This window comes from Burkholderia sp. AU38729 (assembly GCF_020419725.1).
Classification (GTDB): Bacteria; Pseudomonadota; Gammaproteobacteria; order Burkholderiales; family Burkholderiaceae; genus Burkholderia.
Genome location: NZ_JAIZQO010000004.1, coordinates 56,825 through 169,848, shown reverse-complemented (window position 1 = coordinate 169,848; position 113,024 = coordinate 56,825). Strand labels below are relative to the sequence as shown.

At 65.2% G+C, this 113,024-nt stretch carries 107 protein-coding genes and 2 pseudogenes (1 of these 109 cut by a window edge); 64 read left to right on the top strand and 45 right to left on the bottom strand.

The genetic code is table 11. The features are described 5' to 3' along the window. Positions 1-736, top strand: the 3' portion of a protein-coding gene (locus LGM56_RS13120) for a YadA-like family protein (protein ID WP_226204954.1). Its footprint begins 3,992 nt before the window's first position; 736 of the gene's 4,728 nt are visible here — the last part of the coding sequence; its start codon lies beyond the left edge, outside the window; the stop codon is at positions 734-736. A gap of 125 nt (positions 737-861) precedes the next feature. Next, positions 862-1,524, top strand: a complete 663-nt coding sequence (locus LGM56_RS13115; protein ID WP_226204953.1) for an OmpA family protein — start codon at positions 862-864, stop codon at positions 1,522-1,524. A 406-nt stretch (positions 1,525-1,930) separates the two neighbouring features. Here the strand turns inward: LGM56_RS13115 and LGM56_RS13110 are convergent, their stop codons facing one another. Then, positions 1,931-2,839 carry a LysR family transcriptional regulator gene (locus LGM56_RS13110; RefSeq protein WP_226204952.1) on the bottom strand — a complete coding sequence of 303 codons (909 nt, stop codon included), beginning with the start codon at positions 2,837-2,839 and terminating at the stop codon, positions 1,931-1,933. A gap of 268 nt (positions 2,840-3,107) precedes the next feature. Here LGM56_RS13110 and LGM56_RS13105 point away from each other — a divergent pair, with 268 nt between their 5' ends. Beyond that, positions 3,108-4,094, top strand: coding sequence for a DUF1852 domain-containing protein (locus LGM56_RS13105; protein ID WP_226205291.1), 987 nt, complete (start codon positions 3,108-3,110; stop codon positions 4,092-4,094). A gap of 26 nt (positions 4,095-4,120) precedes the next feature. Then, entirely contained in the window at positions 4,121-5,149 is a 1,029-nt protein-coding gene (locus LGM56_RS13100; protein ID WP_226204950.1) for a methionine synthase, read from the top strand. Positions 5,150-5,458: 309 nt separating this feature from the next. Here the strand turns inward: LGM56_RS13100 and LGM56_RS13095 are convergent, their stop codons facing one another. Continuing rightward, positions 5,459-6,262 carry a hypothetical protein gene (locus LGM56_RS13095; RefSeq protein WP_226204948.1) on the bottom strand — a complete coding sequence of 268 codons (804 nt, stop codon included), beginning with the start codon at positions 6,260-6,262 and terminating at the stop codon, positions 5,459-5,461. A 723-nt stretch (positions 6,263-6,985) separates the two neighbouring features. On the opposite strand from LGM56_RS13095, the gene LGM56_RS13090 reads away from it, so the two are divergent. Together LGM56_RS13090 and LGM56_RS13085 are read left to right on the top strand one after the other, a co-directional pair. Next, on the top strand, positions 6,986-8,113 hold the full coding sequence (locus LGM56_RS13090) for a hypothetical protein (RefSeq protein WP_226204946.1): 1,128 nt from the start codon (positions 6,986-6,988) through the stop codon (positions 8,111-8,113). A gap of 719 nt (positions 8,114-8,832) precedes the next feature. Continuing rightward, entirely contained in the window at positions 8,833-9,174 is a 342-nt protein-coding gene (locus tag LGM56_RS13085) for a hypothetical protein (RefSeq protein ID WP_089498806.1), read from the top strand. 269 nt (positions 9,175-9,443) lie between these two features. Here LGM56_RS13085 and LGM56_RS13080 read toward each other — a convergent pair whose 3' ends face one another. After that, entirely contained in the window at positions 9,444-9,632 is a 189-nt protein-coding gene (locus LGM56_RS13080) for a hypothetical protein (protein ID WP_069250279.1), read from the bottom strand. Positions 9,633-9,755: 123 nt separating this feature from the next. On the opposite strand from LGM56_RS13080, the gene LGM56_RS13075 reads away from it, so the two are divergent. The 12 genes from LGM56_RS13075 to LGM56_RS13020 all read left to right on the top strand — a co-directional run bounded on the left by LGM56_RS13075 (position 9,756) and on the right by LGM56_RS13020 (position 20,671). After that, entirely contained in the window at positions 9,756-9,971 is a 216-nt protein-coding gene (locus LGM56_RS13075; RefSeq protein ID WP_226204944.1) for a DUF3820 family protein, read from the top strand. A gap of 202 nt (positions 9,972-10,173) precedes the next feature. Next, positions 10,174-10,683, top strand: coding sequence for a DUF1269 domain-containing protein (locus LGM56_RS13070; RefSeq protein WP_089429798.1), 510 nt, complete (start codon positions 10,174-10,176; stop codon positions 10,681-10,683). Between the two features lie 218 nt (positions 10,684-10,901). Next, on the top strand, positions 10,902-11,417 hold the full coding sequence (locus LGM56_RS13065; protein WP_089444395.1) for a hypothetical protein: 516 nt from the start codon (positions 10,902-10,904) through the stop codon (positions 11,415-11,417). Between the two features lie 104 nt (positions 11,418-11,521). Continuing rightward, positions 11,522-12,670 (top strand): c-type cytochrome, encoded by a 1,149-nt coding sequence (locus LGM56_RS13060; protein WP_226204942.1) that lies wholly within the window; start codon positions 11,522-11,524, stop codon positions 12,668-12,670. Positions 12,671-12,701: 31 nt separating this feature from the next. Continuing rightward, positions 12,702-14,462 carry a cytochrome c oxidase subunit I gene (gene ctaD, locus LGM56_RS13055; protein ID WP_226204940.1) on the top strand — a complete coding sequence of 587 codons (1,761 nt, stop codon included), beginning with the start codon at positions 12,702-12,704 and terminating at the stop codon, positions 14,460-14,462. Continuing rightward, the gene (locus LGM56_RS13050) at positions 14,459-15,070 is read left to right on the top strand and encodes a cytochrome c oxidase subunit 3 (protein WP_226204938.1); all 612 of its coding nucleotides are present in this window, start codon (positions 14,459-14,461) and stop codon (positions 15,068-15,070) included. Before ctaD ends, LGM56_RS13050 begins: the two co-directional genes overlap by 4 nt. Further along, complete coding sequence (locus LGM56_RS13045) at positions 15,067-15,786, top strand: heme-copper oxidase subunit III family protein (RefSeq protein ID WP_226204936.1); 720 nt, start codon at positions 15,067-15,069, stop codon at positions 15,784-15,786. Before LGM56_RS13050 ends, LGM56_RS13045 begins: the two co-directional genes overlap by 4 nt. Positions 15,787-15,793: 7 nt before the next feature. Next, positions 15,794-16,135, top strand: a complete 342-nt coding sequence (locus tag LGM56_RS13040) for a cytochrome C oxidase subunit IV family protein (RefSeq protein ID WP_226204934.1) — start codon at positions 15,794-15,796, stop codon at positions 16,133-16,135. A 139-nt stretch (positions 16,136-16,274) separates the two neighbouring features. Then, entirely contained in the window at positions 16,275-16,595 is a 321-nt protein-coding gene (locus LGM56_RS13035) for a high-potential iron-sulfur protein (RefSeq protein ID WP_226204932.1), read from the top strand. Between the two features lie 246 nt (positions 16,596-16,841). Beyond that, a complete protein-coding gene (locus LGM56_RS13030; RefSeq protein ID WP_226204930.1) occupies positions 16,842-17,756 on the top strand; it encodes a LysR substrate-binding domain-containing protein in 915 nt (304 codons plus the stop codon). 183 nt (positions 17,757-17,939) lie between these two features. Beyond that, on the top strand, positions 17,940-19,214 hold the full coding sequence (locus tag LGM56_RS13025; RefSeq protein ID WP_226204929.1) for a dicarboxylate/amino acid:cation symporter: 1,275 nt from the start codon (positions 17,940-17,942) through the stop codon (positions 19,212-19,214). Positions 19,215-19,228: 14 nt separating this feature from the next. Beyond that, positions 19,229-20,671 carry an amino acid racemase gene (locus tag LGM56_RS13020; RefSeq protein ID WP_226204927.1) on the top strand — a complete coding sequence of 481 codons (1,443 nt, stop codon included), beginning with the start codon at positions 19,229-19,231 and terminating at the stop codon, positions 20,669-20,671. 121 nt (positions 20,672-20,792) lie between these two features. Here LGM56_RS13020 and LGM56_RS13015 read toward each other — a convergent pair whose 3' ends face one another. The 3 genes from LGM56_RS13015 to LGM56_RS13005 form a co-directional block, all read right to left on the bottom strand. Then, positions 20,793-20,975 (bottom strand): hypothetical protein, encoded by a 183-nt coding sequence (locus LGM56_RS13015; protein ID WP_226204925.1) that lies wholly within the window; start codon positions 20,973-20,975, stop codon positions 20,793-20,795. A 113-nt stretch (positions 20,976-21,088) separates the two neighbouring features. Further along, entirely contained in the window at positions 21,089-22,267 is a 1,179-nt protein-coding gene (locus LGM56_RS13010) for a chromate transporter (protein WP_226204923.1), read from the bottom strand. Further along, complete coding sequence (locus LGM56_RS13005; RefSeq protein ID WP_226204921.1) at positions 22,264-23,241, bottom strand: chromate resistance protein ChrB domain-containing protein; 978 nt, start codon at positions 23,239-23,241, stop codon at positions 22,264-22,266. Before LGM56_RS13005 ends, LGM56_RS13010 begins: the two co-directional genes overlap by 4 nt. 368 nt (positions 23,242-23,609) lie before the next feature. Here LGM56_RS13005 and uvrA point away from each other — a divergent pair, with 368 nt between their 5' ends. The 4 genes and pseudogenes from uvrA (at position 23,610) to LGM56_RS12985 (ending at position 31,614) form a co-directional block, all read left to right on the top strand. Beyond that, a complete protein-coding gene (gene uvrA / locus LGM56_RS13000; protein WP_226204919.1) occupies positions 23,610-29,504 on the top strand; it encodes an excinuclease ABC subunit UvrA in 5,895 nt (1,964 codons plus the stop codon). 297 nt (positions 29,505-29,801) lie between these two features. Next, the gene (locus tag LGM56_RS12995) at positions 29,802-30,089 is read left to right on the top strand and encodes a DUF1330 domain-containing protein (protein ID WP_226204917.1); all 288 of its coding nucleotides are present in this window, start codon (positions 29,802-29,804) and stop codon (positions 30,087-30,089) included. Positions 30,090-30,128: 39 nt separating this feature from the next. Further along, positions 30,129-30,341 (top strand): annotated as a pseudogene (locus tag LGM56_RS12990) (hypothetical protein); the annotation flags it as partial. A 232-nt stretch (positions 30,342-30,573) separates the two neighbouring features. Next, positions 30,574-31,614, top strand: coding sequence for an LLM class flavin-dependent oxidoreductase (locus LGM56_RS12985; protein ID WP_226204915.1), 1,041 nt, complete (start codon positions 30,574-30,576; stop codon positions 31,612-31,614). Positions 31,615-31,664: 50 nt separating this feature from the next. Here LGM56_RS12985 and LGM56_RS12980 read toward each other — a convergent pair whose 3' ends face one another. The 5 genes and pseudogenes from LGM56_RS12980 to LGM56_RS12960 form a co-directional block, all read right to left on the bottom strand. After that, positions 31,665-32,516 (bottom strand): HpcH/HpaI aldolase/citrate lyase family protein, encoded by an 852-nt coding sequence (locus tag LGM56_RS12980; protein WP_226204913.1) that lies wholly within the window; start codon positions 32,514-32,516, stop codon positions 31,665-31,667. A gap of 3 nt (positions 32,517-32,519) precedes the next feature. Beyond that, positions 32,520-33,719 (bottom strand): CaiB/BaiF CoA transferase family protein, encoded by a 1,200-nt coding sequence (locus LGM56_RS12975; protein ID WP_226204911.1) that lies wholly within the window; start codon positions 33,717-33,719, stop codon positions 32,520-32,522. Between the two features lie 10 nt (positions 33,720-33,729). After that, entirely contained in the window at positions 33,730-34,587 is an 858-nt protein-coding gene (locus LGM56_RS12970; RefSeq protein WP_226204908.1) for a MaoC family dehydratase N-terminal domain-containing protein, read from the bottom strand. A gap of 76 nt (positions 34,588-34,663) precedes the next feature. Continuing rightward, a pseudogene (locus LGM56_RS12965) lies at positions 34,664-34,870 on the bottom strand (FAD-binding protein); the annotation flags it as partial. A gap of 39 nt (positions 34,871-34,909) precedes the next feature. Then, entirely contained in the window at positions 34,910-36,082 is a 1,173-nt protein-coding gene (locus LGM56_RS12960) for an acyl-CoA dehydrogenase family protein (RefSeq protein ID WP_226204906.1), read from the bottom strand. A 112-nt stretch (positions 36,083-36,194) separates the two neighbouring features. Here LGM56_RS12960 and LGM56_RS12955 point away from each other — a divergent pair, with 112 nt between their 5' ends. After that, on the top strand, positions 36,195-37,124 hold the full coding sequence (locus tag LGM56_RS12955; RefSeq protein WP_226204904.1) for a LysR family transcriptional regulator: 930 nt from the start codon (positions 36,195-36,197) through the stop codon (positions 37,122-37,124). A gap of 163 nt (positions 37,125-37,287) precedes the next feature. On the opposite strand, the gene LGM56_RS12950 is transcribed toward LGM56_RS12955, so the two are convergent. Further along, positions 37,288-38,079, bottom strand: coding sequence for an MHYT domain-containing protein (locus LGM56_RS12950; protein WP_089498786.1), 792 nt, complete (start codon positions 38,077-38,079; stop codon positions 37,288-37,290). 364 nt (positions 38,080-38,443) lie between these two features. Here LGM56_RS12950 and LGM56_RS12945 point away from each other — a divergent pair, with 364 nt between their 5' ends. Then, complete coding sequence (locus LGM56_RS12945) at positions 38,444-39,088, top strand: carbonic anhydrase (protein ID WP_089476248.1); 645 nt, start codon at positions 38,444-38,446, stop codon at positions 39,086-39,088. Between the two features lie 224 nt (positions 39,089-39,312). Here LGM56_RS12945 and LGM56_RS12940 read toward each other — a convergent pair whose 3' ends face one another. Then, the gene (locus tag LGM56_RS12940) at positions 39,313-40,047 is read right to left on the bottom strand and encodes an ABC transporter substrate-binding protein (RefSeq protein WP_226204902.1); all 735 of its coding nucleotides are present in this window, start codon (positions 40,045-40,047) and stop codon (positions 39,313-39,315) included. 379 nt (positions 40,048-40,426) lie between these two features. Between LGM56_RS12940 and LGM56_RS12935 the strand changes: the two genes are divergently transcribed. Then, entirely contained in the window at positions 40,427-41,872 is a 1,446-nt protein-coding gene (locus LGM56_RS12935) for a DEAD/DEAH box helicase (protein ID WP_226204900.1), read from the top strand. 154 nt (positions 41,873-42,026) lie between these two features. Here LGM56_RS12935 and LGM56_RS12930 read toward each other — a convergent pair whose 3' ends face one another. After that, a complete protein-coding gene (locus LGM56_RS12930; protein ID WP_226204898.1) occupies positions 42,027-42,446 on the bottom strand; it encodes a hypothetical protein in 420 nt (139 codons plus the stop codon). Positions 42,447-42,578: 132 nt separating this feature from the next. Here LGM56_RS12930 and LGM56_RS12925 point away from each other — a divergent pair, with 132 nt between their 5' ends. The 3 genes from LGM56_RS12925 to LGM56_RS12915 all read left to right on the top strand — a co-directional run bounded on the left by LGM56_RS12925 (position 42,579) and on the right by LGM56_RS12915 (position 44,320). Next, a complete protein-coding gene (locus tag LGM56_RS12925; protein ID WP_089498784.1) occupies positions 42,579-42,962 on the top strand; it encodes an ATP-dependent protease in 384 nt (127 codons plus the stop codon). Between the two features lie 126 nt (positions 42,963-43,088). Then, positions 43,089-43,502: a hypothetical protein gene (locus tag LGM56_RS12920; protein WP_226204896.1), complete on the top strand. Its 414-nt coding sequence runs from the start codon at positions 43,089-43,091 to the stop codon at positions 43,500-43,502. Between the two features lie 218 nt (positions 43,503-43,720). Beyond that, positions 43,721-44,320, top strand: a complete 600-nt coding sequence (locus LGM56_RS12915; protein WP_089498782.1) for a DJ-1/PfpI family protein — start codon at positions 43,721-43,723, stop codon at positions 44,318-44,320. On the opposite strand, the gene LGM56_RS12910 is transcribed toward LGM56_RS12915, so the two are convergent. From LGM56_RS12910 to LGM56_RS12900, 3 genes are all read right to left on the bottom strand, one after another. Further along, positions 44,301-44,786, bottom strand: coding sequence for a hypothetical protein (locus tag LGM56_RS12910; protein ID WP_226204895.1), 486 nt, complete (start codon positions 44,784-44,786; stop codon positions 44,301-44,303). The genes LGM56_RS12915 and LGM56_RS12910 overlap by 20 nt on opposite strands. A gap of 98 nt (positions 44,787-44,884) precedes the next feature. Next, the gene (pstS, locus tag LGM56_RS12905; protein WP_226205289.1) at positions 44,885-45,892 is read right to left on the bottom strand and encodes a phosphate ABC transporter substrate-binding protein PstS; all 1,008 of its coding nucleotides are present in this window, start codon (positions 45,890-45,892) and stop codon (positions 44,885-44,887) included. A 430-nt stretch (positions 45,893-46,322) separates the two neighbouring features. Further along, a complete protein-coding gene (locus LGM56_RS12900; RefSeq protein ID WP_226204893.1) occupies positions 46,323-46,538 on the bottom strand; it encodes a hypothetical protein in 216 nt (71 codons plus the stop codon). A gap of 201 nt (positions 46,539-46,739) precedes the next feature. Between LGM56_RS12900 and LGM56_RS12895 the strand changes: the two genes are divergently transcribed. Continuing rightward, positions 46,740-47,054 carry a hypothetical protein gene (locus LGM56_RS12895; protein WP_226204891.1) on the top strand — a complete coding sequence of 105 codons (315 nt, stop codon included), beginning with the start codon at positions 46,740-46,742 and terminating at the stop codon, positions 47,052-47,054. Between the two features lie 384 nt (positions 47,055-47,438). Here the strand turns inward: LGM56_RS12895 and LGM56_RS12890 are convergent, their stop codons facing one another. The 3 genes from LGM56_RS12890 to LGM56_RS12880 form a co-directional block, all read right to left on the bottom strand. Further along, positions 47,439-47,843 (bottom strand): hypothetical protein, encoded by a 405-nt coding sequence (locus tag LGM56_RS12890; protein ID WP_089498780.1) that lies wholly within the window; start codon positions 47,841-47,843, stop codon positions 47,439-47,441. A 174-nt stretch (positions 47,844-48,017) separates the two neighbouring features. Next, positions 48,018-49,259 carry a dicarboxylate/amino acid:cation symporter gene (locus tag LGM56_RS12885; protein WP_226204889.1) on the bottom strand — a complete coding sequence of 414 codons (1,242 nt, stop codon included), beginning with the start codon at positions 49,257-49,259 and terminating at the stop codon, positions 48,018-48,020. Further along, positions 49,243-49,905 carry a GntR family transcriptional regulator gene (locus LGM56_RS12880; protein WP_089498778.1) on the bottom strand — a complete coding sequence of 221 codons (663 nt, stop codon included), beginning with the start codon at positions 49,903-49,905 and terminating at the stop codon, positions 49,243-49,245. Before LGM56_RS12880 ends, LGM56_RS12885 begins: the two co-directional genes overlap by 17 nt. Positions 49,906-50,055: 150 nt before the next feature. On the opposite strand from LGM56_RS12880, the gene LGM56_RS12875 reads away from it, so the two are divergent. Continuing rightward, positions 50,056-50,520: a GNAT family N-acetyltransferase gene (locus tag LGM56_RS12875; RefSeq protein ID WP_226204887.1), complete on the top strand. Its 465-nt coding sequence runs from the start codon at positions 50,056-50,058 to the stop codon at positions 50,518-50,520. A 130-nt stretch (positions 50,521-50,650) separates the two neighbouring features. Here LGM56_RS12875 and LGM56_RS12870 read toward each other — a convergent pair whose 3' ends face one another. Continuing rightward, positions 50,651-52,558: a DUF3857 domain-containing protein gene (locus LGM56_RS12870; protein ID WP_226204885.1), complete on the bottom strand. Its 1,908-nt coding sequence runs from the start codon at positions 52,556-52,558 to the stop codon at positions 50,651-50,653. A gap of 607 nt (positions 52,559-53,165) precedes the next feature. Between LGM56_RS12870 and LGM56_RS12865 the strand changes: the two genes are divergently transcribed. Beyond that, a complete protein-coding gene (locus tag LGM56_RS12865) occupies positions 53,166-53,492 on the top strand; it encodes an EthD family reductase (protein ID WP_089499066.1) in 327 nt (108 codons plus the stop codon). A gap of 306 nt (positions 53,493-53,798) precedes the next feature. Next, entirely contained in the window at positions 53,799-54,347 is a 549-nt protein-coding gene (locus LGM56_RS12860) for a glutathione peroxidase (protein WP_226204883.1), read from the top strand. A gap of 243 nt (positions 54,348-54,590) precedes the next feature. Here LGM56_RS12860 and LGM56_RS12855 read toward each other — a convergent pair whose 3' ends face one another. Then, positions 54,591-55,427 (bottom strand): alpha/beta hydrolase, encoded by an 837-nt coding sequence (locus LGM56_RS12855; protein WP_226204881.1) that lies wholly within the window; start codon positions 55,425-55,427, stop codon positions 54,591-54,593. Positions 55,428-55,633: 206 nt separating this feature from the next. Here LGM56_RS12855 and LGM56_RS12850 point away from each other — a divergent pair, with 206 nt between their 5' ends. Continuing rightward, positions 55,634-56,617 carry an AraC family transcriptional regulator gene (locus tag LGM56_RS12850; RefSeq protein ID WP_226204879.1) on the top strand — a complete coding sequence of 328 codons (984 nt, stop codon included), beginning with the start codon at positions 55,634-55,636 and terminating at the stop codon, positions 56,615-56,617. Positions 56,618-56,782: 165 nt separating this feature from the next. Continuing rightward, positions 56,783-57,730 carry a GlxA family transcriptional regulator gene (locus LGM56_RS12845; RefSeq protein ID WP_226204878.1) on the top strand — a complete coding sequence of 316 codons (948 nt, stop codon included), beginning with the start codon at positions 56,783-56,785 and terminating at the stop codon, positions 57,728-57,730. 100 nt (positions 57,731-57,830) lie between these two features. Here the strand turns inward: LGM56_RS12845 and LGM56_RS12840 are convergent, their stop codons facing one another. The 6 genes from LGM56_RS12840 to LGM56_RS12815 form a co-directional block, all read right to left on the bottom strand. Next, entirely contained in the window at positions 57,831-58,313 is a 483-nt protein-coding gene (locus tag LGM56_RS12840; protein WP_226204877.1) for a YybH family protein, read from the bottom strand. A gap of 125 nt (positions 58,314-58,438) precedes the next feature. After that, positions 58,439-59,293: a DJ-1/PfpI family protein gene (locus tag LGM56_RS12835; RefSeq protein WP_226204876.1), complete on the bottom strand. Its 855-nt coding sequence runs from the start codon at positions 59,291-59,293 to the stop codon at positions 58,439-58,441. 153 nt (positions 59,294-59,446) lie between these two features. Continuing rightward, the gene (locus tag LGM56_RS12830) at positions 59,447-60,193 is read right to left on the bottom strand and encodes a glucose 1-dehydrogenase (RefSeq protein WP_226204875.1); all 747 of its coding nucleotides are present in this window, start codon (positions 60,191-60,193) and stop codon (positions 59,447-59,449) included. A 200-nt stretch (positions 60,194-60,393) separates the two neighbouring features. Then, positions 60,394-61,239 (bottom strand): MBL fold metallo-hydrolase, encoded by an 846-nt coding sequence (locus tag LGM56_RS12825; RefSeq protein ID WP_226204874.1) that lies wholly within the window; start codon positions 61,237-61,239, stop codon positions 60,394-60,396. 18 nt (positions 61,240-61,257) lie between these two features. Continuing rightward, entirely contained in the window at positions 61,258-61,584 is a 327-nt protein-coding gene (locus tag LGM56_RS12820) for a hypothetical protein (protein WP_226204872.1), read from the bottom strand. Between the two features lie 6 nt (positions 61,585-61,590). Further along, positions 61,591-62,133 (bottom strand): sugar ABC transporter, encoded by a 543-nt coding sequence (locus LGM56_RS12815; protein ID WP_226204870.1) that lies wholly within the window; start codon positions 62,131-62,133, stop codon positions 61,591-61,593. 166 nt (positions 62,134-62,299) lie between these two features. On the opposite strand from LGM56_RS12815, the gene LGM56_RS12810 reads away from it, so the two are divergent. Beyond that, positions 62,300-63,205 (top strand): LysR substrate-binding domain-containing protein, encoded by a 906-nt coding sequence (locus LGM56_RS12810; RefSeq protein ID WP_226204868.1) that lies wholly within the window; start codon positions 62,300-62,302, stop codon positions 63,203-63,205. 126 nt (positions 63,206-63,331) lie between these two features. Here the strand turns inward: LGM56_RS12810 and LGM56_RS12805 are convergent, their stop codons facing one another. After that, positions 63,332-64,456, bottom strand: a complete 1,125-nt coding sequence (locus LGM56_RS12805; RefSeq protein ID WP_226204866.1) for a succinylglutamate desuccinylase/aspartoacylase family protein — start codon at positions 64,454-64,456, stop codon at positions 63,332-63,334. A 45-nt stretch (positions 64,457-64,501) separates the two neighbouring features. Further along, positions 64,502-65,647 carry a succinylglutamate desuccinylase/aspartoacylase family protein gene (locus LGM56_RS12800; protein ID WP_226204864.1) on the bottom strand — a complete coding sequence of 382 codons (1,146 nt, stop codon included), beginning with the start codon at positions 65,645-65,647 and terminating at the stop codon, positions 64,502-64,504. Between the two features lie 322 nt (positions 65,648-65,969). Here LGM56_RS12800 and LGM56_RS12795 point away from each other — a divergent pair, with 322 nt between their 5' ends. The 6 genes from LGM56_RS12795 (at position 65,970) to pntB (ending at position 72,689) form a co-directional block, all read left to right on the top strand. Beyond that, on the top strand, positions 65,970-67,094 hold the full coding sequence (locus LGM56_RS12795; protein ID WP_226204862.1) for an aminotransferase: 1,125 nt from the start codon (positions 65,970-65,972) through the stop codon (positions 67,092-67,094). A 196-nt stretch (positions 67,095-67,290) separates the two neighbouring features. Then, positions 67,291-68,085 (top strand): ABC transporter substrate-binding protein, encoded by a 795-nt coding sequence (locus LGM56_RS12790; protein ID WP_226204861.1) that lies wholly within the window; start codon positions 67,291-67,293, stop codon positions 68,083-68,085. Positions 68,086-68,137: 52 nt separating this feature from the next. Further along, complete coding sequence (locus tag LGM56_RS12785; protein WP_089444341.1) at positions 68,138-68,845, top strand: transcriptional regulator; 708 nt, start codon at positions 68,138-68,140, stop codon at positions 68,843-68,845. Next, complete coding sequence (locus LGM56_RS12780) at positions 68,842-69,150, top strand: hypothetical protein (protein WP_226204860.1); 309 nt, start codon at positions 68,842-68,844, stop codon at positions 69,148-69,150. The genes LGM56_RS12785 and LGM56_RS12780 overlap by 4 nt, the downstream gene beginning before the upstream one ends. A 520-nt stretch (positions 69,151-69,670) precedes the next feature. Next, complete coding sequence (locus LGM56_RS12775; protein WP_226204859.1) at positions 69,671-71,263, top strand: Re/Si-specific NAD(P)(+) transhydrogenase subunit alpha; 1,593 nt, start codon at positions 69,671-69,673, stop codon at positions 71,261-71,263. Between the two features lie 13 nt (positions 71,264-71,276). After that, the gene (gene pntB / locus LGM56_RS12770) at positions 71,277-72,689 is read left to right on the top strand and encodes a Re/Si-specific NAD(P)(+) transhydrogenase subunit beta (protein WP_089459460.1); all 1,413 of its coding nucleotides are present in this window, start codon (positions 71,277-71,279) and stop codon (positions 72,687-72,689) included. A 246-nt stretch (positions 72,690-72,935) separates the two neighbouring features. On the opposite strand, the gene LGM56_RS12765 is transcribed toward pntB, so the two are convergent. After that, positions 72,936-73,559 (bottom strand): ATP-binding cassette domain-containing protein, encoded by a 624-nt coding sequence (locus LGM56_RS12765; protein ID WP_226204858.1) that lies wholly within the window; start codon positions 73,557-73,559, stop codon positions 72,936-72,938. Between the two features lie 172 nt (positions 73,560-73,731). Further along, complete coding sequence (locus LGM56_RS12760) at positions 73,732-74,223, bottom strand: hypothetical protein (protein ID WP_226204855.1); 492 nt, start codon at positions 74,221-74,223, stop codon at positions 73,732-73,734. Positions 74,224-74,609: 386 nt separating this feature from the next. Here LGM56_RS12760 and LGM56_RS12755 point away from each other — a divergent pair, with 386 nt between their 5' ends. The 4 genes from LGM56_RS12755 (at position 74,610) to LGM56_RS12740 (ending at position 78,971) form a co-directional block, all read left to right on the top strand. After that, positions 74,610-75,047, top strand: a complete 438-nt coding sequence (locus tag LGM56_RS12755) for a tetratricopeptide repeat protein (RefSeq protein WP_089498760.1) — start codon at positions 74,610-74,612, stop codon at positions 75,045-75,047. Between the two features lie 91 nt (positions 75,048-75,138). Beyond that, complete coding sequence (locus LGM56_RS12750; protein WP_226204853.1) at positions 75,139-75,588, top strand: GNAT family N-acetyltransferase; 450 nt, start codon at positions 75,139-75,141, stop codon at positions 75,586-75,588. Between the two features lie 111 nt (positions 75,589-75,699). After that, entirely contained in the window at positions 75,700-77,121 is a 1,422-nt protein-coding gene (locus tag LGM56_RS12745) for an HD domain-containing phosphohydrolase (RefSeq protein ID WP_226204851.1), read from the top strand. An 80-nt stretch (positions 77,122-77,201) separates the two neighbouring features. Continuing rightward, the gene (locus LGM56_RS12740) at positions 77,202-78,971 is read left to right on the top strand and encodes a histidine kinase (RefSeq protein WP_226204849.1); all 1,770 of its coding nucleotides are present in this window, start codon (positions 77,202-77,204) and stop codon (positions 78,969-78,971) included. A 46-nt stretch (positions 78,972-79,017) separates the two neighbouring features. Here LGM56_RS12740 and LGM56_RS12735 read toward each other — a convergent pair whose 3' ends face one another. The 3 genes from LGM56_RS12735 to LGM56_RS12725 form a co-directional block, all read right to left on the bottom strand. Then, positions 79,018-80,121, bottom strand: a complete 1,104-nt coding sequence (locus LGM56_RS12735) for an alpha/beta fold hydrolase (protein WP_226204847.1) — start codon at positions 80,119-80,121, stop codon at positions 79,018-79,020. Between the two features lie 257 nt (positions 80,122-80,378). Beyond that, on the bottom strand, positions 80,379-82,091 hold the full coding sequence (locus tag LGM56_RS12730; protein ID WP_226204845.1) for a cobaltochelatase CobT-related protein: 1,713 nt from the start codon (positions 82,089-82,091) through the stop codon (positions 80,379-80,381). Positions 82,092-82,095: 4 nt separating this feature from the next. Continuing rightward, positions 82,096-83,298 (bottom strand): ATP-binding protein, encoded by a 1,203-nt coding sequence (locus LGM56_RS12725; RefSeq protein WP_226204843.1) that lies wholly within the window; start codon positions 83,296-83,298, stop codon positions 82,096-82,098. Positions 83,299-83,798: 500 nt separating this feature from the next. On the opposite strand from LGM56_RS12725, the gene LGM56_RS12720 reads away from it, so the two are divergent. After that, complete coding sequence (locus LGM56_RS12720; RefSeq protein WP_413226776.1) at positions 83,799-84,323, top strand: N-acetyltransferase family protein; 525 nt, start codon at positions 83,799-83,801, stop codon at positions 84,321-84,323. A 70-nt stretch (positions 84,324-84,393) separates the two neighbouring features. Here LGM56_RS12720 and LGM56_RS12715 read toward each other — a convergent pair whose 3' ends face one another. Together LGM56_RS12715 and LGM56_RS12710 are read right to left on the bottom strand one after the other, a co-directional pair. After that, positions 84,394-85,617 carry an ATP-grasp domain-containing protein gene (locus LGM56_RS12715; RefSeq protein WP_226204839.1) on the bottom strand — a complete coding sequence of 408 codons (1,224 nt, stop codon included), beginning with the start codon at positions 85,615-85,617 and terminating at the stop codon, positions 84,394-84,396. A gap of 49 nt (positions 85,618-85,666) precedes the next feature. Then, the gene (locus LGM56_RS12710) at positions 85,667-86,611 is read right to left on the bottom strand and encodes a hypothetical protein (protein WP_226204837.1); all 945 of its coding nucleotides are present in this window, start codon (positions 86,609-86,611) and stop codon (positions 85,667-85,669) included. 167 nt (positions 86,612-86,778) lie between these two features. Between LGM56_RS12710 and LGM56_RS12705 the strand changes: the two genes are divergently transcribed. Further along, complete coding sequence (locus LGM56_RS12705; RefSeq protein WP_089498751.1) at positions 86,779-87,654, top strand: LysR family transcriptional regulator; 876 nt, start codon at positions 86,779-86,781, stop codon at positions 87,652-87,654. A gap of 59 nt (positions 87,655-87,713) precedes the next feature. Here LGM56_RS12705 and LGM56_RS12700 read toward each other — a convergent pair whose 3' ends face one another. Next, positions 87,714-88,982 (bottom strand): ATP-grasp domain-containing protein, encoded by a 1,269-nt coding sequence (locus LGM56_RS12700; protein ID WP_226204835.1) that lies wholly within the window; start codon positions 88,980-88,982, stop codon positions 87,714-87,716. A 52-nt stretch (positions 88,983-89,034) separates the two neighbouring features. Then, entirely contained in the window at positions 89,035-90,468 is a 1,434-nt protein-coding gene (locus LGM56_RS12695) for an MFS transporter (protein WP_226204833.1), read from the bottom strand. Positions 90,469-90,902: 434 nt separating this feature from the next. Between LGM56_RS12695 and LGM56_RS12690 the strand changes: the two genes are divergently transcribed. Then, the gene (locus tag LGM56_RS12690) at positions 90,903-92,021 is read left to right on the top strand and encodes a TauD/TfdA family dioxygenase (RefSeq protein ID WP_226204831.1); all 1,119 of its coding nucleotides are present in this window, start codon (positions 90,903-90,905) and stop codon (positions 92,019-92,021) included. Between the two features lie 99 nt (positions 92,022-92,120). Then, the gene (locus tag LGM56_RS12685; protein ID WP_226204828.1) at positions 92,121-93,059 is read left to right on the top strand and encodes an ABC transporter substrate-binding protein; all 939 of its coding nucleotides are present in this window, start codon (positions 92,121-92,123) and stop codon (positions 93,057-93,059) included. A 28-nt stretch (positions 93,060-93,087) separates the two neighbouring features. Here LGM56_RS12685 and LGM56_RS12680 read toward each other — a convergent pair whose 3' ends face one another. The 6 genes from LGM56_RS12680 to LGM56_RS12655 all read right to left on the bottom strand — a co-directional run bounded on the left by LGM56_RS12680 (position 93,088) and on the right by LGM56_RS12655 (position 98,930). Next, complete coding sequence (locus tag LGM56_RS12680; RefSeq protein WP_226204827.1) at positions 93,088-93,978, bottom strand: AidA/PixA family protein; 891 nt, start codon at positions 93,976-93,978, stop codon at positions 93,088-93,090. Positions 93,979-94,043: 65 nt separating this feature from the next. Further along, complete coding sequence (locus LGM56_RS12675) at positions 94,044-94,547, bottom strand: inclusion body family protein (RefSeq protein ID WP_011349899.1); 504 nt, start codon at positions 94,545-94,547, stop codon at positions 94,044-94,046. A 301-nt stretch (positions 94,548-94,848) separates the two neighbouring features. Next, positions 94,849-95,232 carry a GtrA family protein gene (locus LGM56_RS12670; RefSeq protein ID WP_089429734.1) on the bottom strand — a complete coding sequence of 128 codons (384 nt, stop codon included), beginning with the start codon at positions 95,230-95,232 and terminating at the stop codon, positions 94,849-94,851. Positions 95,233-95,247: 15 nt separating this feature from the next. Beyond that, positions 95,248-96,291, bottom strand: coding sequence for a glycosyltransferase family 2 protein (locus tag LGM56_RS12665; protein ID WP_226204825.1), 1,044 nt, complete (start codon positions 96,289-96,291; stop codon positions 95,248-95,250). Positions 96,292-96,315: 24 nt separating this feature from the next. Further along, a complete protein-coding gene (locus tag LGM56_RS12660; RefSeq protein WP_226204823.1) occupies positions 96,316-97,695 on the bottom strand; it encodes a glycosyltransferase family 87 protein in 1,380 nt (459 codons plus the stop codon). Further along, positions 97,692-98,930: a glycosyltransferase family 87 protein gene (locus LGM56_RS12655; protein WP_226205288.1), complete on the bottom strand. Its 1,239-nt coding sequence runs from the start codon at positions 98,928-98,930 to the stop codon at positions 97,692-97,694. Before LGM56_RS12655 ends, LGM56_RS12660 begins: the two co-directional genes overlap by 4 nt. Before the next feature lie 1,052 nt (positions 98,931-99,982). Between LGM56_RS12655 and LGM56_RS12650 the strand changes: the two genes are divergently transcribed. From LGM56_RS12650 to LGM56_RS12580, 15 genes are all read left to right on the top strand, one after another. Then, entirely contained in the window at positions 99,983-100,174 is a 192-nt protein-coding gene (locus tag LGM56_RS12650) for a Flp family type IVb pilin (RefSeq protein WP_226204822.1), read from the top strand. A 141-nt stretch (positions 100,175-100,315) separates the two neighbouring features. Next, positions 100,316-100,507 (top strand): Flp family type IVb pilin, encoded by a 192-nt coding sequence (locus LGM56_RS12645; protein WP_089476198.1) that lies wholly within the window; start codon positions 100,316-100,318, stop codon positions 100,505-100,507. A gap of 82 nt (positions 100,508-100,589) precedes the next feature. Further along, positions 100,590-100,796 (top strand): Flp family type IVb pilin, encoded by a 207-nt coding sequence (locus LGM56_RS12640; RefSeq protein ID WP_089429729.1) that lies wholly within the window; start codon positions 100,590-100,592, stop codon positions 100,794-100,796. Positions 100,797-100,850: 54 nt separating this feature from the next. Further along, positions 100,851-101,390 carry a prepilin peptidase gene (locus tag LGM56_RS12635; protein WP_089498741.1) on the top strand — a complete coding sequence of 180 codons (540 nt, stop codon included), beginning with the start codon at positions 100,851-100,853 and terminating at the stop codon, positions 101,388-101,390. Positions 101,391-101,422: 32 nt separating this feature from the next. After that, entirely contained in the window at positions 101,423-102,823 is a 1,401-nt protein-coding gene (locus LGM56_RS12630) for an ATP-binding protein (RefSeq protein ID WP_226204821.1), read from the top strand. A 35-nt stretch (positions 102,824-102,858) separates the two neighbouring features. Next, positions 102,859-103,698: a Flp pilus assembly protein CpaB gene (gene cpaB / locus LGM56_RS12625; RefSeq protein WP_089498739.1), complete on the top strand. Its 840-nt coding sequence runs from the start codon at positions 102,859-102,861 to the stop codon at positions 103,696-103,698. 99 nt (positions 103,699-103,797) lie between these two features. Continuing rightward, entirely contained in the window at positions 103,798-105,738 is a 1,941-nt protein-coding gene (locus LGM56_RS12620; protein WP_226204820.1) for a type II and III secretion system protein family protein, read from the top strand. A 20-nt stretch (positions 105,739-105,758) separates the two neighbouring features. Next, the gene (locus LGM56_RS12615; RefSeq protein WP_226204819.1) at positions 105,759-106,061 is read left to right on the top strand and encodes a hypothetical protein; all 303 of its coding nucleotides are present in this window, start codon (positions 105,759-105,761) and stop codon (positions 106,059-106,061) included. 25 nt (positions 106,062-106,086) lie between these two features. Continuing rightward, complete coding sequence (locus LGM56_RS12610) at positions 106,087-107,358, top strand: pilus assembly protein TadG-related protein (protein ID WP_089498736.1); 1,272 nt, start codon at positions 106,087-106,089, stop codon at positions 107,356-107,358. Positions 107,359-107,371: 13 nt separating this feature from the next. After that, on the top strand, positions 107,372-107,905 hold the full coding sequence (locus LGM56_RS12605; protein WP_089498735.1) for a TadE/TadG family type IV pilus assembly protein: 534 nt from the start codon (positions 107,372-107,374) through the stop codon (positions 107,903-107,905). Continuing rightward, the gene (locus LGM56_RS12600) at positions 107,902-108,345 is read left to right on the top strand and encodes a TadE/TadG family type IV pilus assembly protein (RefSeq protein ID WP_089498734.1); all 444 of its coding nucleotides are present in this window, start codon (positions 107,902-107,904) and stop codon (positions 108,343-108,345) included. Before LGM56_RS12605 ends, LGM56_RS12600 begins: the two co-directional genes overlap by 4 nt. A gap of 22 nt (positions 108,346-108,367) precedes the next feature. After that, the gene (locus tag LGM56_RS12595) at positions 108,368-109,576 is read left to right on the top strand and encodes an AAA family ATPase (protein ID WP_226204818.1); all 1,209 of its coding nucleotides are present in this window, start codon (positions 108,368-108,370) and stop codon (positions 109,574-109,576) included. An 18-nt stretch (positions 109,577-109,594) separates the two neighbouring features. Further along, entirely contained in the window at positions 109,595-110,962 is a 1,368-nt protein-coding gene (locus LGM56_RS12590; protein ID WP_089498732.1) for a CpaF family protein, read from the top strand. Between the two features lie 33 nt (positions 110,963-110,995). Next, positions 110,996-111,973 (top strand): type II secretion system F family protein, encoded by a 978-nt coding sequence (locus tag LGM56_RS12585; RefSeq protein ID WP_089498731.1) that lies wholly within the window; start codon positions 110,996-110,998, stop codon positions 111,971-111,973. A gap of 36 nt (positions 111,974-112,009) precedes the next feature. Beyond that, entirely contained in the window at positions 112,010-112,999 is a 990-nt protein-coding gene (locus tag LGM56_RS12580; RefSeq protein WP_226204817.1) for a type II secretion system F family protein, read from the top strand. Positions 113,000-113,024: the final 25 nt, after the last annotated feature.

Sequence of the window (113,024 nt, the reverse complement as noted above, 5' to 3'; positions counted from 1 at the left end):
CAAGGACGGCACGGACGCGGTGAACGTGTCGCAGCTCGACTCGGTCGCGAACCAGTTGACGACGCTGATCGACCAACGCACGACCAACCTCGGCGGCCAGTACACGACGAACCCGAACGGCGCGAACGTGCCGCCGGGCTCGACCGGCCCGAATTCGTCGGCGGGTGGGTCGGGCGCGGTGGCATCGGGCTCGAACAGCACGGCGGTCGGCAACAATGCGCTCGCATCGGGCAACGGCTCCACCGCCATCGGCGTGGGCTCGACGGCGTCGGGCAGCAATTCGGCCGCGATCGGCACGGGCAGCAACGACGGCGGGCGCTCGAACGTCGTCGCGGTCGGTTCGGCGGAATCGGCGCGCCAGGTGGTCAACGTCGCGGCCGGTACGCAGGGCACGGATGCGGTGAACGTGAACCAGCTGAATGCGGTGTCGAACCAGTTCACGCAGTCGCTGAACACGGTCAACAACCAGCTCACGCAGATGCAGCAGCAGATCCAGCAGACCGATTCGATGGCACGCGAGGGGATCGCGGCCACCGCGGCGATGGCGTCGATCCCGCACATGGACCGCGACTCGAACTTCGCGATGGGGGTCGGTACGGCGACGTTCCAGGGGCAGAAGGCGATGGCGGTCGGCGTGCAGGCGCGTGTCACGGAAAACCTGAAGGCGACGCTGAACGGCGGCTTCGCCGGCAGCCAGCGCGTCGTCGGCGCGGGCATGCTGTATCAGTGGAAGTAATCGCGCGCTGCGGTTCGCGCCGGCACGCACTGCCGGGGCGGACCGCGTCGAACGCATACGCACGCGGATGCGGCTGCGCCATTGCGCCGCCCGCGCTGCGCCCCTCGCATTTTCGGAGTCCTCACGTGAAAAACATTCATCTTGCACTGCTGGCATCCGTCGTTTCCCTCGCGGCCTGTTCGAGCGCATCGGGACCGACGTACAACGCATACGAACTTCAGCCGCGCGACGGCATCCGGACGTTCCGTGTCGACTGTCACGGCATCCTGTCGAGCGCCAATACCTGCATGAAGGTCGCGACGCGCATGTGCGGCAACGAGACCGTGCGCAAGGTCGATTCCACGACGCCGTACCGCGACGGCGCCGATCCGCACTCGATCGTGTTCCAGTGCGGTGCGGCACCCGCGCCGGTCGCCGCGGCGGCTGCGCCGGCGCCCGCCGCGGTCGAGAAGGTGAGCCTGACCGGCGATGCGTACTTCGCGACCGACTCCGCCGTGCTGACGTCCGCCGCCACCGCCGCGCTCGACACGTTGCTGAACCAGCAGGGCGACCGGCATTTCTCGCGTGTGGACGTGGACGGTTATACCGACGCGACCGGCTCGGATGCACACAACCAGGCCCTGTCGAAGCGCCGCGCCGATGCCGTCGCCGGATATCTGCGCGAACACGGGCTGAAAGCGGATTCGGTCGCGGCGACGGGGCATGGAGAAACCAACCCGGCCGCATCGAACGAGACCGCCGAAGGGCGCGCGCGCAATCGCCGGGTGGAAATCTCGCTGCAGAAGTAAGACGCAGCCACTGGCTTGCCGCAGGCGTGGCCGTCGAGAAAGGACAGCTCGCCTGCGACAGCGGTGCCGCCCGCGCCGCAGGCAGCCGAGTCGGGCAACGCGTCGCGACCGGCGTGTGCGGTGCCGACGTCGCCTGGACGACGATGCGGCACGACAGCCCGCGGGCCGGTTGGCGGGCGCCGATGTCGTGGGTTCATCGGCGTCTGCCAACGCGTTGCCGCGCGGGGCGCAAGCGATGCCCGTGCTGCCGCGTGAAAAGGGATGAGGGGGACTGCGGCCGGGTGCGGGGCTGCAATTGTCGCGTGGCTGAAACGGGTTCGACTCCAGCGAGGGTCGACAAGCACGAAGGCGCGGAAAGCGACCCGTTGCGGGAGCCATGCGTTTTGTTCATGTTCCAGATGCAAAACTAGTCTCGCATCTTCGCGTCCGCCCATTTCCACTCCCGCGCAGCCTTGACAAACGCCGCAAGATAATCGACGTCGTCATCCGTCTTGCGCGTGCCGAGGAAAATCTGCTTCGCAATCCCCTTCTTTCCAAGTTGGACGGGTGTAAGCGGCATCCAGCCCGCATATTCCTCCGCGAGCCAGCGAGGCAATGCCGCCACGCCACGGCCGCTCGCCACCATCTGCAGCATGATGTCGGTCGTCTCGATCACCTTGTGGCGCTTCGGCACCCGGTTCGCGGGCGTGAGGAACTGCGTGTAGATATCGAGCCGGTCCGTTTCGACGGGATACGTGATCAGCACCTCGTGCGTCAGCTGTTCCGGCGTGACATACGCTTCTCCGGCCAGCGGGTGATCGTCGGCAACCACCAGCACCTGCTCGTAATCGAACACCGGCTCAAAATGCAGTTCGGGCTTCTTGAGCGGGTCGGGCGTGACGAGCACGTCGATTTCATAGCCGATCAACGCACCGATGCCGCCGAACTGGAAGCGCTGCTTCACGTCGACATCGACATCCGGCCAGTGCGCGAGATACGGCGACACCACCTTCAGCAGCCATTGATAGCACGGCGCGCATTCCATGCCGATCCGCAACGTGCCGCGCTCGCCCTGCGCGTACTGCCTCATGCGCTCCTCGGCGAGTTCGAATTGAGGCAGCAACCGGTTCGCGACGCTCAGCAGGTACTGTCCGGCCTGCGTGAGCCGCATGGTCCGTCCTTCGCGCGCCCACACGGGCGTACCGAGCTGCTGCTCCAGCTTCTTCACCGCATGGCTGAGCGCCGACTGCGTGAGATTGAGCGTATCGGCGGCGGCCGTGAGCGAGCCCTGCCGCTCCACTTCCCGCACGACCATCAGATGATTGCGATCCAGCATCGGCTACTCCATGAACGAATTTAATGTTTGCATGAAATAAATCCATTTTTATTCATGCAACCGAAACTATATCATCGCTGCCAGTTACTTTTCTTCCGATGTGAACCCGACACACCGCACCGTGAGCATGGCTCATGGTTGGATGAAATCGATTCATATCCAGTCGACCATGGCCCAACGTCACATTCGTTCATCGAACAGAAAAGCGAGCCGCATCGAAAGGCATGGAGCAGATGCAGTTTCATTTCGGAATCCGGGGCGCAAGATCATGACGAGTCAAGAGTTTACATTTGCTATTAAAAGCGTCTGTTTCGATGAGGACTATCAGCCTTCCGACCATACGCGCATCACAACCAATTTTGCGAACCTCGCCAGAGGAAAGCGTCGTCAGGAGAATTTGCGCAATACCTTCAGGATGATTGACAATCGCTTCAATGCGCTGGCGCATTGGGATAATCCTAAAGGCGATCGCTATGCTGTCAAGCTTGAAATCATTTCAGTCGAGATGAATGTCGGCGGTGAAAGGAGCAGCGCCGCGCTGCCCTTGATCGAAATACTGAAGACGAATATTTTCGATCGAAAAAACAACAAGCACATTGACGGCATCGCGGGAAATAATTTTTCCTCTTATGTGCGAGATTACGATTTCAGTGTGGTATTGCTGGAGCACAACAGGGATCGGCCCGGCTTCAGCACGCCGGATAACTTTGGCGACTTGCACGGGAATCTGTTCAAGTCCTTCGTGAAGTCGAACGCCTACAAGGATAATTTCTCGAAACCGCCGGTTATATGCCTGAGCGTTTCGAGTAGCAAGACCTATCATCAGACGGCAAATCGGCACCCGGTGCTGGGTATCGAATACCGGCAGGACGAGTATTCATTGACTGACGAGTATTTCGAAAAAATGGGGATGAAGGTGCGCTATTTCATGCCGCCGAATAGTGTCGCGCCGCTGGCTTTTTATTTTACCGGTGATTTGCTGGATGATTACACCAATCTGGAGCTCATCGGCACCATCAGCACGATGGATACTTTCCAGAAAATTTATCGGCCCGAAATTTACAATGCGAATTCTCCGGCAGGAAAATCCTACCAGCCGAGTTTGAAGCATCAGGATTTTTCGCTCACCCGAATTGTTTACGATCGGGACGAGCGTAGCCGGCTGGCTATCGAACAGGGCAGGTTCGTGGAAGAGCAATTTATCAAGCCATATCAGGCCATTCTTGAGCAGTGGTCTGTGAACTACGCTCTTTGACTAAAAAAATCGCAAGGTCGTCTACCGTGAAAAAAGTTCTACCCACTTCAACCGCCGGCAGTTTGCCTAAGCCTTCGTGGCTCGCCCAACCGGAGACACTTTGGTCGCCGTGGAAACTGCAAGACGACGGGTTGATCGAGGGCAAGCAGGATGCGTTGCGCCTGTCGTTGCAAGAGCAACAACATGCGGGCATCGATATCGTCAGTGACGGCGAGCAAACGCGCCAGCATTTCGTGACCACGTTCATCGAGCACCTCAGCGGCGTTGATTTCGAGAACCGCAAGACCGTTCGAATTCGCGATCGCTATGACGCCAGCGTGCCGACGGTCGTGGATGCGGTGGCGAGACAGAAGCCGGTTTTCGTTGAAGATGCCAGGTTCCTGCGCCAGCAAACCAGCCAGCCCATCAAATGGGCATTGCCGGGGCCGATGACGATGATCGATACGCTGTACGACGATCATTACAAGAGTCGCGAAAAACTGGCCTGGGAGTTCGCGAAGATCCTGAACGAGGAAGCCAGGGAACTGGAGGCTGCCGGCGTCGATATCATTCAATTTGACGAGCCCGCATTCAATGTCTTCTTCGACGAGGTGAACGATTGGGGTGTCGCGACCCTGGAAAGAGCCATCGAAGGTCTCAAGTGTGAAACCGCCGTGCATATTTGCTATGGCTATGGCATCAAGGCCAACACGGACTGGAAGAAGACGCTGGGGTCGGAGTGGCGACAATACGAGGAAGCCTTTCCCAAGCTGCAAAAATCCAGTATCGACATGGTCTCGCTGGAATGTCACAACTCGCGCGTTCCCATGGATCTGATCGAACTCATTCGGGGCAAGAAGGTGATGGTGGGAGCCATCGATGTGGCGACCGATACCATCGAAACCCCCGAGGAAGTCGCCGCTACGTTGCGAAAGGCGCTTCAGTTCGTGGACGCCGACAAGCTCTATCCTTGCACCAACTGCGGCATGGCGCCCTTGTCGCGTACAGTCGCGCGAGGCAAGCTGAGTGCTTTGAGCGCGGGTGCGGAAATCGTCCGCAAGGAATGCTCGAACTAGTTCCAGGCTGACGTCGGAGGGTGCGATCGGGGAATTGAAGGCCGTGTAGATTTCGGGGAGTGCGTTGAAACGGCTCCCTGAATCTGTCGGAACGCACCGCCTTGGTATTTCCGAACCGCACCCGGTATTCGGTATCCACCATGTCATTTTCCAGCACGGCCATCGAGCCTTTGAGCTTTCGTGAGGCGCTCTGCCACTATGCATCCGGTATCACGGTGATTGCATCACGCGTCGATGGCGAGCCGGTCGGCTTCACGTGCCGGTCTTTCACTCAGCCACCGCCGACGATCTGCTTAAGGTCAACTTCGTTCAGGGTTTCTCATTCCCTTGCCTGGAGCCGACGGCCGCGGCAATGCGGCTTTGCGCAGCGACGAGTTGGTCATCCGTGGTCGCCACCAGCCACAGACGTGCCTGCGCCTCGATTTGGCGGTTGTGATCCTTCAACGGGCCCATCGCGGCAGCGGCCTTCCAGACGACCGGCGCGATTCGGCTTTTCCTGCCGGACGGCGCGCCTACCAGCAGACAGTAAGGACCCAGCGGGAGCGATACAAACGGAAGTGCGGGACTGGCACGCATGCGCCAGTCGATGAAGGGCGTGTCGCCGATGAGCAGCGGCGTGGGCAAGCCGTGGAGCACACTGAAATCGTACAGCGCCAGTTGCTCCCGCATGCCGGCGTAAATATGCCGGATGTCGTCGACAACCGCCGCGCGGATCTCGTCATCGAACATGGGTTCCTGCGCATATCGGGCAAACGCCTTTCGGGCCTCCCATTGATATGCGCTGAACAGGCCAATCTCCACGCAGTCCTGCACTGCGCGCTGGACATCCGCTGCAGAACCGGCTTCCTCCGGCGTACCCAACTGCGCGGCCCGCAAAAACCGGGCGAGTCCAGCCTCATGGATCGCAGGACCCTCCGCAGATGCATCGCCTTCGGCGCCCTTGCCAAGGGGCACATAGATATATTTCTCGGCCGCGAAATGCGACTTCTTGCCCTCGTCAAACCTGATTTCGCCATCTACGCAGTCGAGATAGCGAGTCCCGATTCGACCATGCTCCCAAACCCAATTTTTCAGGAGCGGACGGAGTGGATGCAGTCTGTCGAGATCGGTCATGGAAGCCTCCTGGTTGCCCAGTATAGTTCCAGGTTGTCGATTATTCGTGGAGGACATGGCGATCAATCGATCCACTACCGCCGTTGAAGCTCGCGCAGCCTCGGCGACTGTTCAACCGGATATCAGTGGCCCCGTGCCTATACGCTGAGCGGCAAGTGCCCGGCGGTTGCAGGCGTTCACGTGTTGGCCGTGGTAGGTCGACTTGACGCTATCTTGCGGACGTTCGGCTGAGGATCTGTATTGAACGTCTGCTGTCAGGTTCAGTGAATAGGCATTTTCGACCCACAAGGGACTCCCGGCTTTCTCGAAACTGGCCATTCGTATCGCGCCTGGCGTAAGCGAGTTCCCGGTCCCGTCTGTAACTAACCGTTAAGTTTGGCCATCCGGAGTGCCAGCATGCCCACCGCCCCCGTCGATCATGTGTATAAGATCGAATGCGGCGATGCACGACTGCACGTGAGCGGCGGCATTCCCGCCGGAACCCTGATCGAGATCGTGCGGAGGCTGTCGCGGTGAACGTGCTGATGTTGCCGACTGCCGTTGGCAAGCCTCGGCGGTTCGACTCATGCATCTGAAGCCGCGACCGATAAACAAACAATCCTCCGCCTTACGTTTACTTGCACGTCACCGTCATTCCAAATGCATCTTGAATTGTCGGAAAACTGTACTAAGCTCACTTTTACTTAGAATAATATTCAAGAAAAAATTGGCTAGGGGATCAACATGATGGCGGTACGCATACGGCGCAGTTTCTCGAATTTAACAGTTATCTGCCCATTGCTTTCTGTATTTCTTTGGGGATGTGGAACTACCGTAACTGCCGTTCGACTTGACAAGGTTCAAGACGTTCAGACCGACATAAAGCGTCAGGTTGGCGTCTATTTGGTTCAAAAAAATAAAGCTCAGATAGCGACGACTGCAGCTGCAGACGGGTACTGGTGTGGGAACGGTTCCGTGGATTTTGATATTTCCAGAGTAAAAGTCACTCTGCTTACGGTCGCAGACACAACCACATCGGGAAACGCAAGCGGGAAAACCAGTCCAATCCTGACAATCAAGCCATCGCTTTCACTAGAAAACGTTTCAACCAGCACGCTTGTCTTTAGTGAGTGGCTTGAGCCAGATGGATACTACTCAAACATATATACCAATCCCTCTCTGAATAAATCGAGCATTGACGATGCTCCTATAGCTCAAGCACTCTTGACACTCAGACAAGGACTGATAGCTGCCGCACAGAGAGATCAAGTCAACGACAGTCAATTACCATGTTTTTCTGCGGTGGATCGATTGGCGAATGCCGGCACTGATCCCGGCGACACTTTCACAATAGACATCAAGTACCTTGTCGACGCAAATGGGCAAGTGTCATTGGGAATTGGCCCGTTCACCGTAGGCGGCGGCGTAGAGTCGAAAATTACAAATCAAAATACGATCCAAGTTAGTTTTGTGCCGAGTGGAGCGCAAAGCATACCCATGGGGAAAAAAATCTCGTTGGACTCTAAACCTGCCGTGCCGCCAAATACTTTTTCGGCAACCCAAGCGAACCGCGTATTGCGTACCGATCCCATCGGGTTCGTCACCTCATCTGAACATATCCGAAATTTGGTGGAGGTGGTGAACGTCACATCTCCCTCAGCGGCATCGGCTGCTGACTCGGGAATCACTCGGGCAGCGAATGATGCTTCGGCTATTTCGGTTGCGCAGACATCAAATTCCAATATCCCTTCATTCAAATGTCGCGATCCTGATAGTCCAAATTTAATTGTCTGGTGCGATTCAAATGGAAACGTGATCCCCGGAAGCAATCTCAAAAAAGGTGTCATGAGGGTAGCCCCTCCAAACGAGTGAAACGTGAAGCGAGAAATCGGCACGGACGCGATCCAAGTCCCCCCCAAATGGTGTGCTTTAGGACCGCCACCCTGCAAACAGATGCCAAGGTGCCACAAAGTCACTTGGTCAGCACCTGACGATTGCCGCTCAATATCAACGCAATCAGGAAATGCACAAGCCCCTTCATTGCCCGACCGGAGTTTCACCCAAACTGGTTCCGTATACGTCAATCAGGACGCGAATGGCTGGATTTTCCAACCTACCATTACGTTTTCTCCAACAGTTTTGTGGCCAACCGAGAGTCTCCCTCTCCGAACCTTGACACGACTGCTGCGCGTCGGCATTGAATGTACGCAACGTCAGGTGCAGGTCAACGGGTGGTGGCTAGCGCGCATCCCCCCAATTGTCGTCGAATCTGCGGTCGGTCTCGAACGTCTCAAGCTGGCCGAATGCCGCCCGACGTGAAGGGCGGCACCCCATGCCAGGCCGCAAGCGCAGCCCGCCGGACAACGGCCCCGAAATCTCGAGAAACTTTCATCGATATTGACCCATGGCAATCGCGTGCTCGAGGTTGACGGCGAATTTCAGGCACTCGCCCCTATAGTCGGGTGCCTGAAATTCACCGCCACTCGCCTGTCGTCCCCACACCTTTGCTCCGCCGCAAGCGCGCCGTAATCGCTGCTCACGGGCTTGCAATGGCGAGTACACTGAAAATGCCCTAGAAACAGGAGAAAGCGATGATCGACGCTGGCCCCCAAAGCACCTTCCGAGGGCTGCCGCTGACCGTGGAGCAGGACGCGGAAGTGAGGCACTACATCAAGGATCGGACGCGGCGTGGGCTGCCGTGGGACACGCCGGAGCTAAGCGCGATGCTCAAGGACATGCTGCATCCCCCGGGCGACGGTGATGGCGATGGCGATCGCGAAGGCGACGGTGATTTTGCCTCCCCGGCAGACGAAGCCAGAGCCGCCGCCGAGCGCGCGACGGCCTCGGTCGACGAAGCGATGGACCCCATCGAGGCGAATGAGGAGTGGCATGCGGCCATGGAGTCGGAGGGCATGAAAGGGCCGAGGCGATAACAGCGGAGCAGCGACGCTCCGAATTCCCGCAGCGCCGCATACGAGGCGTGCGCGCCGGATGCCAGGCGTTTCAGGGAGGGCGCGTAGCGTCGGAGCGTACGCACCGGAGCTGCCGACGCGCGCGGCGATCCGCTCCTGAGCACCCCGGCACGCCATCCATCCGGTGCCAGGTCATTCCGGGCACAGCCCATCGCGCCACCCCTATCGCGTGGCGCCAGCGGAACTGCGAGCCGCATCTCGTCGCCGGGCGCCCGGCAGCGGGCGCCCTGTCAGTGCCTGATTACACAGACGGCGACGATTTCGTATCCGGGGTCGGCATGCACGTGTGCCGCCTTTTCCGCTTCCTCATACGAACCAAACGACGTGGCATCCTCAACCGCCGGCGCCATGCCGATATCGCCATCCTCGGCGGTGCAAAGGAACTGCTCGCCGGTCTTCACGACGTAGACGGACAACATGATTCCCTCCATCGTGTGCAGGGGGAATTCCAGTCTAGCAGGCGAGAAAAGGGGCGCAGGTGGTTCGCCGAGTCCTTTTCGCGAGGTCGGCGACAGGTGCGAAAAGCCGTGCACAATACCCGCATGCAAAATCCAGACCTCGAACAGCTCGTCACCGTCACCATGCCCTTCGGGAAATACAAAGGCCGGCTGATTGCCGACCTGCCCGGGCCTTACCTCAACTGGCTGGCGCGCGAAGGGTTTCCGCACGGCGAAATCGGACGGCAGCTCGCGCTGATGCACGAGATCGACCACAACGGCCTGCGGGACTTGCTGGCGCCGTTGCGCAAACGCGTTTAGCGCCCATCGGGGGCGAACGTCCCGGGCCCCCCGGATCGATCGACCGCGAACATCGCCGCGCTTCAACCCCACTTGCCACGCGTGCCGAATGCTCGCATGCGACCCCGTCCGCGGCTCGCATGCACCTGGCACGTTGCCGATGCTGACATAGAATATAAAGCAGTCCCTTGGACGCGTTGATGGCAAGAAAAGGGGTGCCAACATGAGACGCCTTTATTTCCTCGTACCCGATACCCAGATGGCGAAGGCCATCGTCGACGATCTATTGCGCGCGCGTATCGTCTGGCGCCATATCCACGTTCTCGCCGACCACAGCGTCACACTCGATCAGTTACCCGAAGCATCGTTGCTGCAAAGCAGCGACGTCGTGCATGCACTCGAGCGCGGCGTCGCGCTCGGCGGCGCGGCCGGTGCGCTGATCGGCCTCGTCGCGCTCGTCTTTCCGCCGGCGGAGCTCGTGATCGCGGGCGGCGCCGTCGTCGGCTTGACGCTGGCCGGCGCGGGTTTCGGGGCGTGGACCGCCGCGATGATCGGCATCGCCGAGCCGAACGCGCGACTCCAGCGATTTCGCGAGGCGATCCAGGCAGGCCAGATCCTGATCATGGCCGACGTGCCGGCATTGCGAGAGCAGGAAATCGAAGAGATGGTCGCTCAGCATTTTCCGAAGGCGGATCTGGAGGGCGCCGAACCGACGTCACCGATCTTCCCCTGACAGGCGACAGCCAATCGGTTTGCCCGACAACCGCGTCGATCGACGCGGTTCGCCGGGCGCACGGCCGCGGCCGCGGGCCGCACGGGGAGCGGGGCGTGCGCTCGTTGCGCAGGCAACCCATGTCCGCCATGCCGAAGCGCGCAAGAGACGCGGGGCCGACGCGCGTGATGCCTGGGGGAATCGAAGTGCCAACGTCGAACCGTCGGCAAGGAGGCCGTATGGAACTGCACATTCAATCGCACCATTGGGCGCGTCGTACGCCCGACTGGGTCGCCGCTGCCGTGGCCGGTCTCGCGGGCGGCGCGCTGGTGATCGCGCTGGAATTCGTCTGGTCGACGTTGGTGCTCGGCTCGAGCCCGTGGCAACCGACCCACAAGATCGCCGCGATGGTGATGGGCCGCAGCGCGCTCGGCCAGATGACGCAATTCAACCTCGAAATCGTGGCGATGGCGCTGCTGTTGCACTACGTGCTCGGCGCGATCATGGGGATGATGCTCGCCGCGATCATGGCGCCTTTCCGCTTCGATTCGAGCGTGGGCATGGAAGCCGTCATCGGGCTGGCGTTCGGGATCGTCGCGTATGGGTGGAACTTCTACGTGATGACGGCCGTGTTCCCGTGGTTCGTCTCCGAGCGCGGTTCCGGGCCCTTGCTGGCCAACCTGTTGTTCGGCGTGGTGGCGGCCATCACCTACGGCAGGCTGGAGCGATTGCGCAAGCAGAACGTGGACGACTGACCCATCGCGTTTCCCGCCGCGCCGCGCTTGAACACGCGGCGCCCGCGGGAGACCCGGAACCCGGTGCGGGCGGTGCCGGTGAGTGAGATGCAGCGAGGCGGCCTATGGCCCTTGCGATTGCCCTGGTCCTGATCATCCTGTTGGCGGTGGGGTTTCACTTTGCCAGTCCGTGGTGGATCACGCCGATCGCGTCGAACTGGGTGCGCATGGACGACATGCTGACGATCACGCTCGTCATCACCGGCGCATTCTTCATCGCCATCAACCTGTTCATCGTGGTCGCCCTGGTGCGCTATCGCCACCGCAGCGGGCACCGTGCGGCCTACGAACCGCACAACCGGAAACTGGAATGGTGGCTGATCGGCCTGACCATCGTCGGCGTGGCGGCGTTGCTGGCGCCGGGCCTGTTCGTCTACGCGGACTACATCCGGCCGCCGCGCAACGCGCTGCAGATGGAGGTGCTCGGCCAGCAATGGCAATGGCGTTTCCGCTTCGCCGGGCCCGGCGGCAAGCTGGGCACGACCGACGTGCGCTACATCAGCAACGACAACCCGTTCGGCCTGAACCCCGCCGACCCGAACGGCCGTGACAACTACCTGATCGACAGTCCCGAAGTGCACCTGCCGCTCAACCGGCCGGTCCAGGTCCTCACCCGGTCGCGCGACGTGCTGCACGACTTCTACGTCCCGCCGTTCCGCGCGCGGATGAACATGGTGCCAGGCATGGTGACCACCTTCTGGTTCACGCCGACCCAGGCAGGGCGCTACGACATCCTGTGCGCGCAGCTCTGCGGAATCGGGCATGCCGGCATGCGCGGCGTGGTGGTGGTGGAAGACGAAGCCGCGTTCTCGCGCTGGCTGGCGCAGCAGACCACGTTCGCGCAGCAGCAGATGGCCCACGTGCAGGCCGCGCCGACCGCCGCGGGCGGCAGCGCACAGGCACTGGCCAACCTGGGCAAGACGCTCGCGGCGGCCAAGGGCTGCGTCGCCTGCCATACCGTGGACGGCAGCCCGCTCGTGGGCCCGACCTGGAAGGGCCTGTACGGCAAGACCGAAACGATGGCCGACGGCAGCACCGCGAAGGTGGACGACGCCTATCTGCGCGCGTTCATCCGCAATCCGACGGCCCGCGTCGTGAAGGGCTTCTCGCCGATCATGCCGCACTTCGACCTGAGCGAGCAGGAACTGAGCGCGCTGGTGGCCTACATCAAGGCGCAAGGCGGGACGCCCGCCAGCACCGCGGCCCAGCCCTAGCGGAACGGACGAAGCAGACGGAGCACACGCCATGACCTACGCGCACACCGACCCCATCCCGCACAGCTTCTGGACCCGCTATGTGTGGAGCCAGGACCACAAGGTCATCGCCGTGCAGTACGCGATGACGGCCATCGCGATTGGCCTGGTCGGCCTCGTCCTGTCGGATCTGATGCGGCTGCAGCTCGGCTTTCCGGGCAAGTTCGCGTTCATCGACGCGAACCACTACTACCAGTTCGTCACCATGCACGGGATGATCATGGTGATCTACCTGCTGACGGCGCTGTTCCTGGGCGGCTTCGGCAACTACCTGATCCCGCTGATGCTCGGCGCGCGCGACATGGTGTTCCCGTTTCTCAACATGCTGAGCTACTGGGTCTACCTGCTGGCCGTGCTGGTGCTGGTGGCGAGCTTCTTCGTGCCGGGCGGGCCGACCGGCGCGGGCTGGACGCTGTATCCGCCGCAGGCGATCCTGCCGGGCACGCCGGGCGTGGAATGGGGCATCGTGCTGATGCTCGTGTCGCTGGCGATCTTCATCGTCGCGGCCACGATGGGCGGCCTGAACTACGTGACCACCACGCTGCAGGCACGCACGCGCGGCATGACGCTGATGCGCATGCCGCTCACGGTGTGGGGCATCTTCATCGCGACCATCATGGCGCTGCTGGCGTTTCCGGCGCTGTTCGTGTCGGCGGTGATGATGCTGTTCGACCGGACGCTCGGCACCAGCTTCTTCATCCCGGCCGTGGTGTCGATGGGGCAGACGCTCAAGCACGCCGGCGGCAGTCCGCTGCTGTTCCAGCACCTGTTCTGGTTCTTCGGGCATCCGGAGGTCTACATCGTCGCGCTGCCGGCCTTCGGCATCGCGTCGGATCTCATCAGCACGCACGCGCGCAAGAGCATCTTCGGCTACCGGATGATGGTGTGGGCCATCGTGATCATCGGCGCGCTGAGCTTCGTGGTCTGGGCGCACCACATGTTCATCGCGGGCATGAATCCGTACTTCGGCTTCTTCTTCGCCACCACGACGCTCATCATCGCCGTCCCGACCGCCCTCAAGGTCTACAACTGGGTGCTGACGCTGTGGCGCGGCGATATCCACCTGACCGTGCCGATGCTGTTCGCGATCGGCTTCATCAGCACCTTCGTGCTGGGCGGGCTGACCGGGCTGTACCTCGGCAACGTGAGCGTGGACATCCCGCTGTCGAACACGTATTTCGTGGTCGCGCACTTCCATATGGTGATGGCCGTGTCGCCGATCCTCGTGGTGTTCGGCGGCCTCTATCACTGGTACCCGAAGGTGACGGGCCGCCTGCTCGACGACACGCTCGGGCGCGCGCACTTCTGGATCACCTTCGTCGGCACCTATGCGATCTATTTCCCGATGCACTATCTCGGCATCCTCGGCATGCCGCGGCGGTATTACGCGTATCAGGGCTACAGCTTCATTCCGCACTCGGCGCAAACGCTCAACACGTTCATCACGATCGTCGCGCTGATCGTCGCGGCGGCACAGCTGCTGTTCCTGTTCAACCTCGCGTGGAGCCTTCGCCACGGGCGGCGTGCGGACGGCAACCCGTGGCGCGCCACCACGCTCGAATGGCAGACGCCGCAAACGCCGCCCGTACACGGCAACTGGGGGCCGACGCTTCCCGTCGTCTACCGCTGGGCATACGAATACAGTCCGCCGGGGCAGGACGAAGACTTCGTGCCGCAGAATCAGCCGCCGGCGACGGCGCCTGAATCCAAAGCGGCCCATCCGACGCTGCACCCGGGCGAGGCACACGAATGACCACGCTGCCGCGCCCCTTCGTTCCCGATGCGCCACCCGGCTTGCCGAATGCGGGCCGCACCGGCCTGACCGTGTTCATGGCGGTGGCGACGACGCTGTTCTCGCTGCTGCTGTTCGCCTATGCGATGCGCATGCGCGAACCCGACTGGCAGCCGATCCCGCATCCGGCGCTGCTATGGTGGAACAGCAGCGCGCTGGCGCTGGCCAGCCTCGCGATGCAGCGCGCCCGCCGGATCGGCCCGTCCCGTACGGTGTGGCTGTTAGCCGGCGGCGTGCTGGCGGCGGTGTTCGTGATCGGGCAACTGGTTGCGTGGCACATGCTGTCGGCAGCCGGGGAGACCGTCACCGTCAATCCGTCCAACAGCTTCCTCTATCTGCTCACCGGCCTGCACGGCTTGCATGTGCTGGGCGGGCTGGTGGCGTGGGGCGTGACGATCGCGACGCTCCGGCGCGCGGACCCGTTCCGGGCCCAACGGGCCATCGCGCTGTGCGCGCTGTACTGGCATTTCCTGCTCGCAGTCTGGCTCGTGCTGCTCGCGGCGATGGAGTGGTTGACCCCCGGAATCGTCGCGGCCGTCTGCGGGCCGCTATACGGAGCCGCGCCATGAAAGCGCCCACGATCCACACCGAATCCGCTGCCGAATCGTCTGCGGTGCCGGCCGCCGATGCGCGGCCCGACGGCTGGCGCGGCATCGTCACCGACTGGTCGTCCGACCGCGAAGCCTTCAGGGTGCCGTGGGGCAAGGCGATGATGTGGATCTTCCTGCTGTCGGACACCTTCGTCTTCAGCAGCTTCCTGATCGGCTACATGACGGTGCGCATGTCGACCACGGCGCCATGGCCCGATACCGCGAAAGTGTTCGGGCTCAGCGTGGGCGGCGTGGAAGTGCCGTTGCTGCTGATTGCGATCATGACGTTCACGCTGATCAGCAGCAGCGGCACGATGGCGATGGCCGTCAACTTCGGCTACCGGCGCAACGCACGGCCCGCCGCCGCGTTGTTGCTGGCGACCGCGCTGCTGGGCGCGACCTTCGTGTCGCTGCAGGCGTTCGAATGGAGCAACCTGATTTTCCGTGAAGGCATCCGCCCGTGGGGCAATCCGCTCGGCGCGGCGCAGTTCGGCGCGTGCTTCTTCACGATCACCGGGTTCCACGGCTTTCACGTGACCTGCGGCGTGATCTACCTGCTGCTGATCGCGCGCAAGATCCTGCAGCCCGGATTCACCGAGCACGGCAACTTCCAGATCGTCGAGATCGCCGGGCTGTACTGGCACTTCGTCGACCTGGTGTGGGTGTTCATCTTCGCGCTGTTCTATTTGTGGTGAGGCAGCCATGGAGCATACCGATCCCGCCGATCGACCCGACGCCGCGCACGGCCAGCAGCATCCGATCGGCCTCTACCTGAAGATCTGGGGCCTGCTGTTCGTGCTGAGCACGTTGTCGTACCTGGTCGACTACTTCAACGTGCAGGGCCTGATGCGCTGGGTGCTGATCGTCGTGCTGATGATCGCGAAGGCCGGGCTGATCGTGTCGATCTTCATGCACATGATGTGGGAGCGGCTGGCGCTCGTGTACGCGATCCTGATCCCGCCGCTGACCCTGCTGGTGCTCATGGTGCTGATGGCGGCGGAAGCGCATCACACGTTCGGGATGCGGGCGTTGTTCTTTCGCTGATTCCGTCGTCGAGCGTGCGTCGGCGTGATGGGCGCGATGCCTGCGCGATCGATGGGCGCCGTCTAGGAGCGGGCGGCGTTTCGTCATCGGGGAACGGCGCATTCCGGACATCCGTTCACGCGAACCTGAAGGGGGAACCATGAAATTTTCACGCCGACGTTTCATTGCAGTCACCACCGTGCTCGCTTCCGCGCTCGCCGTTGGACGCCGCGCGACGGCGGCGGATGCCGGGGCCGGTGTCGTGCAGGAAGCCGATGCCAATGCCCAGGCGCTCGGCTACAAGGCGGATGCCGGACGGGTCGATCATGCGAAGTACCCGAAATTCCAGGCAGGCGAGGCCTGTGCGAATTGTCGGTTCTTCCAGGGCAAGGCCGGCGCCACGACGGGGGCGTGCGCGATTTTCGGCGGCAAGCAGGTGAGTGCGAAAGGCTGGTGCAACAGTTATACGAAGAAGGCGTAGCCAGGCAGGGATGGGCTGGCGGCCGTGCAACTGAAATGCCGTCGCCGCCGGGGTTGTCGCCCGCGCATATCGTCGCCGTCGGCGAGCCCGCAGAACGGCGACGTCCAGATCGGCCACTGGCGCCATGGCAAACGCCGACGCGATGCGCCGGATCGAGCACATACAATGTGAGCGTCCGCCGGCCTGCGCGTCCCCCCGACTTCGGTGACGCGCAGGCCGATCCCACCGCGATCCTCCAAGGCCGATATGGAAATCAAATGGATCGAGGATTTCCTCGCCCTCGCTCAATATCAAAGCTTTTCCCGGGCAGCGGAGTTCCGCAACGTCACGCAGTCGGGTTTCAGCCGTCGCATCCAGTCGCTCGAACAGTGGATCGGGGCCGAACTGATCGACCGCAGCAGCTTTCCGCCGGTGCTGACGCCGGCGGGCCGCCTGTTTCGCGAGACGGCCGAAGATGTGCTCAGCCGCCTGTTCGACACGCGCGCGATCATCCGCACCGAGCAGCGGATCGCCGGCAAGAGCCTGCAGATCGCCGCGGGCCACACGATCGCGCTGAGTTTCCTGCCGGCGTGGCTCAAGGCGCTCGCGCCGCATTTCGGCGAAGTGCGGGCGCGCGTGATTCCGACCAATGTCCACGATTCGATCCTGATGCTCGTCAACGGCAATTGCGAGCTCATGTTTGCGTATCACCACCCGGAACTGCCGCTCCATCTCGATCCGGTGAAATACGAACACCTGACCGTGGGCCTCGACACGCTGATGCCGGCATGCAGGCCCAACCGTCGATCCGCGCCGGCCTTTCGTCTTCCCGGGACGAAGCAGCATCCGCTGCCGCTGATTTCCTATACGGAAACCAGTTACTTCGGGCGGTGCCTCGCGCTGCTGCTCGGCCGCGCACCGGATGCGCCGGCCTTGCAACTGCACTACGAATCCGACATGGCCGAGGTGCTGAAGAAACTCGTGATGGAAGGCGAGGGTGTCGCGTGGCTGCCCCGGAGCGCGATCACGGCGGAACTGGCGGCCGGCGATCTCGTGCCGGCCGGGCCGGCGGCGTGGAACCTCGACGTCGAACTGCGCGTGTATCGCGACGTGTCCAATCGGAGTGAATTCCTGGACACGCTCTGGCAGCACCTGCGCGCGGCGCCTCCGCGGCTCGGCTGAGTCAGGGTTTTCCCGCCTTATGCGGCGCTCGCATACCGCCATGTCGCACCGGCATCACGGTTTTATCGACGGTCCCTACCATTCGTTCCAACGGCAGATGTGATGCGTGACCCGCGTCGCGCTGCCTGCATCGCAGCGGCGGCCCGCCTTCCGGCGGCCGGGTGCCACCACGGACGGATGGACATGAAAAATCGCCTTACCTTAAGCATCGCAGTCGGCATGATTCTCGGTGTCGTCGCCGGCTATCTCTGCCACACCCACATCGCGGACCCGGGCACGCTCAAGACGACTGCCGGCTATTTCTCGATCGTCACCGACATCTTCCTGCGCCTGATCAAGATGATCATCGCGCCGCTGGTGTTCGTGACGCTCGTGTCGGGCCTGGCCGGCATGGACAGCGGCGAGGACGTCGGGCGCATCGGCCTGCGCTCGATCGGGTGGTTCATCTGCGCGTCGCTGATTTCGCTGAGCCTGGGCCTCGTCATGGCCAATGCGCTGCAGCCGGGCGCCGGCCTGAATCTCACGGCAACCGCCGGCGAGGCCAATACCGGCTTGAATACGGCCGCGCTGAACGCCCGGGACGTGATCACGCATGCGTTCCCGACCAGCCTGCTCGACGCGATGGCGCGCAACGACATCCTGCAGATCCTGGTGTTCTCGGTCTTTCTCGGCGTCGCGCTGAGTGCGCTCAAACACGACAAGCGCGTCGGCGTCGTGATCCAGTCGATCGACGGAATGGTGCCGGTGATGCTGCGCCTGACGAACTACGTGATGCGCGCGGCGCCGCTCGGCGTATTCGGTGCGATCGCGTCGTCGGTCACGCTGCGCGGGCTCGACGTGATCTACACGTATGGCAAGCTGATCGGCGCGTTCTATCTCGGCTTGATCGTCCTCTGGATGCTGCTGATCGGCGCCGGCTATGCGTTTCTCGGTCGGCGCGTCGTGAGCCTGCTGAAGGCCGTGCGCGAACCGGCGCTGATCGCCTTCTCGACCGCGAGCAGCGAGGCCGCCTATCCGCGCCTGACCGAGCAGCTCGAGCGGTTCGGCGTCGACAAGAAGGTGGTGGGTTTCACGTTGCCGCTGGGTTACGCATTCAACCTCGACGGTTCGATGATGTACCAGGCGTTTGCCGCCATCTTCATCGCCCAGGCGTTCGGCGTGCACATGCCGCTGTCGGAGCAGGTGTTCATGCTGCTGGTGCTGATGTTGAGCAGCAAGGGCATGGCGAGCGTGCCGCGCGGCTCGGTGGTCGTGGTCGCGGCGGTCGCGCCGATGTTCCATCTGCCGGTGGCCGGCGTCGCGATGGTCCTCGCGATCGACCAGATCCTCGACATGGGGCGCACGATGACGAACGTGATCGGCAACAGCGTGGCGACGGCCGTGATCGCGAAGTGGGAGGGCCGGCGAGCCGTGAAGTCGAGCGGCGCCGTATTCGACGAGCCGGAGCTGAATGCATGATGGGCACGGCCAGCATGAACACCCGAAGAAAATTCGGCGTGGTCGGCGGCCTCGGGCCGCTGGGGAGTGCCGACGTGTTCTTCAAGATGGTGAAGGCGACGCCGGCGTCGTCCGACGATGAGCATGTCGAAGCGATTTTCGAGCAATACCCGTTCAATGGCGCGGGGTCGGGCAGTGCCGCGACCATCGAACGCAAGCTGTACGTGTTCGACATGATCCGGGCGTTCGAGGCGCGCGGCGTGACGACGGTCGTGCTCCCGTGTTTCCTGAGCCACACGTTCATCGACGAGCTGAAAGCGAATACGAAGCTGCCGATCGTGGATATCTTCGAAGCCGTTCGCAGCCACGTGCAACGCAAGTATCCCGACGCGACACGCATCGGCGTGCTCGCTTCCGATTATGTGCGGGAAAAACGGCTCTTCGATGCGTATTTCCCGTCGCCGCCATTCGACATCGTCCATCCGCGTTCGTACGACGGCGTCGATCTCGTGACGGAAGCCGTCTACGGTGCCGACGGCATCAAGCGCGGCACGCTTCGAGGGCGGCCGGTCGAGCTGTTGCGCCGCGCCTGCGAGGACCTGGTCGATCAGGGCGTGCAGGTCATCGTCCCGGGGCTGACCGAGATTGCGCTGGTCGCGGATGAAATCGGCCCGTTGCCGGTGCCGTTGATCGATTCGAATCTCGCCTACGCGCAGTACGCGGTATCGGCGCCGCACGGCTCCCGTGCATCGACGTTCAAGATCGGCGTGGTCGGCGGCGTGGGTCCGGCCGCAACGGTCGATTTCCTGGACAAGATCGTTCGAAACACACCGGCGTCGCGCGATCAGGACCATATCAAGCTGCTGGTCGAACAGAATCCGCAAATCCCCGATCGAACCGAGAATCTTTTAGGTGCCGGCGTGGACCCGACGATCGCCTTGTACGCGACCTGCAAGAAGCTCGAGGACGGCGATGCGGACGTCATCGCGATTCCGTGCAATACCGCGCATGCATTCGTCGAGCGGATCCAGCCGTATCTCGACATCCCGATCGTCAACATGCTGACCGTCACCGTCGCTCACTTGCGCGACACCTACCCGGCGCTACGCGACGTCGGTGTACTGGCGACATCCGGCACGATCGAAAGCGGGGTGTATGAAAAGGCGCTGGCGCAGCAAGGACTCCGGCAAATCGTGCCCGCACCGGCATTGCAGGTGCGCGTGATGGAAGCGATCTACGGAAAGGCGGGTGTCAAGGCGGGCTTTACGGCCGGACAGTGCAAGGACGATATCGACGCTGCCGTCGACGCGCTGATTGCCGAAGGCGTGAACGTGATCGTGCTCGGGTGTACCGAGCTGCCGATCCTGCTGCCCGGCGGCGAATACGTGACGCGAAACGGCAGCCGGGCAACGCTGGTCGACCCGACCGACGTGTTGGCCCGGACGTGCGTTGCCCATGCGATGGCGGCGGCCGGCTGAGCCGGTTTCCGTGTGACGCATCGCGACCGGATTCGTGGACGCGGATCATCCCGCGCGAAGCGGCTCGCGTGACCGTACATCGCGAGTCCGACGCCGCCGGCCGTCCCGCTCCGCGCGACCGTCAAGCCTCGTGATCCTGGGCGTTATCCGCTTCCTTCCGGCGGGCTTCGGCGTTCGTGGGCATGACGGCCGCCGTGCCTTCCACGACGACGAGCCCGTTCACTTCGAAGCAGGTTTCCAGCACGACCCGACGCCGGTTCGCGAGGATCTCCTTGACCGTCACGGTCGCGCGAACCGCCTTCATCGGTGGCTGCATGGAGATACCGTATCGTGTCAGCCGAAATCGAGCCGTATCTGTGGCGATCGCTTGCCCGCGCGTTCATCCGGTACGTCACCTCCACCGCACGTCGACTCGAGTCAGTGATGAAGCAGCGGGAACGCCACGAGCCCGATGACGGCGGCAGCGATCACGATCACCGGTTCCTGCAATTTCTTGAAGCGCCACAGCAAAAGCACGGTGGCGACGGCGAGCAGCGCAGTCGGGATATCGACGATCGATCGCTTCGCGATCACGAGAACGGAGCCCGTGATCGCCCCGACGGCCGCCGCCGTGATGCCGTTCACGAACGCCTTGACGCCCGGCCGGTGCCCGTATTTCTTCACGTAAGGCGCCGGAATGACCGTGAACAGATAGCAAGGCAGGAACGTGCCGAGCGAAGCGACGAGTGCGCCCGGGAATCCCGCGACCAGATACCCGATGAAGCCGACGGTGATCACGACCGGGCCGGGCGTGATCATCGCGACCGCGACGGCGTCGACGAACTGCCTGTCGTTCAACCAGTGATGCTCGGTGACGACGCCGCCATAGAGGAACGGCACGATCGCGAGTCCGGAGCCGAACACGAACGCACCCGCCTTCATGAAGAAAGCACCGAGCTGAACGAGCTGCGGTAAATCGATGCCGCTCAGCCACCCGCTGACTGCGGGTAGTTGGGCAGCGGCAACGGCATTCGGGCCGCCCTTGTGCAGCCACTTCGGTGGAGCACGCCACAGCCAGCCGATCAGGCCGGCAGCGACGAACAGCCACGCGATTTCCGATTCCGTGATGAAGGTCACCGCGGCCAAGGTCAGGAAGATCGCCCAGAGGAGCTTGTCGTCGCCGACGGTCTTGGTCGTGAGCTTGTACGCGCTCATCGCGATGATGCCGACCACCGCCGCGCCGACGCCGTAGAAGACGGCCTGCATCCACGACAGCCCGCCGAAATGCGCGTACGCGAACCCGAGCGCGACCACCATCAGGAACGATGGCAGCACGAACGCGAAACCGACCAGCGTCGCGCCGAGGAGGCGGTAGTGGACGAACCCGAGATAGATCGCCAACTGGGCCGCCATCGGCCCCGGTGCGAGCTGGGCCAGCGTGAGGCCTTCCTTGTAGTCGGCCTCCGTGATCCAGCCGCGACGCTCGACCAGGTCGCGACGCATGTAGCCCGCGAGCGCGACCGGCCCGCCGAAACCGAATGTGCCGAGACGCAGCATGTAGGCGACCAGCTCGCCCAGCGAGTAGGTCGGTTCGGTGGTGGCGACGGTAGGAGTCATGATCTGGCCGTGGTTGGGTTTTTGCCGTTCGACGTGAAGTGCGCGTACAGGGCGTCGAGCACGGCGCCCATCTGCTCGAGCAACTGATCGTCGTTCTCCGTGCGCTGGCGCGTGCCGGCCATCACGGCCTCGAAGCCCACCGCTTCGGGCGCGGCGGGGCCGCCTACGTCGAGTGCATGCACGATCTCGCCGAGCCGCATCAGCGCGGCGTCGTCTTCGAGCCCGAAACTGGCGAGTAGCACCTCGAATGTCACGCGCTCGCCGACGTGCGTGAACGTCGCACCGTCGAAATCGAAGCCGAGCGCATCGACCGGGCAATCCGCCGGCGCCGCCAGCCAGAGGAAGCGGGCGCGCGCGTCGATGAATCGACGGATCAGCCACGCGCTCGCGACGCGATCGACCCACATCCGTTGCCGTGTCGCCCAGGTTCGGCCTTGATATTCGTTGGTCGCCAGCGGACGGATCGGGCGGTCGGCGGCGTGCGGCTCGCCCGGCGACAGCACGGTGTCGACCAGCGCGACGAAATCCTGCAGCGCGACTTCGGCACGGGTGGCCGAATCGCCCGGGAAATAGTCGATCGCCCGGATGGCGTCGAAATCCTTGCGCAGGCGACGCAGCAGGCGGGTGAGCTCCGTGGGGGACTGCCCGGCCAGTGTCTTGCGCGCGTCGATGAGGGTTCGCGTGAAGGTCGCGTAGTCGGCGTCGCGGTCGAACAGCGCGCGGAATTCCTGTTCCTGTGACGCGTCGAGACTGGGCGCGCGCAACAGGTGGGCCGTGCCGCCGCTGTCGGTGATCGCCGCCGCGAGCTCGCGCAGGGTCGCCTCATGCTCTGCGGTGTACGGCAGCAGGTAGATGCCGTCGCGCAACACCGCGCACCCTTTCGCCTTCAGCGCACGCCAGAACCGCATGCGGGCCGTCGCGTTTTCTGTCGGAAGGGTCAGAACGAGGAGCGACCAGATCGATAAAGTATTCATGTAGCAAATGCTACTAATGCGTCACAACTTCTACAAGTTAACTTTTCGATCGTTACACGCGAGGAGGGCTGCACCCGTCGTCAGCCGGGGACGGGGGATTCGAATGGTTGGCGGGATGCGCCCATGACCGCTGCGAACCGGCACGCAGCGGGTGGCCTGTTCGGCAGGCATCTCGCTCCCTCGCCGCCCGCCTGCCCATGACGGCGCCAGGGTCGTCATGGAAAACTGTATGAATATACAGTATAGTGTCCGTCGCAATCGAGCCGCACACGTGTAACCGTTGCGGCCCGTGCGCCGCGCCTGCGGGCATCCGCCGCAGCGTTCCGGCACCGAGCACTCTGGCTAACTCATTCAGACGGGCAGGCAAATTGTCATCCAGCAATCTGATCCGCATTCGCGGAGCACGTCAGCACAACCTCAAGAATCTCGATCTCGACCTGCGCACCGGCGAGATGACGGTCGTCACCGGCCCGTCGGGCTCCGGCAAGTCCAGCCTCGTGTTCGACACGCTGTACGCGGAAGGCCAGCGGCGCTACGTCGAGACGTTCAGCGCGTACGCGCGGCAGTTCCTCGACCGGATGGACCGCCCGCAGGTCGAACGTGTCGACGGCGTGCCGCCGGCCATCGCGATCGACCAGACCAACCCGGTGCGCAGCTCGCGCTCGACCGTCGGCACGATGACCGAGCTGAACGATCACCTGAAGCTGCTGTACGCGCGCGCGGCCGAGCTGTTCGACCGCAAGACCGCGCGGCAGGTGCGGCACGACACGCCGGAGACGATCTACGCGGAGCTCGTCGCGCGCACGCAGGCGGACGATCCGCGCGTCGTCGTCACGTTCCCGGTCGAGCTGCCGGAAGCGGTGTCCGATGAAGAAATCGCGCAGTGGCTGTCGGCGAGCGGCTATACGCGCGTGCAGGCGCAGCGCGAGGTCGCGTCGCCCACCGGGCCGCGCAAGATGCTCGACGTGGTGGCCGACCGCTTCCGCGTGCAGGGCGCCGACAAGGTGCGCGTGGTCGAGGCGATCGAGGCGTCGCTGAAGCGCGGCGGCGGGCGCGTGAATGTCTATGTGCTGCCGGCCGACGCCGAGCACGCGGTTGCCGAGCCGCAGGTATGGCGCTTCTCCACCGGGCTCCACGATCCCGACAGCGACCTGCGCTACGCAGAGCCGCAGGCGGCGCTGTTCTCGTTCAATTCGGCATACGGCGCATGCGAAACCTGCCGCGGCTTCGGCCGCGTGATCGGCGTCGATCTCGGCCTCGTGATTCCCGACGCGCGCAAGACGCTGCGCGGCGGCGCGATCAAGCCGATGCAGACCCCTGCCTGGAAGGAGTGCCAGGACGACCTGATGCGCTACGCGGCGAAAGCCGGCATCCCGCGCGACACGCCGTGGTCCGAGCTGTCGGACGCCGAGCGCGACTGGGTCGTCAACGGGTCGCCGGACTGGAACGGCAAGTGGCAGAGCCAGTGGTACGGCGTGAAGCGCTTCTTCGGCTATCTCGAGTCGAAAGCGTACAAGATGCATATCCGCGTGCTGCTGTCGAAATACCGCAGCTACACGCCGTGCGACGTGTGCGGCGGCGCGCGCCTGAAGACGGAGTCGCTGCAATGGCGGCTCGGCTCGAAGGAAAACGCCGACGGCGTGCTCGCGCCGGCCGGCCGCTTCATGCCACGCGGCGTCGACTGGAGTCGCGCGCAGCTCGAAGCGCTGCCGGGCCTGACCGTGCACGACCTGATGCTGCTGCCGATCGAGCGCATTCGCCGTTTCTTCGATGACATCACCTTGCCGAGCGCGCTGCTCGACGATGCGCTGAAGCTGCTGCTCGCCGAGGTGCGCACGCGCCTGAAATACCTGTGCGACGTGGGGCTCGGCTACCTGACGCTCGACCGGCAGAGCCGCACGTTGTCGGGCGGCGAGGTGCAGCGGATCAACCTGACGACGGCGCTCGGCACGTCGCTCACGAAAACCCTGTTCGTGCTCGACGAACCGAGTATCGGCCTGCATCCACGCGATCTCACGCGGATCGTCGAGGCGATGCAGCGGCTGCGCGACGCGGGCAATACGCTGGTCGTGGTCGAACACGATCCGTCGGTGATGCTCGCGGCCGACCGGTTGATCGACATGGGGCCCGGCCCGGGCGAGCGCGGCGGCACGATCGTCTACGACGGCACGCCCGCCGACATCCGCTCCGCGCACACGCTGACGGGCGAGTATCTCGGCGGCCGCAAGCATGTCGCGCATGCGTCGAACTGGGCGCGCCGGGTGGTCGACGCGAACACGCCGCGCATCGTGCTCGAAGGCGCGAGCGAACACAACCTGCGCGACGTGACCGTCGAGATCCCGTTGCAGCGGCTCGTCTGCGTGACGGGCGTGTCGGGGTCCGGCAAGTCCACGCTCCTTCAGGACGTGCTCTATCCGGCGATGGCGCGGCACCACGGCAAGGCGACCGAGTCGCCGGGCGCGTACCGCGGCCTCACGGGCGCCGACCAGGTCGGCGACGTCGTGTTCGTCGACCAGTCGCCGATCGGCAAGACCACGCGGTCGAACCCGGCGAGCTACGTCGGCGCGTTCGACGAGATCCGCAAGCTGTTCGCGAAGGCGCCGCTCGCGCTGCAACGCGGCTATGGCGCCGGCACGTTCAGCTTCAACTCGGGCGATGGCCGGTGCCCGACCTGCGGCGGCTCGGGCTTCGAGCACATCGAGATGCAGTTCCTGAGCGACGTCTACCTGCGCTGCCCGGATTGCGACGGCAGCCGCTACCGCGCCGAGATCCTCGAAGTGCGCATCGAGCGCAACGGCCGCGCGCTGAGCATCGCCGACGTGCTCGATCTCACCGTCAGCGAAGCGGCCGCGTTCTTCGCGACCGACGCCGAGGTGCTGCGCGTGCTGCAGCCGATCGTCGACGTCGGCCTCGAATACGTGAAGCTCGGCCAGCCGGTGCCGACGCTGTCGGGCGGCGAAGCGCAGCGGCTGAAGCTGGCCGGCTTCCTCGCCGAATCGGCGGCGGCCGTCAATGGGCGCCGGGTCGTCACGGAAGAAGCGCGCATCGCGCGCGCGAAGCTGTTCATGTTCGACGAGCCGACCACCGGGCTGCACTTCGACGACATCGCGAAGCTGATGCAGGCGTTCGGCAAGCTGCTCGCGGCCGGCCATTCGCTGATCGTGATCGAGCACAACCTCGACGTGATCCGTGCGGCCGACTGGCTGATCGATCTCGGCCCGGAAGGCGGCGACGGCGGCGGCCTCGTGCTGTGCGCGGGTACGCCCGACGACGTGAAGGCCTGCGCCGAATCGCATACCGGCGTGGCGCTGCTGCAGTACGACCGCGCAATGGACGCCGAGCTGGCGCTCGCCGACGAAGGCAGGCCGCTGCAGGCCGTGCTGAACGCGGCGCGCGAGCGGCGTGCGATCGAAGGCGAAGACGTCGTGCGGATCGTCAATGCGCGCGAACACAACCTGAAGGCGCTCGACGTCGACATCCCGCACGGCAAGTTCAACGTGATCACCGGGGTATCGGGTTCCGGCAAGTCGACGCTCGCGTTCGACATCCTGTTCCACGAAGGGCAGCGCCGTTACCTCGAATCGCTGAACGCGTATGCACGCTCGATCGTGCAGCCGGCCGGCCGCCCCGAAGTCGATGCGGTGTACGGCATTCCGCCGACCGTCGCGATCGAGCAGCGGCTGTCGCGCGGCGGGCGCAAGAGCACGGTCGCGACCACGTCCGAGGTCTGGCACTTCCTGCGGCTGCTGTACGTGAAGCTCGGCCTGCAGCATTGCATCCACGACGGCACGCCCGTCACGTCGCAATCCGTCGAATCGATCGCCGCGCAGTTGCTGCGCGATCATCGCGGCGAGCACGTCGGGCTGCTCGCGCCGCTCGTCGTCAACCGCAAGGGCGTGTATACGGATCTCGCGAAGTGGGCGAAGGCGCGCGGCAGCACGCATCTGCGCGTCGATGGCGAGTTCGTGCCGGTCGATCCGTGGCCGAAGCTCGACCGCTTCCGCGAGCACACGATCGAGCTGCCGGTCGCCGACATCGTCGTGTCGCCGGACAACGAGGCCGAATTGCGGCGCGTGCTCGACGAGACGCTCGAGCTCGGCAAGGGCGTGATGCATCTGCTCGCGCCGCTCGACGGGCTGCACGATGCGATGCAGAACGATCATTCGACCGCGCGGGTCGGCACGGTCAAGGTGCTGTCGGTCAAGCGCGCGTGCCCGGTGTGCGGCACGAGCTACCCGGAGCTGGACCCGCGGATGTTCTCGTACAACAGCAAGCACGGCTGGTGCACGACCTGCGTCGGCACCGGCGTCACGCTCACGCGCGAACAGCGCGCCGCGTATGACGACACGGTGCTCGCCGGCGATGATCGTGGCCGCGAGCAGACGCTGCCGTCCGACGAGCAGGAGCCGGAAGGCGTGGGCAACGAGCCGTGCCCGGATTGCCACGGCACGCGGCTGAACCCGTCCGCGCGCGCAGTCACGTTCGACGCGCATCCGATCGTCGAGGTCGCGCAATGGACGGTGTCCGACACGCGCCGCTGGATCGACGGGCTGGAACTGACGGGGCGCGACGCACAGATCGCACGCGACATCGTCAGCGAGATCGGCAGCCGCCTCGCGTTTCTCGAGGAAGTCGGGCTTGGTTACCTGAGCCTCGATCGCGCGGCGCCGAGCCTGTCGGGCGGCGAAGCGCAGCGCATCCGGCTCGCCGCGCAGCTCGGCAGCAACCTGCAGGGCGTCTGCTACGTGCTCGACGAACCGACGATCGGCCTGCATCCGCGCGACAACCAGATCCTGCTGGACGCGCTGCGCAAGCTCGGCGACAAGGGCAATACGCTCGTCGTCGTCGAGCATGACGAGGACACGATCCGCCGCGCCGATCACATCATCGACGTGGGCCCGGGCGCCGGCAAGCGCGGCGGCACGCTGGTCGCGCAGGGCGCGGTCGCGGATCTGGCCGCGCAGTCCGATTCGGTCACGGGGCGCCTGCTCGCGCAGCCGATGACGCACCCGCTGCAGCCGCGCCGCAGCGTGAGCCTGCCGGGCAAGCAAGGCGGCGCCGCGGTGCCGGAGGCCTGGCTGACCGTGCATGGCGCGCGGCTGCACAACCTGCGTGACGTCACGGTCGGCATTCCGCTCGCGCGGCTCGTCGCGGTGACGGGCGTGAGCGGCTCGGGCAAGTCGACGCTCGCGCGCGACGTGCTGATGACGAACCTGCTCGACGCGGTCGGCCGTTCGGTACTGTCGTCGCCGGCCACGCGGCGCGCACGCAAGGCCGCGCAGCAGGATGCGCCGGCCGCCAACCGTCGTTCGAGCGTGCTGGCGCGCAGCGCGCCGCGGCCGTCGCTGAACGTCACGCATGCGTGGCAGGGCTGCGAGTCGCTGAGCGGCTGGGAGCAGATCGATCGCGTGCTGGAAGTCGACCAGACGCCGATCGGCAAGACGCCGCGCTCGTGCCCGGCCACCTATATCGGCGTGTGGGACACGATCCGCAAGCTGTTCGCCGATACGCTCGAAGCGCGGGCGCGCGGCTACACGGCATCGCGCTTCTCGTTCAATACCGGCGACGGGCGCTGCCCCGCATGCGAAGGGCAAGGCGTGCGCACGATCGGGATGAGCTTCCTGCCCGACGTGAAGGTGCCGTGCGACGTGTGCCACGGGCAGCGCTTCAACCCGGAGACGCTTGCCGTCACGTGGCGCGGCCGGAACATCGGCGACGTGCTGACGATGGAGATCGACGAGGCGGTGGAGTTCTTCGCGCCGATTTCGAACATCGCGCATCCGCTGCAGCTGATGAAGGATGTCGGGCTCGGCTACCTGACACTCGGCCAGCCGTCGCCGACGCTGTCGGGCGGCGAGGCGCAGCGCATCAAGCTCGTCACCGAGCTGACGAAGGTGCGCGATGACATCACGCGGCGCGGCCAGAAGGCGCCGCACACGCTGTACGTACTCGACGAACCGACGGTCGGCCTGCACATGGCCGACGTCGCGAAGCTGATTCGCGTGCTGCACCGGCTCGTCGATGCGGGGCACAGCGTCGTCGTGATCGAGCATGACCTCGACGTGATTGCCGAGGCCGACTGGATCATCGATCTCGGGCCGGAAGGCGGCGTGGGCGGCGGTACGATCGTCGCGGCGGCGCCGCCGGAAGCGCTCGCGCGGGTGAGCGCAAGCCACACCGGGCAGGCGCTCAAGCCGGTGCTGGCGCGAACGGGGTCGGACGAAGGGGAAGCCGAGCGCGAGGGCGAAGCGCGGGTAGGGTGAGCGCGACGCTGCGTCTCGACGGCCCCGGCGCCGGGCAGTGATTTCCCCCAGCTGACTTGCCATCGGCCGGGGGCGCACCCCGATCCGGCTCATGCACCCCTCGTCGAGGGGTGTTTTCTTTTGGTGCCGCGACACGCGCCCGGCCGACCGGGTGCGTCCATTGTTAATCCGGCTCGAATAGAGAGTTGGAAGCAGGGGGCTAAGAGAACGCGCGCCCGATGGATAGGATGAGTGCCGTTGTCCGGCGGACGATCTTCGGATCGTCCCATCATTCTCGAACGCATCAGGAGCGCAATCTTGGCGACCTATATCGTCTTCACGCATGAAAGCACGCACGATCAGCAGGAACTCGATCTCTACCAGGACAAGGTCGGCGCGACGACCGCCGGCCATCCGTTGAAGGTGCTGGCCGCCTATGGCCCGCAGGAAACGCTCGAGGGCGACGGCCCGGAAGGGGTGGTGATCGTCGAGTTTCCGTCCAGGGACGCCGCGCACGCCTGGTATGGCAGCCCGGCATACCAGGCCATCGTTCCGCATCGCTTCAAGGGCGCACGCTTTCGGGCCGTGCTGGTCGAAGGCGTCTGACCGGGGCGCGAGCCGCTTGTCGATCGTCGCGGCGACTCCACCTTCGGCGGGACCGTCGTGTCGCTGTTCAAGGGCGAGCTGGGCTTTCCGCCGGTCGGCTTCCCGGCCGCGCTGCCACGCAGGGTGTTGAGGCGCGAGCCGTCGGCGCCGTATCGCCCGGGCGACCTGATTCCGCCGGTCGATCTCGACGCGGTGCGCGCACCGGCCGAGACCACGTGCGCGCAGCCGCTCGGCGATCGGCAACGGACGTCGAACCGCCCAGCCTCGATCGCGAATTCCATTATGGATGCGCATGTCATATCCATAGAAGAAATGACCGCAACGGGGCCGTCGCACGTTCTCCATAATCGACGACGCATGTGAAGTCGTCAGTCCCTTCCACGCTTTCTCGTGACCGCTTGAATCCGATGGACTCGACCTTTTCGAGGTCGAGCGCGATGTCTCATTTCCTTTCGATTTTCGACTGATTGCGAAGGACACGAAAGTGAGCAACGTACGCATTGATCAAATTGCCTTCCTGACAGCGGGAAACTACCCCGGCGAAGACGCAGCGGAGGGATTCGAGCGGGCGCTCGACCTGTTCCACGCGGGCGAGGCGCTCGGCTACGACGGCGCCTGGATACGGCAACGCCATCTCGAGCGCGCCGTCTCGTCGGCCGCCACGTTTCTCGCGGCGGCGAGCCAGCGCACGAAGCGGATCGGGTTGGGCGCGGCGGTCATCCAGATGGGATATGAGAATCCGTTCCGGCTGGCCGAGGATCTCGCCACTGTCGACGTGCTGTCGCGCGGGCGGCTCAACGTCGGGCTCAGCGCGGGCGCGCCGATTCACGGGGCGCTGCTGGGCGAACGCCTGTTCGACACCGATCCGGAACGGGTCGACTTCTCGCATGCCCGCGTGGCCCGGCTGCGCCGCAATCTGGCCGGCGACTGGCTCGGTGACGAAGACACGTTCGTGGAATCGGCTGCGGGCAAGGTCCGGCCGCGCGTGAGCCCCTTCGCACCGGGCTTGACGGAGCGGCTCTGGTACGGCGCGGGATCCGCGCGGTCGGCCGAATGGGCGGCCCGTAACGGCTTCAACCTGCTGATCGCCAACGTGACCACGGGCGAGGGCACCGACAATTATCTCGACGCCCAGTCGCGGCAACTGGCGCTGTATCGCGACCATTGGCATGAAGCCCGCGCACCGCGTATCTCGCTGGGGCGCGTGATCGTCCCGACCGACGGCGCGAGCGCGAAAGAGCGCGAACGCTATCGCGCGTTTGCAGACGGGCGTCATGCCCGCACGCTGGCGCCGCAGGGCGAGCGACGCACGCTGTACGCGCCGGATCTCGTCGGCCCCTCGGACGAAATCCTGGAGCGGCTGCTGGCCGATCCGGTGGTCGGACAGGTGCGGGAGTTGCGTGTCGAACTGCCCTACAACCTGCCGTTCGAGAACTATCTGCAGATTCTCGACGATGTCGTGACGCGTATCGCACCGGCACTCGGCTGGCGTCCCGCCGGTCAGCGCGAACAGGCAGCGGCCTGAGCGGCGGCGCGGGTCTGGACCGGTGGAGCGCGCCGCGTAGTCGCGATCGATTATTTCCGCGTACCGGCGATGATCGCCTCGGCCGCCCGGATCACCGGGAGATCGACCATCCGGCCGTCCAGGCTGAACGCGGCGCCGCCGTGTTTCGTGGCTGCGTCGATCACGCGGCGCGCCCACGCCTGCTCGTCCTCCGAATAACCCATCGCATCGTTCACGCCGGCGACCTGCGCCGGGTGGATGCACAGCTTGCCGCCGAAACCGAACGCGCGCGCACGCCGCGCATCGGCCGTCAGGCGCTCGGCATCGTCGGTGCGCGTGGTCACGCCGTCGATCGGCGCGGGCAACTGCGCGCGACGCGACGCGGCCACGATCGCATTGCGCGCAAAGGCCAGCTCCGGCTCGTCGGGCGTCGCGCGCATGCCGACGTCGAGCTGGAAATCCAGATGCCCGAACGCGACGCGCACGACCTGTGGGTCGCGCGCCAGCGCATCGGCCGCGTCGAGCCCGGCCAGCGATTCGATCAGCGCGACGAGTTGCGCGTGCTCGCCGAGCTGCGCCGCCACCGTGCGCAGCGCGCCCGCATCCTCGGACTTCGGCAGCATCACGACCACGCCGTCCGCGACCCAGTCGCTCAGCAGCGCGAGGTCCGCGTCGTGCCACGGCGTGCCGACCGCGTTCACGCGCACGACGGTGCGCGCACGCTGCTCGGCCGTCAGTAGCGGCAGGTGCTGCGCAAGCTGCGCGCGTGCGTCGTCCTTGCTGTCGGGGCTGACCGCATCCTCGAGGTCGACGACGATGCAGTCGGCACCCGAGTCGAGCGCCTTCGCAAAGCGCTCGGGGCGGGTGGCCGGCACGAACAGCAGGCTGCGCGCGTGATGGACGGGGGAGAGGGGCTTGGACATGGCTCAGATCACGCCGGCGGCGCGCAGTTGTTCGATATCGGCGTCGGTGCGCCCGAGTTCGCGCAGGATGGCCGCGCTGTGTTCGCCCAGCGCGGGCACCGCGTCCATGCGCACGTCGAAGCTGTCGATCGTGGCGGGTGGCAGCAGCGCCTGCAGTTCGCCGGCCGGCGAGTCGATCGTGCGAAAGCGCTCGCGTGCGTGCAGTTGCGGATGCGTCCAGAGATCGCCGATCTGGTTCACGGCGGCGTTCGCGATCTGCGCTTCGTCGAGCCGCGCGATCACGTCCTGCGCTGTGAGTGCGGAAAACGCCTGTTCGATCACGGCCTTCAGTTCCGCACGGTGTTCCGAGCGGTGCACGTTGGCGTCGAAGCGCGGATCGGTCGCGAGCGCCGGGTCGCGCAGCACGACATCGCAGAACGCTTTCCATTCGCGCTCGTTCTGCAGGCCGAGCATCACGACCCGGCCGTCGCCGGCCTTGAACGGGCCGTACGGATAGATGGTCGCGTGCGCGGCGCCGTTGCGGCCCGGCTGCTGCTGGCCGTCGTACGCGTAGTACATCGGGAAGCCCATCCACTCGGCCAGCGCCTCGAGCATCGAAATTTCGACGTGCGAGCCGATGCCCGTGACGCCGCGCTGCAGGAGCGCGCTGAGGATGCCCGTGTACGCATACATGCCCGCCGCGATGTCGGCGATCGAGTTGCCGGCCTTGCAGGGCTCGTCGGCCGTGCCCGTGATCGACAGGAACGCTGCCTCGCTCTGGATCAGCAGGTCGTACGCTTTCTTGTCGCGGTAGGGGCCGTCGGCGCCATAGCCCGAGATGTCGCAGACGATCAGCCGCGGGTGCTTCGCGTGCAGCGCATCGAACGACAGGCCCATGCGCGCGGCCGCGCCGGGCGCGAGGTTCTGCACCAGCACGTCGGCCTGGGCCACGAGTTCGCCCAGCACCGCCTGCGCGGCCGGTTGCTTCAGGTCCAGCGTGAGGCTTTCCTTCGACCGGTTGGTCCACACGAAATGCGACGCGAGACCGCGGGTGCGGTGATCGTACGCCCGCGCGAAATCGCCCACGCCGGGGCGCTCCACCTTGATGACGCGGGCGCCGAGGTCGGCGAGCTGGCGCGTGCAGAACGGCGCGGCAATCGCGTGTTCGAGCGTGACGACGGTCATCCCGCTGAGCGGGCCGGGTTGAGCTTTGCGAGCTTGCATGGTCGGATCGTTATTCCAGTTCGGCGCTGGCCTGCATGGCCAGCTGCCCTTGCGGGCCGCGCGCCCACAGGCGCGCGGCAGGTCCTTCGAGCTTGCCGTTCAACGTGAACGGTGCGGTGTCGAACAGCGGGCTGACGGCCTTGAAGTCAAAGGTGCGGACGGTCTTGCCGGGGTGTGTGCGGCGCAGTTCCTCCAGCAGCAGCATCGCGATCAGCGGGCCGTGCACCACGAGGCCCGGATAGCCCTCTTCCTGCATCGCGTAAGGCCGGTCGTAGTGAATCCGGTGGCCGTTGAAGGTGAGCGCGGAAAAGCGCATCAGCAGCACCGGATCGGGCGTGACGATGCGCGAATACTGTTCGTCCGTCGGCGCCGGGGCCGGCTGCAGTGCTGGCACGCCGGCAGTGGCAGGAGGCGGCGCGTCGCGGTACACGATGTCCTGTTCCTCGCGGATCGCCACGCCGTCGGCGTCGCTCGTTTCGTGCAGTACGGTGACGAACACCAGCTGGCCGCTGCGGCCGGACTTGCTCTGCACGCTCAGGATCGTCGACCGGCGCTGCACGGGCGCATCGACGGCCAGCGGCCGCAGGAACTGCAGCCGTCCGCCGGCCCACATGCGGCGCGGCAGCGTGACGGGCGGCAGGAAGCCGCCGCGCCGCGGGTGACCGTCGACGCCGATGTTCGACTGACGCTCGCCCGGCAGGAAGTACAGCCAGTGCCACAGCGGCGGCAGCGTCGCGGGGAGTTCGGATGGGTTCGCGTAGTCCAGTGCCGCCTGCAGCAGGCGGATGGGTGCCTGGGTAATCCGGTCCGCGCTGTCTTCACTGCGGCCGACCCACGCGTCGAATGATTCGGAAGGCTCGCCACTCATGGTGTTTCGTGCTTGATGATGGAAGTGTCCGGCAGGCAGCCGACGCCTGTATTTCCGGTGCCGGCTACCCTTGCCGTCAGCGTGCGTTGCCCCGTTCTGGCACGGCCGCGAACAGTTCGGCTTCGAGGCTGTAGTCGGTCACGATGAAGATCGGTGCTTCGGAATCCTTGTTGATCGCGACGATTACCGTCGATTCCTTCACGCCGGCCAAATGCTGGATCGCCACCGAGATACCGACCGCGACGTACCGCTGCGGCGCGACGATCTTGCCGTTCTGGCCGATCGGGGACGAGCATCTTCATGGATAGGAATCCTTCCGGAATCAGTAGGAACGGGGCAGCTGCAGCACATGCTCGGCTACGTGCCCGAGGATCATGTTGGTGGAAATCGGCGCAACTTGGTAAAGGCGCGTTTCGCGGAACTTGCGCTCCACGTCGTATTCGCAGGCGAAACCGAAGCCGCCGTGCGTCTGCAGGCACGCATTGGCCGCTTCCCAGCTGGCCTTCGCGGCCAGGTACTTGGCCATGTTGGCCTCGACGCCGGCGTTCTGGCGCGCGTCGATCTTCTCGCACGCGCGCCAGCGCATCAGGTTCGCGGCCTCCAGCTCGATGAACGATTCCGCGAGCGGGAACTGGATGCCCTGGTTCTGCCCGATCGGGCGGCCGAACACCTTGCGCTCGCTCGCGTAGTCGCGCGCTTTCTCGAGAAACCAGTAGCCGTCGCCGATGCACTCGGCCGCGATCAACGTACGCTCGGCGTTCAGGCCGTCGAAGATCACCTTCAACCCCTTGCCTTCGGTGCCGAGCAGCGCGTCTTCCGGCAGTTCCAGGTTGTCGAAGAACAGCTCGTTGGTCTCGTGATTGACCATGTTGAGGATGGGGCGCACCGTGAGGCCGTTGCCGATCGCCTTGTCCAGCTCGACGATGAAGCACGACAGCCCGTCGCTCTTCTTCTGCACCTGGTCGAGCGGCGTGGTGCGTGCGAGCAGGATCAGCAGGTCGCTGTGCTGAACCCGCGAGATCCACACCTTCTGGCCGTTGACGACCCAGCGGCCGTCCTTTTTCACGGCCGTGGTCTTGAGCTTGGTGGTGTCGCTGCCGGTGGTCGGCTCGGTCACGCCCATCGACTGCACGCGCAGTTCGCCCGCCGCGATGCGCGGCAGGTAGCGCTGCTTCTGCGCGTCGGTGCCGCTGAACACGATGGTGTTCATCACGTACATCTGGCCGTGGCATGCGCCCGAATTGCCGCCGGAGCGGTTGATCTCTTCCATGATGACCGACGCCTCGGCCATCGACAGCCCCGGGCCGCCGTACTCCTGCGGAATCAGCGCGGCCAGCCAGCCGGCCTGCGTGAGGGCGGTGACGAACGCTTCGGGATAGCCGCGCGCCTCGTCGATCTTGCGGTGGTAGTCGGCCGGAAACTGATTGCACAGGCTGCGTACCGCGTCGCGGATTGCCTGGTACTGGTCGGGGGCGGAGAAAACGGAGGCGCTCATGAATCGTGTCTCGTCATTGGCATGGGTCGAGTCCATAATAAGTTTTGATGGATTTCTTAAACAATAGAATTTCCTGATCGTCGAATCAGTTTTTGGTATCGAGGTATCCGCGATGGATCTCAAGCAATTGCGTGCGTTCGTCACCGTGGCCGAAACGGGCAACGTCACCCGGGCATCGGGCCTGTTGAATCTCGTGCAGCCGGCCGTGTCGCGCCAGCTGCGCCTGCTCGAGGAGGACATGGGGACGGAATTGTTCGACCGCAGCCGTCACGGGATGCAACTCACGTCGTCGGGCAAGACGATGCTCGAATACGCGCGCCGCATCCTCAACGAGGTGGCGCGCGCCAAGGCCGAGATCCAGCCGACCGACGGGCCGGTGGCGGGCATCGTGAGCATCGGGCTGCTGGCCAGCACGTCGGATCTGCTGGCCACGCGGCTGGCGGGCGAGGTGGCACGGCGCTACCCGCACATCCGGCTGCGGCTCACGATCGGCTATGCGGGCCACCTGCAGGACTGGCTCGAAGCGGGGGATGTCGATGCGGCGCTGCTGTACGGGCAGAAGGAGACGCCCGCGCTGCACGTCAAGGCGTTGATCGACGAGAGTCTGTGGGCCGTCGCGGCGCCGTCGGCCAAGCTGTCGCACAAGCGGCCGGTGTCGCTGGATCGGGTCGCACGCGAGCCGTTCATCCTGCCCTCCGCGCCGCAGGGCCTGCGGGCGGCGATCGAGCACGCGGCGGCCGAGGCGGGCGTGACGTTGCAGGTGTTCGCCGAAACCAATGCGCTGAGCGTGCAGAAGGAACTGGTCGCGCAAGGCCACGGCTGGACGATCCTGCCGGCCGTCGGCGTGACGCAGGAGGTCGAGCGCGGGATCCTGAGCGCGGCACCGCTCGCGTCGCCGGGCGTCCGGCGCACGATCGTGCTCGCGGCGCCCAGCAGCCGGCAGGCGACCGCACCCGTTCGCTGCGTGGTCGGTGTGCTGCTCGATTGCGTGAAGGCGACGTTCGATCAGGGCGACTGGCCCGATGCGCGTTGGCTGGGCTAGGGCGAGTTCGTTGTGGGGTGAGCCCCCTCGGATGCGGTCTTACCCCGGCGGGACAGGCCGGCGCGCCGAAGCGGCCGGCCACCCGTGCACCGGGTGTGCCGGGCCGGGAGAGCGGGGGGAAAAGGCCCGTTTGACGGGCCCGGATGCAGTCGAGCGTGCGCTCTTAGCGAGTCGGATTCCGTCGATCGAGATGGGTGCTCAATGTTGCCTGAACGCGTTCTCGCGCCTGGGTGTTGATCCTGGCATCCAGCAGCATGATCACGGCGGCAACCAGGAAAATCACCAGGCTGACCGTCACGACGATACCGGCCAGCCACGGTGCGGGTAGATTGGCGAGGGTTGCGGTCGCGTCGCTGCCTCGTTCGAAACTGGCTGCTGCCATGCCGCAATAGTGCATCCCGCACACGGCCACGCCCATGACGATGGCCGAACCGATCTGGCGTGTCCTGCCGAAGGTGCTCGGCCTGCGCAGGTCGAAGGCCAGCAACAAGGCGGCGCCGCTTGCCAGGATCGCGATGATGACGGACAGCACGACCAACCAGGGCTGATATCGAATACCGGAGCAGATGCTCATTGCCTGCATGCCGAGATAGTGCATGCCGGCGACGCCCAGTCCCATGACGATTGCGCTGACAATGAGTTGCGGCCAGTGCAGGGCAAAGCGGGCGAGCGGGGCGAAGCCGACTGTCGAAGCAGCAATCGCGATGAGCAAGGAAGCGACGGTGGTGGGAATATCGTATCCGACAGCGACCGGCAGGTGAAATGCCAGCATGGCGACGAAATGCATCGACCAGATGCCGAGCCCCATGATGCACCCGCCGAACGCGATCCAGGGCCAGATCGAACGATTCCCGATGAGATTCAGGCGATCGGAGATATTGAGTGCCGTGAACGATGCGAGGATCGAAAGCAGGCAGGAGAGTACGACGAGCGTAAGGTCGTAGGTGCCGGACATGATCGTTGTTCTCGGTTATAGGCTTTTTGGTCGTTTGAGGGCGCCCTATTTTTGCGAGTGCGCCATCCCCTCGTGTGTCCCGCAAATATACCGAAACCCGCAATCGAATCAAGGGCGCCGCCGGCCACTTAGGGTGGTGCGTCGGTGCGGCGGACTTCCCCGGAGCGTGCCGGGTTTTCGGTCCCGGGGGGGCCGGATCGAATGCGCCGCGCGCGCATGGGGGGCGCCGAGGTAGTCCGGCTGGCCGACGTCCGCGCCGGCCTCATCACGACGTCGCCGATCTGCGATAATGTCGCCCGCCCTGGCGGACGGCAGCGTACGATCGCGTTGCCCGCCCGCCGTGAATTCGTATCAGGAGAGTCCCGTGCGCGACATCATCGACGGCTTCCTGCGCTTTCAGCGCGAGGTCTATCCGCAACGTGTCGAGCTGTTCAAGCAGCTCGCCACCGCCCAAAATCCCAAGGCGCTGTTCGTGACGTGCTCGGACAGCCGCGTGGTGCCCGAGCTGCTGACGCAGCGCGAGCCGGGCGAACTGTTCGTGATTCGCAACGCGGGCAACATCGTCCCGTCGTATGGACCGGAACCGGGCGGCGTGTCGGCCACGGTCGAGTATGCGGTCGCCGTGCTCGGCGTGCGGGATATCGTCATTTGCGGGCACTCGGATTGCGGCGCGATGGGCGCGATCTCACGGTGTACGTGTCTCGACCATATGCCGGCTGTTGCGAACTGGTTGCGCCATTCCGATGCCGCGAAAGCCATCAATGCCGCGCATCAGTTCGACTCCCCTCGGGACAAGCTCGACGGTCTGGTGCGCGAGAACGTGATCGCGCAGCTCGCCAACCTGCGCACGCATCCGTCGGTTGCGCTCGCGCTCGAACAAGGACGCATGAACCTGCACGGTTGGGTCTACGACATCGAGATGGGGCGCATCGACGCACTCGACGGCGCGACGCGCCAATTTGTCCCGTTGAGCGAGTCGCCGGCCACGGTGGCGGTCAAGTCGTACTGAGCGCCGGCGCTTCCCGGCCGGTCGTATCCACCCGGCCGAGTCGGACAATCGAAAGCGCCGATCTGCGGTCCGATCTGTATCGGCAGTCGCGAAGGTCGGTTCCGCCCATGCCCGACGTCTTCATCTCGATCACGGCTTCCTGCACCCGACGCGGCCGCGCGGAGTCGGGCGGCCGCAAAGCGGGGCGATCGCCGCTGTAGATCGCTGCGTGACGCCCCGTGCCGTCACGCTTGCGGCGCGACGGATGCGCCCGAGATGCCATGCCGCCGCAGCGAATCCGCGACGAAGCCCGACGCCTTCATTTCCTCGACGAACGCATTCAATGCCGCCGCGGCCGCTTCGCCGCGGCTCTTCGGCACGCCCATGGCCTGCCGGATCACCATGAACCGCTCGTCGAGCAGGCGCAGGCCAGGCGTTTTAGCGGCGTCGGTCTCGAGCTGCTGCTTCACGCCTGCGGCCACTTCCAGTTGCTGCTCGACGAAGGTCTGCACGACCGCTTGCGACGTCGGCGCGCGCACGATCTGCGCGGCTTTCAGTTCGCGCGTGAGGAACAGGTCGTAGGCGCTGCCCTTGCCGACGGTCACGCGGTGGTCGGGCCGGTCGACGTCCGCGTTCGTGCGGATCGGCGACGCGTCGCGCACGAGATAGAACCCCTCGATCAGCACGTACGGCGCCGTGAACGCGACCGTTTCGCCGCGCAGCGGATCGACCGCGAAGAAGCCGAAGTCGGCGCGCTCGTCGGTCAGCGCCTGCACCGATTTGCCGGCAGTGTCGAACACGACCAGTTCCAGCTCGGCCGACAGGCGCTCGGCGAACGCGCGCGCAAGGTCGATCGACACGCCGAACGGTTCGCCCGTCGCCGGGTCGCGGTTCGCGAGGATCGGGTTGCCGAGGTTGATCGACGCGCGCAGCTTGCCGGTCGGCGTGAACGCGGAGAGGACTGAAGGGGCGAGGGGCATGGCAGGCTCGTGGCGGTCGTAGGGGCAGGGTGTGGCGCGCGTCGATGTGCGATCGCGCGTCGGCATCGAGCTTATCACCTGGCTTTCGTCATCGAGCGGCGTCGAGCGGCGCAAGCCTGCCTTCGGCGCCAATCGGGAGGCGCGAGACAGGTGCGTTCCCCTCATCTTGTGCCCCCACCAGCGATGGACGGGCAAAGGGATTGCGTGGCTGCGAGAGACGATTTGATGCGGGAAGAGGGAGTTGATTTGCTTGCTTCGCGCCAGCGGCGGCTGTCGGTTGGCCGTGGCGTCGCTCCCCGTCGGCGCCGCCCAGACGGCGCTGTGGGCCTTGATCCGCCCGGCAACCGCTAGAATTGCGGTTTTAGTCCGGAATACGTCCATGTCTTTTGCCTCGCTCGGCCTGATCGATCCCTTGCTGCGTAACCTGCAGGACCTCAATTACCAGGCCCCCACGCCGGTGCAGGCCAAGGCGATTCCTGCCGTGCTCGGTGGCAAGGACGTGATGGCGGGCGCCCAGACCGGCACGGGCAAGACGGCGGGTTTTGCGCTGCCGCTGTTGCAGCGGCTGGTGCAACACGGCCCGGCGGTGTCCAGCAACCGCGCACGTGTGCTGGTGCTGGTGCCCACGCGTGAACTGGCTGAACAGGTGCTGCAAAGCTTCATCGCTTACGGCAAGGGCCTCGATTTGCGGTTTCTGGCCGCTTACGGCGGCGTGAGCATCAATCCGCAGATGATGAAGTTGCGCAAGGGCGTGGATGTGCTCGTGGCCACGCCGGGCCGTTTGCTGGACCTCAATCGCCAGAACGCGGTGCAGTTCGATCAGGTGCAGACGCTGGTGCTGGACGAAGCCGACCGCATGCTGGATCTCGGCTTTGCACGCGAGCTCAACGCCGTCTTTGCCGCGCTGCCCGTGCAGCGCCAGACGCTGCTGTTCTCGGCCACGTTTAGCGACGATATCCGCGCGATGGCGGCGACCATTCTGCGTAGTCCGGTCAACATCAGCGTCAGCCCGCCCAATGCCACGGCCAGCAAGATCAAGCAGTGGGTGGTGACGGTGGACAAGCGGAACAAGCCCGATCTTTTCATGCACCTCGTGGCCGAGAACAAGTGGGAGCATGCGCTGGTGTTCGTCAAGACGCGCAATGGCGTGGATTACCTGGCGGCGATGCTGGACGAAGCGGGCTATGCCGTCGACACCATCCACGGCGACAAGCCTCAACCGGCGCGCCTGCGTGCGCTGGAGCGCTTCAAGACGGGCGAAGTCCAGATGCTGGTGGCCACCGATGTCGCGGCGCGCGGGCTGGATATCGACGACCTGCCGCTGGTGATCAACGTCGACCTGCCGATCGTGGCGCAAGACTACGTGCACCGCATCGGCCGTACCGGCCGCGCGGGCGCCAGCGGCGTGGCGGTGTCCCTGGTGTGCGCGGATGAGGCGCCGCAACTGGCCGCGATCGAAGCGCTGATCAAGCAAACGCTGCGCCGTGAAGAAGAGCCGGGTTTCGAGGCCGAACATCGGGTGCCGGAAACCAGCGCGGCGGGCGAGATCATCAAGAAACCCAAAAAGCCCAAGAAGCCGAAAGTGCCGCACGCTGCGTCGGCTGCCGTGCCGGTGGCGGGTAAAAAGCCGCGTCCGCAAGGTGGTGAGAACAAGCGCAAGGCTGCCGCGCCGCACGGGAAGCCGGCCGGTAACGAACCGGACTACACCATCGGCAGTCCGTTCAGCGCGCAGAAGCCGCGTGGCAAATCTGCCGGCAAGCCGGCGGCGGGCGCACGCAAGCCGGCGGGCAAACCCGCTGGCGCCCGTGGGAAACGTCCGTCCTGATTGCAAAGGCAGGTCGAGAGACGGGACGGATAGCCGGGAAAACTGTTCGACTGCGTGTTGCGGCAACAGCGGATGCGACCATCGCCGGCGAAGGCTGGGACCGGCAATCCGCCGCCGCAGCCTTGCGGAATGCTGTCCCGCTATGGGTGCGGCCTTACTGCCATTCACCCGGATGACAGATCACCCAACCCGGAAGGTAGCTATCCATGTCCGTATGACCCCAGCACCAGTTGTGCTGGTGAAGGGTCTTCATCAGCTGTTCGCGTTGTGCGCAGGCGCTTCCCGGCGCATATTGCCCGTCGGGCAATAATTTTGGTGCCGGGCCATTCCGGCATTGGTCATTGGCGACTTCTTCCTGATGCATCAGTGCCTGGACGGCAGGGGGAATGGTGCGGACCAACGCCGCCTTGTATTCGATGCAGGCTGGCGCCTTCGGATCGTTGGACTTGCGGGCACATTGGGACTGAAGCTTGTCGATGTTTCTCGATACTTCGGGTGGATACGTCTCGGCGTGCGCTGCAGCAAGACATCCAGCCATCAACAGATAGGCGGCAACTGATCTGATCAAAATCATTTCGCGTATGACACGATGCATCCGGTAGTTCGGGAACGGGCGAATTATGGCATGTGCGCGCGGCCCGGATTCGACGCACCTGCCCGGGTGCGGCCCGTGCGATGATGTGCGATGACTGACTTGAGAGATGAAATGACGACACCATTCGACGAGGCGACAACGGCGGCGATCGCCGCGTTTGCCCAATTGGATTTCTACACGGCTTCGCAGGCGATGCGCGCCGAGGCGGATTACGACCACGAACGGGACCAGTGGATCTCGCGCTATATCGACGAGCACGGCGGCGGCGCCGACGATGCCGAATACGACGCGTTGCACGCGCGGGCGCAGGCAACCCCGGAATACGCACAATTCATCGACGCGGCTCGACGGGAAATCCTCGAATACTTCGGCGTGACCGACGATCAACTGGACTGGATGGTCGTGCTGCGCAATGACGACAGCGATGAGCTTTGGGCGGAAGTCAACCGGCAGCGGAGCGCGCTGGGAACGGGGGAAGTGCGCGGGGATCTTTGATCACGGCTTGCCATTGGGGGCAAATCGTACTGCGTGCGGGGGCTGGGAGCCAGGTCAATCGCGAGACTGTTTCAACGATACATGTTGCGGCTCCGGCCGCGGCGACGGCATGGATGGGAATGCATCATGTCAACCGAGTGGAATCACCGCGTCAGACTGTTTGTCCAGCGTTTCTGGCAACCGACCAGTGCGTGCATGACGTGCATGCCGGGGAGCTGGGGAAATATCATGAGCCTCGCCCACTGGACTATCGCATTTCATACGGGTCTGCTGACCGGACTCCTGGCTGTACTGCTGACGTTCACGCCTGTGGCAAAACTCTACGCGAATCGATACGGCAATGCGCTGGTCGTTGGCGTTCTGACCACGTTGGGCGACGCCTACTCGCACACGAGTCACTACCGCATCCCCTATGTCGAGCACATCGTGACGGGTGCAATTTCAGGTGTCTTGACGCTTGCGGCGTCATATCTCTTCGAAGACCGCGCGCGACGCGTTCGGGCGGTGTGGGCTCGGATTGTCGGACAGCCTGTCCGCTGACTTTCCGAACCCACCGGGCCAAACGGAAAGCGATTCCCCGGTGAAGCTACGCTTCATGAACTGCCGGCACGGAAAGCCGCGCTGATGGGCGAGCGCGACGTGCACCTTCCGACCAGACCCCCGTGGTCGAAACCGCAACCGTCGGTTTTCGCCAACGTCAATCCGTTCATCGCGCCGATCTGGCAATATGCATCGACAGACCTCAGCCAGGGCACCCCATGCACATCGCGATTCTGACCTTCCAGGGCTTCAACGAACTCGATTCCCTTATCGCGCTGGGCGTACTCAACCGAATCAAGAAGCCCGACTGGCGGGTGACGCTGTCATGCCCGGAGCATTTCGTCACATCGATGAACGGTGTGACCGTGCAGGCGCAGTCGACGTTGGCGGACGCACGCGCGGCGGATGCCGTCATCGTCGGGAGCGGTATTCAAACCCGGGATGTCGTCAACGACGCGACGCTGATGGCGCAGCTCAATCTCGATCCGACCCGGCAACTGATTGGTGCCCAATGTTCGGGCACGCTCGTTCTGGCAAAACTCGGCCTCCTCGACAACATCCCGGCATGCACGGACCTCACGACCAAGCCGTGGGTCGTCGAGGCGGGCGTCGAAGTCCTCAATCAGCCTTTCTTCGCACAAGGCAATGTCGCAACGGCAGGTGGCTGCTTTGCTTCGCAGTATCTGGCCGCGTGGATCATTGCGCGCCTGGAGGGCGAGGAAGCCGCACGAAGCGCACTGCACTACGTGGCGCCGGTGGGGGAGAAGGAGGAGTACGTTGCTCGTGCGTTGACGAACATCACGCCTTACCTGCCGTAGCGCGCAAAAAAATGGCGCTGCCTCCATCGCAGTGAGCCGGGTTCAGCGGCAACGTCGGATTCCCGACACCGGCTTCACCCAGGTGCCCGGGTGCCATGTCGTTCGGCTGCGGTGTGGAAGAGGGCGCGAGAATGTTCGCTGACCCGTTCAGGCAGAGCCATTCAGTGACGCCGGCTCGCAACGGATCGGACTCCACCAGCCAGTTCGTATGACAAAGACGGCAGCGATACTGTCGCACGACGATTGCAGGCCGTCCTAGCGGCCGCAATTTCGTTGGCTCGTGCAATTCCACCAGTTCCCGATGGGCGACAGGATCGGCCGTCGCGTGCAGGGTCGTGCAGGCTTCGCAAGGCATGGAGGTCAGCTTTTCAGGAACGCGTTGGATCGGTGAAGCGCTTCTTCGCGCATGGCTCAAATCGTCCGTTGATTGCAACGTGATCGGCAGTGCGTCCGTCTCATGCTTCAATCAGGCCGCGCTCACCATCGCGGTGTGCGTTGATCGGCGGTTGCGTCCTCCTGCGCTGCGAGGCGAATGCGGGCGATTGCGCATCTCATCCGGACTCCTCAGTTTGCAATCGGCTTACCGGACGCATCCTTGATTTTCGTTTTCCATTGCGAGCGGATTTCGGACACCACCGATTCGGGAAGCGAGATGTAGTCCAATTCCGTGGCGGCCTGGCTGCCGTTGTGGAATGCCCAGTCGAAGAACTTCAGCGTTTCCGCACCTTGTGCCGGTTTCTCTTGCGTTGCATGCAGCAGCACGAACGTCGCGCCGACGACCGGCCATGCTTCCTTGCCCGGCTGGTTCGTCAGGATCTGGTAGAACGACTTCGACCAGTTCGCGCCGGCAGCAGCGGCCTTGAACGTTTCCGTCTTCGGCTCGACCACCGTGCCCGTCGAGTTCTTCAGAGCCGTGTAGACCATGTTGTTCTTCTTCGCGTACGCCCATTCGACGTAGCCGACCGCGCCCGGCAGGCGCTGCACGAACGCTGCCACGCCGTCGTTGCCCTTGCCGCCCGTGCCCGTCGGCCAGTTGACCGTCGTGCCTTCGCCGACCTTCGACTTCCACTCGTCGTTGACCTTCGACAGGTAGTTCGTCCAGATGAAGCTCGTGCCCGAGCCGTCAGCGCGGCGAACCACGGCGATGTCCGTGTCCGTCAGCTTGACCTTCGGGTTCAGCGCGGCGATTGCCGGGTCGTTCCACTTCTTGATCTTGCCGAGGTAGATGTCGGCGAGCACCGGGCCCGACAATGTCAGTTCGCCGGCCTTCACGCCCGGTACGTTGACGACCGGCACCACGCCCCCGACCACCGTCGGGAACTGGAACAGGCCGGCCTTCGCGAGCTCGTCATCCTTCAGCGGAGCGTCCGAACCGGCAAAGTCGACCGTCTTCGCGTTGATCTGCTTCAGGCCGCCCGACGAGCCGATGCCTTGATAGTTGACCTTGCCGCCGCCCGCCTTCTTGTACGCATCGGCCCACTTTGCGTAGATCGGTGCTGCAAACGTGCTGCCTGCGCCGGTGATATCTACCGCGTGAGCATGGAGGGCAACAAGAATCAGGGTGCAGGGCATCAAGATTCGGATGTTCACGTAACGCCTCCTGTCTGCTATCGGCATGCCGGCCCGCACGCAGGCCTCGGTCGAGCAGTCTGACTGGTTGGGTGGGGTCTGCGGGCCGCCTTTCGGCAACGCCTGTCGATTGACCGCGGCAATGATCGTTTCTCGATTGCTTTCGAGCACGATGCGCCGTTGCGTGGGTGCAGCAGCCTCAGTGCCGCATTTTTCTCGTATGACGTTCGCCGGGAGCCTGATTGCAACGTACCGCAACCGAGGCCGCAGGCAGCGACCGGCTGGGCTGGATCGTCACCGACGATCGGATAGGTCAGACAAGGGACGAAGGCCGTCATCGTGCGCGGTAAAGGGTCCCGCAACGAAGGGTGATAGGAGTATTGCAGTTGGCTGTGAAAATTCAAGGAAGGCGCAATGGCCCGATCCGCCAGATTCAATGCACATCACTGGCCACAATGGAGGCCAACGCCCGATCGCCGTCGCGTTGTGCGGTGTCTTCCGTGGAAAAGATGTCGGTACTGAATGCGATCAGTTTGAAGCCGGATCCCGCGGAGCGAGGAACCGTGATGCCCCAGTGCCAGCCGCCATCTTGCTGGAACACGTGGAGCGCAGGGGGTGCTGGGTTCAGTGCTGGTGAAGAAGTCGTCATCGCGTGCTCTCCCGTCATGGGACGACTGCGGGCAACTACATCGGACGCGCGAACCCAGTCTACGAGCACTTTTGCTGCGGCGCAATATTCGTGTTTTACGAAAATGCCAATGTGTGAAACGCCACAATTTTGAAATACAAATATGCAACGTCGGAGATGGCTGGCATATTGGTGTGACGATTGGGATATTTCGGAGGCTTTATGGATCGCAGTTCGCTTGTGTGGGCGGGGGTGCCGCATAGCAGCGATGGCGTCGTGTTTCAGATTCGGGTCGGCCACGGCCTTCAGCGTTTTCATATTGCTCGATTGATTCTCGAGAAGGCGTGCGACCTTGAGCGACTGGCGTCTGACGCACGACAGCTCGAATGCTTTTACGAGCATTTGACGCCGATCCTGGCAGTCGCGCGAAAGACGCGCTCAAAGGCGAAGGCCGACACGGTTTCGCTGAATGTTTCGGATTTTGTTCGAACCGGTGGCGCTCGGGGCGAGCAGGGGGTTTGGGCGGCGATGCGGTGAGCGCCGCAGGGCGGTTGAAGAGAGCGGAGTTTTCGGTCTTGGAGCGGACGGGCGTGGGGCTTGGCGAGCTTCACGCGTTGCGTCTTGTCACGTGCGGCGCAGGGATTGCTGCAGTATTGGCGGGATGGTTTTGCAGGCTTCCGCGTAGTCTCGTGCTTGAGCTTCGCGATGAAAGGGCGTCGCTCGATGACCGAATACCCATGAATGAAAAGCGCTGGCCGGTGAACTGGCCAGCAAAGTGGTCCTGGCGATCCGAGGTTGAGTGTGCCAGAACCAAAGGCACTGAACGGTGTGCGCGAGCAGCCGGACGAGCATGTCAAACGATCGGCCCCGACAGTCGGGGCTTACCCGGCTCGATCCTGCGCAATAATCTGTGATCGCAGTTTAGGCTGGGCTAACGGATGCGACCGGACGTGCACTCACGCTCGGAAACTTGAAGGCATCGCAGGGCTTCGTCGGTACTGTCCATGTTGCGATCATCGCGGCGGTCGGCAGATAGTCGGGATCGGCCGACGCGACTCCGGCCCAGACGCCGGGAGACACCTGTCTGCCGTGGAGATAAAAGTGCAGCTCCCGGCCCGCGCGGTCGCAAATACACCTGATTCTCTCCACCGATTGGCCCAATGCTCTAATCCGCGCGATTTGGTTGCGATCCAGCTCGAACAGGGCACTCACCACGCCGTCACAATTGCCGATGCCAATCACGTTGCTGTCATCGGTCAACGCCCATGTCGGATGCGGCGTGCCTAGGCGCAGCATGAAATAATCTGCGGACTCTGAACCAACCATACTGTTTCTCCTGCAAAAGATCCGTCGTTCTGCTAACCGAAGATCAATGGAAACGAACGATCATCCAATCCTGTTCTCGTCGTCGTACCTGGATGCTCGAGTGGATGTGCCCCGGCGCCTCGCAATGGGCGGGCGCAACAGTGAAGCGCCCTGTGCCCGTCGCTTCCGAATCACTCACACGCTCGCCTGACGCGTCGCGGTTTCGGCGGCGATACGGTCCTCCGAACCGGAAAGTCTCACCGCCACAGCTGCCGCCGCCGTGCTCCCGTAGACGTTGAGGGCGGTTCTCCCCATGTCGAAAAAGGCGTCGACGCCCAACAGCAGCAGCACCGCATCGGCCGGCAACCCGATCGACGTCAGCACGATGGTGATGGCGACGATCGCTCCGGAGGGCACATTGGCAGCCCCGTCGATGGTGATGATCGTCAAAATCAAGATCGTGATCACCAGCGGCCAGGACCAGGCGAGATGATAGGCGTCGGCCAGATAGCCGACCGCGAGGGCCGTGTAGAGGACCGCGCCGTCGCGATTGAAAATATAGGCGAGCGGCAAGATCGTGGACGCCACGCCGTGGGGAACGCCGAATTCAACCAGCTTCTTCAGGTGCAACGGGTAGGTAATTTCGGACGACCGCGTCGTGAAACCCAGGATCAGCGGTTCCTTCACTTTCCTGAGAACGGCGAGAGGCGACTGACCGGCGACGCGAATGACGAGGGTGAGTACCACCGCCAGAATCGCCATGCCGAGATAGGCCACGCCCAGAAGCTCGACGAGCGAGTGCACGCCGGCAAAGCCCTTGGCCGACAGCAACTGCGCGATCGCGGCGAAGATCGCGAGCGGCGACCATGCGATCACCCACTGGGTCATCTTGAACAGGCCGGACAGCAGCGCCTCGAAAACGGCAATCGCGGGCTCGGCACGCTCCGGGGCAGCCGCCAATGCGGCACCGAAAATGACACCGAAAACGAGCACCGGGAGAGAATTCCCTGCAGCGAGCGCAGCGACGATGTTCGCGGGGATCAAATCAACGAGAAATTTCGTCCAGTCGATGCTGGATGCGAGGGCTGCGGGCATCGATCCGGAGTGCGTGAGGCTCGCACCGAGACCCGGTCGAAATGCGAAGTTGAGCAGCAGGCCGAGTGACGCAGCCAGGCCAGTCATCAAAACGAAGAAGACGATGCTGGATAGTGCGACTTTTCCGAGCCGTTCGCGCAGTCGGCCCGCACGAAAGACACCGACCGTGACCGACAGGAAGATCAACGGCATGACGACCATCTTGATCGCGTGGCCGAACATTGCACTGAGAAAGCCCAGCTTCCCGGCAAAACCAGGAGCAAATACGCCGCAAGCGACGCCCAGGACAAGCCCGCCAAGCATTTGCAGCGGGAGGGAAAGCCCTTTATTTTTCGTGTTCATGCCGCGCCTTGAGTAGTTTTATCCGTGCGGGCGTGCCGTCAACGATGTGATTCCACATATGCTGACGCGCAAGCTCGCCGTCGTTTGCTTCGATTGCGTGAAAGATTTTCAGGTGCTCGATCGTGCCGCGCCGAACGGTTTCGGCGTCGCTACGCGGGAGTTCGTTCAGCGCCAAGGTTTGGGCTCGCAATAGACCATACGCCGATGAGATTCGGATGTTCCTTGCTGCAGCAAACAACGCTTGATGAAAGACCCAACCAACACGTTGCTCGAGCATGATGTCCGCGACGTCCTGGTCAATCAGCACCTGCATTTTCTCTGCCGCGTCGCGAAGGTCTGCCGTTACGCCCGACCTGGCTGCAAGAAACGCCGCTGTACTCTCGAGGGCCAGCCGCATTTCAAAAATTTCGCGGAGATCACTCGTAGTTGGCGAAGCGACATAGGTCCCACTCTTTTCGATCACGACAACCAGCCCTTCGGACTCGAGCAAATGCAATGCGCTGCGCACAGGCATTTGGCCGAAACCGAGTTCGTCCGATAGTCCTCGATGGGATACTTTCTGCCCAGGCGCAAGGCGGCCGTCAAAGATCCTCGATCGGATCTCGTCGTAGGCAAGCTCTGCATCTGTCGAGACTTTCGACGTCATCTGTGATCGCAGTTAGCGTATGATTGAAAAAGAGATAACGGATAGGAAATTACCCTTACTGGTAACGCCCGGCAACTGATAATTTTGCGAGTGGGTATGCTGAAAGCGAACCGGAAGACTATCCGCGTCATGAAGCGAGCCGACAATTAGATGACTTCACAAGATGTGCGCTTTACCATCTGCGCCGTTCGCGCGGAAGAAACCTATCCCCTCCGGGCCGCGATCTTGATGGCCGGAGATGAAGAAGGGAGTGCGCTACCCGGAGACCTCGCCCCGACGACAAGGCACTTTGCCGTGCGTGATAACGACGGCATTGTGGCGGTGGCGTCGGTGTGTCAAGAAGGACAATCCGGTGTTTTGAACGCTGAAGCCTGGCGCCTTCGCGGCATGGCCGTCCATCCATCGGTGCGTGGTCTGGGATTCGGACGCCTTCTGGTCAATCTATCCATTCGTTATGTCCGCGATCAGCGTGGATTATTGCTCTGGTGTACGGCGCGGGAATCGGCATACCCATTTTATGAAATACTCGGCTTTAATCGCGATCCGAAACCGGTTTCAATGCAGAGGCGCGACGACATGAGGTTCTATCTCATGCAGCGCCAGATCGCGGGCTGATTTTCGGTTGCTACTGACGTCAGACGACCAGATGGTTTATGCGTGGTCTAGTCCAGTGCCATTCGACATCTCAATCTCAGTGCCTCTTCATGGCACGTTGGCCGCTGGGTTTGTCGCGCCGCAAAACCGCTCATTGATAGACGATCTGCGCTGCAAGGTCACGCTTGATCGATGTCGCCATTCTTCCGAACTCGGGATATTCGTCCGGCTGCAGATACGGCACTTTCGATGTCAAATCAAGCGTTCGGGTCACGCTGATGGTTCTGCCTTCCATCGCATAGGACGACGCATAAGTCCCGAACGGCGAAGTGACGGTGACGGGCTTGGGCAGGCTCAACACTTTCATCGAGGCCGGCAATTCCAGTTTCGTGATTTCGCTGAAGTGTCCTGCCTTGAACAGGAACGGAGTTTTGCGCCTGGCCGAACCTACCCCGTCAATGGCACTGGATATCGTGTTGAGGCCGCCCAATCCCCTTGGGACGCGCATGGCGCCGGGGCCAGGGAGCGCGGTGTAGTCCGGTAGTTCGAACACACTGGAAAACGAAAACGCCATCCAGAGATCATTGATGTCGCCATGGATGTAGCGGCCGGTGCCGTCCAACCCGCTCGCAGTCAGAAACGCCTGCGCAAACACCGGTTCCGAACCAGCCGGCAGCCGGGAGAATATGGAACGCGCGACCCAGTCATATTCGCCGCCGTTCTTGACTTCGCTATCGCCACGAACGGTGCCGAGTTTGTCGAGTGCGACGTGCGTAGTGACCGTCACCGTGTCGGCATCGGGGCGTGCAACGGGAAGGACGACCAAGCGAGACTGCCCATTGCCGACGCCGGTCAACAACGCCTGCTTTCCCTGCTCGTTGAAAGGAAGCGTGCCGAATCGCGCCGTGCCCGCTGTCGAGTCAAGGTAGATATCGAACTCGGGAACGTAGGTGATCGCGTGATTGAACACGGCCAACGGACTGGCGGCCGAAGGCAGCCAATAGCGGCTGTCCGCGTTCACGAGCACCGTGTCGCTCGCTATCCCTTTGGCTGCCAGCAGCGCCTGCAGCAGCGTCGTATGGTCCTTGCAGTCGCCATAGCGTGCATGCAAGACGTCTTGTGCGCTATGCGGAACGACACCGCCGAAACCGAGGAACACGGCGACATAGCGGATGTTTCGGCTGACCCATTGATAGAGCGCATCTGCCTGATCGCGCCGGCCGGCGATTCCCTTCGTGACTTCGTCGGCCAGCGTTTGCACGTCGGGCGTAATGGTCGCCTGCGGCTGCGCACGGGCGGCGTATGCCTGCCCGAGCGCCGCGTAACCCGGGAACGTCGTGACCACGATCCGCGGGCTGCGATCGTCGATGCTCGGCGCATTGGCTTCGAGTGGCTGCGCAGCTGCATCCTTTATCGTCCAGCGCCATGTTTGCCGGCCGTCGGCATCGGTTGCAACCCGTCCGCCCTGCATGTCGACGACATCCGTATACAGCTTCATCGAGGACGGCGCATTGATCGTAATGCTGGCGCTTTGGATCGGCTTGTTGTTCGGAAACGTGTCGTCGGCCGAGAAATTGCCGGGGAAAAGCGGCGTGACCTGCGTCTCGCGCGTGTGCATGGTCACGGTCGCGCCAGGTTCTACGCCAGGAAAGACGATCGTCTTGACGAGATTGTCGTCGAAGGTGGAGGCGTGGATGCTCGACGCGCTTTGACGAGTGAAAATTGCATTGGGCGGTACGTCGATCCGTACGCCGTCGCGCGTGGTGGTGTAAGCCTCGACCACGTCGAACTTCTGCAACTCGGGGCTATATCGATACGAAACTTGACCGTACGACCTGACGCCCTGTTCCGTCTCTATCCGGATCGACCTGGATTGATCACGAATCGACGAACTGTCGCGATTCACCGTGTAGACCGTGTCGTCGGACAAGACGATTGCGGGTGGAGAGAAATCAGCGGAAAAAGCGGCAGCAGCGTGCATGCCGGCTACCGCTACCGCGAGGTATGACAGTCGCATGCAGCCGGTTGAAATGGATCGGCCGTCTCGCGCAATCAGCATGTGGATTGCCCTCGTGGTTTCTTATTTTCCTCTTGCGAGGCGGGAAGCAAGAAACTACCACGACGACGAGCATGCCGCTACGAATCGCGGTGCGCGTGCGAAATTGACTTGCGCGTGTCTTGTCTGCATCGACAGGAAGTTGTCGGTTGATTGCAAGCCATGTCGCCAGCATCCGCGACATGTCGTAGCCGGATGCGGAGCGCGCGCTGTTTCACGGATTTCGACGGACGGGCCATCTTGTCGGATCGCGTGTTCCCAACCATTTGAAAGCCCCCGCTTCGGTGGCAATTGAACATCGCTTGAAAATCGTAAGCTACCGACTGGTGAATGGTCCCGGCGGCATCGCGCCACGCAACGTATCCGAGCGGGAAGATGTTTTGTTGGCCCTGGCTTTCCTGCGTCCCGAACGAAACTGCGCAAAGGTCGGCCATTCGCCCCGTTGTACACTCAGTGCCGCCAAAACGGCAAGACGGGCTCATCGGCGCGCAATCGGGAGAGTCAGTATGCCTATTCAGCAAGAAGCGTTCGCCACGCCCGATCTCGGCAGCCTCGATGTCGTCTCGCGAGCGTTGGCGCCTCGATTCCCATGCAGCAACAGGAGAACCCGATGATCAAAGTCAGTGTCATGTACCCGTACGCCCCAGGCGCGCGATTCGATCATGCTTACTACCGCGACAAGCACATGCCGATGGTGAAGCAGCGGCTCGGTGCGGCATGTCTGTACTACACGGTCGACAAGGGCATCGCCGGCGGCGCTCCGGGCACGGATCCTGTCTACGTGGCCAAGTGCGACTTCGTCTGCACGTCGGTCGAAGCTTTCGAGGCGGCCCGCGACCCGCACGCGCGGGAGATCATGGCCGACATCGCCAATTACACGGATATACAGCCCGTGCTTCAAATCAGTGAGGTGGTAGTGGAGCGTTCGGAAGTCTGACCACGGTTCGGATATCGCCAAGCGCCGCATCCGCTGATGGCGTACCCCGGCAACGGGGCGACGCTTATGCAGCCATTCTGCCGTTGTATCGAAGCCTGGTCCTTTCCAGGTCGCCTGTTGGACCCCGCGGCCCGCGCCGGCAAGCAGGAAGTTGACCGATCGCAGTAGGATAGGGCTCTGCCACGCGCAGATCACGAGCGTCGACAACGCGCCTTTGCTGACCGACGTCCAAGGTTTTCCATTGAACGCGATACGCCGCGATTCCTGCGGCTCGCCAACCGATTTGATCAATTGAAGGATGCAGACATGAGCACGATTTACGATATTCCTGTCAACGCCATCGACGGCGCGCAAACAACCCTGCGTTCCTACGAAGGCAAAGTGCTGCTGGTGGTGAACGTGGCGTCCAAATGCGGGCTGACGCCGCAATACGAAGGCCTTGAGGCGCTCTACGAAGGCAAGCGCGCGGAAGGTCTCGAAGTGTTGGCGTTCCCCGCCAACAACTTCAAGGGCCAGGAGCCGGGCACCGATGCGGAGATCCAGTCGTTCTGCACCGGCACCTTCGGCGTGAAGTTTCCGTTGTTCTCGAAAATCTCCGTGATCGGCGACGACAAGCATCCGCTCTATCGCTCGCTCACCCAGGCGCAGCCGCAGGCGACCGGTGACGGCCCGTTCCGTGCGCGCCTCGAAGGCTACGGCATTCAACCGAACCCGGCGCCCGAGGTGCTGTGGAACTTCGAGAAGTTTCTCGTGAGCCGCACGGGCGAAGTGGTCGCGCGTTTCTCGCCCGATACGACCGCGGACGACCCGAAGCTGGTCGCTGCCATCGACGCGGAGCTGGCCAAGGCCGCGTAAGCCGGCGCGCGTGACGCGTGCCGTGCCGGAACGGATTGCCTGACCTGCACCCGTTGTCGAGGGTGCCAGCACGGGGCAATCCAACACCATGTCTGCCGACTTGCCACTCGCACGTTGAAAACGGAGCGCGCCGGGGTGCCTGCGTCGACTGGCGAACCGGAGAATGCGTCAGACCGACAAGTCGTTCAATGGCCTGTTGACGTTGCCCGATACCGTTCGGGAATTGGGCCATTGACCAACAACTCAGCGCGTGCCGAGATCCCCCGCCGCAGGCGCCAGCGCCCAGTCGAGCGCGAAGTCGGCAACCTCCTCCCAGCCTTTCTCGCCACAGGTGTAGTGGCTGCGGCCGTCGAACAGCTTGTACGCCGAGATCGCACGCGAGCCCTTCGCATTCCTTTCGAAATTCTCGCGCTGAACAGCAGGCGGCAGGATGTTGTCGTTGCCGCCGGCGATAAAGAGCAGCGGTGCGCGCTCGTCGTTCGCGAAGTTGTAGCGCGTCGGGGCATTCGGGTTGACGTTCGCGAACGCGCCTTGAAACAGGATCCGCCCCGACACGGGCACCGCGTAGCGGTCATAGACCTTCTTCGATTCCTCGAGGCTCAGGTTGTTCGTGAACGCATAGTGAAACTCTTGCTCGGTGATGGGCACCGCGCGATGCACGTTGGCCGGGTTGCGCAGGACCGGGAACGCCGCCTTGATCTGGCTGAACGGCAACGCCCATACACCTTTCACCCCGGCGCCGTCGATCGAGACGCCGGCCGAGCCGTAGCCCGCGTCGAGAAGAAGCTGGGCGAACGCGCCGCCGAATGAATGCCCCATGATGATCGGCTTGGTGTCGAGTGCGGCGATGGTTCGGGCCAGGTGATCGAAGATCTCGCGCACGCCGAGATTCACCAGCGGCGACGGGTCGCGGCGGAGCGCCTCGACGCCGGCCGTGCCCGGCTGGACACCCGGATATCCCGGCGTGATGACGCGCATGCCGCGCTGCTCGTAGCGCGTGACCCAATGTTCCCACGACAACGGCGTCATCCACAGGCCGTGAATCAGTACAACCGTGTCGGTACGCGTTTCCGGATTCATATCCGTGCTCCTGTGATCGCTGGATGACGAACATCACGCTCGTGAGACCTCGGTATTTCCGGAGCCGTCTGCCCCGTGCTCGCCAGCAACGAAACAAGGGGTACTACGCGATTGCCGAATGCCACGCACCTTGAGAATAGTCTTTGACACCGGCGTCGTTCAGCGTGAATGATGTGTCCATCATAAAGACCATCCGAGTACGCGACATGGCCAAAAAGCCGGAATTCTTTGCTCAAACGCCGACGGTGCTGGACGATGACGCAGATCCGTTCGCCTTCAAGCGGGATGCCTTTTCCGACGTGCTGGAGCTGATCCGCATCCGCGGCAACACGGTCTTCACGTGCGCGGCATCGGCGCCTTTCGGATTGCGCTTTCCCGCCGGCAAGTATCGGCTGCACATCATCCGCAGCGGCAGCGTGGCGATCGAAGTGGAGGGGCTCGACGATCGGTATCACGCGTCGCAGGGAGACCTGGTCATGCTGATGCATGGCCACGGTCATGTCATTTCCGACCGGCCGGGCCGTTCCGCGAGTCTCGTCACGGATCTCGCGCCACAGTACTACGATCGCGAGCGCCTGACGATCGGGAGCGGCGACACCACCTGGCTGTGCGGCGACTTCGGATTCGACGGCGTGCTGTCGCAACGGTTGCTGTCGGTGCTGCCGCCGGTGCTGGTGCTGAAAGGGTTGCGCGAACGGCCGTTCGAGTGGCTGGAGCTGAGCTGCCATTTCATCCTCGACGAGGCGTTGAGTCCGCGCGCGGGTGCCGCCGCGATGATCTCCCGATTGCTGGACGTCATCTTCGTCCAGTTGCTGCGCACCTGGGCGACGGAGGGGGCGGCAGGGCACGGGTGGCTGTCCGGTGCGATCGACGGCCGGATCAACCCGGCGATGTCGGCCATTCATGCCGATCCCGGGCGGGCGTGGAGCGTGAATGATCTTGCCGAGTTGTCGAATCTGTCGCGGTCGGCGTTTGCGGACCGGTTCCAGCGTGTCGTGGGGCAGGCGCCGTTGAGCTATCTCACGACCTGGCGCCTCGATCGGGCGGCGGAGTTGTTGCGGTACGGCCGTGCGCCGATTTCGGACATCGCCGGTCGGGTTGGGTATACGTCGGAAGCGGCGTTCAGTCGCGCGTTTCGAGGACGGTACGAGATGTCGCCGATGCAGTGGCGGAAGGTGAATGCGGAGTAGGGTGGGGCTGGCTGTCATCCTGGCCCGGCAGATGTCGGCGGTTAGCCATACTGACAATCGATCACGACGTAAACGACGTAATTCCCTCATTTCCGGCTGAATGGCGCTATTTGAGGGTTCCTCGTAAAATGCGACTTTACGGGATTTTCAGTTAACGACTTCGTCATGCATCGAATCGGATTCTTCGTTTGCCGTGGCTACGATGCGCTCGATCTGGGCGGGCCACTGTCGGCCTTCAATCAGGTCGCCACGGCGGCGGGCCACGCGCCCTATGATCTCCACGTCATCTCGCGGTCCGGCGGCCCGGTTCCCGGCAATACGGGCCTGTCGGCCGACACGAAGCCGATCGGAAGGCGCATGTTCGACACCGTCATTTTCGTGGGCGGTGACATCGAGCCGATGCAGACGCCGGAGAACATCGCCGCCGCCAGAAAACTGGGCGCCAAGGCTGCGCGGGTGGCAAGCGTGTGTACGGGGGCGTTTCTGCTTGCGGAAACCGGCTTGCTGGACGGCGTGAGCGTGACGACGCACTGGCGATACGCGGCTCAATTGCAGTCGCGCTTTCCGCGCGCCAAGGTCGAGGGCGATAGCATTTATATCGAGGCGGGGCGCATCTGGACGTCGGCGGGCATTGCGTCCGGCATCGACCTGGCGCTCGGCCTGATTGAAAAGGATTTGGGCGCGGAGGTTGCGCGCGCTGTCTCCCGGCTTTTGGTGGTTCCGTATCGTCGGCCGGGCGGTCAGTCCCAATTTTCGGCGATGTCGCAAATGGAGCCGGAATCGGATCGCATCCGCATCGCGCTGAATTTTGCGCGGGAACACCTGGCGGAAGCGTTGCCTGTCGAGCGGCTCGCCGAGGCCGCAAGTTTGAGTCTGCGGCAGTTCGGACGCGCATTCCGCCGGGAAACCGGAGAAACACCGGCGAAGGCGGTCGAGCGCTTGCGTGTCGAAGCGGCGCGGCTGCGCCTGCAGGGGGGCAGCGAACCGATCGAACAGATTGCGCTGGCGGTCGGGTTCACCGACCCGGAGCGGATGCGGCGGGCCTTTATCAAACTGCATGGGCACCCGCCGCAAGCGATTCGACGCGAGAGCCGATCGAACGGCGCGCGCTGATCGACCAGCGTCAGCCGGCCGATCTACGCGCTGCCTGGCCGAAGTTCCTCTAACGGACTAGCGGCGCTTTGGGTAGATCGCCATGCATTTCGCCAGACGCTCAATGGCCATCCGCCGTCAGCGGGCCGTCATCGTTCCACATGTCGCGATGCAACTTCCATGCGCCGCCCTCTTTCAGAAAGACGAGCGTCTGCTTGCCGCGGAATTTGAGTTGTCCGTCGTGGTCGTGGACCTCCACATCCGACACCTCTGTCACGACCCGGTCGTTACCGTAGAACTCGTCATTGCTGAACGATACGGTGGCAGGCTTCGATCCGGCATACCCCTTGATGAAGTACCCGACGATCGCGCTGCGTCCCGTGATCTTGTCGCCTCCGGGCGGCAAGAGCGTGCCGTCGCGGGTGTAGAGGCGGCCGATCGCCTCGTAATCCCCTCGCGCAAAAGCATCCGCCCATCGCGCATTCTCGGCCTTGATGGCCGCTTCGGGCGGACGTGGCGAACCACCGGCAGTCGCTGGCGCGGCAAACGCGAAAAAGGTGACGCAGGCTGCAAGAGCAGCAGTGAAAATACGAGTTTTTTGCATCGAGTGATTTCCGTGCATGGATTGAATGAAAAGGACTACGAAAGTTGAAGGATGAAACAGGCAATGTCGGTCGCGGTGTTCATCGCAGTCTTTCGATGGATTGGCCCACCTTGCCTGCAAGCGATTCAACGAACGCCTGGGACGCGGGCGAGCCCCCTGGATGCACCGGGCAGTTTCTTGTCGACCATCGCGATGATTTCCGGCCGCGCGTCTCTCGGATGGCCGGAGTGGAACGGCGGCGCGGGATCATATTCGATCACGAGCTGAGTGAGTTCGGCGGCCTGTCGACCGCGCAGCTTCGCCGCCACGCGAAGGGCGAAGTCGATGCCCGCCGTCACGCCGCCGCCGCTCATGAATCGGCCGTTGTCGTCTTCGACGAAGCGATCGGGCACGGGAATGGCGCCGTATTCGGCCAGCTTGTTGACGAAGGCCCAATGGCAGGCGCTTCGCTTGCCGTTGAGAATGCCCGTTGCGGCCAGCACGAGCGAGCCGTTGCAGACGGACGTCACGTGCTTGGCGCTTTCCGCCAGGCGCCGGATCTGCGCTTGATACGCGGGGCGCATCGGCACCGACAGATCGGACCCGCCGGGGACCAGCAGCACGTCCGTCTTGTCGATATCGGCCAGCCGCTCGGTCTTGCCGTACACGACGCCGAATTCGAGCGTCACGTTGCCGCCATCGAGGGTCGCGTAGCGAACGTTCGTATTCGGTAGCCGGTGGAAGACCTCGCTGGGGCCGGCGAAGTCGAGCAACGTGCCGCCGTCGTAATTGACGATCAGGATATCGAGCGGATCGTTCGGGGCAAGTGCGCCGTCATTGACGGTCTGGGCCAGCGCAGGGGGCGCGTGACCAATCAGGGCGCCGCCGCCGAGGACGGCGCCGAGCGTCGCGATGCTGCCGAACTTGAGCACATCGCGGCGTGAACGGCCGGCTCGAGTGAGCGGCGATCCGGAAGCATTGTTTTCGCTATTGTCGGTCAAGATCATTTCTCCTTGCAGGTCGGCCCTGCTGCGAGCGTTACCAGGCTGGGCCGCATGAAATAGCCGCCGCGACCCAAAGCATGGCGGACGTGAGGTCAGATAGGTGGATGAGCCGCGATGACACGCAGGGCGCCGGAATCGGGCGCCGCGCGCTCAAAGCTGCGAGGCGCCGCCGTCGACGACCAGTTCGGTGCCGACGACGTACGAGGATTCGTCGCTGGCGAGATAGAGCGCGGCGTTGGCGATGTCCTCGACGTTGCCCATGCGGCCCACCGGAATGGCGTCGGCGAACTCGGCCTTGCGGTCGCGAACCCATTCGTCCGGCATGCCCCACTTGGTCAGCAGCGGCGTGTCGATCGCACCGGGCGCGATTGCGTTGAAGCGGATTTTCCGGTCGAGAAACTCGTAGGACCAACTGCGGGCAAGCGATCGCACGGCGGCCTTCGCGGCTGCCGTCAACGAGATGCCATGCTTGCCGGTCTGCGCGACGAACGAGGTGTTGAGAATGAAGGACGAACCCTCTCGCAAGTGCGGCAGCACCGCTTGAAGCGTGAACACCACGCCCTTGACGTTGATGTCCATGATCTCGTCGTAGAGCGCATCGTCGATATCGTTGGCTGCGGACGGGAACGCCCAGCCGGCGTTCGCGAACACGATATCCAGGCCGCCGAACTTCTCGCCGACTGCGGCGGCAATCGCCCGCATGTCGTTGAGCGAACGGACATCGCCCTTGAGAACGAGCGCATGCTCGCCGAGTTCGGCCCTCACGCGCTCGAACACCGCCTCGTCGCGGCCCGTCACCGCGACGCGGGCGCCTTCCGCAATGAAACGCTTCGCGGTGGCAAGACCGATGCCACTGGTACCACCGGTGATCAACGCCGACTTGTCTTTAAGCCTCATCTTCTGCTCCTTTCTACGTCGTGATTGATCGGGCCGAAAGCGCAAGACGCGATGGCGTTTGAGCTTTTCCCTGCTCGATCTTCCACGTGCAGTATGGAACGCGAAGCGGATGGCGCAAAGGTCGTATAACCCTCAAAAAACGCCACTTGGATCAGATGGGTGACTCATGGCGGCATCGCACCCTCTGTACACGTGTGGCTTCAGCCTTCGTTCTCGTAAAGCAACTCATACCCGCTGCTCGTCCGCTTGATACGTGCGAACCCGAGTTCCCCCAGATGCATGCCGGCGATCAGCAGGCCGTCCGCGCTGACCTGATCGAGAAGGCGTGACCGCGTAGCAGCCGCCAGCGACGCATCGTGATCGAACGCAATCGAGACGTCCGGTCGCTGAATCTGGATATGCGGGAAATGCACCACGTCCCCCCACACCAGCAGGCCTTGATCGCGGGATTCGAGGACATATCCGGCGTGTCCATCGGTGTGTCCCGGCAGCGGCAGCGCGCGGATGCCGGGGAGCACGTGTCCGTCGTCGAACAGGCGAAGTCGGTCGTCATAGGCATCGAACACCTGGCGCGCCTTCGCAAAGTTGCCGCGAGCCCGCTCACTGGCGCGACTGAGATTTCCGTCGTCCTGCCAGAACTTGACCTCTCGCTGATGCACGACCAGTTCCGCATGTGCAAACACGGCCTGTCCTGCGCCGTTCACCAGCCCACCGACGTGATCGGGATGCGCGTGGGTAAGCAAGATGGTGTCGATCGCTGCGGGTTCGATACCGGCAAGCACCAGGTTCGTTTTGAGCTGGCCACCCCATTGCCTGAACCCGCCAGCCCCACCGTCGACGAGAACGGTGCGGCCCGCTCCGCGTACGACATAGCAATTGATATGGACGGCCGTCGGCTCTTTCTGTCCCGCATCACGCTGCATTTTTGATGCGTCATCCGAATCGATATTCGACAGGAAGTCGAGGCTGGCAGTGAGATATCCATCGCTGATGGCGGTAATCGTGAAATCCCCGACTGGCTGAACGGGAAAGGTTAGGGTGGACATCGTGTTGCTCCGAATCGGCTAGTTGCGAGCGTGAATGGTCGACGCGGTATAACCAAAGCACCGAATGCGCGCGGTGAGGCCGGTGTGGCGAACGATCGCCTGATCCAGCGCGTCCATGAACCGGTTCATGACCTCCGGCGTGCGAGGCGTCCCGACGCGATACCGGATGTCGGCGAAGACGGGATGTCCGTGCCCGTGCCGGACCGCCAGGAAAATGACGTGGACGTTCTTGAGTTCAGCCTCGAGCACCTGCGTGCAGAGTTCGACGCAATCGCGCGACAGCTCGGCAAGGCTTTCGTCAGCGGGCATTCGCGTCGCATCGATCGAGAAAGTGACGTTCGGCATCGCGGTCTACTCCTGTGCAATCGAAAGGGCGCGTGTGCTCGTCAACTGCGCCGTCATCGGCGCGTAAAGGTGAATGCCTTCCGGGAGCGCCTCGACAAGCTGCGCGCTGTTCCGTGGCACGACGGCGAGCCAACGGCGCGCGGGACACTGCTCCAGCGCAACGGCCTGCATGGCCAGCGGTTGGAGGCCCAATCGAATTAGCGAGTCGGGGCCGCCGGCGCTCAGGGCGAGAAGTTCACCGTCCGTTACCGCCGGCGCGAAGCCGATATCGCCGTAGAGATTCCGGTGCCAGTCGGTGATGTGTCGTTGCCACTTCGCGAAATTGCCGCCGCCTTTGCGGCGATATTCATCGCCGGTCAGGACATCGAGGCCGTCGATCGTGTGGATCGCCAGATAAACCGGGCAACCACCGGTGATCGCCTTGAACCGCTGCGACGTGTGAAACCCCGTGACCGAGATCAGCGCGGGCAGCTTTTCAAGGCTGTAGAAGTCGTTCCATTCGGCTTCGCTGTCGAGGTCGGCGAAGCTGCATTCCACGGTGTAGATCATGGGATCGTCCTTTGGGCAGGATGCACATCCATCGGGGAGCGTGTGATGTTCAGTGCGGTAACGTAATGCTAAGCTCGCCATTCCGCGCCTTAAAACGAAATAAAGTCAGCCTTCAGTGATATTTGATCAAGCTGAAGGTGAACACACTCCGACCAACGAGACGCCCATGTCCCGCAAGATCCCAAGCAATTCCGCGCTCCAGGCGTTTGAAGCCGCAGCCCGACACGGCAGCTTTGCCCGAGCCGCCGAGGAGCTGGCGCGGACCGAGGGTGCCGTCAGTCGCCAGATCGGCCGGCTGGAGGCGTTCCTGGGCGTCACGCTGTTCGAGCGGATCGGCAACCGGGTACGGCTGGCGCCGAACGGTGCGCGATACGCGGTGCAGGTTCGCGAGATTCTGGATCGGCTCGAACGGGACAGCCTGTACCTGATGGGGCAGCCGATCGAAGGCGCGAGCCTCGATATCGCCGCTATCCCAACCTTCGCGACGCGCTGGCTGATCCCGCGGCTGAAACATTTCCAGGCGCGGCATCCGAACATCACCGTGCATATCGCCGAGCGGATGGAGCCGTTCCTGCTGGCCGGGAGCGGTTTCGACGCAGCGATTCATTTCGAGCATCCGGCATGGGCGGGGATGCATCTGCATCCGCTGCTGGAGGAGGTGCTGGTGCCCGTCTGCAGTCCGGCGCTGCTCGCCGGCGCCGGGACGAACCCGTCGCTGGATGCGCTGCCGCGTCTTCATCGGCGACAGAATCCCGACGCATGGCAAACCTATGCGCAGGCGGCCGGCATCGTGCTGACCAATTCGGCGGTGGGCGCGCGCTATGACCTTCATTCGATGCTGATCGAAGCGGCGCTGGCCGGCCTGGGTGTCGCGCTGGTGCCGCGCCTGTACATCGACGCGGAACTCGAGCAGGGGCGGCTGGTTGCGCCTTGGCCGGAGAGCGAGGCGGTGACGAAAAACTTCTGCCTCGTGCTGCCCGAACCGATCGAGCTGGCCGACGGGCCGTTGCGGGCCTTCGCGACCTGGATGCTGGATGAAGCGCGGGGATCGGAGCCGGGCGGTAGTGCGTGACGGGCACAGGTGAATGTGCCGGCCTGCGCAACTGGCGCATGGCGCAACGCCTAAACCTGGCAGGATGCACAGTGCAATATCGGTAAGCGAGACGGGATGCGTTGATGCTCGCCGCGCCGAGAGGGCTTAATCCGGCAAAAGTGCCCCGCTGACGCGCCCCGGAACTTGGTCCTGTCCCGCGATCATTGCAATCCGCTGGCCGGCAAGTACAAAGTGGACATGCATGCGGGCGACGAGAATGCCTTCGATGCTTGCTCGCACCACCGTGCGTGACTCGGCCTGGCCGTCCGTCAAAGCTGTTATCGCGCCGATCTCCGCTCCTCTGGCGACGAAACTGCCGACGGGCGCGCTCCACGTCACGATCCCTGTTCGCGTTGCCTTCAGGTGATCGACCGCCTCGAGCGCAGATATGACAGGAGGCTCGCGGTGCGCCGGTGGTCGGCCGTCGACGACGAAGCCCTCGATTCTCAGGAAGTCGATTAGCGCGCCTGCGTCGCAAGCGGCGAGTGTGTCGGACACGTCCCGCTGGCCCCGTAGTTCGACGACCGCGGCGAAACCCTGTCGCGATCCGCATTGCAGGCCGCATCGCCGGAGAGCAGACCATGCGTCGTGAAACGACTGGTCGAACGTGCTGCCACCGGCGCTGTCCTCGAGAAGCAACACGGGAGCATTCAGGCACCGAGATAGCGAGACCGCACGTTGTTCGTGCGCCCAGTTGCCGTACACGTGCATCACGGCAGTTTTGTCGCAGTGCAGATCCAGAACCATGTCGTGCGCAAATGCGCGCCACAGCAAGATCGCTTTCAGATACGAGACCGGATCGCTTCCCTGTTCGGCAGGCCTGGCCATTTCCATCAACCGGTATTTCGCGTCGTCGCGATTCGTCGGGTAGCTTCCGCCTGTGAATTGCCGCACGACTTCCGAACCGATATCGGGGAAGCGGCGATCGAAATTGCCGCTGCCCGCCCAGTCGAACCGACCGGTCAGCGTTCCGCCGACGAACTGTTGCATGCCGACCGGATTGGCCCATGTCATGACGGTGACGCGCCCGGCCAATGCCCGATCGAATTCGAGCGATTCCAACCTCGCCAGAAGATGCTGGATCACGCGAAGCCCCGGCACTTCACCGGCATGCAAGGCCGCCTGGAAATAGACGGAATGTTCCGCATCCTTCGGGCCGAACGTGTACTCGCGCAGTGTCATCCGCGTCCCGGGCGAGAGATCGGGAAGCGGGAGATCCATGATTTCCATGTTTGGTCCTGGCCTGAGACGAATGGGATGCGTGTCGACGAGCGGTCAGAAATCCAGCAGCAAATTGCCGGGATCGCGACCGACGAGCGGGACGTCGCCGGCAATCAGTGCCGCGCGTTGTCCCGGACGCACGAGTTTCTGGAGTTGACGCACAACCATCACGCCGTCAATCGGGCTGACAACCGGAACGCGCGAATTGATCTCCGGACCGTCGAGTCGAACGATCTCGGCAAACGTCTCGCCCGCCGCAATCCGGTCCCCAGGGGTGCGCCGATACACGATCACGCCGGCGCAAGGGCAACGAACGTGGGCCGCGCCTTCCAGCGGAAACGCTTCGGGTGACGCGAGTCCTGCACAGTCGTCGAACGGGTCGGGAAAAGACAGGACACCTTCGGATTCGGCGAAGCGCAGCAATCTTGTGGCATCGGTCGACGCGAGCGCGTCGTTGACGTCCGACTGGCCGCGCAATTCGATCGTCGCGGAAAAACCGCTCGCCTCGCCATCGAACAGGCCTGCCCGCTGCAGTTCGCCCCATGCGCCCGAATGGCTCTGATCGAACGCGCCCCCTCCGGCGCCGGCGGGTTCCAGCAGAACGACCGGGGCATCGACCCACCACGCCACCTTCATTGCGCGTTCACGCTGGAGCGTCGATGCGTAGACGTGGGCGATGGCATCGGTGTCGCAGTGAAGGTCGATGACGATGTCATGCTCGATCGCCAGCCTGGCCAATTCAAGCTTCATCGCGGCCGCCGGGCTCATTGCGTTGCCGCCGTCCAGCAGGCCGCGAAAGAAACGCTTCCACTCGGAACGCGTGAGGCTCGATGCATCGTCTTCGCGCAAACGCTGTGCGACGGCTCGCCCGAGTGCCGGGAAGTTCCTGTTGAAGTTCTCACCGTTCTCGAAATCGAAGCGCCCGACGACAGGGCCAAAGAGCCGCTGCGACAGACCGATCGGATTGGCAAACGGGACGACCGTGACGCAACCGCCGATGCGCCCGTCCCGGTCCAGCGCGTGCAGTGCCTCGAGCATGTGTTGCAGGACAAGCAGGCCGGGATGCTCGTCCGCATGCAGGCCGGCATGGAAATAGATGCTGCGGCCGTGATCGATATTGCCGAACCGGTGCGCCGTCAGGCTGAGCGCAACCCCTGGCGCCGGCGACGGCAGGGGAATCTCGATGCGTCGATAGGTCATGCGTGGTTTCCTCTCGTGTGGTTCGGTGCCGTGGGAGAGCGGGCACCGACCGGGTGCTCGTTCGTCGATCCCCGGCTGGATCCGGGTTCCATGATTGAAAAATGGATTTTTCAGTCTACTATGGACATTTGAGTTTAGGAAGCGGATACTTTGGGCAGGTTGTCCCACAGGAATGTCGGGTCGCAGTGGAATTCGCGATCGGGCAACAGGCGGAAGCCGCCTGCAACGGAGATGTCGCGCCGGATGAAGTGCTGACCTACTCGTTTTCTATACACGCGGCCGATGGCAGACCGCGCAATCCATATCAAAGGAACGGACTGACATGAAAATCAAGGAATTCGGTGTCGAGCGCTGGATGGATCTCTACGAGCACCACTGCGCCTACAACCTTGCGGAAACGTGTGTCGAATCGCTGACCGTCGACCAGCTGCTCACGCTGACCGGTCGTCAGGAGTCCGTACTCGACGACCTGCGGCCGATGAAGCTGACGTACGGCGCGATCGAAGGGACATCCCGGCTGCGCGAGGCGATCGCTCGCACGTATTCGAAGCAGTCGGCGGCGAACGTGATCGTGACGCACGGTGCAATCGGCGGGAATGCATTGATCTACGAAACGCTCGTCGAACCCGGCGACACCGTCGTTTCAGTCATGCCGACTTATCAGCAGCACTACTCGATTCCGGAGAGCTATGGCGCAAACGTCAAGGTCCTGAAGCTTCGCGAAGAGAACGGCTTCTTGCCGGATCTTGCCGAACTCGAGTCGCTCGTCGACGGAAAAACGCGCCTCATCGCCATCAACAACCCGAACAACCCGACAGGATCGCTGATGGACGAAGCCTTTTTGAGCAAGGTCGCGGAGATCGCTCGCCGTTGCGATGCCCATGTCCTCTGCGACGAGGTGTATCGCGGCACGGATCAGGAGGGTAGCGGGTATAGCGCGTCGATCGCGGACCTCTACGAAAAGGGCATCAGCACGGCCAGCATGTCGAAGACCTATTCGCTCGCGGGCTTGCGTCTGGGCTGGATTGCCGGTCCGACCGACCTGATTCAGGCAGTCGCCGTCCATCGCGACTACAACACCATCAGCGTGGGGATGATCGACGACTACTTCGCCACCCTGGCGCTCGAGCACCGCGATGCGATCATGAAGCGCAATCTCGATATCGTCCGCACCAATCTCGCGATCCTCGAGGCGTGGGTCGACCGGGAGCCCGCGATTTCCTGGATCAAGCCGAAATCGGGCACGACTGCGCTCCTGAAATATGCGTTCGACATGCCGTCGCGTGAGTTCTGTGTTGAATTGCTGGAGGCGACGGGTGTGATGTTCACGCCCGGGAGCGCGCTCGAGATGGAAGGTTACATCCGCATCGGTTATGCAAACCACCGGGATGTCCTCGAGAAGGGGCTGGCACGCGTATCGGATTACCTGCGGACGAAGGCAAGCTGACGGGCACGGGTATCGATCCGCGGATACCGGTGCCGAGGCGGCGCCGGATCCTTCATTCGAGCCCGACTAAAAAGTACATGACGATCAATCGACGTCGACGGCAAGGCGGTCGGTCATTCCGGTCTCTTGCCTGAAGACGCGACGTGCTCGCTGCACCGATCGTTGCATGGACCCAACCTGGTGTGAGGAGACGGTGATGAGGAAGCAAGGTGTTCGGGCGGTGTTCGCGGTTGCGCTTGCGGCGATGGCGATGTGGGGAGAAGGGGTTCAAGCGGAAGGCGTCAAGACCATTCGGTTCGGCCTGGAAGCCGCGTACCCCCCGTTCGAATCAAAGGCGACGTCCGGACAGCTCGAGGGCTTCGACATCGACCTCGGGAATGCGCTCTGCGCACAACTGAAGGCGAAATGCGTGTGGGTGGAGAATGCCTACGACGGCTTGATTCCCGCGTTGCAGGCGCGCAAGTTCGACGCAATCGATTCGGCGATGAACATCAATGCGAAACGGGCCGAACAGGTGGATTTCACGGTGCCGCTGTATCTGACGCCGGCCCAGCTCGTCGCGCGCAAGGGCAGCGCGCTGCGGCCGACGCCCGAGGCACTCGCGGGGCATAGCGTCGGCGTGCTGCAGGGGTCGATCCAGGAGCAGTATGCGAAGCAGATGTGGGCGCCGAAGCATGTGAGCGTCCAGAGCTATCAGACCCAGGACGAGGTGTATGCGGACCTGGTGATGGGGCGTATCGACGCGACGTTCGTGGACGCGACGGCGGCGAGCCTCGGGTTCCTGAGCAAACCGAACGGAAAGGATTTCGCATTCGCCGGGAACCCCGTCAATGATGCGAAAATCATCGGCACGGGTGTCGGCATTGCGGTGCGCAGGGGCGACCACCCGCTTCGCGAGGCGCTCAATGGGGCATTTGCCGAACTCAAGCGCAACGGCACCTATCAGCAGCTTCTGAAAAAGTATTTTACGGTGGACCTGGCAGTGCATTGACCGGAGACGGACGTGCACTGCGTCAGGTCTGCATCGATTCGGAAAAACAGACATGAGCAGAGCACCATCGCCCGCCAACGGATCCACCGGCAAGACGGGCGATCGAACCAGGACGAGCGCGACGAAGCGCGGCAAACGGCAGGCGGGTACGGGGCAGGTTGCCCCGCACCACGCGGTTGCCGATGCGATCGCGCTACTGTTCCAGCCTTATACGGAAGTCGTGCTGCACGACCTCTCGACGCAAACGGTCGCATACGTTGCGAACAATTTGTCCAAGCGGGAGGTGGGCGACGATTCGGCACTCGAGGAAATCGGTTTCGACGAACAGGAGAATGTGATCGGCCCGTACGAAAAGCTCGGCTGGGACGGTCGCAAGATCCGCTCGATCAGTGCCGTGTTGCGGACCGAGTCGGGTGAGCCTGTCGGGGTCATGTGCATCAATTTTCACCAGGCCGCGCTCGATCAGGCAAAGCAGGCACTCGAACTATTGCTGTCGAGCGCGGTGCTGCAGCCGCAACCGGAGAAGCTGTTCCGCGACGATTGGCAGGATCGGGTGAATGTCTTCCTCGATCACTGGCTGCAGGAGCGCAAGCTCACGTTGTCGATGCTGACACGAGAGCATAAGCGTGAACTCGTCGCGGCGTTGTATGCGGAAGGCGCATTCAACGGAAAGAGCGCCGCGAACTATGTCGCAAAGGTCCTGGCGTTGGGGCGCGCGACGATCTTCAACTATCTGAAGGAGCTCAGAGGTGAAGGGTGACGGAGCGTTTGTTTGACCGGATCGAGGAAGCACATCGCGCGATTCGCCCTCAGGCGGCGGTGACGCCCCTGACGTTCAGCCCGATGCTGTCCGCGGTCTCCGGGTGTCGCGGATATCTGAAGTGCGAGCACCTGCAACATGCAGGCTCGTTCACGTTTCGCGGCGCCACGAACCCGGTGCGGCTCCCGGATGCGAAGACGCGGCGAAACGGCAAGACCACTGGGGCTTCACCGGAAGCGTTTTCATCGGTCTTCCCCTGTCCTGACGAAAATCAGTTCGACGAGTCAGTCAGCGTTCTCCATTAAACTCGCCGGCACCGAAGCGCGTCGGCCACACGGATTATGTCGTTGGCGCGCGACAAATGGCATTGTGCCGACAAGCGGGGGGATTCTCGATGAAACCGATTCCGGTGCTCGTATGCCGATCGCCGATTATTCACGTTTCAAACGGATTCGCGTGCCGGCGGCCCGTGCGGCGCGGTTCTCGCCGGTGAGCGCGACGTGCCCGCCCCGTCGTGTCCAGACAGGGGATTCATGGATTGAATGCGCGCCGATTCAAAAGATAAATTTTGGAAAGACTCTGGCACGGGATATGCTTGACGGGTTTTATCCGATCGGAACGTACGCCGGATATTCGTCGGCATAATCAGGCAAGAGCACGAACGGGTTTGCTCTGACAAGACCATCGATTAGAGGATCGATCGTTTGTGAAATCCGCGCGGGAGTGCCAAGCTGCGCGCGGAGCAAGGTCGTACACGGATTGAGTTGGGTGACGTGAAACGCAGGCCGTAATTCCTCGCGACGGCCACTACTGACAGTTCAGGATATGACATTACTGATTGGGGTCCCTCTGGAGACGGCCCACGAGGAGCGGCGCGTAGCGACCGTTCCCGACGTGGTCGAAAAGCTGATCAAGCTCGGGTTCTCGGTGGCCGTGCAAAGCGGTGCCGGCACCGGCGCGAACTTCAGCGATGACGACTACCGCACGGCCGGCGCCGACGTCGTGGCCACGGCCGCCGATCTATGGGGCCGCAGCGACATCGTCCTCAAGGTGCGGCCGCCGAGCAGCGACGAAGTCGCGCTGATGCGCGAGGGCGGCACGCTGATCGGCTTCGTCTGGCCGGCCCAGAACCCTGAACTGATGCAGCAGCTGGCCGCGAAGCGGGCCACGGTGCTGGCGATCGATTCGCTGCCGCGCACGCTGTCGCGCGCGCAGAAGATGGATGCACTCACGTCGATGGCCGGCGTGAGCGGCTACCGCGCCGTCATCGAGGCGGCCCATGCGTTCGGCCGCTACTTCAACGGGCAGATCACGGCCGCGGGCAAGGTGCCGCCGGCCAAGGTGTTCATCGCCGGCGCGGGCGTCGCCGGCCTCGCGGCGATCGGCACGGCCGCGGGCCTCGGCGCGATCGTGCGCGCCAACGACACGCGCGCGGAAGTGGCCGACCAGGTCAAGTCGCTGGGCGGCGAATTCGTCAAGGTCGACTACGAGGAGGAAGGCTCGGGCGGCGGCGGTTACGCAAAGGTGATGAGCGAAGGCTTCCAGCAGGCGCAGCGCGCGATGTACGCGCAGCAGGCCAAGGAAGCGGACATCATCATCACCACCGCGCTGATTCCCGGCAAGCCGGCGCCGAAGCTGATCACGGCCGAGATGGTGCAGTCGATGAAGCCGGGCAGCGTGATCGTCGACATGGCCGGCGAACAAGGCGGCAACTGCGAACTGACGGTGCCGGGCGAAGCCGTGGTGCGTCATGGCGTGACCATCGTCGGCTATACGGATCTCGCGTCGCGCCTGGCACGACAGTCGTCGACGCTGTATGCGACCAACCTGCTGCGCGTGGTCGAGGAGCTGTGCAAGGGCAAGGACGGCACGATCAACGTCGACTTCAACGACGACGCGATCCGCGGCCTCACGGTCGTCAAGGAAGGCAACGTCACCTGGCCGCCGCCGCCGATCCAGCAGCCGGCCGCCGCCCCGAAACCCGCCACGCCGCCGGTCGCGGCAACAGCGTCCAAGGGCCACGGCCACGGCAGCGGCGCGCCGATGTCGGCGAAGTCGCTCGCCATCACGTTCGCTGTCGGCGCACTGGTGTTCCTGCTGGTCGGCCAGTTCGCGCCGGCCACGTTCCTCGCGCACTTCACGGTGTTCGTGCTGGCCTGCTTCGTCGGCTACATGGTGATCTGGAACGTCACGCCGTCGCTGCATACGCCGCTGATGAGCGTCACCAATGCGATCTCGTCGATCATCGCGATCGGCGCGCTCGTACAGGTCGCGCCGCCGTTGGGCGACGCGGCGGCGGAGGGCCGTCCGTCCGGGCTGATCCTGGGCCTGGCGGTGGGCGCGCTGACGCTCACGGCCGTCAACATGTTCGGCGGCTTCGCGGTGACGCGTCGCATGCTGGCGATGTTCCGCAAGTAAGGAGACGATAACAATGACTTCCAATCTGACTACCGTCTCCTATATCGGCGCGGCCATCCTCTTCATCCTCAGCCTCGGCGGGCTGGCGAACCCCGAAACCGCACGGCGCGGCAACCTGCTCGGCATGATCGGCATGCTGATCGCCGTGCTCGCCACGGTGCTCGGCCCGCGCGTGTCGGCCGAGGGTATTCCGTACATCGTGGCGGCGCTGGTCGTCGGCGGCGCGGTGGGGCTCTACGCCGCGAAGAAGGTGCAGATGACGCAGATGCCCGAGCTGGTCGCGCTGATGCACAGCCTGGTCGGCCTGGCGGCGTGCCTGGTGGGCTTCGCGAGCTACATCGATACGTCGGTGCAGTACACGGGCGCGGAGCACGCGATCCACGAAGTGGAAATTTATGTCGGGATCCTGATCGGTGCGGTGACCTTCGCGGGCTCGGTGATCGCGTTCGGCAAGCTCTCCGGCAAGATCGGCGGCAAGCCGTTGCTGCTGCCAGCGCGGCACTGGCTCAACCTGGCCGCGCTGGTGGTGGTGATCGTGTTCGGCCGCGCGTTCCTGCATGCGGAGACGGTCCAGGACGGCATGACGCCGCTCATCGTGATGACGGTGGTGTCGCTGCTGTTCGGCGTGCACATGGTGATGGCGATCGGCGGCGCGGACATGCCCGTCGTGGTGTCGATGCTCAACAGCTACTCGGGCTGGGCGGCGGCGGCTACCGGCTTCATGCTCGGCAACGACCTGCTGATCGTGATCGGCGCGCTGGTGGGCTCGTCGGGCGCGATCCTGTCGTACATCATGTGCCGCGCGATGAACCGCAACTTCATCAGCGTGATTGCCGGCGGCTTCGGCACCGGCAGCGGTGCGCCCGCGGCGGCCGGCGGCAGTGCGCAGCCGGCCGGCGAAGTGGTGGCGGTGAGCGCGCTGGAGACGGCCGAGCTGCTGCGCGACGCGAAGAGCGTGATCATCGTGCCGGGGTACGGGATGGCCGTGGCGCAAGCGCAGCACACCGTGCACGAACTCACGAAGGTGCTGCGCGAGAAGGGCGTCGACGTGCGTTTCGCGATCCATCCGGTGGCCGGGCGCATGCCGGGGCACATGAACGTGCTGCTCGCCGAGGCGAAGGTGCCTTACGACATCGTGATGGAGATGGACGAGATCAACGGCGACTTCCCCGAAGCCGACGTGTCGATGGTGATCGGCGCGAACGACATCGTGAACCCGGCGGCGCAGGAAGATCCGGCGAGCCCGATCGCCGGCATGCCGGTGCTCGAGGTGTGGAAGGCCAAGACCTCGATCGTGATGAAGCGCAGCATGGCGTCCGGCTATGCGGGCGTCGACAATCCGCTGTTCTACAAGGACAACAACCGGATGCTGTTCGGCGACGCGAAGAAGATGCTGGACGAGGTGTTCGGGGCGTTGAAGGCCTGACGGGGCGCATGGCCGGGCGTATGCGCGGGGCGAACGATAACCGGCTGGGGTGTCGGACAGTCGGTTGATCGAGGCTCCGCGCACCGGCCGTGCGTATCGCGAAGGTCACGGAAGTGCGAGGCGGGAGGGGGCCGTTTCGCACGTCCTTGCGGTAAAAGACGGCGATCGATTGTCGCTGCGTCGTTCTCCCTCCAACCATCAGCCACCCCCGATCCTTGCCAGCGACTGCGCCGGCGACGATGCCGTCTATCCAGCGAATCCAAGCTCCGCAAAAGTGACGACCCTTGCGTCACAGGCGCGCGCCAACGCCGGATCGTAAGTCGAAAAAAAGACGGCACGGTCTGCGGCCAGTGTCTTGAACAGATCGACCAGCACCGCACGCGACGCGGCATCGAGCCCGCTGTCCGGATCGTCGGCGATCACGACGGCGGGCGCGCCGAGCGTCGTCGCCGTCAGGAACAGTTTCTTGCGCGTGCCGAACGACATCTGCTCGAAGCGCTTCTCAAGATGCGGGCCGAGCCCGAATCGATCGGCCAGCTCGAGCGTGCGGGCGTCGACGACGGTCTTCCTGCCGGCCGCCACGAGATCGAGAAACGCGCGCCCGGTCTGGAGCGGATAGGCGAGGCAATCGTCAGGCACGTACGCCAGCGCGGATTTCGCGTCGTGCGGCGCGGTGCGCAGCGAATGGCCGCCGATCCACACCTCGCCTTCGTCCGCGTCGAGCGTGCCGGCGAGCATGGCGAGCAACGTCGATTTGCCACTGCCGGTTTCGTCGCACAGCGCCACGCATCCGGCGCCGGATGCGTAGTGGAGTCCCTTGAAGATGACGCGCTTGTCGTAGCGCTTGCCGAGATTGTCGAAGCGGAGCATGGGTCGGTAGTCAAACGAAAATTCGCCAGGTGTGCGCGACCGACATCACGGTCGGCAGCAGGCCGGGCAACACGGATGGTCGGGACGCGTAGCGTGGCGGCCGATAGTGTAATGCGACACGCGACGCGCCCGCGGCCACGTGCCGGCAGTAAAGAACGGCAGCGGGCGATTCCTACTTGCTCTCGTCCAACGCATCGTTCCAAATCTTCGCGCCCTGCTCATGTGAAGCAATGCCGTTGAAGAATGAGTCAATGGCGGCGCCGATATCAAAGTCATCACACTTGTCCCACAAGATCAGTTTGGGCTTGTGTACACGGAAGTCGCCGCTGCTCTTCGGTGTGTAGGCCACCGCAATGGCCGCCTTTGCCCACGGGAAAGCGTAGGAACGCGCTTCCAGAATGATCGCGTCAACCTTTTTGCCTTCTGGCGTCGCGATCCGGCCGTCGTATGCCAGCACGCCGTCATTTGCGTTGAACGGGTCGCCCTCGAGCTGCTTTCGGCCGTGCTCGACGGCCTCGCCTACGTCGTCGAACACCAGCCGCTCGAATTTTCGCTGACCATCGTCAGTCTGAAATGCCACCATAGGGACAAGGCCATCTGCGTCGGAGACACACCAGACGGCATGCGCAGCGATAAAACCAGCGAGTTCAAAGGCGGTGAGCATGTTGGTGGCGCGGATAGGTTGGGGGTTGGGTGCTCATGTGACTGCGAAAGGTTGCTTTGGCAGCCCGAGTTTGCATGCGGCTCGCAAGGGTGCACTCGACGTCCGCCATTCAGCCAGTTGCAGGCGATCGCGGCCGGCGGCCAATTGTAGAACGGTGCCGCCTGCAAGCAAATTCGGCAGCATCGCCCTGGATTGGGCGATCGTTTCCCAAGCCGCACGTGCTGCTACGCCGAAAGTCAGGACGCGCGCGTCATATGGCTCGGGTATGCTGGATGAATGCCGTCCGGACGACCGACCCGCACGGCAAAACTGCAAACAATCACCGCGATCGTATCGCAACCACTGGCCGCACCGGGCCGATTTCAACTCCGGAACAGGGACTCGACATGGCAGAACTGGACAACGCGCTGTACGAACGGATCGGCGCGCTGAGCGACGCGGGCGATGCGTTGATGGAAGACGGCGACTACGCAGGCGCGCTCGAGAAATTCTGGGCGGGATTCGACCTGCTTCCCGAACCCAAGACCAACTGGGAAGCCGGCACCTGGTTGATGGCCGCCATCGGCGACGTGAATTTCCATCAAGAGAACTACGCGGCCGGACGCGACAATCTCGCCCAGTCGATGCATTTCCCCAACGCGATCGGCAACCCGTTCCTGCACCTGAGGCTCGGTCAGTGCCAGTTCGAGCTGGGCGATCTCGATCGCGCAGCCGACGAGTTGATGCGCGCCTATGCGAGCGGCGGGCCGGAGCTGTTCGAGGACGAGGACGGCAAGTACCTGCGATTCCTGGCGACGCGGGCGGAAGGCATCGAGACGCCCTGACGCGCGTGGTTCGTGCTGGCCGGCGTCGAGAGTGGGTATCGACGCCCGCGCCGGGATGCCGGGCGTTTCTCCGCATGAGCACAACTTGCCAATGAACCTGACCTTTCCCCTCGCCACCCGATCCGACGCCGAGACGCTGGTCGCCATCCGCATCGCCGCGATGCGCGACAGCCTCGAGCGCATCGGCCGCTTCGATCCCCAGCGTGCGCGCGACCGGTTTCTCGCGTCGTTCGATCCGGCGCGATGCCGCTTGATCGAAGTCGACGGCGTGAACGCGGGCTTTTTCGTGGTCCGGCCGCAGGAAGATCACTGGCTGCTCGACCATCTGTACATCGTGCCCGAGCATCAGGGAAAGGGGATCGGCGCGGCGGTGCTGCGCAAGATCCTTGCCGACGCCGATTCGCAGCGGGTGCCCGTTCGCGTCGGCGCGCTGCGCGGCAGCGATTCGAATCGTTTCTATGCCCGGCACGGCTTCGTGCAGGCCGACGAAGCGGAGTGGGACATCTACTACGTGCGTGCACCGGGTTCGGCGATGGTGTAGATCGCATCCGCGGTGCGATCCGGGTGAGCGCGTCAGCGTTTTCCCGGATACGGAATGCGCGGCGCATGCCGATGATGCAGAGAGACTATAAATACATGATCCGAGGCCATCATGACGACATCTGCAACAAACGGACTGAATGCGGTATCGCCTGAAACGACGGGGGCGGCAGCGACATCCGACGATGCGGGTGGCGTACCGACGATCCTGCTGGTCGACGACGAGCCGAGCGTGCTGTCGGCGCTCCGGCGCGTGTTCCGTCCCGCCGGCTACGCGATCCTGACCGCGGAAAGCGGCGAGGCGGCCCTCGAGATCCTGGCGTCGACCGAAGTCGACCTGATCGTGTCCGACATGCGGATGCCGGGCATGAGCGGCGCGGAGTTCCTGGCTCGCGCACGGGCGCTCTACCCGGACACGATGCGCATCCTGCTGACCGGCTATGCGGAAATCGCGTCGGTCGTGCAGGCCGTCAACGACGGCGGCGTCTATCGCTACCTGAACAAGCCGTGGGACGATCACGACCTGCTGCTGACCCTCGAACAGGCGCTGGAGCAACGGCGCCTGCGGCGCGAAGCGGCCCGGCTCGCCGCGCTGACGGAAGCGCAGAACGACGCGCTGCGCCGGTTCAACACGGAGCTCGAAACGCAGGTTCGCGCACGCACGGAGGAACTCGGCCAGACCGTGATGTTCCTCGAAGCCGCGCAACGCGACCTGAAAAGCAGCTTCACCGCGATGGTCCAGGTCTGCGCGAGCATGATCGAGATGCGCTGCGGGTCGGCCAGCGGTCATGCGATGCGGGTCGGCGAAATCGCGCGGCGGCTGGCGCTGACCTCCGGGATGAGCGAGCTGCATGCGCAGGACGTCTATTTCGCGGGGCTGCTGCACGGCATCGGCAAGTTGTCGCTGCCGGACGAATTGCTGCGCAAGCCGCTCGCGAAGATGACGGCGGAAGAGCACGGCCTGTTCCTGCAGCATCCGCTGCGCGCGCAGATGGTGCTGACACCGGTCGCGCAACTGCACAAGGTCGCGTCGATCGTGCTGCACCAGTACGAGCGCTTCAACGGACGCGGCACGCCCGACGGCCTGGCGGGCGACGCGATCCCGCTCGGCTCGCGAATCCTGGCGATCGCGCGTGACTTCGAAGGGCTGCGCAATGGCGACATCGGCGCGCCGCATTCGGTCGAGCAGGCGCTCGACGCGTTGCGCTCGCAGGCCGGCGTGCGTTACGACCCGCGGATCGTCGATGGCCTGACCGAACTGATGCGGGACCCGGCGAGCCTCGGCATCGCGGCGTCCGTCGCGGAAGTCAAGTCCGCGCAGCTGCGCGAAGGGATGCAGCTCGCCGACGATCTGCGCACGCATCGCGGCGTGCTGCTGATGACCAAGGGCAGCGTGATGTCGGCGCACCAGATCGAGCTCGTGCGCCGCTTCGAGACGCGCGAGGGCACGTCGTTCGACATCCTCGTGCTGGCCGGCCAGGCCGCGGCGAAGCCGGCGCAGAGCGCGCCGAATGCGGGCGCGGCGCCGGCCTGAGCTCGGCCGCGCGGCCTGATGGCCGCGGTGCACGACGGCGCGCCGCGGCAACGCACTCACCTCGATCCGGGCGCTCGATCATGCACGGCACCTACCATCTCCCGCTCGTCCTGCTGTCGCTCGCGATCGCGACGCTGGCCTCCTATACGACACTCGACCTGGCCGCCTTCATTGCGCTGCTCGACAACCCGAAGCTCAAGCGTGCGTGGCTGGGCGGCGGCGCGATGGCCATGGGCACCGGCATCTGGTCGATGCATTTCGTCGGCATGCTCGCGTTTTCGCTGCCGATTCCGCTCGGCTACGCATGGCCGGATACAGGCGCGTCGCTGGCGATTGCCGTGCTCGTGTCGTACTTCGCGCTGACGGTCGTCACGCGCGCACGGCTAGGCTGGCGGCGGCTGCTCGTGGGCGGCGTACTGATGGGCGCCGGGATCGCCGGCATGCATTACACGGGGATGGCCGCGATGCGCATGGAACCCGGCATCCGCTACGATGCCGCACTATTCGCCGCGTCGATCGGCATCGCGGTGATCGCGTCGACTGCCGCGTTGTGGATCGCACAGGCGTTGCGCGCGCAGCAGGCGCGCCATGCGACCGCCCAGCGGGTCGGTGCGGCTTTCATCATGGGTGTCGGCATCACCGGCATGCACTACACGGCGATGGCGGCCGCGCATTTCGCGCCGGACGCGCGGTGCGGGGCCGCGAACGGGGTCGACACGCCCTGGCTCGCGACGACGGTCACGCTGTTCACGACGGGAACCCTGGTCGTCACGCTGTTGCTGACCCGATTCGATGCGCGCACAACCTTCCTGCGCGGGATGACCGATACGCTCGAGCGGCTCGTGCGCTTGCGCACCGTCGAACTGGAGCGCGCGCTGCATCGCTACGAGCAGACGACGGCGATGCTGCAGCGCACGCGCGAGAACATGGCGACCGAGATCGACGAACGCAAGGCCGCGCAGGCGCGGCTCGAACAGGAGAAGGACGAGCAGCGGCGCCTGCTGCACGCGCTCGAGGAAACCCACGTGCAACTGCTGCAGTCGGAAAAGCTCGCGTCGATCGGTCAGCTCGCGGCCGGTGTCGCGCACGAGATCAACAATCCGATCGGCTTCGTCAGTGCGAACCTCAACACGTTGAAGACGTGGGTGCACAGCCTGCTCGACGTGATCGCCGCGCATGAAGCCGCGCTGCCGCAGCTCGACCCGGCCGCGCGCGACGCGCTGGCGGCGACGGGCCGCGCGGCGGACCTCGACTACGTGCGCGGCGAGATCGGGACGCTGATCGACGAATCGATCGACGGCGCGTTGCGCGTGCGGCGCATCGTGCAGGACCTGCGCGATTTCTCGCGTCCGGCCAGCGACGAGTGGAGCGTGGTCGATCTCCGCGCGGGCCTGGAAAGCACGCTCAACGTCGTCCACAACGAACTCAAGTACAAGGCCGACATCGTGCGCGATTACGGCGAGGTGCCGCAGGTCGAATGCCTGCCGTCGCAGTTGAACCAGGTGTTCATGAACCTGCTGGTGAACGCGGCGCACGCGATTCCCGAGCGCGGCGTGATCACGATCCGCACGTCGAGCGACGGCGAGCAGGTGTCGATCGCGATCAGCGACACCGGGACGGGGATGACGCCCGACGTCGTCCGGCGAATCTTCGATCCGTTCTTCACGACGAAGCCGGTCGGGCAGGGCACGGGGCTGGGCTTGTCGGTGTCGCACGGCATCGTCAAGCGCCATCGCGGCACCATCGACGTGACGAGCGAGCCCGGGCGGGGCACGACGTTCTGCGTCCGGATACCGATCCGGCGCGCCGGCGATCGCGCGAACACGGCGGAGCTGGCGCACCGGGCGTGATCGCATGACGGCGTTGCGTGCCACGGGCCGGCGCGGTTGTCGCACGTCATCGCAGCCGCTTGCGGCGTTGGCGACGAAAGAAATGCCAGAACATCGCGGTGGCGTCCGGCCCCGTGGCGGAATGAAACGGCTCGCGCGGGTCGCCGCCGCTCCACGCATGCGGCAGCCGGCGGACGATGCAGACCCTGACGACGAGACGCCCGGCCTTCAGGTAGTCGACATAGTCGGCGTCGTCGCGCGCATAGGTGCGTTGCTCGCCCACCCGCATCGCGCCGTGCTCGTCGACGAGCCGGTTGAGCCGCGCGAACGCGATGCCGAGCTGCGTCGCGTTCCGGTCGGTCACGACCGTATCGAGTGCGCCGTGCATGACGAGGGCCGGCATGCCGGGATAGGACGCGACGTCGGCGCACGCATCGACCGCGCGTATCGGGTCGTCGCGCAGGCCGCGACGCATCAGGTTCATCGCCGCCAACGTCGACGACGGCGGGGCGATGGCCGGCCCGGAGTGCAGGCCGACGGCCGCGAAGCGGTCGGGATGCCGGATGGCCAGTGCGGCGGCGAGCCCGGCTCCGGCGGACATGCCGGCCAGGTAGATCCGGTCGCGGTCGAAGCCGTGCTGTCGCACGATGGCGTCGACCAGCGACGTGACGGCCGCGGCTTCCGACTCCGTCGCGTCGCCATGCCAGTGCCAGCAGCGGTGCGCGTGCGCGGTCTTGGCCTGTTCGGGAAACAGCACGGCGAACCCCGAGCGCTCGGCGAGACGGCACATGCGCGTGCCCGCGGCAAACGATTCGGCACTCTGCTTGCAGCCGTGCAGCATGACGACGACCGGCATGCCGGCTGTCGTCGCCGGTGCGGCGGGGAGATACAACGCGTAGGCAAGATGGTTCACGTAGCGGCCGGCACTCGGGCCGGCGGAATGAAACGAGCGGAGCCACGTGCCGGGCGCCTTGTCCGCCGGGGCGCGGGCCGAATGCACGGTGCCGGTGCGTCCGGCGGGGCGCACGGTGGCGGCCGGCCGGGCGACCGGCTTGACCGCCCGCTTGGCGGCCGGCCGCGGCTTGCTCGTGCGCTTCGTCGGGCGCGTGCCGGCGGCGACGGAGAGCAGTTCGAGGGGCCGCAACCAGAGGCTGGCTTTTTTCCTGGGCATGTGCAGTTTCGTGCCGGCGGCCGACCTTGGCAGGAAGATGCGGCCGACTCCGCCGTCGCGTTGACAATCGAAAGGAGGCGCGGAGCAAGGATCGTGCTGCCGGCCGCGTGCACATCGAAACCGGTCGGCCGGTCGAATGCCACGGAACGCGGGATCCTGCGTCATCGCGGCGATTCGAGTCGGCCATCGGCGATGCTAACCGTCCGATGTGACGCGCCGGCGAATCGAAGTGTGCTTCGACCCTGTCGCGCGCGAGGCTAGCGCCGATCCAGCAGTGTATCGCTCAATACACTGAACGCCGCGCCCGGCAACTCGTGCAGATGCTCGACCACGCTGCTGACCGGATAGAAGGTTTCCACCGCATCGTCGAGTATCCCGACACCGATCAGCTCGACGTGCCGCTCGCGCAGCGCATCGACGCGGGCATGCAGGTCGGTGCGCAGGATCGCCGGGTTGCCGTCGCCGGTGGCCGGATAGCCGTCCGACAGCACCATCAGGATTCGCCGCCGCGCCCGCTTCGCCAGCAGCCGCCCGGCGGCCCAGCTCAACGCCTCGCCGTCGGGATTCTCGTGGCCGCATTCGATGCACGCGAGGCCGCTCGGGTTGTCGGAATCGAACCGCTTGTAGACGCGCAGGTCGAGCCGTTCGACGAACCGGTTGTAGCCGAAGGTGTCGCGGCCGGCGTCGATCCAGCGCTGGTAGTGCGCGCGCATCGCGGCATCCTCGACGGAACTGTAGCCGAGCACTTCGTATGCGAAGCCGAGCTGCGTCAGCGCATCGCACAGCGCTGCCGCGCACAGCCTGGCGAGTTCGATCTTCCTGCCGGCCATCGACCCGCTGCAATCGATCAGCAGGCTGACGGCCGCGTCGCGCCCGGGTGCGGCGCGCCGGATGCGGAATGGCGTGCGATAGCCGGGCGACGTGACGAGGCGGGCGAGCGACATCCGGTCGAGCTCGCCGCGCTCCTGTTCGCGTTTCCAGCGCGTCTGCTCGTCTACTTTCAATGCCCGTTCGAGCCGTCGCTTGAGCGGCTCGGTCTGCGCGCGGGCCGCGCTTCGCAGGCGGTGCCAGCGCGCCGGTTCGCCGTTGCCGGTGAAGTCCGTCACCGTGTCGAACGCGGTGGTCAGCGGGACCGACAGCAGCGGCCGGTTGTCCGCGGACAGGCGGATCGTGCGGGGCGGCATCGCGTCGCCCGGCGTCGGTGCTTCGGCGGACGATGCCGTGTCGGCGATCGCCCCGGCGTCCGATTCGGCGGAAACGGGCGCACGTGAGTCGTCCGGCGCGCGCTGGCCGTCCGACTCGAATTCGGCGGCGATGCTGTCGCTGTCGATCGTGCTGCCCGGATCGGCCGTGAACATCATGTTGTTCGCACCGGCCGACGCCAGCGCACGCACGCGTTCGACGATCCGGTGCGCGGCGCGGATGCTGTCGGCGGTCGATGTGGCTGCGCGCGCTGCGTCGACGAGATCGCCCGATGCGGCCATCGTCGCGTCGAGCGACGGCACGCGCTCGATGGCAGGCAGCGGTTCGTCCCAGAGCGCACGTTCGATGCGCCACACCAGCTTGTCGCGCCACGCCATGCGAGGCCACCGATGGAGGGTGTCGGCGGCCGTCGCCGCGCGCATCCGCCGCAGAAACGTCATCGCGCCGGGATAGAGCGCAGCGAGGCGGCTGGCCGCGCGCCGGTCGTCGATCGCCTGCGCGATGGCCCGCACCACGGGCGACGCCAGGGCGGCAAGGTCATCGATCGCACTGAAACGGACGCGCGCCGCGTAGAGGTCGACGAGGCCGGTGATCGCATCGTCGTCGACGTCGTCGTCGCCGGCAAGCAGCGTGTCGGGCAGCACCAGCAGGTCGCGCTGCGCGACGGGCGCGTGACGCGCGAACCGCACCTCGATGCCGTGCCGTTGCGCGAGCGTGCGGGCCAGCCGGGTCAGGTGGAGCGACCGCGCGTCGTCGTCCCGGTCCATCGCGTCAGGCCTCGACGTCGATGTAGTGGCGAATGATGCTGCGGATCAGGTCGGCGTCTTCCGCGCCGACCTTCGCATAGATCGTCGGGCCGGCGGCCGATTCGGGATCGCCGGTGCGCAGCATCAGCTCGGCCCAGTCGATCAGGCGCCGCGTCGAGAACGCGCTGGCCAGATCCTCGCGGACGAACGCGGCGCGGCAGTCGGCCGCGATGGCCGCGAGCGTGTCGGCCATCGCCGCGGTCATGGCCGGCCCGAACGTGCGCTGCAGCACGCGCGCCTCGTCGGGCGGCGGCAGGTAGTCGAGGCGGTAGACGCGCCAGCGGTCGAGAAACGCCTCGTTCATCACGTTGGCGCCCTGGTACAGATGGCGGAACTGCCCCATCGCGCCCACCGCATTGGCGGTCGCGAACAGCCGGAACGACGGATTCGGGACGACGATCTCGTTGCCCTTCTCCTTCAGCAACAAGCGGCCGGCCGGTTCGAGCACGGCGGTCAGCACCGCGAGGATCGCCGGTTCCGCGAAGTCGATCTCGTCGACGATCAGCCACAGCCCTTCACGCATCGCGGTCGGCAGCACGCCGTCGACCCAGATCGTTTCGCCGCCCTTGACGGTCCAGAACCCGACGAAGTCGCCGACCGTCGTCTGCCCGTTCATGTTCGAGCGCAGCACGCCATGGCCGGCCAGCGCGGCGGCCTGCTCGATGAGGCTCGTCTTGCCCGTGCCGGTGTGGCCGATCAGCAGGATGCGGCGGTTCTCGACGATGTCTTCCAGCACGTTCGTCACGCGCGCGGTGAACAGGTAAGCCGGGTTCAGCGGCGGCACGAGCGGCCCGCCCGGGCCGCGCGGCATCGGCACGCCGCCCACCTGCGCGACGTGCGCCGCGTCGCCGGTTGCCGCCGGTCGCGACGCGTGCGCGCTTCGCAGCGCCTGCATGAACGTGCCGCGATGAGCGGGCGCCGCGCGATCGCCGGCTTCACGCCGGACGAAACCTTCCTGGATCCATTTGTGCAGCTTCGCATCGAGGTTGTCCGCATCGACGACCGTATCGACCGAGGTGCTGCCGTCAGGCCGGTGATGCTGGATGCGGTACAGGTGCGCGCGTTCGGAGCGGCTGACGATCCATTGCCCGGCGGACGGGTCCGCCAGTTGACGATAGACGCCGAGTACCGACGGGGCGGAGGAGGTGGAATCAGCGGGTGCGTTCATGGTGGCGAGCGAGAGTGGACGGCTGGCGCTTCATGCCTGCGATGCATCGCGTCGATTGTATATTTTTGCCGTGAACGGCGACATTCGCGCGGGAAGCGATTCGCTGCGATCCGGGGCGGAGCAGGCGGCGGGTCGTTGCGCCAAATCGGGGGCGCGCCGTGGGCAATGCGCTGCAGCACGATCTTTCGGCTTCCTTGCTACGCCTCGAACCACGTTTGCCGTGCTGATTCGTCGGCAGCAGAGTGGCTCGTTGGTAGGGGCGCGGCCACGCCCATGCATGCGAAGGTCGATCGCCCCCCTCCGCCTTGCGCCGATCACCCGGGTTTTTCACGAAAACAACCCGCCACGTCGAATCGCGTCCCGCCACACCTTGATCAATCGGGTGGAATGTCAGTACCGTAGCAGGCTTGATCGTCGGGCTACCATCGCGTGTCGCTGGGCAGCCCGGCATGACATCTCATTGCGCGCCGGCTGATGACGCTGGCGAAGGAGTGTTGAACGTGACGGTGACGGGCGTGGACAAAGTGACGATTCGTCGTGCCAGCGCACTCGATGCCCCGGCTGTGCTGGCGATCTTCGACGACGTGATTGCGTGGTTCGTCTCCATCGGCAACGACGGGCAATGGGGCCGCGAGCCCTGGTCGACGCATCCCCGTCGGATCGCGCTCGTGACCGACGCCTGCGCGCTGCCCGACGCGTGGGTCGCAGAGGATCAGGACGGCCGCGTCCTCGGCGCCTTGATCCTCGGCGAGTCCATGCCCTACGTGCCGCCCGCGACCGAGCCGGAAATCTACGTGCGCGTGCTGGTGGCGTCGCGCGATGCGCGGGCGCGGGGAGTCGGCCGGCGCCTGATGGCCTTCGCGGACGAGCGCGCCCGGGCGGCCGGGGTGGCGCGCTTGCGGGTGGACTGCTATGGCGGCGGGACCGGCGCGCTGGTGCGTTTCTACGAGTCGTGCGGCTATGAGCGAATTTCACCCTTCGACGTGGAAGGGTGGCCGGGGCAGCTACTGGGGCGTCGTTTGTGACGGTGCCTGACCGAAGCCACGCGGCACGGCGGCTTGCGGCCGAGGCCGGGACGGCATCCAGTCGATCGTCTTACGCCTGGCCGGAAACGGTGGGCTGCCCGACGGGATGCCCGTGGGCCGACGAACCGGAATGCGCGGGCGCACCCTCCACACCGTGCGCGACCGGCAGCGCCACCCGCACATAAAGAAACGCGCGCCGCTCGCGATCGGGCAGCACCTGCGGCCCATAACTGATCGTGACCGTGCCGTCGTGAATCTCACCCGCCTGCGCGAAACGCCACGCGCGGGGATCGCTGTCGAGCAGGAATTCGGCGCGCGCATACGCATGCGGTTCGAACAGATCGGGAATCTCCACCGGGCGTCCGGCGAGCTTGTCGAGCAACGCTTCGACCACGTTGAAGCCATAGCCGTCGCGCACGATGTCGCAGATGAAGCTGCCCGCGATGCGCGGATTCAGTTCGATCACGTGCGGCACGCCGTCGTGCACGATGCAGTCCAGGTGCACGGGCCCCCAGGTCAGCCCGGCGGCCGCCGTGGCGCGCGACCCGACGTCGATCAGTGCGCGCAGCGTGCCCGCGTCGAGGTCGAGTTCGGACGTATAGCCGCGCTCGAGAAAGCCGGCCCCATGCCGTTTCAGCTTGCGCAGCGCGCCGACGTACCGGCCGTCGAAATACTCGACGCAGTATTCGCTGCCGCTCAGGAATTCCTCGATCACGATGCGCTCGGTCGCGCGCGCTTGCGCGTCGGCTTGCCCGGCGGCGAGGGCGTCGAGCTGCGCACGGACCTCGGCGATGTCCTCGCAGCGCCGCACGCCATCACTCGCCGAGCCTTCCGACGGCTTGACGACGACCGGGAAACGCAGCGGGTCGGCCGCGGCCGCGAGCGCCGCCGGCGCGGCCAGCGTGCCCGTGACGAAGTGCGCGGCCGGGATGCCGTGCGTGGCGAGCAGCGCCTTCTGGTTCGACTTCGACACCGCGTGCGCGACGTGGCGCGCATCGGGGCCGGGCAGGCCGAGCGCATCGGCGACCCACGCGGCGGTGCGCGCGTAGGTGTCGTGCGCGGTCGTCACGCGCAGCGTGTCGAGCTCGTCCGGATAGCGCGTGCGCAGCCAGCCGGCGAGCTGGCCGGCATCGGGTTCGAGGTTGATCGTCTCGACGCCCGCCGGAAAGACGCCGTCGAGACGGTGCCCGGGGGCGGTGATCACGGTCACGGCCGCTTGCCGCGCAAGCGCGCCGCGTACGAGCGCGAGGCTGCTGCCGGTGGCGCGGGCGCCGATCACGATGAGTCGCTTCATGCTGGATCCTTGATCGAAGGCGGAAGAGAGGAACGGCATCGCGTGCCGGCTAGCGCGCACGGCGGCGCAGGCGCTGCGCTTCGAGGCGCGGCAACAGATGCTGGACGACGCGCGGCAGCGTGTAGATCGGCAACTGCGCGCAGGTGAACACGAGCGCCATGGTGGGCGTCGCGGCGAGCCCGAGCGCGGCCCACATCAGGCCGACGTTGCGATTGGCGACGATCAGCGCGACATTGAGCCGCGTGCGGACGTCGCCGGGCGTGAGCCCGTACGCGATGACCTGGAAGCCCGCGTTGACGGCGAACGCGAGGGCGATCGCGGTCAGCGCGCGGTGCGGCGCGTCGATGATCGATTGCTGCATGCCGGCCATCGTGCCGAGCGCGAACACCAGCAGCGCGGCGACGACGGTCGCATCGATCGGCGTCGCATAGCGGTCGAGCCGTGAGCCGGCGAAGCGCCGCACGAGCAGCGCGACGCCCTCCGCGCTGCCGATCAGCAGCGCGAGCCGTAACGCGAGCGTCAAAGGTGAAATCGACACGGCCGCATCGTGGCTGAACCAGGCCGTCAGCAGCGGCGCGGTGAGCGGCACGAACACCATCGACGCGAGGGTCGCGACGAGCGCGATGCTGGCGTCGAGCGACAGCATCCGCGCGATCGTCGACGTGCCGCTCGACGGCGGCGCGCAGTACGCGATCACCAGCGCGACGACCCAGTCGTACGGCATGCCGGCGAGCCGCGCGGCGATGCCGAGCGCGACCGGGCACGCGATCATCGTCGCGGCGGGCAGCAGCAGCGACACGGCCGGCCGCCGCGCGACCGCGCGCACCGCGCTGGGCTCGACGCGCAACAGCGTGCCGAGCACGAACAGGAACACGGTGACGGGCATCAGCGGCCGCGCGAGAGCCGCGAGCGGCGGCACCAGCAGCCCGAGGCCGACACCGCACGCGAGCACGGTCGGGCCGCGCCGCACCAGCGCGGCGATCAGCGTGCGCACGGGCAAGCCTCGGAGCGACGGCGGACGGTCGGACGACCTGGGCAGGCGGAGAAGGGCATGCGGATTCCTCGGGAGCGGGCCGTCGGGCACCGGGTATCCGCAAGGCTAATCCGTATTTTTGGCGAAGTAAAATGATATTACCGCGATCAGTAACAAGAGAAAGTGATATGAACATCCCTCTGCTCGAAACCTTCCGGGCCGTCGTTCAGGAAGGCAGTGCGCTGCGCGCGGCCGAACGGCTCGGCTGCACGCAGTCGAACGTCACCGCGCGGCTGCGCCTGCTCGAAGCGTCGCTCGACGCGCCGCTGTTCGACCGGCACGGCAAGCGGCTGGTGCTGAACGACGCCGGGCGCCGGCTGATTCCGTATTGCGATCGCATCCTGCGCCTCGTCGACGAAGCGACGCAGGTGGTGCGCGAAGCACCGGTCGCGCGCAGCTTCCGGCTCGGCTCGATGGAAAGCACGGCGGCCACGCGGCTGCCGGCGCTCGCCGCCGCGTTGAAGGCGCGCGACCCGGCGCTCGGCCTCGCGGTGCAGATCGGCAGCGAACCGGATCTGGCCGACGCACTGCTGCGCGGCCGGATCGACGCCGCGCTCACCGCGCGCGCGGTCGTCCGGCCCGGGTTGCGCTACGAGCCGGCGTTCGCCGAAGAGATGGTGCTGGTGAGCGCGACCACGGCCACGCGGCGGCAGGTGCTGGCCGACAATACGGTGCGGCTGCTCGCGTTTCACGACGGCTGCCCGTATCGCGCGGTCGCGGAGCACTGGCTGAAGGCGCGCGGTATCGCGATCGAGTCGGTGGCGTCGTTCGGCACGTTCGGCGCGATCCTCGGCTGCGTGGCGGCGGGCATGGGCATAGCGATCCTGCCGAAGCGGATCACGACCGAGTACGTGGCGCGCAAGGAACTGCGGGCGCATTCGTTCGACGATCTGGACAGTGTGACGACCTATCTCGTCACGTCCGAAGCAGCGCCCGAGCTGCCCGAGCTCGATACATTGCGCGCGGTGCTCGGGCGGCAGGCGGGGGCGCTGCTCGGGCGCTAGCGGAGCGCACCTCGGCGCACACCCCGGCGCCCCGCGCCGCGCGCGCGGCGCCGATCGCGCTACGCCGGCGCAATCACCCGTTCATCCGCGAAGAATTCAGCCTCGATCTCGCGAATCCGCCGGCAATCCTCCAGTAGCCGCTCGAACGTCGGGCTGTACAGGCCGACGGTGCCGAGCGCCGTCTGCAGATCGGTGGTCACGCGCAGCGTGTCGCCCACCTTCGCCCATTGCTTGAGCCCGACGAATGAGGGCAGCGCCTGGATCGCCTGCCACGTGAAGTCCTGCCGCAGCACGCCGTTGCGCGACGACAGCAGCAGCACGTGCCCGCAGTAACCGCGAAAATCCGTCGGCGCGGCGACGTCGCCGAACAGCCGCTCCGGATGCAGCACCGCTTCCACGGCGGCCGACACGTGATTCTCGCCGCTGACCGCGCTCGTCAGCCGCGGATCGAGGCTGCCGTGCAGCCGCGCGTTCAGCTCGACGATCGTCGGGCCGTCGGCCGTATCGAACAGTTCGAGATGGGTCGGCCCGAAACGCACGTCCAGCGCGTCGAGCACGGCGGCCGCGTAGTCGAGCAGCGGCGCGTAGCGCGGATCGGCGTGATTCAGCACCAGCATCTTGTCGAGCCGCGGTGCATGCGTGCGGTCGCGGTGCACTTCCCACAGGCTGACCACCCGGTGGCGGCCTTCGAACGACACCGAATCGACGATGTATTCCTGCCCCTCCGAATAGCTCTGGATCACGATGTCGTCGTTCGGCTGGTTGTACAGCGAACGGGTGGCCAGCACGTCGCGCGCGGCGGCCTCGACCTGGTCGAGCGTCCGGCAGATCTTCACGCCGGTCACGCCCGCGCTGCGCGCCGGCTTCACCACGAGCGGCAGCTTGCCGTATGCGCGTGCCCATTCGAGGGCGGCGTCGACCGACGTGCTGTGGAAATGGGCCGGGGCACGCAAGCCGGCCTGGCGAATCCGCTCGTTCATCGCGTACTTGTCGCGCCGCGCGGCCGACGTCGCGAGCGGATTGCGCGTCGGCACGTCGAGCCGCTCGGCGAGCGTGTCGGCCAGTTCGAGCGCCGCGTCGAGGCCGTGCAGCACCGCGCCGATCCGCAGGTCGCTCAACTGCGCGAGCGTCGCGTCGACGTCGCCGTGATGCTGGACCTGGCGGATATAGTCGGACGGGACGAACTGGTTCCGGTAGATCTCCGGCAGATCGGGGTCGCTGATCACGTGCGCGCAACGGATGCCGTAGGCGCGGAACGCGGGCGCCAGATAGGCGGCGGTCGACGCGCCGTCGACGATCAGGACGGTATCGATGAAGCGGTGCGGCATGGATTCCTCGCTGGGCTGTGGGATCGGTTGAAGGAGGGCCGACGGCACGGGCTCACGCCCGCGGTCCGCTATCGGGCGCATCGCCGGGCCAGCGCGCGGCCAGCACGATGCACAGGGCGACGAGCACGGCCGCGACCGCGAACCCGCGCGCCGCGCCGGCCACGATCGCCGCGCCCTGGCCCGCGACCAGTGCGCCGAGCGCCGCGACGCCGACGGCTGCGCCCACCTGGCGCGCGGTATTGAGGATCGCCGACGCGGTGGCCGAGCGGCCGGCCTCGACGCTGCCGAGCATCGTCGAGGTCAGCGCGGGAATCGCGATGCCGCCGCCGATCGCCATCGCCGCGAGCCCGGGCGCCAGCAGCGCATACGGCGTGTGCGCGCCGAGCGTCTGCCACAGCCACACGTAGCCCGCGAGCGACACGGCGAGGCCGACGATGACGGTCGCGCGGAAGCCATGGCGGACGGCGAGACGCGCGCTCGCGATGTTGGCGAGCATGATGATCGTGAGCGGTGCGAGCGCGAGCCCCGACCCGGTCGCGGTGAAGCCGCGCGCGTTCTGGAAATAAAGGCTCAGCGAGAAGATCAGCCCGTAGAACGCGGCATTCGTGATCGCGCCGATCGCGAGCACGCCCGGCACGCGCGCGATCCGGAAGAAGGCGAGCTGCAGCATCGGCGCGGCCACGCGCCGCTCGATCGCGACGAACAGCGCGCCGAGCACGACCGACGCGGCCAGCGCACCGGCCGCATACGGATCGCCCACCCCCTGCGCGCCGGCCCGGATGATCCCGCCCGTCAGCAGCGCGAGCACGAGCACCGCGACGATCTGGCCGGCCGGATCGAACAGCCGCGTGCGCGCGGCGGCCGAATCACGCACATGGCGCAGCGTGAGCCACAGGCCGCCTGCACAGATCGGCAGGTTGATGAAGAAGATCGCGCGCCAGCCGAGCGAATCGATCAGCAGGCCGCCGAGCGTCGGCCCGGCCGCGCTGATCGCGCCGCCCGTCGCGCTCCACCACGCGACGGCCCGCACACGGGCGGCGGCATCGTTGGCGCACGCGTGCGTGATGAGCGCGAGCGACGTCGGCAGGATCATCGCGGCGCCCACGCCCTGCGCGACGCGCGCGGCGATCAGCGCGGCCAGCGACGGCGCGAGCGCGCAGCCGAGCGATGCCAGCAGGAACAGCGCGAGGCCGTACGCGAACAGCCGGCGGCTGCCGAAGCGGTCGGCCAGCGTGCCGGACGTCAGCAGCAGCGCGGCGAACGACAGCGTGTACGCATCGACGATCCACTGCAGCCCGTGGACGCTCGATCCGAATGAATGGCCGAGGCTCGGAATCGCGACGTTGACGACGGTCACGTCGAGCTGGACGATCGCGAAGCCGAGGCTCGCGGCCGCGACGGTCGGGAAGATCGCGCGCAGCGACGTGCGATGCGGCGGCGCACCGGCGGCTAGCGTGGGCTCGAGTGCCGGCGCGCGATCGCTCATCGGGGCCTCCGCGCCGCGTGGCGGGTGGGGCGGCACGCAGCCAACGGCGCGTCGTTTCCGGGCGTACTGCGCAGCAGAGGGAATCGGTTCATCTAACGGGTTTCCGTGGGCGGAGGAAGGGCGCCGGCTGCCGATCGACGGCCGGCGCATCGTCGAATCCGACAGAAAACTAGCATCGACTCGTTAGCGAATACAAATAATAACCGGCGATTATTTAACAACCATTCGTGTTAAGCGACGGTACGAACGACGCGGCCCGCCGCTCGCCGCGTTGCTGAACTTATATCTAAAATTTTTGTTTGCAATCGAATTAATATCATTTCGAAATGCAATGACGGTCTCCTAGTCTTGTCGAGCGCCGGGCCCCGAGGACGGCCACGCGCGGCGGTAGTGCCCTACCGCTTATCGACCCCCGATCTTTATACGAGAGACCTATGACCTATCTCGCAGATGAACGCATCGTTTTGACGGCAGCGGAATCCGGTCACATCCGGACGACGCTCGGCGCACTGCCCTATGATCCGGCGGGCGGCGCGGGCTACATCAGCGCGGTGCGCAAGCTTGCCTACACCGCGTTTCCCGACCGGGTCGTCGACGCGTTCGATCGCGCGAAGGCGCCCACCGCCGATGCGCACGGCTCGATCGAGATCGACAACCTGCCGATCGACGACGACGTAAAGGGCAGCCCGAGGTTCGAGGAAACCGGCCGCTCGTTCAAGGCCGGCGTGTTGAGCGAGAACGTGCTGGTCGCGTTGAGCACGCTGGCCGGCGAGCCGTATTCGATTGCGCACGAAGGCCGCGAGCTCGTGAACAACCTCACGCCGCACAAGGCGACCGCGCGCGACTATACGGGCCTGGGCTCCGAGGTCGAGCTCGATTTCCATATCGAGAACGCCGCGCAGGCGCACATGCCGGAAGGCGATACGTCGCCGTTCGCGTTGCTGCTGCTCGGCGTGCGCAGCGAAGCCGGCGGCGGCCCGTACACGCGGCTCGCCGATGCGCGTCGTGCGCTGCAGCTGCTGTCGCCCGACGATATCGCGCAACTCTACGGCGAGCACTACATCATCCGCGTGCCGTACCGGTGGCGCGGGGCGGCGCCGACGCCGCGCGACAACACCGACCTGAGCGCGGTGCTGTCGGGGCCGCTCGAGGCGCCGCGCGTGACGGTCGCGTTCTATCCGGACATGGTGCTGGCGGTCAACACGCGCGCGCAGGAGGCGCTGGCCAACCTGTATCGCGCGGTGCGCGAGGTGTCGTTCGGCGTGCAGATTCAACCGGGCAAGCTGGTGCTGATCAACAATCATTTCACGCTGCATTCGCGCGACCGTTTCGATCCGCAATACGACGAGAACGACCGGGCATTCCGCTGGGTGCAGCGCGTGTTCGTCGCGCGCAGCCTGTGGAACTTCCGCGCGTTCACGCCGCTGCAGGCGCGCGTGTTCGATCCGAAGGCGCTGTATGCGGGCGAGTCGCAAGCGGCGCGCCCGCAGCCGGTCGCCCAGCCGGTGACGCAACGCGCGGCCGCGGCCGAACTCGAGGCGACGCCCGCCTGAGCGGGCCGCGAACGCCAGGCGGCGACGGACGGTGAACATCGTTCGGCCCCGCCCGCGTTCCGCGCACGCGTCATCAAAAAATAAAGGAATCCAGAATATATGAAGAGAACAGCATTTCCCGTTGCGCTCGTCGTTCGCGTGCTGGCCGCCGTCCTGATCGGCGGCTGCGCGGCCGCGCAGGCCGCGACATTCGACCTGAGCCCCGAGCAGCCCGGCCGCCAGCGCGGCACCGTGAACCCGGCGGTCGAGCAGGCGTTGCCCGCCGGCTTCCGCTTTGCCGAGGCGAACACACTGACGATCGGCATCGCGCCGAACCTGCCGCCGCTCAGCACCTATGCGACCGATGCGCGAACGGTGGTCGGCTTCGATCCCGATCTCGCGCAGCTCGTCGCGGACAGCATCGGCCGCAAGCTGAAGCTCGTGCCGCTGTCGTGGGCCGACTGGCCGCTCGCGCTGCAGTCCGGCAAGGTCGACGCGGTGATCTCCAACGTGACGGTGACCGAACAGCGCAAGGAGAAATTCGACTTCTCGACCTACCGGAAGGATCAACTCGGCTTCTACGTGAAGAACGGCAGCCGGATCGCCGCGATCCGCGAGCCGAAAGATGTTGCCGGGCTGCGCGTCGTGACCGATTCGGGCACGAACCAGGAAAAGATCCTGCTCGAGTGGAACCGGCAGAACGTCGCGCGCGGCCTCGCGCCGGTCGAGATCCAGTATTACGCGGACGCGGCCGAGCGCTGGGTCGCGCTGCAGTCGGGGCGCGTCGACACGATCTTCAGCGTGAATTCGATGCTCGCGTACCAGGCGTCGCTGCGCGGCGATGCGAAGCTGATCGGCACGGTGAGCGGCGGCTGGCCGCGCACCGCGGACATCGCGATCACGACGCGCAAGGGCAGCGGCCTCGCCGATCCGCTGACGGTCGCGATCAATGCGCTGATCGCGAACGGCAGCTACCGGAAGGTGCTCGGCCGCTGGAGCCTCGACGCCGAAGCGATCGAGCGGTCGCAGACCAATCCGCCGGGGCTGCCGCGTACCTGAACCGCCCGCGTGCCGATTGCCGCGACGCTCACGTGATCGGCCACTGCAGGATCACGATGCCGTCGTTGTAGTCGGCATCGGCGCCGTCCTCGGCGCCCAGCCAGCCGAGCCAGACGGAGTCGCCCGCGGACAGCGGCGCGAGGCGCGCATCGGTCGCGGATGGCCTGCCGTTGGCCGACGCGTCGATCCGGATCTTGCCGCCTTTCGAGTTCAGCGTGAACATCCTGACGCCGTCCTCGCTGTTGCCGATGAACGATGCGGCCGGTTCCGGCGCGTCGTCGACGAAGAGTTTCAGGTCCTGCCGGTCGGCGGCATTCGCGTAGAAGATCGCCTTGAACGCCGTATTCGGCGGCAGCGTGAAGTGGCCATTGCGATCCGACGACGGCTTGAAACCGGGCTGCTTCGTGTCCGGCCGGCTCCCCGCGATCTCGATCGACGTTTCCCAGCGGAAATAGCCCGATACGTTGCCGTCGCGGTCGTATATGCCGAAATCGGCCGTACACGTGGTGGCGCCCGCGGCCAGCACGTCGCTGCGCCAGTAGTGGTCCTTCATCGGATGGCACGGCGGATGCAGCAGGTCGTCGGCATCCGGCACGGGCGTGGCCGCGTCGCGCACTTCGGGTTCGATCGGCGCGACGATGCCCGCATTCTTCAACGTGAACCGGACGAACAGCACGCTTGCCTCGGCACGCAAGGCCAGCGCGGTTTCGCGCAGGCGCAGCTGGTCGCCCGGCGAGAGGCCGGTAAAGAGGCGGCTGTCGTTGTGGCCGAGATGCGCGGCGTCGCCGGGGCTCACCACATAGAGGTGCCGGCCGTCGATCACGGTCGGCGCGGCCGGGTCCCGGCTTGCCTCCGGGTAGGCCGACAGCAACGTGACGGCGTCGACGATCACCAGCACATCGCAACGAAGACCAGACATGAGCGCTTCCTCCGCAACAAGTGGATGACGCGGGCAGCCGCCGCGCGGCCGCCCGCCTGCCGCGATCAGTTATGGATCGAGATGAACGGATCCCAGGAGAAGCAGCCCTGGCTCTGGCAGTTGCGATCGATGATCTGGAACTGGAAGTGGTACGTCACGCGGCCGACTTTCAGGCATTCCGACGACCAGTAGTAGTTCGCGACCTTCTGGCAGGTCGGCACCTCGGGCTTGCTGGTGTTCGGCACCGGAATGGACGCTTCCGCGACGCGCGGCGTCGGCGTCGAGATCAGTTCGTTGCCGACGTTGCCGACGAACTTGTAGAACACGACCTGGTTCTCGAAGCCCAGCGACAGGCTCGTTTCACGCCAGCGGATCAGGTCGCCGACCTGCGCCTTCAGGTCGAGTTCGCCGCCCGCCTGCCCGGAGATGACGTTGTCCTGGTTGGTCACCATATAGACATAGCGCCAATCGATCAGCGTCGGTGCGGCCGGGTTCTTGCTGGGATTCGGATATTTTTTGAGAATGGTTTCGGTATCGAAAGAGACGAGCACATCAGTGACGCGTGACATAGAAGCTCCCGTTTGAATGAATGGGACTTATTGTTGCGCGAATTTCTTCGTGCGGCCGCCATCGCCTTGTCCTGCAAGGCTTCGTGCCGATCAAGGCACGTGCAGGCGAGATGGCGAATGCAGATTATCCCGTTCGGTTAATTCCGGAAGCTGTAAAGGTAAACAGGGTATTAATATTATTTCAGACGGTAATTTTAAAATCGGCTTCAATCGGCTCGATGCATTACATAAATATAACGACATTGAATCTGTTAATCGAATGGCCGATGATGTCCGGCAAAGGCGGGCGGGGAAGGATCGCTTACCGGTAGGTCCACAGCCGGTGCAGCGCGAACGTGGTCGGCGGAACCAGCAGCGCGATCGCGACGATGCTCATCGCGCGGGAAGCTTCGAGCGCTTCGGCCGCACGCGCGAGCAGCATCGTTTCGACGAAGCCGGCCAGCGTGACCGCGAGAAAGCGCACCGCGTTGCGCGTGCCCACCGTCGACGAGAAGCTCCACAGCGTATTCGCGAGATACGAGAAGGCCGTCGCGCAGAGGAAGGCGATCGCGTTCGCCGTCACCAGCGTCGCATCGAACCGCGCGAACAGCGCCGCGGCCACCAGCGTGTGGATCGCGGTCGAGCCGAGCCCGGACACGCCGAAGCGCACGAGCCGCGTGCGCTCGGCATGGAGCAGGGCGATCATGGCCGGCGGCGCGGGTCAGCGTGCGCCGATCCGCGTACGGGTCGGCTGCACGCGCCGGCGGGCGATCTGGCGGCGTGCATCGCGCGCGACCGGGAGTTCGATCACCTTGCCGTGCGCCTGGTAGCGGCGGCGGATCAGGTAGACGGGCCGTTGCTTCGACTCGTCGTAGATCCGCCCGACATATTCGCCGACGACACCGATTCCGATGAGCTCGATCCCGCCGATGAACAGCGTGACCGAGATCAGCGATGCGTAGCCGAGCACCGGATTGCCGAACAGCAGCGTGCGGAAGATGATGAACGCGCCGTACAGGAACGCGAGCGTGGCGATGCCGACGCCGATGTAGGTCCAGCTGCGCAGCGGTACGGTGCTGAAGCTGGTGATGCCTTCCAGCGCGAAATTCCACAGCTTCCAGCCGGAGAACTTCGAGTGCCCGGCGCTGCGCGCGTCGCGCTGGTATTCGACGATCACGGTGCGGTAGCCGACCCACGCGAACAGCCCCTTCATGAAGCGATGCCGCTCGGGCAGGTTGCGCAGCGCGTTCACGACCTTGCGGTCCATCAGCCGGAAATCGCCGACGTTCTCCGGCAGTTTCACGTCCGACAGCAGGTTGTGCACGCGATAGTAGATCGCGGCCGCCGTGCGTTTCGCGAACGAGTCGCACGCGCGGTTGCTGCGCTTCGCCGCGACGACTTCCGCGCCGTCGCGCCAGTGCTCGATCATCACGGGGATCAGGCTCGGCGGATCCTGCAGGTCGGCGTCGAGCGGGATCACCGCGTCGCCGAGCGCTTCGTCGAGGCCGGCCGTGAGCGCCGCTTCCTTGCCGAAGTTGCGGGTGAGATCGATCACGCGCACGCGCCGCTCGGCGCTGCTGATCCGGATCAGCCGGTCGAGCGTGTCGTCGCGGCTGCCGTCGTTCACGCAGACGATCTCGAACCGGATCGCGTCGATGGACGTCATCAGCGGCATCACGACGTCGAAGAAGTGCTCGACGGCCTCGCCTTCGTTATAGAACGGCACGACCAGCGAGATGAGCGGTGCATAGAGTGGTTCCCGCATGATGATTCCCCTTGTGATGTCGTTTCACCGATGCGCGCCGATGGTCGGTCGGCCGGTGCGGCGCATTCCGTACGCCGGGCGGTGGTGCGTTCGGGCCTGATGCGCGAACGCGGTTTCGGTCGCGTTGTCGCGGGTGTCCGGCATCGACGGCACGTCGTGTCGTTCCCGGGCGATCCGGCTGACGAGCAGCCCGAGCGACGCCAGCGTGACGAGCGGCATGAACTGGAACGACAGATGCGGCACGACCGCGAGGCCCGCGAGCGGCATCAGCCACAGCAGCAGCAGCCATTCGCGATCGAAGCGCCGCCAGCCATGCGTCCACGCATAGCGCGCGTACCACGCGATCACGATGCCGTACCAGGTCAGGTCGTAGTCGTACAGGTAGGGGCTGACGAGCAGGCCGGCGCAGGCGAGGGTCGCGGCGCGCAGCGCGTACGAACAGGCGCCGCGCCATGCATAGATGACGGCGATGGCCGCGGTCGCGACCGACAGCAGCTGAAGGCCGTTCGCGACGATGGCGGGCCAGCCTGCCAGCGTGGCGAGCGCGAACACCGACGGCATGCGCACGAGCGTGGCCTGGCCGGCGCCGACGATCGCGTAGACGTTGTCGATCACATGCGCGAACGTGAGCCACGGGCCGAACCCGAACGCGAGGGTCGAGAGCGCGACGCTGCACGCGAGCGTCGCGGCCCAAGCGGCCAGCGCGCGCCATTGACCCGCGCACAGCAGCGCGAGCGGGAACAGCACCGCGAGCTGCGGCTTCATCGTCAGCAAACCGAAGCAGATTCCGGCGTACACGGGGCGGCGGTTCAGCGCGAGCAGGCCGGCGCCGGCAAGCAACGCGGTGAAGAGGCTGGTCTGCCCGACGATCACCGTGAGGAACGCGCCGGGGAACGCGAGCGCGCACAGCCACGCGGCATCGCGCTGCACGGTCGCGCGGATCGTCGCCGCGAACAGCCCATACGTGAGCCCGAGCCACAGCACGAGCGCCAGCGTGTACGGCAGCCAGCCGAGCGGCAGCACGAGCAGCAGCATGGACGGCGGATAGAGCCACGGCATTGTGCCGTCCGCGAGATTCATCGCCGGAATCGCGAGCTTCTGGACTGCGAACAGCGCGGGAAAATGCCATGCGTCCGCCGCATGCCCGTGCGCCGCGAGCCACGCCGCGCTCCAGATCGGCGAGAAATCCGGCGACAGCGGTTCCGGTGCGCCGGGGTGCGACAGAAACACGCGGAATGAGTAGATGCCGATGAACAGCAGTTCCGCCATCAGCACGGCGGCCGCATAAAGGCGCACGCGTTCGCGATTGAGCCAGTGCGGATAGCGGCGCGGGCCCGCGATCGGGAGTTCCGGATGCACATCGGCGGCGGCATGCGCGTGGCGGGCGAACGAAGGCGCTTTCATCGCGTATTCCGTGACGCGAGGGCCGCGCGACGCACGACGACGAACAGCACCGCGAGCAACACGACCGGCCCGATCTGAGGCAGCTTCGTCAACCGGTTGAACATCTCGAAGACCGGCAGCAGCCATGCGAGCACGAGGATGCCCTGGTCGCCGGGCAGCCAGCCTTCGTCGAGGCCGTGCGCGATCAGGCAGAAGATCGCGATGCCGAGCCACGTCAGTTCGTAATGCCACAGATAGGGCGTCGTCAGCAGCGTGGCGACTGCCAGCGCCGCGCCACGCAGGCGCATGTCGGGCGTACGGCGCCATACGTCGACAGCCGCGGCGATGGCGAGCAGTGCGACGGCCGCTTGCGCGGCCAGCGCGGCGGCTACTGGCGCACCGGCGAGCCGCAACGCGGCGAACGGCGTCGGCGACGCGTACCAGTACGACGCGAGCATGAAATGCATGTCGCGTACCGTCGACATGGCCTGGCTCAAACCGTGCAGCGCGCCGGGGCCGGTCAGTGCAATCCCGGCCGCCGCGAACAGCGTCGCGCTCAGCGCGGCCGCCGCGAACGTGCGCCATGCCCGCGCCGCGATCAGCACGAACGGGAACACGACGGCGAGTTGCGGCTTGATCGCAAGCAACCCGATCACCACGCCGGCCAGGACCGGGCGCTTGCCCAGCAGATGCAGCGCGAGCGCGGCGAGGCCGGCGGTCAGGACGCTGTTCTGGCCGAACAGCGCGGACAGGCACACCCCCGAGTACGCGACCACGACGAGCGTGGCGGCGCGCGGGTGGGGAAGATGCGCGCGCAATCCCGACAACCGCGAGACGGCGAACGCGTAGCATAAAAGACTGCCCGCCAAAAAGAGGAAATACGCGGGCAGGAAAGGCACAAGGGCAAGCGGCGCGATGAACAGCAGCATCGTCGGCGGATAGAGCCAGGGAAGCGGCTGGTGCTGCAGAGACGCACCGAAGTGCGCGAACTCGGCCTGCTTGAATGACGAAATGTCGTAGGCCGATGCGGCGTGGCCTTGCAACACGAGATGCGATGCGGTCCAGAAGACGGAGAAGTCGGTGCCGGGGCGGACCGTGGTGGTCGACGTGAAGCCGTCGGTCACGATTCCCCATACGATCAGCAATGCGATGAAGAGCATCAGCATGATGCAGCTGTACGGAACGATCCGATCGGCTGTCAGCCATTGGACGCGGCGTATTGCACGCCCGCGGATTTCACGGTTGGCTGTGTACATGATTCCCCGTCTGTAGTGAAGGCTGCGTGGTCTTTCACAGCCGTTTTCATGTTGGCGTGCCCGCGGATCGAATCGCGCTGAAATCGCGTTGTCCGGTGAATTCATTGTTGAAGAAAAAATCGCGCGATGCAAACCGCACACGGGCGGCGGGTATTTAAATTGTTCAGCGATGCGCGTGAAAGCCGCGTTTTCACGTATGAGAATACGGCGCGACCGGATTTCATGTATCTGGCTTGAAACGTTCCGCATTTTTTACCGGGCTTGCGCGCCGCCGATATCGCGGCGCCCGGGCGGCCTGACGTGTTCGGGAAAGTCCCGAGGAAAAAATTTGGCCCCTTGCTGCAGGGCGGCTGCGGCCGTTCAGGCGTGCAATGCTGGCGCCAGCGGGATAGATCAATTTTGAAACATTTCGCGCATCGGGCCTCGGGCCGGGGAGCAACGGCATCGCTGGAACGCTTGATACGCCTGGATTTCGTTCGGGGTGGCCTGCTCTTTGCGTAAGCGTTGGCACGGCAGTCGACGAGGTGACGACCGGGCGGTTCCAGCAAAGTCGGACGGAACCCGCTTCGGAATCACCTGCGGAAAGAAAGGCCGGAGCGCGACGATGAACACGCGGCTCCAGGTCGATCAACCGGGCAAGACTTCGTCGAATGACCCAAGAGACCCGGTATCGTCAGGGCAATAAGAAATCGGCATGGCAGCATATGGGGAATAAAAATGAAAGGCCACGGCATATTGCGGATCGCATACCGCATTAAAGACACATTGCGGATTTCTCGGGAGTTTGTCTCCCGTTCAACTGGATTCCATGCGTCGAACGGCCGTCGTGCCGTTCCGGTCGATCCGATCGTCCGGTTCGTCCGGCCGGTCGCACCGTACACGCCTCTCTCGCTCACTGCCTCACTGATACCCGTTCGCACGGGCAGGGGTGTCGATCCCCGCTCCCGCAGCTGAGCGACGCATTCCGATTTTTCGAGTAGTGCCGGTGGTGCCCGCGCCCGACGTCCTGACGGACGAAGGGTATTTCATAGCAGTCCGAAAGGAGAATGCTCATGCAAAGAATCATCGAGAAGATCGCCTGGCTCGTCGAGGATCAGGGCGGCGTGACGGCCATTGAATACGGCCTGATCGCCGCGCTGATCGCAATCGGCATCGTCGCCGCGTTGACGACGGTCGGTACGGATCTGAAGACCGTATTCAGCACGGTCGCCGACGATCTGGATTCGATCGTTGCTGCGATTTGATGGACGGTGCGGCGAACGGCTCGTCCGATTCGTTCGTTGGCGCCACACGGCATTAACACCATGCCTCGACGTATCGATGCCGGATCAATCGATCCTGCCGGCACGCGAGGGATCTGAAAGTGACTACGCAAGGAGATCATCATGTCCAAGTTCATTCAACAAGCCAGCCGTTTCATCCGCGACGAAGACGGTGTGACGGCCATCGAATACGGCCTGATCGCCGCACTGATCGCCATCGGCATCATCGCCGCGCTGACGACGGTCGGCAAGGACCTCAAGACCGTGTTCACCACGATCGCGGACGACCTCGATTCGGCGGTCGCAGCCATCTGATGGATCGTGACGCGGACGGCTCGGCCGGTGCAGCGCTCGAGCCGTCCCCGGTCATCTGATCGACCCGGAACCGGAGACCATCATGCAAGCCACGATGCGCGTCGTACGTCGCTGGATCAGCGACGAGCAGGGGGTGACGTCGACCGAATATGCATTGCTCGGCGCGATGTTCGCCGTTGCGGTGCTGGGCAGCGTCGTCACGCTGAAAGGCTCGCTTGCCGATACGTACGAGGTGATCGCGACGGCCGTGACGGCTGCCGTGGCCACCGCGCTGGCAATGGTTTCCTGATCCGCCGATTCCACTGATTCCACGGATTCCACCGATTCGACTGCGAGGTTCGCCATGCTCCCTGTTGCGCCGCCTTACCCGGTTCCGTTGTGCGTGACGCTGCTCGCGGTCGCCGCGGCCAGCACGGACATCGCGACCCGTCGCATTCCGAACCGTCTCGTCCTGCTCGGCCTGGCCGGCGCGCTGGTTGCCCAGTGCCTGCTGCACGGTGTCGTGGCCGGTGCACTCGGCTGGCTCGCCGGCGCCGCGACCGGCTTCGGCATGCTGCTGCCGTTCTACCTGTTGCGCGGCATGGCGGCCGGCGACGTGAAGCTGATGCTCGCGATCGGCGCCTGGGTCGGCGCGGAAATGACGTTTTACATCGTGCTGGCCACCTTCCTGGCTGGCGGGGTCGGCGCCATCGCCTTCGCGCTGCTGCGCGGGCGGATGCGCCAGATGTGGGCGAACGTGCGCGCGTTGCTCGCGCGGCGCTCGCCGGGCGCGAGCGCCGAGGCCGCCGGCGGCCCCGTCGACATCGCATCGGTCGGCACGCTGCCGTACGGCGTGGCGATCGCGGCCGGCACGCTGGGCATGCTGTTCGCGTCGTGCGCATAGCGCGACGCATCCGCAACGAGGACGCAACGATCATGAACACGAATCACACCGAACCGAGACGCGACGCACAGGTGGCACGCCTGCCCGATCCGTTGCCGTCGCGGGAAGTGCATACGAAGCTGGGGGCGCAGTTGCCGGTGGCGCCGCGCTCGCTCGAGGAAACCGGGTTGAGCATGACGTTCGTTGCCGGCCTCGTGCTGAAGTCGACGCTGATGCTCGGCCGCCCGTCTTACGGCGACCTGGTCGAACGGCACTGCCTGTCGCTCGCGGTGCTCGACGACGTCTTCGCATTCCTGGTGCGCGAGCATCTCGTCGAACTCACGCACCGAGGTGCGACCGATCTCGACGTCACGTTCCGCCTGACCGACGCGGGCCGCGTGCTCGCGCTGGAAGAACGGGCCCGCAGCGGCTACAGCGGGCCCGCACCGGTGACGCTCGATGCCTATATCGCGTGCCTGGACGCGCATTCGGTACGCAAGCTGCGCATCAGCCAGGACGAAGTGTGGGCGGCGTTCGAAGGCATCGTGATCGACACGGCGCTGCTCGATGCGGCGGCGGCCGCGCTGAACGCGGGCCGTCCGCTGCTGATCCACGGCCCGGCCGGCAGCGGCAAGACCTTCCTCGCCGAGCGGCTCGGCTCGCTGATGCGCGGCCGCGTGCCGGTGCCGCACGCGATCTGGGCGGCCGGCGAAGTGATCCAGATCTACGACCCGCTCGTGCACGTCGACGCGGACACGCCGTCCGGCGGCCTGTCGGTCGATCGCCGCTGGCGCCTGTGCCACCGGCCGGTCGTGATGTCGGGCGGCGAACTGACGCTCGATGAGCTCGACCTGCGCCGCGACGAGGCCGCCGGCTTCTACCAGGCGCCGCCGCACATGAAGGCGAACCTGGGCATGTACGTCGTCGACGATCTCGGCCGCCAGCGCGTCGAGCCGCGCGACCTGCTCAATCGCTGGCTGCGCCCGCTCGATCGCGGCGTCGATTTGCTGACGCTCGAATCCGGCAACCGCTTCGTGATGCCGTTCGACGTCTGGCCGGTGTTCTCGAGCAACCTGTCGCCGGAGCAGCTGGGCGACGACGCGTTCCTGCGCCGCCTCGGTTCGAAGCTGCACGTCGGCGCGATGTCGATCGACGACTACCGCGCGGTGTACAACGCGGCCTGCGCATCGCTCGGGCTCGTCTCGGCGAGCGATGCATTCGACTACCTGCTGCATCGGCTGCACCTGCCGACCGGCAAGGCGTTTCTCGCCTGTTACCCGGCGGACCTGTTGCGTCTCGTGGCCGCCGGCGCGCGTTACCGCGGCGATCCGCCCGAGGTGACGCACGACGCGCTGTACGACGCATGGGCGAGCTATTTCGGCACGGTGCCCGAACGGGACGGCAGCCATCCGCCGCCCGTCGAGCGCGGCGGGCGCACCTACGTCACCGGTTGAGCCGTTTCTTTCACGATTCGTCGAGGAGCATTGCCATGAAAAACAGTCGAGCGGTCATGATGCTGGTCGTCGCGATGGTCGCGGGTCTTGCCGCGGTCGTGTTCGCGTCCCACTGGCTGGTGCAGACGTCCACGAGCTCGGTCACGCCGGTCGCGGTGGCCACCACCGACCTGAACCTGGGCGAGCCGCTCGGGCCGAACCAGATCCACATGGTCAGCTGGCCGTCGGGCAGCGTGCCCACCGGCGCGTTCACCGATACGAAGGGGCTCGAAGGGCGCGTCGTGCGCACCAGCCTCGCACGCGGCGAGCCGGTGATCGAGTCGAAGCTCGCGCCGGTCGGCACGAAGGGCGGGCTGTCCGCGGTCATCGCCGACGGCAGCCGCGCGATCACGGTGCGCGTGAACGACGTGGTCGGCGTCGCGGGCTTCGCGCTGCCGGGCAACTACGTCGACGTGATCGTCAACACGCAGGAACAACAGGGCAAGACCGACGGGCAGAGCATCTCGAAGATCGTGCTCGAGCACATCCTCGTGCTCGCCGTCGCACAGCAGGTCAGCCGCGACGACACGGCGCCGAAAGTCGTCAACGCGGTGACGCTGGAAGTCACGCCCGACCAGGCCGAGCGGCTCGACCTCGCGCGCAGCGTCGGCACGCTGTCGCTCGTGCTGCGCAACCAGGTCGACCAGAAGACGCTGAACACCGACGGGGCGACCAAGCTGACGCTGCTCGGCAAGGAACCCGCACCCGAAGCGCCGCCGGCACCGGCCCGCGTGAAGACGGTGCGCGTGCACGTCGCATCGCACGCGGGGCCGGAAGTGCGGCGCGACTGCGTCGGCGTGCTGACGGGCGTGAAGGGCAGCGTCGAGTGTTTCTGAATCGGTTCTTTGAAGTCACATAAACGGCCGCCGGCAACGCGCGGCGGCCCTGGAAGTCGATAACCGGCGCGACGCCGGTCTCTCGGGGGATCAGACGAAATGAAGATCAAACCGCAACGCACAGGTACCGGCCCGCTGCAGACACGCGTCGCACGGGGCACGATGATGGCCGCGATCCTCTGTTCAGGATGGCTGACCGTTTATGGCGCACTCGCGCAGGAAGGCGTCGAGTCGGCCGCGCTGACCAAGGGCGGCGCCAGCGCGCCGGCCGCGGTCGGCAAGGGGCCGATGCAGATGACGATCAGCATGGCGCCGGTGGCGGCCGCCGCGCCCGCGGCGGCGGCGGGGCCGCTGCGCGGACCGAACTGCGTCGGCGCGGTGCGCGAATCGACCAGCGTCAGCGTGCCGCTCGGCAAGTCGCTGCTGGTGCCGATGCCGGAGCCGGTCCGTAATCGGACGATCGGCAATCCGGCCGTCGCGCAGGCCACGATGGTGTCGCCGCAGACGCTGTACATCCTCGGGCTCGCGGTCGGCACGACCAACATGATCGTGCAGGGCAAGAGCGGGGCATGCCGCGTGATCGACGTCGCGGTCGGCGCGGATGCCGGCGGCCTGCAGGCGTCGCTGATGCAGCTGATGCCGAGCGAGCGCGACATCCATGTGTCGACCGCCGCCGGCACGATCGTGCTGGCCGGCACCGTGTCGAGCTCGATGGCCGCGCAGCAGGCCATGCAGATCGCCCGGGCGTACGGCGACAGCGCGGGCGATCCGGCGAGCGGCGGCAAGGCGGGCGGGGTGCTCAACATGCTGAACGTCACGTCGCCGCAGCAGGTGATGCTCGAGGTGAAGGTGGCCGAGGTGTCGAAGACGCTGATCAACCAGATGGGCAGCGCGCTCAACATCCAGGGCGGCTTCGGTTCGTGGAGCGGCGCGCTGGTCAGCAACCTGCTCGCGGGCGTCGCGACCGGCATCGCCTTCAGCAAGGCGAACAACAGGCCGTTCAACCTCGCGGCCGATGCGCAGAACACCGACAACCTGGTCAAGATCCTCGCGGAGCCGAATCTCGTGACGATCAGCGGCCAGGAAGCGACGTTCCTCGCCGGCGGCAAGATCTTCATCCCGATCCCGCAGAGCGGCAGCAACGGCGTCTCGTCGATCACGCTGCAGGAAGAGGAATTCGGCGTCGCGCTGAAGTTCACGCCGACCGTGCTGGGCAATGGCCGGATCAGCCTGAAGGTTGCGCCGGAAGTGTCGGAGCTGTCGCAGACGGGCGTCACGCTGAGCGCGTCCAACATCGGCGGCACGTCGATCCTGCCGCTGATCACGACGCGGCGTGCATCGACGACGGTGCAGATGGGCGACGGCGAAACGTTCGCGATCGGCGGGCTGATCAAGGACAACGGGACCGGCGCGTTGAAGGCGCTCCCGGGTGTCGGCGAAATTCCCGTGCTCGGCGCGCTGCTCCGCAGTACCTCGTTCCAGCAGGACCGCACCGAGTTGATCTTCGTGATCACGCCGCACCTGGTGAAGCCGCTGCAGACCGCCGACGTGCCGCTGCCGACCGACAGCTTCACGAAGCCGAACGAAATCGACGTGTATGCGACGGGCAACATGGAAGGCCGCGGTGGCCTCCGCAAGCACGGTGCTCAACCGGCGAACGGCGCGGCGGCCTCACCGCAGACCCCGGCCCAGGCACCGGCCCCCGCACCGGCACCGGCACCGGCACCGCAATCGGAAGCGCCCGCCGGCCCGGCCGCCGCGCTGCCCGCACCGCGCGTGCCGCAGGGGACGGACGCGCAGCCGCCGGCGCCGGCCGAGCCGCAGAAGACGCCTGCACCGGTTGCCGCCGCCGTCCCGCAGCACGAACCCGACAACGCGGCCCGCATCGCGCGTATCGAAGCCGCCGCCGCCCGTCTTGCGGCAGCCGGTTCCGACACGCCGGCCCAGCCCACGGGGCAGCCGAAGCGCCGGACACCGGCGGCGGTTCATGCGCAGCAGGTCGTGCGCGTGAGCGCGGCACCCGAATCCACCGATCGTTGAAGCCATCCAAGGGGACGCTCATGAAATCCGCCTACCTCGTCATCATGCGCCGCGTGGCGCTCGCCGCACCGCTCGCGTTCGCGCTTGCCGGCTGCATGTCCTCGACCCCGGTGTGGGACACCCGTTTCGGCGATTCGGTCCGCGCCGTGACCCAGGCCCAGATCATCGACCCGCATGCCGCCGAACACGCGGCCTCGGTGTCGGCGCCGGGGGTCGACGGCGCTGCCGCCGCGGCCGCGCTCGACAACTACGACAAGTCGTTCAAGCAAACCGTGCCGCCCGCCAATGCGTTCGTGATCGGCATCGGCAAGTCCACCCAGTAACGACGGCACGCTCAGGGAGAACGCCATGAACAGCGCAGCTCGCCATCCGAAAGTCATGCGTCGCAGCCTGCATCGCCAGCGCGGTGCCGTCGCGATCATCGTCGGTCTCGCACTGGCGGTGATGATCGGGTTCGTCGGCCTCGCGCTGGATCTCGGCAAGCTGTACGTCACGCGCAGCGAACTGCAGAACAGCGCCGATGCCTGCGCGCTGTCGGCTGCGCGTGACCTGACTTCGGCCATCAGCCTGTCGGTGGCCGAGGCGGACGGCATCGCCGCCGGCCACCTGAACTTCGTGTTCTTCCAGAACAAGTCGGTGCAGATGTCGACGAACGCGAACGTCACGTTCAGCGACTCGCTGTCCAACGCGTTCCTCACGAAGAACTCGGTCACGACGCCGGCGAACATCAAGTACGTGCAGTGCACCGCCACGTTGAGCAACATCGCGCACTGGTTCATCGAGATACTGAACGTGCTGCCAGGCACGAAGCTCGCGAACGCGGCGGAAGTGTCGGCCAGCGCGATCGCCACCGTCGGCGGCGGGCAGACGACCTGCGCGATTCCGGTGTTCGTGTGCCGCGGCCCGTCCGATCCGGCCTACAAGGTCGGCGACTGGATCTCGTCGCTGTCCGGTTCGTCGACGACCTACGGGCCGGGCAACTTCGGCTGGGCGGCGCTCGACGGCTCGACGAATGAACCGACCATCGCCAGCGAGCTGTCGAGCAACACCTGCAACATCACGAGCCCGCCGGACCTCGGTTCAACGGGCCTGAAGTCGGCATCGTTGCGTGCCTGGAACACGCGCTTCGGCATCTATACGAATGGCGCGAACGGTTCGAGCGGCCAGCCCGACTTCACCGGCTACGCGTATGTCGGCCCGAACTACGGGCCGCCCGGAACGGCAGGCATCAAGGGCGACGCGTACACGCAGTTCGTCGCCGACCGCGCAGCCTTCAAGTCCTACCAGGGCGACGGCGCGCCGCCTTCGGGCAGCGGGATCGCCACCAGCGGGACGGCGACGGCCAGCAACTACCAGACCTTCGGCGGCGACCGCCGCGTCGCGCTCGCACCGGAGGGCGACTGTTCGACGCTGAAGGGGAGCAGCGGCAAGGTGCACGTCACGCAATGGGATTGCGTGCTGATGCTCGACCCGGTGCCGTTCAGTCCAGGAAAAGGCGGAATCGTCGCGCACCTCGAATACCTCGGCTCGTCGGTCTCCGGCAACAGTCCGTGCGCGACGCACGGCTTGCCGGGCAGCGGCAGCGCGTCTGGGACCCAGGTCCCGATGCTCGTTCAATAGCGGAGAGCGGATCATGAAAAAGCCCCCGTTTCGCCGTTCGCGCACCCGCGGCGCCGTCGCCGTCGAGTTCGCGCTCGTGCTGATGCCGATGATCATGCTCGCGACCGGCGTGGCCGAGTTCGGCCGCGCGATCTACCAGTTCGAGACGCTGACCAAGGCGACGCGCGACGCGGCGCGCTACCTGTCGGTCTGGTTGCCGACCGACAGCGCGTATCCGGCCTCGCAGGCGCAGTGCCTCGTCGTCTACGGCAGCACGACGTGCGGGGCTTCCGGCACCGAGCTGGTGCCGGGGCTCAAGACGTCGATGGTGACGATCTGCGACGCGCAGCGCACGACCGGCTGCAGCGACACGTCCGACCCGTCGCAGTTCGCGAACCTGCCGACCTACGACTCGAACAACAATGCGTCGGGCGGCACCGCGACGGGCGCGATCAACGTCGTCGAAGTGAAGATCACGGGCTACAAGTACCAGCCGATCCCCGCGTTCCCGGGGCTGCCGTCGATCACCTTCAACAACATCGTCACCGTGATGAGGCAAGTGTCATGAACGCGCGCCATGCCCCCCCGTCACGCCGGCGTGCCCAGCGCGGCTCGGCGATCGTCGAGTTCGCGCTGATCGCGTGGATCCTGATCATGCTGCTGATCGGCATCTTCGAGTTCGGCCGCGTGCTGTTCTACTGGGGCACGGCGAGCGAAGCCGTGCGCCTGGGCGCGCGCACGGCGGTGGTGTGCGACGTGAATGCGGCCGGCGTCGTGAAGCGGGTGAGATCGCTGCTGCCGCTGCTGCAGGCCGCGAACGTGTCGGTGAACTACTCGCCCGCGAGCTGTGACGTGAATTCGTGCGCGTTCGTGACGGTCAGCGTCACGAACGTCACCGTCAAGACGATGATCCCGTTCGTGAACATCACGGTGACGATGCCGCCGTTCACGACGACACTGCCGCGCGAAAGCCTGACTTCCGCGACCGGCGGCGCCAACTGCAATTGATCGAACAGGCGAGGCACACGACATGATCAACATCCTCGTAGCTTCCGACGACACCGCGCGACTCACGCAGATCGCGCGCCTCGTGGCCGACTGCGGACACTATCGCGCGACACGCGCGACCGGCCGCCCGTCGCAGATCGAACATCGCACCGACGGGCTCGACGCGTTCGACATCCTGCTGGTCGACGGCACGTCGCTCGACCCGTCCGAGCTGTCGGCGATCGAACGGATCTGCCGCGCGCACGCGAGCCTGACCTGCATTCTCGTGACGGCGGACACCTCGCCGCACGTGCTGCTCGACGCGATGCGTGCGGGCGCCCGCGACGTGCTGCAGTGGCCGCTCGACCCGCAGGCGCTCGGCCACGCGCTCGAACGGGCCGCCGCGCAAAGCACGCGGCGCGACACCGACGACACGCGGATCGTGTCGTTCATGTCGTGCAAGGGCGGGGCCGGCACGAGCTTCGCGGCCAGCAACCTCGCGTTCGAGATCGCGGAAGGCTTCAAGCGCCGCGTGCTGCTGATCGACCTGAACCAGCAGTTCGCCGACGCGGCGTTCCTCGTCAGCGACGAAACCCCGCCGTCGACGCTGCCGCAGCTGTGCGCGCAGATCGAACGGCTCGACAGCGCGTTCCTCGACGCGAGCGTCGCGCACGTGACGGAAAACTTCCACGTGCTCGCGGGCGCCGGCGACCCGGTCAAGGCCGCCGAGATGCGCGAGGACGCGCTCGAATGGATCCTGGGCGTCGCCGCGCCGCGTTACGACTACGTGATCTTCGACGTCGGCGTCTGCATCAATCCGCTGTCGATGGTCGCGCTGGATCGCAGCGACCAGATCGCGCTCGTGCTGCAGCCCGCGATGCCGCACGTGCGGGCCGGGCGCCGGCTGCTGGAGATCCTCGTGTCGCTCGGCTACTCGGCCGACCAGATGCGGCTGATCGTGAACCGCGCGACGCGCGCGAGCGACCGCACCCGCACGGCGCTCGAGGAAGTGCTCGGCCTGCACGCGGCCTGCACGATTCCCGACGATGCCGACACCGTGCTCGAAGCGATCAACCAGGGCCATCCGGTGTCGCGGGTCGCGCGCGGCACGGGGGTCGTCCGTGCGTTGCAAGGGTATGCGAAGCAACTCGTCGAAGGGGAGGTGCGGGCGGGGCACGGCGCGACGCACAGCGAACCGCTGATGTCCCGGCTGTTCGGCCGCAAGGCCACGCCGAAGCTCAAGTCCATGTAAATCTTTCGGGGAACCATCATGTCATTGCGCGAACAGATGTCCTTGCAACGGGCCCAGCCGCTGGCGACGGGCAGCGAACCGGCCGGCCCGGCCCATTCGTCGGTGCGCGACGCATACCAGAAGCTGCGCCGCGAAATTCACCTGGCCGTGCTCGAACGTGTCGAGCTCGAGCGCCTGTCGCGGATGCCGCAGGAATCGGTCCGCATGGAGATCGGCCTGCTGATCACGCGCATCCTCGACGAGGAGCGGCTGCCGGCGAACGACATCGAGCGGCGGCAGCTCGCGATCGACGTGTACGACGAGATGTTCGGTTTCGGCCCGCTCGAAGCGCTGCTGCGCGACCCGAGCATTTCCGACATCCTCGTGAACACGTACCGGCAGGTCTATGTCGAGCGCTTCGGCCAGCTCGAACTGACCGACGTGACGTTCTACGACGACGCGCACCTGATGAAGGTGATCGAGAAGATCGTGTCGCGCGTCGGGCGCCGCATCGACGAATCGAGCCCGATGGTCGACGCGCGGCTGCCCGACGGCTCGCGCGTGAACGCGATCATCCCGCCGTCCGCGATCGACGGGCCGCTGATGTCGATCCGGCGTTTCGCGGTCAATCCGCTGAAGATGGACGACCTCGTGCGCTACCACAGCCTGACGCCGCCGATGGCCGAGCTGCTCGACGCGCTGTCGCGCGCGAAGGTGAACGTGCTGGTGTCGGGCGGCACCGGCAGCGGCAAGACGACGCTGCTCAACATCCTGTCCGGCTTCATTCCGCGCAACGAGCGGATCGTGACGATCGAGGATGCCGCCGAACTGCAACTGCAGCAGCCGCACGTGCTGCGGCTCGAAACCCGCCCGCCGAATATCGAAGGCAAGGGCGAGATCACGCAGCGCACGCTGGTGCGCAACGCGCTGCGGATGCGCCCGGACCGGATCATCCTCGGCGAAGTGCGCGGCGCCGAAGCGCTCGACATGCTCAACGCGATGAACACGGGCCACGAAGGCTCGCTCGCGACGATCCACGCGAACACCCCGCGCGACGCGCTGACGCGGCTCGAGAACATGGTCAGCGTCTCCGGCCTGACGCTGCCGCCGAAGACGATGCGCCAGCAGATCACATCGGCGATCTCGGTGGTCGTGCAGGCCGCGCGGCTGACCGACGGCAGGCGCAAGATCGTCAGCATCCAGGAGCTCACCGGGATGGAGGGCGACATCATCAACATGCAGGAGATCTTCACGTTCAAGCGCACGGGCGTGGACCGCGACGGTTCGGTACGCGGCCACTTCTGCGCGACGGGCGTGCGGCCGAAGTTCGTCGAGCGGCTGCAGGCGTTCGGCATCAACCTGCCGGATTCGCTGTACGACCCGTCTCAGCGGTACGAGACGAACTGACGACAGGGCGCCGTTCGCTGCCGGGGAGGCTTCATGAACACGATCTTTTACGGTTTTGTGATTCTCACCTTCGTCGCGGTGGTCCTCGCGATCGAAGGCGGTTATCAATGGTGGAACGCGCGGCATGGCGCGGCCGCGCGCCGGATCGAATCGCGCATCCGGGCGATGTCGGCCGGCGGCAACGTGCAGCAGGAACGGCTGTCGATCCTGAAGAAGCGGATGCTCGACGAATCGAAGCCGTTCGACCGGCTGCTGCTGCGCATGCCGCGCGTGCATCGGCTCGATCTCGTGATCCAGCAGTCGGGCCTCGACTGGACGCTGCCGAAGCTGATCATGCTCAGCACGGTGTTCGCGGCGTTCGCGTGGCTGGCGCTGAGCTTCGCGACGTTGCCGCAGCTCGCCGCGCTGCCGGTCGCGCTGTTCGCCGGATGCCTGCCGATGATGTACGTGATGCGCTGCCGCGGGAAGCGGATGCGCAAGCTCGAGCGGCAGTTGCCGGACATCTGCGACATGATCGCGCGCGCGCTGCGGTCCGGCCACTCGTTCACGAGCACGCTCGGGATGGTCGGCGACGAGTTTCCCGAGCCGATGGGCGGCGAGTTCCGCGTCACGTTCGACGAGGTCAACTACGGCGTGTCGCTGCACGACGCACTGCTGAACCTCGTCACGCGCGTGCCGGTGCAGGACCTGCGCTACTTCGTGATCGCGGTGCTGATCCAGCGCGAGACGGGCGGCAACCTGGCCGAGCTGCTCGACAGCATCGCCGCGCTGATCCGCGAGCGCTTCAAGCTGTTCGACAAGGTGCGCGTGCTGTCGGCGGAAGGGCGGCTGTCGGCGTGGATTCTCGGGCTGCTGCCGTTCGGCACCGCCGCGGTGATGGCGCTGCTGAACCGCGAATTCCTGTCCGTGCTCTGGGAGGACCCGGCGGGGATCCGGATGGTCGGCACGATGCTGGTGTCGATGCTGTTCGGGCTGATCTGGATCCGCCGTATCGTCCGCATTCGCGTCTGACGCGCGAGCCGTATAACGAACCGTTGCGAGGCTGTCATGCAAAACCTGAGCGTAGTCCAGGCCGTGATGCTGGGCGGCTTGTTCCTCTTCGTGGCCGGCGGCGCGCTCGTCGCGATGCTGCTGTTCGCACCGCGCAGCATCCAGCGCCGGGTCCAGCAGGCCGGCGGGGCCGGGGCGGGCGCGGCTGGCGTGGCCGGCGCGGCGGGCGCGGGCGACGGCGACGACCTGGCGTCGCGCTGGGTCGCGAAGCTGGTCGAGCTGTCCACGCCGATCTCGAAGCTGTCGGTGCCGAAGGACGGCTGGGAGAATTCGCCGCTGCGCATCCGGCTCATGAATGCCGGCTGGCGCAACCAGAGCGCGGCCGCGCTGTATTTCACCGCGAAGACGGCGCTCGCGCTCGGGCTGCCGTGCGCGGCGCTGCTGGTGCTGATCCCGACGTCGCTCGGCGACGAACGCGTGATCCTGTCGGCGATCCTCGTCGCGCTCGCCGGGATCGGCTACTACATTCCGAACATCGTGATGTCGCAGCGGGTCAAGGTGCGCCAGCGCAAGATCTTCGAGGATTTCCCGGACGCGCTCGACCTGCTGACGGTGTGCGTCGAAGCGGGGCTCGGGCTCGATGCGGCGCTGATGAAGGTGAGCGAGGAACTGCGGTTCAGCAGCGAGGTGGTCGCGAGCGAACTCGACCTGCTGCTGCTCGAGATGCGCTCCGGCTTCACGAAGGAGACGGCGCTGCGCAATCTCGCGCTGCGTACCGGCGTGGAGGACATCGAGTCGTTCTGCGCGATGCTGATCCAGGCCGACCGCTTCGGCACGAGCATCAGCGAATCGCTGCGCGTGCTGTCCGACCTGCTGCGCACGCGGCGGCGGATGCGCGCGGAAGAGCGGGCCGCGAAGATCGCGCTGAAGCTGCTGTTTCCGCTGATCTTCTGCATTTTCCCCGCACTGATGATGGTGCTGCTCGGGCCGGCGATGATCCACGTCTATCGCGTGCTGCTGCCGACGTTCGTGGGCATCGGGCAGTGAGTGACGCAGCGGCGTTGCGCCGGTT

Excerpts from the sequence above, each read along its gene's own strand:
- LGM56_RS13110 (WP_226204952.1), bottom strand. The coding sequence starts at position 2,839 with ATGCTGGATCGCAATCATCTGATGGTCGTGCGGGAAGTGGAGCGGCAG.
- LGM56_RS13105 (WP_226205291.1), top strand. The coding sequence starts at position 3,108 with ATGACGAGTCAAGAGTTTACATTTGCTATTAAAAGCGTCTGTTTCGAT.
- LGM56_RS13095 (WP_226204948.1), bottom strand. The coding sequence starts at position 6,262 with ATGACCGATCTCGACAGACTGCATCCACTCCGTCCGCTCCTGAAAAAT.
- LGM56_RS13090 (WP_226204946.1), top strand. The coding sequence starts at position 6,986 with ATGATGGCGGTACGCATACGGCGCAGTTTCTCGAATTTAACAGTTATC.
- LGM56_RS13085 (WP_089498806.1), top strand. The coding sequence starts at position 8,833 with ATGATCGACGCTGGCCCCCAAAGCACCTTCCGAGGGCTGCCGCTGACC.
- LGM56_RS13080 (WP_069250279.1), bottom strand. The coding sequence starts at position 9,632 with ATGTTGTCCGTCTACGTCGTGAAGACCGGCGAGCAGTTCCTTTGCACC.
- LGM56_RS13075 (WP_226204944.1), top strand. The coding sequence starts at position 9,756 with ATGCAAAATCCAGACCTCGAACAGCTCGTCACCGTCACCATGCCCTTC.
- LGM56_RS13070 (WP_089429798.1), top strand. The coding sequence starts at position 10,174 with ATGAGACGCCTTTATTTCCTCGTACCCGATACCCAGATGGCGAAGGCC.
- LGM56_RS13065 (WP_089444395.1), top strand. The coding sequence starts at position 10,902 with ATGGAACTGCACATTCAATCGCACCATTGGGCGCGTCGTACGCCCGAC.
- LGM56_RS13060 (WP_226204942.1), top strand. The coding sequence starts at position 11,522 with ATGGCCCTTGCGATTGCCCTGGTCCTGATCATCCTGTTGGCGGTGGGG.
- ctaD (WP_226204940.1), top strand. The coding sequence starts at position 12,702 with ATGACCTACGCGCACACCGACCCCATCCCGCACAGCTTCTGGACCCGC.
- LGM56_RS13050 (WP_226204938.1), top strand. The coding sequence starts at position 14,459 with ATGACCACGCTGCCGCGCCCCTTCGTTCCCGATGCGCCACCCGGCTTG.
- LGM56_RS13045 (WP_226204936.1), top strand. The coding sequence starts at position 15,067 with ATGAAAGCGCCCACGATCCACACCGAATCCGCTGCCGAATCGTCTGCG.
- LGM56_RS13040 (WP_226204934.1), top strand. The coding sequence starts at position 15,794 with ATGGAGCATACCGATCCCGCCGATCGACCCGACGCCGCGCACGGCCAG.
- LGM56_RS13035 (WP_226204932.1), top strand. The coding sequence starts at position 16,275 with ATGAAATTTTCACGCCGACGTTTCATTGCAGTCACCACCGTGCTCGCT.
- LGM56_RS13030 (WP_226204930.1), top strand. The coding sequence starts at position 16,842 with ATGGAAATCAAATGGATCGAGGATTTCCTCGCCCTCGCTCAATATCAA.
- LGM56_RS13025 (WP_226204929.1), top strand. The coding sequence starts at position 17,940 with ATGAAAAATCGCCTTACCTTAAGCATCGCAGTCGGCATGATTCTCGGT.
- LGM56_RS13020 (WP_226204927.1), top strand. The coding sequence starts at position 19,229 with ATGAACACCCGAAGAAAATTCGGCGTGGTCGGCGGCCTCGGGCCGCTG.
- LGM56_RS13015 (WP_226204925.1), bottom strand. The coding sequence starts at position 20,975 with ATGAAGGCGGTTCGCGCGACCGTGACGGTCAAGGAGATCCTCGCGAAC.
- LGM56_RS13010 (WP_226204923.1), bottom strand. The coding sequence starts at position 22,267 with ATGACTCCTACCGTCGCCACCACCGAACCGACCTACTCGCTGGGCGAG.
- LGM56_RS13005 (WP_226204921.1), bottom strand. The coding sequence starts at position 23,241 with ATGAATACTTTATCGATCTGGTCGCTCCTCGTTCTGACCCTTCCGACA.
- LGM56_RS12980 (WP_226204913.1), bottom strand. The coding sequence starts at position 32,516 with ATGTCCAAGCCCCTCTCCCCCGTCCATCACGCGCGCAGCCTGCTGTTC.
- LGM56_RS12975 (WP_226204911.1), bottom strand. The coding sequence starts at position 33,719 with ATGCAAGCTCGCAAAGCTCAACCCGGCCCGCTCAGCGGGATGACCGTC.
- LGM56_RS12970 (WP_226204908.1), bottom strand. The coding sequence starts at position 34,587 with ATGAGTGGCGAGCCTTCCGAATCATTCGACGCGTGGGTCGGCCGCAGT.
- LGM56_RS12960 (WP_226204906.1), bottom strand. The coding sequence starts at position 36,082 with ATGAGCGCCTCCGTTTTCTCCGCCCCCGACCAGTACCAGGCAATCCGC.
- LGM56_RS12955 (WP_226204904.1), top strand. The coding sequence starts at position 36,195 with ATGGATCTCAAGCAATTGCGTGCGTTCGTCACCGTGGCCGAAACGGGC.
- LGM56_RS12950 (WP_089498786.1), bottom strand. The coding sequence starts at position 38,079 with ATGTCCGGCACCTACGACCTTACGCTCGTCGTACTCTCCTGCCTGCTT.
- LGM56_RS12940 (WP_226204902.1), bottom strand. The coding sequence starts at position 40,047 with ATGCCCCTCGCCCCTTCAGTCCTCTCCGCGTTCACGCCGACCGGCAAG.
- LGM56_RS12935 (WP_226204900.1), top strand. The coding sequence starts at position 40,427 with ATGTCTTTTGCCTCGCTCGGCCTGATCGATCCCTTGCTGCGTAACCTG.
- LGM56_RS12930 (WP_226204898.1), bottom strand. The coding sequence starts at position 42,446 with ATGATTTTGATCAGATCAGTTGCCGCCTATCTGTTGATGGCTGGATGT.
- LGM56_RS12925 (WP_089498784.1), top strand. The coding sequence starts at position 42,579 with ATGACGACACCATTCGACGAGGCGACAACGGCGGCGATCGCCGCGTTT.
- LGM56_RS12920 (WP_226204896.1), top strand. The coding sequence starts at position 43,089 with ATGTCAACCGAGTGGAATCACCGCGTCAGACTGTTTGTCCAGCGTTTC.
- LGM56_RS12915 (WP_089498782.1), top strand. The coding sequence starts at position 43,721 with ATGCACATCGCGATTCTGACCTTCCAGGGCTTCAACGAACTCGATTCC.
- pstS (WP_226205289.1), bottom strand. The coding sequence starts at position 45,892 with ATGCCCTGCACCCTGATTCTTGTTGCCCTCCATGCTCACGCGGTAGAT.
- LGM56_RS12900 (WP_226204893.1), bottom strand. The coding sequence starts at position 46,538 with ATGACGACTTCTTCACCAGCACTGAACCCAGCACCCCCTGCGCTCCAC.
- LGM56_RS12895 (WP_226204891.1), top strand. The coding sequence starts at position 46,740 with ATGGATCGCAGTTCGCTTGTGTGGGCGGGGGTGCCGCATAGCAGCGAT.
- LGM56_RS12890 (WP_089498780.1), bottom strand. The coding sequence starts at position 47,843 with ATGGTTGGTTCAGAGTCCGCAGATTATTTCATGCTGCGCCTAGGCACG.
- LGM56_RS12885 (WP_226204889.1), bottom strand. The coding sequence starts at position 49,259 with ATGAACACGAAAAATAAAGGGCTTTCCCTCCCGCTGCAAATGCTTGGC.
- LGM56_RS12880 (WP_089498778.1), bottom strand. The coding sequence starts at position 49,905 with ATGACGTCGAAAGTCTCGACAGATGCAGAGCTTGCCTACGACGAGATC.
- LGM56_RS12875 (WP_226204887.1), top strand. The coding sequence starts at position 50,056 with ATGACTTCACAAGATGTGCGCTTTACCATCTGCGCCGTTCGCGCGGAA.
- LGM56_RS12870 (WP_226204885.1), bottom strand. The coding sequence starts at position 52,558 with ATGCTGATTGCGCGAGACGGCCGATCCATTTCAACCGGCTGCATGCGA.
- LGM56_RS12865 (WP_089499066.1), top strand. The coding sequence starts at position 53,166 with ATGATCAAAGTCAGTGTCATGTACCCGTACGCCCCAGGCGCGCGATTC.
- LGM56_RS12860 (WP_226204883.1), top strand. The coding sequence starts at position 53,799 with ATGAGCACGATTTACGATATTCCTGTCAACGCCATCGACGGCGCGCAA.
- LGM56_RS12855 (WP_226204881.1), bottom strand. The coding sequence starts at position 55,427 with ATGAATCCGGAAACGCGTACCGACACGGTTGTACTGATTCACGGCCTG.
- LGM56_RS12850 (WP_226204879.1), top strand. The coding sequence starts at position 55,634 with ATGGCCAAAAAGCCGGAATTCTTTGCTCAAACGCCGACGGTGCTGGAC.
- LGM56_RS12845 (WP_226204878.1), top strand. The coding sequence starts at position 56,783 with ATGCATCGAATCGGATTCTTCGTTTGCCGTGGCTACGATGCGCTCGAT.
- LGM56_RS12840 (WP_226204877.1), bottom strand. The coding sequence starts at position 58,313 with ATGCAAAAAACTCGTATTTTCACTGCTGCTCTTGCAGCCTGCGTCACC.
- LGM56_RS12830 (WP_226204875.1), bottom strand. The coding sequence starts at position 60,193 with ATGAGGCTTAAAGACAAGTCGGCGTTGATCACCGGTGGTACCAGTGGC.
- LGM56_RS12825 (WP_226204874.1), bottom strand. The coding sequence starts at position 61,239 with ATGTCCACCCTAACCTTTCCCGTTCAGCCAGTCGGGGATTTCACGATT.
- LGM56_RS12820 (WP_226204872.1), bottom strand. The coding sequence starts at position 61,584 with ATGCCGAACGTCACTTTCTCGATCGATGCGACGCGAATGCCCGCTGAC.
- LGM56_RS12815 (WP_226204870.1), bottom strand. The coding sequence starts at position 62,133 with ATGATCTACACCGTGGAATGCAGCTTCGCCGACCTCGACAGCGAAGCC.
- LGM56_RS12810 (WP_226204868.1), top strand. The coding sequence starts at position 62,300 with ATGTCCCGCAAGATCCCAAGCAATTCCGCGCTCCAGGCGTTTGAAGCC.
- LGM56_RS12805 (WP_226204866.1), bottom strand. The coding sequence starts at position 64,456 with ATGGAAATCATGGATCTCCCGCTTCCCGATCTCTCGCCCGGGACGCGG.
- LGM56_RS12800 (WP_226204864.1), bottom strand. The coding sequence starts at position 65,647 with ATGACCTATCGACGCATCGAGATTCCCCTGCCGTCGCCGGCGCCAGGG.
- LGM56_RS12795 (WP_226204862.1), top strand. The coding sequence starts at position 65,970 with ATGAAAATCAAGGAATTCGGTGTCGAGCGCTGGATGGATCTCTACGAG.
- LGM56_RS12790 (WP_226204861.1), top strand. The coding sequence starts at position 67,291 with ATGAGGAAGCAAGGTGTTCGGGCGGTGTTCGCGGTTGCGCTTGCGGCG.
- LGM56_RS12785 (WP_089444341.1), top strand. The coding sequence starts at position 68,138 with ATGAGCAGAGCACCATCGCCCGCCAACGGATCCACCGGCAAGACGGGC.
- LGM56_RS12775 (WP_226204859.1), top strand. The coding sequence starts at position 69,671 with ATGACATTACTGATTGGGGTCCCTCTGGAGACGGCCCACGAGGAGCGG.
- pntB (WP_089459460.1), top strand. The coding sequence starts at position 71,277 with ATGACTTCCAATCTGACTACCGTCTCCTATATCGGCGCGGCCATCCTC.
- LGM56_RS12765 (WP_226204858.1), bottom strand. The coding sequence starts at position 73,559 with ATGCTCCGCTTCGACAATCTCGGCAAGCGCTACGACAAGCGCGTCATC.
- LGM56_RS12760 (WP_226204855.1), bottom strand. The coding sequence starts at position 74,223 with ATGCTCACCGCCTTTGAACTCGCTGGTTTTATCGCTGCGCATGCCGTC.
- LGM56_RS12755 (WP_089498760.1), top strand. The coding sequence starts at position 74,610 with ATGGCAGAACTGGACAACGCGCTGTACGAACGGATCGGCGCGCTGAGC.
- LGM56_RS12750 (WP_226204853.1), top strand. The coding sequence starts at position 75,139 with ATGAACCTGACCTTTCCCCTCGCCACCCGATCCGACGCCGAGACGCTG.
- LGM56_RS12745 (WP_226204851.1), top strand. The coding sequence starts at position 75,700 with ATGACGACATCTGCAACAAACGGACTGAATGCGGTATCGCCTGAAACG.
- LGM56_RS12740 (WP_226204849.1), top strand. The coding sequence starts at position 77,202 with ATGCACGGCACCTACCATCTCCCGCTCGTCCTGCTGTCGCTCGCGATC.
- LGM56_RS12735 (WP_226204847.1), bottom strand. The coding sequence starts at position 80,121 with ATGCCCAGGAAAAAAGCCAGCCTCTGGTTGCGGCCCCTCGAACTGCTC.
- LGM56_RS12730 (WP_226204845.1), bottom strand. The coding sequence starts at position 82,091 with ATGGACCGGGACGACGACGCGCGGTCGCTCCACCTGACCCGGCTGGCC.
- LGM56_RS12725 (WP_226204843.1), bottom strand. The coding sequence starts at position 83,298 with ATGAACGCACCCGCTGATTCCACCTCCTCCGCCCCGTCGGTACTCGGC.
- LGM56_RS12715 (WP_226204839.1), bottom strand. The coding sequence starts at position 85,617 with ATGAAGCGACTCATCGTGATCGGCGCCCGCGCCACCGGCAGCAGCCTC.
- LGM56_RS12705 (WP_089498751.1), top strand. The coding sequence starts at position 86,779 with ATGAACATCCCTCTGCTCGAAACCTTCCGGGCCGTCGTTCAGGAAGGC.
- LGM56_RS12700 (WP_226204835.1), bottom strand. The coding sequence starts at position 88,982 with ATGCCGCACCGCTTCATCGATACCGTCCTGATCGTCGACGGCGCGTCG.
- LGM56_RS12695 (WP_226204833.1), bottom strand. The coding sequence starts at position 90,468 with ATGAGCGATCGCGCGCCGGCACTCGAGCCCACGCTAGCCGCCGGTGCG.
- LGM56_RS12690 (WP_226204831.1), top strand. The coding sequence starts at position 90,903 with ATGACCTATCTCGCAGATGAACGCATCGTTTTGACGGCAGCGGAATCC.
- LGM56_RS12685 (WP_226204828.1), top strand. The coding sequence starts at position 92,121 with ATGAAGAGAACAGCATTTCCCGTTGCGCTCGTCGTTCGCGTGCTGGCC.
- LGM56_RS12680 (WP_226204827.1), bottom strand. The coding sequence starts at position 93,978 with ATGTCTGGTCTTCGTTGCGATGTGCTGGTGATCGTCGACGCCGTCACG.
- LGM56_RS12675 (WP_011349899.1), bottom strand. The coding sequence starts at position 94,547 with ATGTCACGCGTCACTGATGTGCTCGTCTCTTTCGATACCGAAACCATT.
- LGM56_RS12670 (WP_089429734.1), bottom strand. The coding sequence starts at position 95,232 with ATGATCGCCCTGCTCCATGCCGAGCGCACGCGGCTCGTGCGCTTCGGC.
- LGM56_RS12665 (WP_226204825.1), bottom strand. The coding sequence starts at position 96,291 with ATGCGGGAACCACTCTATGCACCGCTCATCTCGCTGGTCGTGCCGTTC.
- LGM56_RS12660 (WP_226204823.1), bottom strand. The coding sequence starts at position 97,695 with ATGAAAGCGCCTTCGTTCGCCCGCCACGCGCATGCCGCCGCCGATGTG.
- LGM56_RS12655 (WP_226205288.1), bottom strand. The coding sequence starts at position 98,930 with ATGTACACAGCCAACCGTGAAATCCGCGGGCGTGCAATACGCCGCGTC.
- LGM56_RS12650 (WP_226204822.1), top strand. The coding sequence starts at position 99,983 with ATGCAAAGAATCATCGAGAAGATCGCCTGGCTCGTCGAGGATCAGGGC.
- LGM56_RS12645 (WP_089476198.1), top strand. The coding sequence starts at position 100,316 with ATGTCCAAGTTCATTCAACAAGCCAGCCGTTTCATCCGCGACGAAGAC.
- LGM56_RS12640 (WP_089429729.1), top strand. The coding sequence starts at position 100,590 with ATGCAAGCCACGATGCGCGTCGTACGTCGCTGGATCAGCGACGAGCAG.
- LGM56_RS12635 (WP_089498741.1), top strand. The coding sequence starts at position 100,851 with ATGCTCCCTGTTGCGCCGCCTTACCCGGTTCCGTTGTGCGTGACGCTG.
- LGM56_RS12630 (WP_226204821.1), top strand. The coding sequence starts at position 101,423 with ATGAACACGAATCACACCGAACCGAGACGCGACGCACAGGTGGCACGC.
- cpaB (WP_089498739.1), top strand. The coding sequence starts at position 102,859 with ATGAAAAACAGTCGAGCGGTCATGATGCTGGTCGTCGCGATGGTCGCG.
- LGM56_RS12620 (WP_226204820.1), top strand. The coding sequence starts at position 103,798 with ATGAAGATCAAACCGCAACGCACAGGTACCGGCCCGCTGCAGACACGC.
- LGM56_RS12615 (WP_226204819.1), top strand. The coding sequence starts at position 105,759 with ATGAAATCCGCCTACCTCGTCATCATGCGCCGCGTGGCGCTCGCCGCA.
- LGM56_RS12610 (WP_089498736.1), top strand. The coding sequence starts at position 106,087 with ATGAACAGCGCAGCTCGCCATCCGAAAGTCATGCGTCGCAGCCTGCAT.
- LGM56_RS12605 (WP_089498735.1), top strand. The coding sequence starts at position 107,372 with ATGAAAAAGCCCCCGTTTCGCCGTTCGCGCACCCGCGGCGCCGTCGCC.
- LGM56_RS12600 (WP_089498734.1), top strand. The coding sequence starts at position 107,902 with ATGAACGCGCGCCATGCCCCCCCGTCACGCCGGCGTGCCCAGCGCGGC.
- LGM56_RS12595 (WP_226204818.1), top strand. The coding sequence starts at position 108,368 with ATGATCAACATCCTCGTAGCTTCCGACGACACCGCGCGACTCACGCAG.
- LGM56_RS12590 (WP_089498732.1), top strand. The coding sequence starts at position 109,595 with ATGTCATTGCGCGAACAGATGTCCTTGCAACGGGCCCAGCCGCTGGCG.
- LGM56_RS12585 (WP_089498731.1), top strand. The coding sequence starts at position 110,996 with ATGAACACGATCTTTTACGGTTTTGTGATTCTCACCTTCGTCGCGGTG.
- LGM56_RS12580 (WP_226204817.1), top strand. The coding sequence starts at position 112,010 with ATGCAAAACCTGAGCGTAGTCCAGGCCGTGATGCTGGGCGGCTTGTTC.